The organism is Lysobacter sp. yr284 (assembly GCF_900107375.1).
In the GTDB taxonomy this organism is placed as follows: domain Bacteria; phylum Pseudomonadota; class Gammaproteobacteria; order Xanthomonadales; family Xanthomonadaceae; genus Lysobacter.
Genome location: NZ_FNPT01000006.1, coordinates 1 through 115343 on the forward strand (window position 1 = coordinate 1; position 115343 = coordinate 115343).

Genomic DNA, 115343 nt, shown 5'->3' on the forward strand with positions numbered 1-115343 from the left:
GATCGGCGCGGACGACGCGGTGCCGCACATCGGCCGTCCGCTGTCGAACATGCGGATCTACCTGCTGGACGAGGCGGGCCAGCCGGTGCCGCGCGGAACGGCGGGCGAGGTGTACATCGGCGGGGTGGGGGTGGCGCGCGGCTATCTGAATCGGGAGGAGCTGACGGCCGAACGGTTCGTGCGCGATCCGTTCTGCGGCGAGGACGGCGGCCGGATGTACCGGACCGGCGACCTGGCGCGTTACCTGGCGGACGGACGGCTGGCGTACCTGGGGCGCAACGACGGCCAGGTGAAGATCCGCGGTTTCCGGATCGAGCTGGGCGAGATCGATGCGCGGTTGAACGAGCACGAGCAGGTGCGCGAGGCGGTGGTGCAGGCGCGCGAGAGCGGCGGCGAGAAGCGCCTGGTGGCGTACGTGGTGGCGTCGCAGGAGACGGTGGAAACGGCGTCGCTGGTGTCGGGGCTGCGCGCGCGGTTGGCGGCGGTGCTGCCGGACTACATGGTGCCGTCGGCGTTCGTGCGGCTGGAGTCGTTGCCGCTGACGGCGAACGGCAAACTGGACCGGCGATCGCTGCCGGCGCCGGACGACGAGGCGTATGCGCGCGGCGCGTACGAGGCGCCGCAGGGCGAGATCGAAGGGGCGCTGGCGCAGCTGTGGCGGGAACTGCTGGGAATCGAGCGGGTCGGGCGCCAGGACGATTTCTTCGAGCTGGGCGGGCACTCGCTGCTGGCGCTGCATCTGGTGATGAAGATGCGCCAGGCGTTCGCGTGCGAGATCACGCCGCGCGACATCTACGCCGGCCCGACGCTGGCCGGGATGGCCGAACGGATCCGCGCCATGCGCAGCGAAGAAGCGCGAGCCGACGATTACGCCAATCTGGTCGCGATTCGCGAAGGCGGCACCCAAGCGCCGTTGTATCTGGTCCATCCCGGCGGCGGCGGCATCGACTACGCGCGCCAGTTGGCGCTGGTCATCGATGCGTCGGTGCCGGTCTACGGCCTGGTCGCGACCGGCCTGGCGGCGGGCGAAGAGCCGCTGCGCAGCGTCGCCGAAATGGCGCACCGCTACATCCAGTGCATCCGATACGCGCAGCCGCACGGTCCCTACCGGGTCATGGGCTGGTCGGCGGGCGGCGCGATCTCCTATGAAATCGGCCGCCAACTGGTCGAGGCCGGCGAGCGGGTCGAACTGGTCGGCTTGATCGACGCGTTCTGCAATCTGAAGGATCTCGGGGTGACGGTCAGGGCGTCCTTCGACGACAAGGCCGAACTGCTGGATTTCCTCTCCACCCGGGCCGACGCGGAAACGATGGAAGCGTACGAAGCCTTGGCGAGGGACCTCGACTTCGCCGCCATGGTCGCGAAAATCCGCGAGGCCGGCCTGGTGCCCAAGGACCTGGAGTCCTTGCCCACGATCGACGCTGCCAGCGCTCGGGCGATGCTGTCCACGCGCTACACCATCAACCGCGCGGTGGAAGACTACCGGCCGCTCGGCCTGGACGCTCCGGTCTGGCACTTCGAGGCGATGGACAACGCCGCCCCGGCATCGGCGGGTTGGCGCGAGTGCGTCGGCGAGCGGCTGCGTGTCGTAAGGCTGCCAGGAAACCACTTGTCGATCGTCGAAAGCCAGGACGAGCGGCGCGCGCTCGGCGCGGCGATCTACGAAGTCCTGGCTACCGGCGACTTCGAGAGCGCGGACGATCGCGAGGTGGTGCAGGACGCGGTTTGATCGGATCGGTAAAGAATGCGGAAAAGCACATTGTCGAAAATTCCGGAGGCTCGAAGGTGTTGAACTATTCTTTTTTGTGCGGCGAACGGGGCGGGCCGTTGCTGGTCGAGGGGCAGGGCCCGTTGACGCAGGCGGTCGTGCCCGAGCTGGGCGAATTCAAGGCCCGGCTCGGCGAGCACGGCGCGATCTTGTTCCGCGGCTTCGCGGTGCGCGACGCCGACGACTTCGATGCCTTCGTATCGCAGTGGTCGGCCGACCACCTCAAGTACATGTACCGCTCGACGCCGCGAAGCGAAGTCACCCGGCACGTGGTGACCTCCACCAGCTACCCGGCCAGCCTGGAGATCCCGCTGCACAACGAGAACTCCTATCACCGCACCTGGCCCAGGACGGTCGCGTTCTGCTGCATCGAGGCGGCCGCGCAAGGCGGCGAGACGCCGATCGCGCCGATGGACGCGGTGACCCGGCGGATCGGGCCGCAGCTGACGGAGAAGTTCCAGCGCAAACAGGTGGAGTACGTTCGCCACTATCACGAAGGCATCGACCTGCCTTGGCAAAGCGTGTTCCAGACCGACAGCAGGGACGAGGTGCGCGAGTACTGCGATCAGAACGGCATCGCCTGCGAGTGGCTGGGCGGCAGCCTGTTGCGGACATCGGGGATCGCGCAAGGCGTGGCCACGCATCCGCGGAGCGGAGAAACTGTTTTTTTCAACCAGGCGCACCTGTTCCATGTCTCCAGCCTCGGCGCGGGCCACGCGCAGGCCCTGACCGAGCTGTACGGCGCCGACCGGCTGCCGCGACACGCCCGCTACGGCGACGGCAGCGAGATTCCCGAGGAAGATCTCGGCGCGGTGAGGAGCGCGTTCGCCGAAAGCACCATCGCGTTCCCGTGGCGCAACGGCGACGTGCTGATCCTGGACAACATGGCCTACGCCCATGGCCGGCGGCCGTTCAAGGGCAGCCGCAAGGTGTTGGCGGCATTGATGGACGCGCACGAGTCGTGAGCGCCGCGCCCGACGGCGGCGCAGGTCCGTCCGGAATTGTTTCGTCATTCGATATCGAACAGGAGTAGGCGATCGTGGATTTCGAGAATTTGTTCGACCAGGCGCGCAAGCACCCCGGGGCCGAGGTTTCGGCCAGGAAGGCGGACGGCGATACCTGCACGGTGCCGTCCGCGCAGCTGCTGGACGAGGCGCAGGCGCTGGCGGACCGATTGGCCGCCAGCGGCGTGACGCGCGGGATGCAGATCGGCCTGCAGGCGCAGAACGGCTACGAGTACCTGCTGTGGGATCTCGCCGCGATCCGGCTCGGCGCGGTGCTGCATACCCTGCCCGAAGACCTCCCCGCCGACGCGATCGCGGCCGTGGTCGAGGCGCAGCGCGCGGCGTTGTGGGTGTTCGAGAAGGCCGAGAACTTCGACGGCGTCGGCAACGGCGTGGCGATCGCGGACACCTTGTCGCGCAACGAGTTTCCGGTGGCGGCGGACGCCGCGACGATCGCCGAGGCGGACCTGCACTCGCGGGTGTATTCCTCGGGCAGCTCGGGGCGCTTGAAGGGACTGAACATCAGCCGCAGGGGAACCGAGGGGCTGGTGTCGGACTTCATCGCCGATTTCGCCCTGGCGCCGGCGGATTCGCACCTGATCTTCCTGCCGCTATCGAACTATCAGCAACGGCTCTCGGTCTACGGCTGCCTGTGGGCCGGAGCGTCGTTCAAGGTGGTCCACCACACCGCGATATTCCAGGAGATCGGACGTTACGCGCCGAGCTTCATCGTCGCGCCGCCGGCGATCTACGAAGTCATCTACAACCTGTTCGGCCGCGGCGCGGACGCCGCGGAGAAGCTGCCGGCGTTCTTCGGGGGCAAGATACGCTTCATGATCACCGGCATGGCGCCGATCAGCCGGGAACTGCTGGTCGGGTTCAACCGCCATGGGTTGAACTTGCTGGAAGCCTACGGCGTGACCGAGACCGGCATGATCGCCTGGAACACTCCGGGCCAGAGCCGCATCGGCTCGGTGGGCCGTCCGATCCATCCCGAGCACGTCCATCTGACCGACGAGTCGGAAGTCGTCATCAAGCGGCCGTTCCCGCTCTCCCTGGGCTATTTCGACAGCAGTTCGGAGGACAGCGCGGCGACGTTCAGGGCCGACGGCTCGATAGCCACCGGCGACATGGGCGTCATCGACGCGGACGGCTTCCTCAGCCTGAGCGGCCGCAAGAAGGAAATCATCGTGACCAGCGGCGGATCCAAGTTCCACCCGGAAGAGATCGAGCGCGCGCTGGTGGCCATAGCCGGGGTCAGGCACGCGGTGGTGACCATGTCCGCGGGCGACGGGAAGCTGGTCGCGGTGTTGGTGGTCGACGCTCAAACCGGCCCCGAGGCCATCGTGGCGATAGAGCAGGGCATCCAGGCCATGAACGAAAGCGTCGCGAGCTACAAGCGCATCCACCGCAAGGTCGTCACCACGACCATGCTGACCATCGAGAACGGCATGCTGACACGCAACCTGAAATACGACCGCCGCGGGATCTACCGCCACTTCCAGGCGCAAATCGAATCCGGCGAAGAGGTGGCGGCGTGAGCGCGCCCGCCTCGGCGCAGACGGTCGAAACGCTTTCCGGGTTGGTCCGGAAGGTCGCCGGCGACAACGGTTGCCCGCAGGTCCTGACCGAATCCAGCCGCTTCGTCGACGATATCGGCATGGAATCGATCGGCCGGCTGATGCTGCTGACGATGATCGAGCAGGAGTTTCAGGTCGATCTCGAAAAGCACATGGGCGCCTTGGTCGAATTGCACACGATCGGCGATACCGCGCGCTTCCTCGACTCGTTGAAAGCCCCATGATCGCCGTCGACAAGATCATCGACGGCCATTGCCACCTGGCTTCCAGCCGCTGCATCCCGCGCGGTTTCTTCGAGGGCGTCGCGGCGAACATGGCCGTCCAGATGCGCTCTGCGGGCGCGCCCGTCGACGCGGCCAGGCTCACCCGCATGTTGATCGCCCAGCACGACGATCACGACGCCGACAAGCTGGTCGCCAAGATGGATGAGGCCGGGATCGCCAAGACCGTGCTGCTGGCGCCGGATTTCAGCCACGTGTTCGAGGCCGAATTCTCGTTCGAAGACCTGGCCAGGCAGCACGCGCAGGTCAGGCTGCGCCATCCGGGCCGCTTCCACGTGCTGTTCGGCGTGGATCCGCGTTGGGGCGAAACCGGCTGCGCCTACTTCGAGAAGGCGGTGGACGAGTACGGCTTCGAGGGGCTGAAGATCTATCCGCCTTGCGGCTATTCGCCCAGCGACCGGCGCCTGTTCCCGTTCTACGAAGTGTGCGCCGCGCGCGGTCTGCCGGTGCTGCTGCACACGGGGCCGACGACGCCGACGCTGCGGTTCGAATTCGCCGATCCTTACCTGATCGACGAAGCCGCGCTGCTGTTCCCGGGGGTCAATTTCATCCTCGCCCACGGCGGCGTGAACCTGGTCGAGCAGGCCAAGCTGATGTGCTGCTACCGGCCCAACGTCTATCTGGACTTCTCCGGCTTTCCGGCGGCGATGTCGGCGCACGGATGGCAGGCGCCGCTGCGCGACCTGTTCGCGCAGGGCATCAACCACAAGATCATCTTCGGCACGGACTGGCCGGTGTTCTCCATGAAGGACGACCTGAAGGCGATGATCTCGGGCCTGCTCGCGCCCGAGGGCCCGTTGGCGGGGCTGCCGCCGGCGGCCGTGGCCCGGATCATGGGCGGAACCATCGAGAGCCTGTTGCCGCCGGCGGCGAGCTCGGCCAGCGCCGATGCAGGGCAATCAATCACGAACAAGCAGGCAGGGAGCAAGAGTCAATGACCGTGGAATTCACCTGGCCGACGTCGTTGGACGAGGCAACCGGGCGAGGCATCGTCGCCCTGTACAACGATGCGATCGAATCGACGACCGTGATCGGATACACCAAGCCTCTGGACGAGGAGGCGGACGGACTGATCGACGATCTGCGGCAGTCCCTGGACAAGGGCGACATCGCGCTTTTCGTGATCCGGAAAGAGGCCGAGGTCATCGGCATGGCCATTCTTTCGTCGAGCAGCATGCCGAATTGCCGCCATATCGCCGACCTGTCCAAGGGCATCATCCGCTCCGACCACCAGAAGACCGGGGTGCTGCGCGGCGGTTTCCTCGACATCGCGCGGTACTGCGAGGAAAAGGGCCACGAGCTGATCACCCTGGACGTCCGCGAGAACTCGGTGCCGCACCAGATCTGGTCGGGCCTGGGCTTCGCGGAGTACGGGCGGCTCGACGACTACGCCCGGGTCGACGGCGTCTCCCACCCCGGCGTGTTCATGTGCCAGAAGACGGCGGATCTGAAGGCCCGCCTCAACGGCGCCGCGAAACGCTCTTCGCCGGCGTTCATCGAGAAAGAGGAATTCAAGCGCAGGCTCAGGGACGAGCTGGAGACGAGGATCACCCTGACCCATCCGGTGGTGACGCGGATCGTGGCCGACCAGCCGAACTGGGGGCTGCTGCGGTATATGACGCTGCAGGGCTACCAGCTCACCAAGAACTTCCTCGAATACATCGAGACCCTGTATCACCACTGCCCGCGCAATGTCCACAAGCGCCGCTTGTTGATGAACATGTTCGAGGAGGAGACCGGCCGCTTCTCGCGCACCGACAACCACGTGGTCCTGATGCAGAACTTCATCCGCGCGGTCGGCATCAGCGACGAAGAGCGCGATGCGGCCCAGCCGCTGCCGAGCACCCGGGCCCTGATCGACTACCGGATGAATCTGGTCCGCGATCGGCGCACCTTCCACATGGGCGCCGCCGCCGTGATGATCGCCAGCGAAGGCCAGAATCTGGAGACCACCGCCGGAGAGGCGCGACACGACCTGCTGCCGCGCCTGTACAACCTCACCGAAAAGGACCTGCTGTTCTTCTCCATCCACCAGAAGGAGGATGTCGGGCACGTACAGGAAGGCATCAGCCTGGTGGCGGACATCTGCGACAGCGTCAAGAAGCAGCAAGAGGCGCTTGAAGCGGTGCGGCGAACCTGCGACCTGTTCTATGGCATGTACGACGGCGTCGCCGAAGTGTTTCCGGCGTGATTGGCGGTCACGTTGTCTTCCCCGGCGGGCGTCCGCCGGGAATGCGGATGCAGGGTAAAGGAATGATCGAATGAACGATGATCGCAGCTGCCGTTGGGGCGGCATCCATGTCGAACTGGGCGAAATCCGGCGCCCGGTGGAGTCGATCGCGAATGCGGCCGAACGCTTCAAGGCGCACAAGTTGCCGATGAATCCGGAACTGCTCGACTATGGCGTCTTCCGCCAGAGCGTCGTGGCCCCGCAGGAGAGCGTGGCCCGGGCCATCGCCGGCACCCTGTCCATGACTGGCGCAGCCGCGAAGAGCGTGGACCTGCTCATCGTGGCCACGGCCGATCCGCAGTTCTTGTCCGCCGATCGCGGCTTTTTTCCGGCGCTGCTCGAACGCACCGGCTTGACCAACGCATTGCCGCTGGCGGTGACCGGGCAGGAATGCGCGAGCCTGTTGTCCGCGTTGGATATGGCCATCGGCCACGTCCGGTCCGGCGCGCGCCGCAACGTCCTGGTGGTGTCGCAAGACAGCGCCCGCAGCGACGAGGACCGGATCCAGACGTTCGGCGTCGTCAGCGACGCCTCGGCGGCCTGCCTGGTGTCCGCCGACCTGCCGCTCGAGTTCCTGACCCGCGGGTTCTCGTTGCGCTCGGACCTGGCGGGCATGCGCGGAAACGACGATTTCGCTTCGCGCAAGACGCTGATCGGCGGAGTGTCGCACGACGTGGTCGGCGCGCGCGGCTTGTCGCTGGCGGGCATCGAACGGGTATTCGCCACCAATTTCTTCAGGCCGATTTCCAGCTTCAACGCGTCCAGCACCGGGCTGAGCGGAAATCAGCTGTATACCGGCAGCGCGCGCGAGGTCGGGCATTGCCTGAACGCCGATCCCTTGATGAATCTTTCGCGTTTCCTGGGCGAGCAGCGCGCGCGCGCGGCCCCCGCGCTGTATCTGCTGCAAGCCTTCGCTCCCGGATTCCTTGCCGCGATGCTGATCGAAGATCGCGGCGAACAGGACCGCAGCGCAACCGGAGACCTGGACGTCGAAGCCGTCGTGCACGAATGGTAGGCGCCTGGGACATCGCCGTTATCGATGGACATCAACTGGACCCGAGCTCGCATGAATCCCGAGATCATCCGTAACCACGCCCTGACCTCCAAGACGGCGGTCAGGTTCCTGGATCACTCCGTAACCCAGGGGCGCTGCCTGGACCAGCTGGAACTGCTGGACGAAACGCTGCCTGCATTCCTGCGCGACTATCCCTATCCGTTGAACTCGTGGCCCTGGTTCGTGGGCAGCGAAATGCAACAGACCTTGCGAGACTGCGTCTGCCGGGTGCCCGAACTGGTCTATCGCGCGATTCGCGCCGAGTTCGCCAACGACCGGCAAGGCCTCGCCGCCTTCTATCGGATCCCGCCGATGCTGGCGGATATCTTCATGGAATCGGGCGTGGACATGCGTCAGCTCATGCTGCGCGTGGATGCCATGCTGACATCGCGCGGACTGAAGATACTGGAGATCAACACCGGTCCGGACATCGGCGGCTGGCAGATCCAGTGGCTGGACCGGCAGTACCGCAAGCAGGCGGCCCTGGCGAGCTTCTTCGAGACCGTGGACTGTCACTCCAGGAACATCCCCAAGGAGTACATGAAGCACTTGATCGTCCAGGGCAAGTCGTATCCGGCGGCCGCGAACGGCCGGGTCAATATCCTGATAGTCGTGGGCAAGGAGTCCTTCGAGCTCGGCATGTCGGCTCCGCTCGTGCCGCTCTTTCGCGAGGCCCTGGACGAGTGCGGCGTCGACGGCGAGATACTGATCGAGCGCGACCTCGCCAACGTCCGCTTCGACCGTTCCGGGGTGCACGCGCATGGACGGCGCATCTGCACGGTGGTGCCGTTCCACCGCGGTTCCAGCTTCGAGCTTCCGCTGGAACTGTATCGGGCGTCCCTGGGCGGCACGGTGTACTGGCCCGGCAATCCGCTGGTGCCGGTGATCGGCGACAAGCGCTCCCTGGCGATCGCCCAGAAGCACAAGGACAGCAAGCTGTTCAACGACGAAGAGCGCGACTTGATCGAGCGGTTCGTGCCTTGGTCGGTTCCGGTGGCGCAGCAGACGGTCCGGTTCGACGGTGTCGACAGCGACTTGCGCGAATTGCTGCTGGCCAGGCGCGAAGACTTCGTGGTCAAGGCAGCGCAGGGCAGTTCGGGCACCGATGTGTACGTCGGCAAGTTCCAGACCGACCCGGGCTGGTGCGAGGTCGTCGGCCGCGCTTTCTCGGAAGGCACGTGGTTGGCTCAAGAGTACTGCGCTTCCCTGCCGTTCTACGGCCAGTCCGGCCCCGGCGGTTACGCGGTGCACGACGTGATCTGGGGCCTGTTCGGTTTCGGCGGCGGCTATGGCGGTTGCTGGTTGCGGCTGATGTTGAAGGACAAGGGCAACGGCGTGATCAATTCGGCCATGGGCGCCACCGAAACCATCGTCTACGAAGTGAGCGAGTAACGCAGCGAGTACCCGGATCGTGATGAGCAAGAATCGCTGGATCATGCTGGAACAGCGCCGGCCGCGCGCGGCGGTGAGGCTGTTCTGCTTTCCCTATGCCGGCGCCGGCGCTTCGGCGTTCCGCGACTGGCAGGCGCAACTGCCCGAGCAGATCGAGGTCGTCGGGGTGCAGCTTCCGGGGCGGGAGAACCGCTTCTCCGAGCCGCGTTTCGACCGTCTCGCGGACATGCTCGGGCCGTTGCGGGAAGCCGTCGCCGGGCTGGCGGACAAGCCGTTCTATTTCTTCGGGCACAGCATGGGCGCGTTGATCGCGTTCGAACTGGCCCGGGCGCTGCAGCGCTCGGGCGCGAGGGCGCCGTTTCACCTGGTGGTCTCCGGGATGAGGGCGCCGCAATCGCCGCTGCGCGAAGAGCCGTACCACCTGATGGACGACGATACCCTGCTGCGGAAAATATCCGACTTCAACGGTACGCCCAAGGCGCTGCTGGAGAATCCGGACCTGATGCGGTTCTTCCTGCCGCAGTTGCGCGACGATTTCGCCGTCTTCGAGACTTACCGATATGCCTCGGACGCGCCGGTCCGCTGTCCGTTGACCGCGCTCGGGGGCGATGCCGATCCGAACGTTTCGCTCGCCGACGTCGAGGCCTGGGCCGAGGTCGCCGGAAACGGATTCGAGCGGTTCGTCTTCGAGGGCGATCACTTCTTCCTGCAGCCCAAGGCGCGGGACGTCCTCGATCTACTCGCCGCGATCGGCGCCGACGGCGCCGCCCGCACCACCGCTGTCGGCGCGGCCGCCGTCTGAACGGAGCAAGCACGCATGTTCGTTCCCCGTACCATCCGCAGCTCTTCCGACTGGCTGGACGCCGACGGCGCCAAGATCTACACGATCGCCAAGCACGATGGGCCGGTCGCGCAAGCGCCGTTCCACGAACGCCTGGCGCAGGTGAAGGCGTCTCGTTCCCTGCCTTGGCCGCAGACCGCGCACTTCGCCATTTTCCATGAGGGCACCAGCCCCTATCTGGTCCTGTGCTGGTGGGGCAACGACAACGAGTTGTTCACCTCGGTGTCGGTGCTTACGCAGGAGGGCTGGGCCGAGCGGCCGGACCTCTATTCGTTCTGCCTCTACGACATGGAAGTCATGTGGGAAGAGCGCAACGCCTACATCGACACCGTCGATTGCGCGGATCCGAGCCTGCAATCCTATCGGCTCAGGCGCAGACGGGATCGGCTGGACGCTGCCTGAGCGGCGCTCGCGGGGCTGCGACGTCTTTCGCCGCCGCTGTCCGCAGCGGCGGGCTGCGGGGCGGCTCGGCGGCAAGCAGCGGTGCCGACGCCGGCGGGCCGTGCCGCGCGGCCCGTGGGAACTAGCCCGCAGTAGCGGCCGGCGCCGGATAGGTGTTGGCGTAGATCGACTGAATGGCGCCGTATGCGCCCTTGGACAGATAGCGCTCTGTGGTCATCAGGTAGGTCTTGAGCAACATCTCCGCGCGCGCGCCGGGATTGTCGATCTTGCCTCCGGGGAAGTGGTCGACGAAGTTGGCCACTTCGAGTTCGAGCATGCAGCGCAAGGTTTCCTCATCGATCCCGATTTCCTCGCCGCTGGCCATGTTCTTCATTTTCGAGGTGCCATACAGCAGCGGCCCCAGGCAAGCATGCCTTTCGCATACGCAGAACAGGTAGGCGAGCGCTTCGGCTTTCTCCCCGATCAGCGCGCGGACCCGGCCGCGCAACTCCAGCGGGATGATCTGCTGCTTGAAGGCGCTGGTTCCGTACACGCTGTGGAACAACCCAGCAACGCAGACGGATTCTTCGTTGCCCCAATCGTGCAGGCGCCGATGCACGCCTTCCAGATGTATGTAGAGCGTCCTTCCGGAGTGGGGCGTCGTATCGGCGCCGGCTTCGAAAAGGAACTGCTTGTGCGCTTCGTCGACCGAACTCGTCTTCATCTGCATATCCCAGTCACGTCCGATTGATTTCAGGATAGATGGCGCGCGGGCTCGGGGCCCGACGGGTCTTGCCGGGACGATAGTCCCGCACCGCAGCATCCGTGCGCGGCCGGCGCGGATGTCCGGGCATGGGCGAGACTGCCGCGTCCGAACCATCGCGCGCTTCGCTGCGGCCCTGTCCGCACAGGCCTGCGCAGGCGCCTGGACAGCGTCGCCGGCCGCTGCGTCTTTGCAGCGGCGAGCGCCTTTGCAGTGTACCAATAAGCCGATCGCGCCGGACCGATGCCGGCATGGTCGAGTCGCCGCTCGGGTCGACGCTCGGCGTCCGCGACTGCCGGCGCTTCGCCGCAGCGCAGTCAGAAATCCACGCGCATGCCGGCCAGGGGCAGTTCCTGCGTGCGCACCGTCGCTCGCCCGTCGGGAAGCCGCAGCCGATAGCGGTCGATCAGGTAGGGCAGGCCCTCTGCGGCCAACGCGTCCGGCGCGTCGGCGACCTGGAAATGAAGATGCGGCTCGCGCGCATCTCCGGAGTTTCCGACCCGTGCCAGCGGCTGTCCGCAACGCACGCGGTCCCCCGTTGCGACCCGCAGGCTGTGCGCTTGCAGGTGCGCATAGAACGCGAACTGTCCGTGGCCCAGGTCGATGGCCAATGAATTTCCGGCGATCGTCGCCATCGTCGTCGGCACGGCCGGTTCGAAGCCGGCGCGGGTGCGGGGAACATTGTCCGGAAGGCCGTCCACGGCCGCGACCACCGTGCCGTCGGCGACTGCGATCACATTCTCGCCATACGTGTGGTAGCAACGAACATCGCGCGCATCCCCCAGGAACGACGCGCCGTCCCGGATCTTCTTCCAATCGATCGCGTAGCGCCGGGATATCCGCGCGACGCCGTCGACGACGAACACCCCGGTCCGGTGATGGGAATCGTTGCCGGGGCCGCTGACGGCGGTCCAGCCCGGACCCTCGACGGGCGCGCCGAGCACGCGCAGCGCGGTGCTGCGCGTCGCGATGGCCGGCCCGACGACCGAACGCGCATCCGAGACGATGCGATGGCGCAGCTTCCCGGGAATCCCGACATCGGCGTCCACGGACAGGAACACGAACGCGACTGCGCGCCGGCCGCAGTCGAGGATCCGCCGGGCTTGCGGGTCGCTCTCGCCGTGCGTCGTCCCGATCGTCCGGATATCGAGTTGATGGCGTTGCAGGCAGGCGAACGGCTCGTAGCTATCGGCATCGAGCGCTTCGATCGCGTCGAGCGCAATGGGCCGGTCGCCGAAATTCAGCAGGTGCAGTTCGTAGATCAGATGGTGGCGGCCGAGGCTCGGAAAGACCGTCGGTTCGTATGCCGTGCGTATTTCGAGCTGAGCCGGGGGGAACTCCGGGGCGATGCCGTTGCCTGCCAGCAGGTTGTCCACGCGATGCTCCGGCGAGACGGGGCCGCTCGCGGTCTGGATGAGCGGGACGTCGCGAATCCGGCCGGCTCACCCGCCGAATCGTACCCGAAAGGTCGGCGCGACGGCGTGCGGGCGCGGCGAGCGGCCCCGGACGCGTGGGAGCGGCCGGCGATCGAGGACGCCACGGCCTTCGTCGGGTGCGAGGCCTGGGCGGGACAGGCGCGGTGCGCGCGACCAACGGCAGATGATCGCGCGGCAGCACCACGCGCAACGGCGCGCCGCGTTCGATGCGTTGCAGCGCGCCCATGCGCTTGAACGGCCGCGCCCGTTACGCGCCGAGCGCAGCCCGCAGCGGCGCGGCGTCCTGGCCGAGCAGGCGCGCGTCCTGGGCGACGATGAAATAGGCCACGGCGCTGTCGCGCGGGTCCTGCAGGGCGACGCGGCCGAGAACAGTCTCGCCGCGGCTGCGTAGCGCAGCAGCCTCATGCCGCATCCTTGGACAGACGCAGGCGCGCTTCCAGCCCGCCGCAGCGCGAGCGCGCCAGTTCGAGGCGGCCGCCGTGGGGCTCGACCACGCGCTTGACGGTGTCCGGCGTCGGCGTCGGCAACGCTGAGCGCGAGTCTGTCGCGGTCTGCGCCTGCGCGCACAGCGAGGCCAGCGGGTTGGGGATCTGGTGCGCGGCTTCGGCGATGAAGGCTCGCGGCGCGCCGATATTGGTCGACAGGCGCGACATGAAACGGTTCTGCGCGGCGACCACGTGCGACAGCTCGGACGGCACCGCGCGGTCGACCGAGATCCGGGCCAGCACCAGCACCAGCGCGGCGACGGCGAACCGCGCGATCCAGCCGGTGACGTGCCAGACGATGTCGTCGGCCACGGCCTGGTGCGCGCGCCGGGTCTGGCCGGTCTGGACCAGCGTCGCGCCGCCGTCGCCGCTACCGGACCGGCGCAGCACCGCGAAATCGACTGCGTCTGCGAAGCATCAGCGCCGACTCGATTGCTTTACTCACGGAACTTCACACACGCTGGTTACGGATGCTTTTTCGAGTGAAGTCGCGTCGGCGCGAAATAAACGCCGAATTTTGTGAGCTCAATCAAGCATCGATCAAAAAAGCTGGCCGCAGTTTGCGCTTGACAGCGTAGTAGCAGGCGATGAGCCAAGACGCAGATGCTTTCGCCTGAAGCGACGGCGCTTGCGTTGAATCGCGCAACGGGCGATCCATCGCCGAAACGGCGGCGCCCATTCGGGGAGTCCTCGCAATAGTCCTGCACCACCATGCACGACGCGGTCGGCGTGGGCCGGTGGAAGAAAATTTTCGTGATCCGCAAACCGCTCGACGGCACTGCTCCGCTAAGCATGTGTCACGCGGCGCCGTTTCCGCGCAACCGTCGGCATGACAGTCGGTGAGGGCTGCAGCGGCGCCTCCCTCAAGTTCTGGAAGTCCATCGATACAAGGAGACCCCATCGTGGCAGGCATCCAATGGTCGGCCCCGCAGTCCCTGGCCTACATCCCCACCGGCAAGCTGGTGACGTTCACGGCGATGCACCAGGCCCAGTACACGCAATACGTCCAGATCATCGACGCCAACAACCGGCCGATCAGTTTCTATTGCCTGGATGGCAGTCAGGCGACTTTCCCGATCTCGGGCAGCGGCGTCAACGTCGGCTTCCTGCAGAACGGAGCCGGCAGGTTCACCATGGCGGCCGGGTTGCAGGTCCAGTTCGGCAGCAGCGGGTCGAAGGTTCCGTTGGTTTCGGCGGGCAATCCGGTCCAGTTCTTCATCAACGGCTCGGTATTCGGTGGCGGCACCTTGTACGTGACCGAAGACGGCGGCGACATGGATTACAACGACACCAGCTTCGTGATCCAGTGGTACGCCTACGTGGGCTGACCGCCTCCGCTCCCGTTCCGACTGATGTCGGGACGGCCCGATCGCTCGTGAATTCCCATGGCTGCCGCGATGGATCGCGTGGATTCGTCACGCGGCGCACCAATGACGGAGTGCGGTAATGAAGACCAGGATCGTTATGTTCGGCGCGCTCGCCAGCGCGCTGGCGATGTCCGCGGCGTGCACGAAAACAGAACCCGTAGTCGCCGCTTCATCGGTCTCCAAGGATCAGGCAACGCCGTTTCCGGGCGGCGCGCCGATCACCGCGGCCGACCTGACCGCGACCCCGGCGGCGTTGCCCGCCGCGCCGCCGGCGTACAACTACGACCCCTACAACCCCAACATCACCCACGCGCAGTACGCCCGCTTCGCCTGGCGGCAGTTCATCCACTTCAATTCCCCGGCGCAGAAGAACGGCGTCGATGTCGCCGGCAAGTCTCCGGTCGTGCGAGGGGCCATCGATCCGGGCCGCAACTTCGCCGCATCCGGCGCCAGCGACTTCTACCAGAGCGGCAGAACCGCCGCTTCCAACTTCAGCAGCAATCAGTTGGTCTGGGAAACCTTCGCTCACCGCTCCGAACTGTTCCCGGCGGGATCGGCGCCCAAGGGCGATCTCGCTGCCTTGGACCCTGAGTACGTCTTCCAGGCGAATCTGAAGGTCGCGTCGGCCGATGCCCGATTCAACAATCTCGACGAAAACAGCCAGATCGGCCAGAACCAGATCTTCTTCCCGAAGAACGGCAACACGCCGTCGCCCAATCCGCAGGACGATCACATCATCCTGTTCCAGGCCAAGGTCAATCCGGTCGAATACGATTACATCAAGTCCATCTACAACGCCGGCAATCCCCCGACTTCGCTGGAACTGCCCCCCAACGCGACGAACCAGGGCGAATCCGTCGAGGTCAAATCGGCCTGGCGGGAAATGACGCCCGCCTTGATCGCATCCGGCCGCTATCACACGGCCGAGGCCTTGTACTACTACAAGGAAAACGGCGTGACCCAGGCCCGGGTGGCCACCTTCGGCCTGGTCGGCGTGCACATCCTGCGCAAGATGGAAAACTACCCGACGTTCGTCTACACCACCTTCGAACAGGTGGACAGCCTGACCACGCCGGACAAGAAAGACACCGGGTTGTATCTCATCAACCTCTATAACGACATGCAGTACGACGCATCGGTACCGTCAGGGACGCGGCCGACGGCGATCCTCAACACCGGATCCAACCGGACCGCGGTCCAACTGCCCTTGGCCGGCGCGATAGACAGCGCCCACGGCTACGATGTCGTCCCCGGAAAATTCGTCATACCGAACGGGTTTTCGGGGCCGATCAAGGTCCAGAATCCGCCGGTGGCGACCAGCGCCGTCTATGACGTCAACAACGAAGTCCAGCAAGCCATGGCCGGCTCGCCGGCGTTCAAGGACTCGGTGTGGCGTTACTACCGTCTGGTGGGATTGCAGGTGTTGCCCACCAACGAGGACAGTTCCGTCACGCCGGCCAAGCCCGATCCGCTGACCCAGGACTTTTACCTGGCCAACATCGTGATCGAGAGCAGCCAGCCCGGCATCCAGTTGTTCAAGGGCGGCGTCAAGGATCCCGATCCGGACCAGCAGCAATTCACCCTGCTGGCCAAGCGCGGGCTGCCGAGCATCCTGGGCGTGAAGAAGCTGCCTCCGAACTCCGACAAGCTGGTGATGGGCGGATGCATGGGGTGCCACGGCAACGCGCAATACCCCAGGAACACCGAAGGCCAGGGCCCGAGTATCTTCAGCTTCCTGATCAACCAGGGCACCATGGGTGGACAAGGCTTCAGCGCCGACGTCCGCAACGAATCCTCTGCGGAGTTGAGCAAGAAACGCCTGGAGTATCTGGTCTATTGAGTAAGGCGCGGGCCCGGAAGCGTTCTCGCTTCCGGGCGACGCGTGGGGGTTGCGCGGCGCACGTTCGCGCGCAGGGATGCCGATGCAGCGCGCTCCAGTGGAGTTCGGTCCATTCGGCCAAGCCGCGACGGACATCGAGCAGTTTTGGCCTTGCTGCTCGGGCGGCGAGCGCGGCGGTCTTGCCAGCTCAAGAATCGCCGGTCACGGCTCCGACCCCAGAAGGCTTCGCTCGACCCCCTTCAAGGCGGGGTCCTTGCGGCACGCCGACAGCGGCCGCGCCTTGGACGAGACGATCTCCAGGATGTTCTTTTCCTCGGCGTCGACCCGCACCTTGAAGCAGGCGCAGCCGTAGCCATGGCGGCCGGCGTTCGTCGCGCGCCACTGTCCCGGCGGATACTCCGGCGGCCAGTCGCCCTTGGCTTGATAGCCGCCCTGGATGGCGATCGTCCACTCGCCGTCGCGATCGTACAGGGAGGCGTTGCCCGGAGTCGGATTGTCGAACCAGCCGCAGCGCAGCTCGGCGCCGGGGCGCTGCGCGGCGTTGGCGGTACCGAACGCCAGGAGCAGCGCGGCGATGGCGGCGATGTTCGTTCGAAGGCTCATGCAGATCGGTCCTGGTTGCAGGCGCGATGCCGCGCAGCGGCCGCGCAGGCTTCGACGGTCATGGGCCGTCCGAGTACACCGCGGGCAACGTGCGCTTGGCGCCGTCCAGGCTCAGGGACACGGTCACTTCCTGTTCGATGCCGATGGCCTCGCCTTCGTCCAGGCGTTCCCGGACCGCCCCTGCGGGCTTTACCTGCATCCGCAAGCCATCGCCGGCGAACGTTCCCGCCAGCCGCGGCGCGCCCGCGGCGGGCTCCGCGCCGATGCGGCGCAGCCGATACGAGCGTCCGCCCAGGGCCACCTCCACCGGTTCATCGAGCGATCCGCAGTGGTCGGTCACGAACGGGATCGAGCCCAGCTCCCTGGCCGATTCGCCGCAACGCGCGCGGTAGGCCGGTTGCACCCGCGCTTCGCACAGGCGGACATGCAGCCGGCGCATCGGTTCGTCCGGCACGACGCCGATGCGCGCGTCGGCGGCGCAGTCGTCGCCGGACGCCTCGTTCGGTACCAGCCGGTCGCTGCCGGCCGCGGGCGCCGATGCGCTACTGTCGGCCGCGTCGGCCTTGCGATCCTTGGAATCCGACCGCCCCTGCGCTGCGTGGCCGGGTGCGGCGACCGCCAATAACGCCAGTACGGCGATGTGCGCGAGATGCTTCATCGTTGCTTCCTTTCGATGCGGCTTATGACAGCATGGTTCTGCCGCGAAGACCAGGGGACTCGCCGTCGGTTCCGCCTGCGCCCGCGAGCGGCCTGCCGGCATTCCAGGCAGGGCATGCGTAGCATCGGCGCTGCCGATGCGTCCGGCGACAGTCGCCTGGCGCGAGCGCGTCGGCTGTATCGAACCCATCCCCTCCATTGCCGCCCTTCGCCATGACGCTATCCGCCGCCGACCGCCAGCGCATCGAGACCCTGTTGCGCGCCCATCGACTCGTCGTTTTCATGAACGGGGCGCCGGATGCGCCGGAGCGTTTCTTTTCGCACAAGATCTGCCGTCTGCTCGACGGCCTCGGGCTCGACTATGCGCACGTCGACGTGTCCGCCGATTCGAAGCTTCGCGAACAGATCAAGGCCTACGGCAGGCTGCAGGCCATCCCGCAGCTGTATCTCGACGGAAAGCTGTTGGGCGACAGCGACGTTGTCGAGCGGATGGCCGGCGCCGACGAACTGCACGCGGCGTTGGGGCTGCCCGCGCCGGACCGCACGCCGCCTGCGGTGCGCTTGACCCAGGCCGCCGCCGAATTCCTGCGCGGCGTCGTCCGCGGCAAAGGCGAGGGCACGGTGGTCGACATCGCGGTCGATCCGCAGTTCCGCAGCAGCCTGCGCTTCGGGCCGCGCAGGAACGAGGCCATCGCCGCCGAGGTGGATGGCGTTGCGCTGCAGTTCGATCTGGCCAGCGCGCGCCGCGCCGAGGGGCTGTCGATCGACTGGCAGGATGTCGAGCGCGGTCCCAGCTTGTCGCTCAGCCATCCCAGGGCGCCCGTGCCCAAGCCGGTGCGTTGGATCTCGCCGAGCGAAGCGGACGCCCGCGTTCGCGCGGGAACGCTGACCATCGTCGACCTGCGCCGCGAGGAAGAACGCGCCTTGGCCCGGCTCTCCGTACCGTTCCTGTATCTGGACGAAGGCACGCACGAGATTCGCAACATGCCGCCGCAGGCGCCGCTGGCGGTCCTGTGCCACCGTGGCGAGCGGTGCTGGCATGGCGCCCAGCACCTCGTCCAGCTGGGCCATCGCGACGTGTACGCGATCGAGGGCGGCATCGATGCCTGGGCCGCGGACGTGGACGCATCGATACCGCGCTATTGAGCCGACGGCGCGAGGGCGGCCCCGCTCGCCCACGAGGCGGTTCGCGGACAGGCGATCCGGGCCGGCGGCCGCCTGCGCCTGGCCCGTTGGCGATGCGTCCTCGCAGCATATTTCGCAGCGTGACGGTCGCCGCATTAATCGAAACTGGGACAACTTGACACGCGGATCGCCGCGCACCACAGTCGGCAGCGACCAATAGCGCCGCACACGCATGCGGCGCACTGCGCGGATCGGCAACCGGCCGCGCGACTGTCGTCATTGTTCTCTGGGGGGAAGGCCGCGCCGCAGCAGGTTTGCCGCGTGGCATGAAAAGGCTGGCGCGTCCGTGCCGGCCTCCTTCCCTATCCGCCAGGCACCTGGAGAACAAACCTAATGAGCATCAGAGTGGCAGGATTCTTGCTGTCCGGCTTTTTGCTGACGGCCGGGCTGTCGCCCGCGCACGCGCAGAGCGCCAGTTGCGCGGGCATCGCCGAATGGAACGCGTCGACCATCTATAACGCGGGCAGCAAGCTCGTCTATCAGGGGCGGCTGTACCAGGCGACGACGTCGATCTGGAATACGCCGCCCACGCACTGTCCGAGCTGCGGCTACTACCAGGATCTCGGGGCCTGCAGCGCGGGCGGCAACACACCGCCCACGGTCGCGTTGACCGCGCCGGCGAACGGCGCGAGCTTCGCTGCGGGCGCCACCATCGCCGTCACGGCGAATGCGGCCGATGCCAACGGCAGCGTCGCCCAGGTGCAGTTCTTCCGCGGCGGCACCTCGCTGGGCGTCGACACCACGGCCCCGTACAGCGCGACCTGGACCAACGCGGCCGCAGGCAGCTACGCGATCACCGCGGTCGCGACCGACAACGACGGCGCCAGCACCACCTCGGCCGCGGCCAACATCACCGTCACTACCGGGACGCCCGACACCACCCCGCCCAGCGTGCCGGCCGGGCTGGTCGCGGCGTCGGTGACGTCGTCCAGCATCAACCTGAGCTGGAGCGCTTCCACCGACAACGCCGGCGGCAGCGGCGTCGCCGGCTACGACGTCTACCGCAACGGCGCGCTGGTCGGCTCGCCCACCGGTACGTCCTTCAGCAACACCGGCCTGGCCGCGTCCACGGCCTATACCTTCCGCGTGCGTGCCCGCGACAACGCCGGCAACGCCTCGGCGCAAGGCGCGCAGATCAGCGCGACCACCAGCGACGGTGGCGGCGGCGACAACACCCTGCCGAAGCATGCGCTGGTGGGGTACTGGCACAACTTCACCAATCCCTCCGGCCCCACCTTCCCGATCAGCCAGGTCTCCAACGACTTCGACGTCATCGTGGTCGCCTTCGGCGACGACGCGGGCAACGGCGCCGTCAGCTTCACCGTCGATCCGGGCGCGGGAACCGAAGCGCAATTCAAGGCCGACGTGGCCGCGGCGCGCGCGCGCGGCAAGAAGGTCGTGCTGTCGCTGGGCGGCCAGAACGGCACGGTGACGCTCAACAACGCGACCCAGGTCGCCAACTTCGTCAACAGCATGGAAGACCTGATCCGCTACTACGGTTTCGACGGCGTGGACATCGACCTGGAAAGCGGCGCGGGCGTCTACCACGGCGCGGCCGTGCAGACGAATCTGGTCACGGCCGTCAAGCAGCTCAGTACCCGCATCGGTCCGTCGTTCTATTTGTCGATGGCGCCCGAGCACCCGTATGTCCAGGGCGGTTTCGTCGCGTACAGCGGGATCTGGGGCGCCTACCTGCCGATCATCGACGGCCTGCGCCAGGAGCTGGACCTGATCCACGTGCAGTACTACAACAACGGCGCGATGTACTCGCCGTACAGCCAGAACGGCTTGCCCGAAGGCTCGGTCGACATGCTGGTCGGTGCCAGCCTGATGCTGATCGAGGGGTTCCGCACCAACAACAACACCGGCGTCGTCTTCAACGGTCTGCGGCCGGACCAGGTGGCGTTCGGACTGCCCTCGGGCCCGTCCTCGGCCAACAGCGGACAGGCGTCGTCGGCGACGATCGCCAACGCCCTGAACTGCCTGACGCGGCTGCAGAACTGCGGAGCCATCCGGCCCCAGCAGGCCTATCCGACCTTCCGCGGCGTCATGACCTGGTCGGTCAATTGGGATCGGCGCGATGGTTTCAACTTCTCCAGGCCGGTGCGGGCGACGTTGAACACCTTGCCCTGACCGGCAGCGGATAGTTCGGGGCGGGCAACGCTTCGCCTGGCCCGCAACGCCTTCCTATTCGGCGCCCTCGATGGGCGCCGATTTTTTTCGATTCCGCGCAAGATCGCTTCAGCGCGCCGACGCGCGCTCGACCCAGCCGGAGCTTCGATTCGATGGGGCGACGTCGCCAGCGCGGGATCGGCCTGCGCGAAGCTGTTGCAGCCGGCACGGCGATAACGCCCTGGGCGATGAAGCGCAGGGGCGCCGAAAGCTACTCCTGCCGTTCGGGAAACTTGAATCCGATGTAGGTGCCGGAGCTGAGCCCCATCAACCCCAGCAGCGTGGCGCTGAATTCCGGCATGGCCAGGCTGTTGTAGACGCAGGATACGAACATGATCCCGAGCACGATCGTCCAGGCGAAAATCTGGAAGCGGTGAAACGAATAGCCGTCGCGATCGGCCATGACGTCGCGAAGGAATCCGCGTGTCGCGCGCGCCGGCTTCTTCGGATCCAGCGACGATGAGCGATGGGCCGCCTGTACCAGCCGCTTTTGGGCCTGCTGTATTTTCTCGTCCAGGCCGTCCCGGCGCGCGATCTCCTCGGGCGACGCCGCCGGGTCCGCGTCCGGCTCGGCGCGTTGAAGCCGCAAGTCGGCGACCGTCTTCTCAAGCTCGCGCCGCTCTGCCGAAAGGTCCCATCGCCGTTGCGAGTGCGCCGAGTCCTTGCTGGAGTCGATCAGCGCTTCGCTCAACGCAGTGCCCGCGCTGATTCCCATCAGCCCGAGCAACGATGGCGTAATCGTGTCCAGCATGTCGGTGATCAGCCAGATCACCAGGTAGGAGACGTAGATGAGGAAGAACCAGAACGCCATTTGCGTGCGCCCGAGGTTGTAGGCCTTGGGGCTTCCGTCGGCCGGCGCGGCGCCTGGCTCGCGGATGATGCTGGTGCTGCGCGCCAAGCGTATGAACAAGATCAGGGTCAGCGAGGCGACCAGCGCTGCGGTCGCGCCGAACACGGGCGAGATGACCGTCATCAGCACCGGGTTGGCTTTGTCGTGGACGCTTTCGAACGGCGCGTGGCCCTCCAGGCCGATGCTGAATCGCACCGGTCGGCGCAGGCCGTCGGGTGCGCCCAGCAGATCCGTCCAATGCTCTTTGCTTTCGGGGGTGATCTTCAGATGGAAGTAGATGCGGCCCTCATGAGGGTGGACTTCCTCGGGGTAGTTTCCACGAATCGACCGGCCGTCGATGAAGGGAACGAGTTTCGCCGGATCGTTCGTGGCCGACCATTCCTTCAAGTTGGCGACGGTGACTTCGGTGATGTCGTCGAGTTCCAACGGGCCATCGATACCGGAAACTTTCGGGGCCGGTATCGGCGCAGGCGCCGCATCGGCCGGCCCCGTATCGACAACAGCGTCGTTGGAGGTCGTGGCGTCCTGGGCGCCGGATGCCAGCGCGCCGCCCGGCGCGATCATGGCGTACACCAGCACAAGCCCCAGCACAGACGCGGGAACCGGCCGATTTCGAGGCATGTACGGCATGATCGTTCTCCGCGCGATTCCTCAACGAAAGTATTCCCGCTCAAGAGCGCCGGGCTTCGGTTACGGACTGCGGCCGCCGAAACGCAAGTAGGCCGTCGCGAGCTTGGAGTCGTAGCTGTTCTTGGCGAAGCCCACGCCGTTGTATGCGGCTGCGAAGCCTTTCCAATCCCTGCTGCGCAGCGCATCGATCAGTCCCGGGCGGCGTATGAAACTGGAGAATGCCGCGAGCTGGGCGTCCGCGCTTTGCTTGTGCGCGGCGACGAAGGCTTCGATGTCTTCGAATCCGCATATCTCGAAGTTGAAGCCCATGATCTGGAACGCGCCCCAACTGGCGGACTCCAACGCCGCCGCGCGATCGAGGGCGCAGGCGGCGTCCAGCCGCCGCCATTCGCCCGCGACCGATCCGGAATACTTGGTTCGATCCCAATGCGGGTAGCTGAGCTCGGGATGGCTCGCGTCGAAGCGGCCCTGGGTTTGCCGATGGAACACGTGGCCTTCGAAGAGGACCTTGGGCAACTGCGAAGGCGGCCGCATGAAGCCGCCGCCGGACGATTCGACCTCCGCGACGGCCCGCAAGCAGGCTTCATCGACGTCCAGCGTGCCTGCCAGGTCCTTCCACGCCTGCGGCGAGACAATTCGGTTCATGGCGGTTCCACTGGGACACGGTTATGGGAAGGCAGTGCGGCAACGACGCGAACGACGGCTGGCGCGACGGGCAGCCGTTCGACGGTCCGCGTCTTTCGTCGCGTGCCGCTCGGTTTAACGCCGGTATGGCCGCCTCGTGAACCGCGGATTGCCGGCGTAGCCATCGCATCGCTCCGCATCGCGGCCGGCAGCCTGGCCCGGCGTGGATGCGCGAGGCCAGCCAGGAGCGCCCCTCGGCCGAGGCCCGGCGGCGCATGTAGCGCCGTCTTCGCGCCGCTCACGCATGGCGTTAACGCGACGGCTGCCAGGGTCGTGTCCATCCGCTGCGATCTTCTCGACACGTGCAGGAGAACGCGACATGAGCACGTTGCGAGGGCAAGCGCCTGCGGGCGAAGAGGTGTGGACCGGGCGCGGCGAACTGCGCGACCCCGGCGATCGTCCGGATCGGCCGGAGCAGGCCGCGCCGGAGCGCGCCACCGACACGCCGCGCGGCGTGCCCGAGCCGGCCGGCACCGGCGTTGGCACCGTTAACCGAGGAAAGGCGCAGTAACGCAAGCGCAGCACCCCATCAACCAGGAGACCGACATGGCCGATTCCGACGCGCTCGCGCGCAAGCTGTGGAAGCACCTGCACGACGACCGCACCGTGATGCTCGGCCTCGAAGAGGAGGGCGGCTTTGCGCGACCGATGACGGCGCTGGCCGAGGGCGACCGCCCGCCGTTGTGGTTCTTCACTTCCCGCGACAGCGATCTCGTCCGCCGTCTGGACGGAACGCGCGCGGCGACCGCCGCGTTCGCATCGAAAGACCACGCGGTGTTCGCCAGCATCCGCGGCACGCTGACGCTGGATGCCGACCGCGCCGTCGTTGCGCGCCTGTGGAATCCGTTCATCGCCGCCTGGTACGAGGGCGGGCAGGACGATCCCAAGCTGGCGTTGCTGCGTTTCGACGCCGACAACGCCGAGGTGTGGTTGAACGAGAACAGCCTGCTCGCGGGCGTCAAACTGCTGCTCGGCATGGACCCCAAGAAGGAGTACGCCGACAAGGTCGGCGAAGTCGATCTGGGCCGTTGACCGCGCGCGTGCTGACTACCCCGGATGGCCGCTACATCGTCGTCGACGGGCGCTTATGGCGCGCCGCCGACCCGCGCCTGAGCGCCGCCGACAAGGAACAGGCGGTGAGCGAACTCATGGCGGCGCGACGGGCGGTGCGCGCGGCCGCCGGCGATGCCAATGCGTTGCGCGACGCGCGCCGACGCGTCGATGCGGCCAAGCGCCGGCTCGGCGAGCGCGGGCCGGTGTGGTGGAGCGACGGCGCGCCCGACTACAACCGGCGCATGGTCGCGCGGACGCCGTATGCGGCGTGGTTCCAGGAACGGGACGCGCAAGACCGGTGCGAGGAGTAAAGCGCTGGTCGCGCCCGCGCGTTCGGCTCGCCCGGCTTGCGCGACGACATCGCCGGCACCGGTGAATGCGTCCCGGCCCATCGGCGCGTCGGCGGCTAGCGTTTGCGGCATCCGCTCGAACTCGTAGCGGGCCGCCCGCGTGGGCCGGTGCGGGTTTTCCAGGCGCGACGTCGGCGCGGACGGCGCATGCCGGCGCCACCGTCGCGTTCGCAGACGCCGACGCATTCCGCCCAACGCGGACTATTGCCACGTCCCCGTGCTTGACCGCATCATGGGCAGATGTGCCCTGGGGAGGGACGCATGCAGCGCGCAGCGTGCCCCAGGCGGAATTCTTGACACGTGAGCGCCATCCAACGACACCCGGTCGCGGCTTGGCAGGCGGGCGCGCTTGCGCTCGTGATCGGCTTGACCGTGATCGTTCCGGCGCTGGTGCTGCGCAGTGCCGGCGACGCGGCCAAGCGTTCCTCGGACATGGTCCGCCACACCCTGGAAGTCGACGCGCAGGCGCAATCGCTCGCGCTGCACGTGCGCGACACCGAAGCGGCCGCGCTGTCGCTCGCCGCCGGCGTCGACACGCCGCGCCTGCGCCAGCGCCTGGCCGTCAGCCGCCAGCAGATCGGCGGCGCGATGACCGCGCTGCAACGCCTCACCGAAGACAACCCGGAACAGCAGCGCCGGCTCGGCGAACTGCAGAATCAGGTCAGCCTGCGCCTGGGCAACATGGACGCGCTGGCGCGGTCGGGGCCGGCGTCGACCCGCGCCCAGGTCGACGCCGCGGTGCGCCAGTATCCGGTCGGCGAGCTGATCGCCCGGGTCATCGCCGAAGAGCGCGGCCTGCTCGCCCGGCGCCAGCAGCAGTATCAGCGGCGCAGCACGCTGACCGAACTCACCCGCTGGCTCGCGGTCGTCGCCCAGGTGCTGCTGCTCGGCGCCGCGGCGGGCTACGCCGTGCGCCAGTTGCGCCGGCGCGTGGGCGCCGAGCGCGACGCCGCCCAGGCCAACGCGCATGCCGGTCTGGTGCTGGATACGGTGCGCGAGCCGATCGCGGTGATCGACGCCGAATCCCGCGTGGTGCTGTTCAATCCCGCGTTCGCCGAACTGTACGGCCTGCCGTCGGATGCGCACGGCCGCAGGCTGGCCGAATTCGACGGCGGCGCCTGGACCGACGAGGAGACCGTGCGCCGGCTCGGCGACGTGCTGTCGCGCGGCCGCGAGATGTGGGACTACGAATGCGAGCAGACCACCGCCGACGGGGTCCGCCGCACCATGCTGATCAACGCCCGGCGGATGCCGCTGAGCGAGCATCAGGGCCGCACGGTGATGATCGCGGCGACCGACATCAGCACGCGCCGCGCCAGCGAGAACCGCATCCACGAACTCAACCGCCAGCTCGAAGGCAAGATCGAGCAGGTGTCGGAAGTCAACCGCGAGCTGGAAGCCTTCAGCTACTCGGTATCGCACGACCTGCGCGCGCCGCTGCGCCATACCGCCGGCTTCGCCGACAAGCTGCAGCGCCATCTGGGCGAGGCCGCCGACGAGAAGAGCCGGCACTACCTCGGGGTGATCTCGACCTCGGCCAAGCGCATGTCGCACCTGATCGACGACCTGCTGGTGTACTCGCGCCTGGGCCGCAGCGCGCTGCGCTTGCAGTCGGTGGACATGCAGTCGCTGACCCAGGAGACGCGCGCGATGCTCGACGCGAACCTCAAGCTGGACCAGCCCGAGCGCATCGTCGAGTGGCATATCGGCCGGATGCCCGTCGTCGTCGGCGACGAGAACATGCTGCGCCAGGTCTGGCTCAACCTGCTGGGCAACGCGGTCAAGTACAGCGCGCAGCGCCAGCCGGCGACGATCGAGCTGAGCCACGCCTACGACGCCGAGGGCAATCACGTGTTCACCGTGCGCGACAACGGCGCCGGCTTCGACATGGCCTATGCCGGCAAGCTGTTCGGCGTGTTCCAGCGGCTGCACTCGGCCACCGAGTTTCCCGGCACCGGCATCGGCCTGGCGACGGTGCGCCGGGTGGCGTCCCGCCACGGCGGGCGCGTCTGGGCCGAAGGCCGGCCCGGCGAAGGCGCGACCTTCTTCCTGCTCCTGCCCGCTTCCGACCAACCCCTCAACGGACGACTGCCTTCATGACCGAACTGCGTACGATCCTCCTGGCCGAAGACAGTCCGTTCGATGCCGAAATGGCCATCGACGCCTTGCGCGACGCCAACCTGCTCAACCCGGTGGTCCACGTCAACGACGGCGTGGAAGCGCTGGATTACCTGCTCCGCCGCGGCGCCTTCGCCGGCCGCACCGACGGCGATCCGTCGGTGGTCCTGCTCGACATCAAGATGCCGCGCGTCGACGGGCTGGAAGTGCTGGCCGAGATGCGCAAGGACGAAAAGCTGCGGATGCTGCCGGTGGTGATCCTGTCCTCGTCGCGCGAAGAGGCCGACCTGGTCCGCAGCTGGGACCTGGGCGTGAACGCGTACGTGGTCAAGCCGGTCGACGTCGATCAGTTCTTCGACGCGGTGCGCACCCTGGGCCGGTTCTGGGCGGTGCTCAACGAGCCGCTGGACCCGAACTGAGCGCGCCGGGATGAGTTGGCGCCTGTTGTTCGTCGACGACGCCGAAGAGGACGTCGAACTGGCCGAGTTCGCGCTGAGCGAGCTGGCGGTGCCGTGGACGCGGCGGCGGGTCGCGACGCGCGACGAGCTGATCGCCGCGCTGCGCGACTACGATCCGCACCTGGTCCTGTGCGATCTGAACCTGCCGGGCTTTTGCTGGGAGGAAGCCCGGCAGCTCGTCTTCGCCGCCGCGCCGTCGCCGCAGTTCGCGGTGCTGACCGGCGCGGTGGAACAGGCCGAGCATCTGGCCGGCCTGCCGGTGTGGGACAAGAACCGGCTCGATCGGTTGCCGCGGCAGGTGTCGGCGCTGCTGGCGCCGCTGCGGGCCGCGCCCGCCGCTTAGCGCGTCCGGCGCGTCCGTCTCGCGCGAGAACGGATCGCCGGAGCGGGGCGCGACGCGCGCGGTCCCCGATCCGGCCCGCCGCGCCGGCGGTCGTTCGAAGAGGCGAGGCGCTCAGCGCGCCTGCAGGCCCAGGCTCATGCGCGCGCCCGATACGAACGCCGGCGCCGCGGTCGAGCGGGCCGGCTGCCGCTCCCAGATGCGGACCCACGCCACCGCGACCACATCGCGCGCCTGCTGCCAGTCCAGCCGCGATTCCTTGCCGGTGCGGCGGTAGCGGGTTTCCAGTTCGTCGAGCATTTCGGTCAGGTCGCGGCCGTTGGCTTTCAGGCAGGCATCGATGCCGAGCTTGAGCGCCGGCTTCACGTCTTCCCAGCGCAGCTTGCGGCAATGCGGCAACTCGCGGAACTGTCCGCGCCAATGCGCCAGTTCGGCATCGGCGTCCACCACCAGTGCGATTTCCTGCAGAGTCTCGAACGCGTGCATTCCCATCGTGAGCGACCTTGTGCGATGAAGGGGCGTTTCCCCGAGGGCCCTGAACCTAAGCAGCCGCTCGTCGGCGAAGCGTGAATAAAGCGGCGCTTTCCGAATCGATGCGCTAACGCGAGATGTGGCTGAACTGTTCAGTGGGGAACTGCGCGTCGCGACACATCCGCGGCGAAAACCGCGCGTTCGGGCGCGTGTTCTGCGAACGCGAGCGCCAGCGGATGCGACGGTCGTCGCGCGACGCCGCCCAGGCGCGTCGCACGGCGGCCATGGATCGCTTCGGCGGCTAGAACGAGATTTCGACCGAGGCCGCGCTGCGGTCGGCGTCGCCGTGGTGCACGGCTTCGATGTTGTTGCCGTCCGGGTCGAGAACGAAGGCGGCGTAATAACCGGGGTGGTAGGCGCGCTCGCCGGGCGCGCCGTTGTCGCGCCCGCCGTGGGCGAGCGCGGCGCGGTGGAACGCATCGACCATCGCCCGGTCGCGCGCCTGGAAGGCCAGGTGGTGGCGTCCGGTCAACGCGCCCTGCGCCGCGCGGCTGGCGGCGCTGGAGACGAACAGCTCGTCGGCCCAGAAATAATCCTCGCCGCTGCCGCCGATCGGCACCCCCAGCACGTCGAACACCGCGGCGTAGAAACGGCGGCTGGACTCCAGGTCGTTCACCACCAACTGCAGATGATCGATCAGACGGCCGCGGTGCAGGGTTTGCGTTGCCATGGCGGGCTTCCGCTGGAGAGGAGCATGGAGCTTACGCCCGGTCGGCCGGCGAGGCTTCCGGCGGGAACCGCGAGCCTCAGCCGTTGACCGCGGGAAACTGCGCCAGCACCGCATCGAGCAACCCCATCCGCAGCCGCACCATGTCCTCGCCCACCGCCAGCACCTTGGCGCGCCGGTGCGGCCGATCCTGCAGCAGGCGGTTGATGATCTCGCGCATCACCAGCGCGTGGCCCTCGTCCTCGCTCACGTGCAGGACGAAGAAATGCAGTTGCCGGTCGCTGTAGCCGGCCCGGCGCAGGCCGTCGAGCAGGCCGCCGTACAGCGTCGGGACGATCGCCTCGGCGCCCAGGCACAGCGCGGCCAGGCCCTCCAGCGGGTCGGGCGAGCGGCAGTAATGGAACATGCTTTCGATCAGCGCCGAGGTCTCGGGCAGGATCGGCGCGCTGCGCGGGCGCACGCCCAGCTCGCTGAGGCAGCGGCGGTAGAGTTCGGCGTGGGTGACGGCGTCGGGGCGGTCGAGCCCGGTTTCCTCGATCAGGTTGGCGGCCAGGGCGCGCACGTCTTCGTTACTGGGCATGCGCGACATCAGCGCGCACAGGTAGCGGGTGAAGTTTTCCGAGTAATAGCTGTGCTGGACCAGGAACGCGCGCAGCAATTCGACGGCGTTGGCGTCGTCGCGGCAGCGGCGCAGGAACGCATGGCGCTCCAGCTCCTGCAGCAGGCCCGGCGGGAACAGGTCGTCCCACAGGGCGGGCGGCGCGTCCAGGTGCGCGCGGAGGTCTTCGATGACGTGCATGGCGTTCCTCTAGGCGGGTGGCGTTGCGGGGATCGGTCGGGGCGGCGAAGGCTGCGGCGTAGGGGCTTGCAGCAACGGCCATGCCAGGCCGGTGCATGCGCGCACCCGCTCGGCGTAGGCCGCGCTCAGACGCCGGCTGACCGGGCCGGGCGCGGGCCAGTGCAGGGCGGGCGCGTTTTCGTGCAGCAGCTGGCGGATCGGGGCGAGGCCGATCAGGGCGTTGGTCATGAACGCTTCTTCGACTTCGCCCAGGCGCGCGGCGGGCAACGAGCGTTCGGCCGCCGCCAGGCCGAGCGAGGCGGCCAGTTCCAGCACGCAGGCGCGGGCGGTGCCGGCCAGCGGGCCGTCGCGCAGCGGCGGCGTGGTCAACGCGCCGTCGATGACGAAGAACAGGTTGCTGTACGCGCCTTCGCAAACGTCGCCGTGCGGGTTGCACAGCAGCGCCTCGTCGGCGCCGTGGGCGTGGGCCTGGTCGAAGGCGAGGATGGAGGCGAGGTAGTTGGCGTGCTTGCTCGCGGTCGGCGCCTGCTCGGGCAGGGCGTGGATGCGTTCGCTGGCGAATACGGCCACGCCTTGCCGGTAGACGCGCGGTTCGTAGCGCCGCGCCGGCAGGCAGGCGGCGACCCAGGTCGGGTCGCGCGCGCTGTCGCTGGCCAGTCCGGCGCCGCGGCCGCGGCTGAGCCACAGGCGCAGGGTCGATTCGGGTTCGCGGTGGGCGGCGATCACCGCGGCGATAGCCTCGCGCCAATCGTCGGCGCTCGGCGCGACGGCGAAGCGCAGCGCCTGCGCGCCGCGCTGCAGGCGAGCGAGGTGTTGGTCGAGCAGGAACGGCACGCCGGCGTAGACCGGGACGGTCTCGAACAGCCCGTCGCCGTAGAGGAAGCCGCGGTCGAACACCGAGACCTTGGCCTGTTCGGGCGGCACCAGTCGGCCGTCGAGCCAGATCATCGCTGCCAGCCCCAGCTGCGGCGCAGTTCGAGCAGGCCCAGGCGGTCCTTACGCAAGGCGCCCAAGTCGGAATCGGCCGGGCCGTCGAAGTGTTGCAGGCGCGCCAGCAGGCTCCAGCTGTCGTCGAGGCGGTATTCCAGGTTGGCGAACCAGGCGCGGCCGTGGCCGTCCAGGCTCTGCAGCACGCCGATGTCGCCGCTGAGGTCGCCTTCCAGCGGCGCGCGGGTGAGGCCGAGGTACAGGCCTTCGCTGTCGGCCTGGCTCTGGAACCAGATCGCGCGGTTGGCGCGCAGCAAGGGCGCCGGCAGCGCCGCGGTGCCGCGCGGGCGCTCGGCGCGGCGCTGCACGTACTGCGCCAGTCCCAGCCAGCCGCCGTCGAAATGCCGCTCCAGCCCGAGCACGGCATAGCGTTGGTCGCCCAGGCCGGGCGGCGGCGGTCCGTCGAAGCGGGTCTGCGCCCATTCGCCGCGCAGGCCCCAGCGGTCGCCGAGCGAGGCGCTGAAGTCGGCGCCGATCACGCGCACGCGCGCCTGGCTCAGGCGCGGCAGCGCCGCGCGCGCGAACGCGGGCAGGGTGGAATAGCCGTCGAGCACGCTCAGCGAGGCGTCCAGGCCCGCGCCGGCGTAGTCCAGGCGCAGCGCGCCGGTCGCGCCGGCGGCGCGGACGCGGTCGCCGCGCACGCCCGGCAACGGCTTCCACAGCGAACCGGGCAGCACGCTCGCGGGCAGGCGCGGGACGTGCAGCGCGGTCAGCGACCAGCGCTCGCGCCATTGCACGCGCGCGGAAACCAGATCGACGCCGATGCGGTCCTCGTCGATGTCGCTGACCAGGGCGCGCATGTTGCGCGGGGACAGGTTGTCGGTGGGATTGAGCCGGTCGGCGCGGCCCCAGGCGACGATCTGGCGACCGGCGCGCAGTTGCAGCGGGCCGGCGGTGTATTCGGCGAAGGCCTGACGCAGCGGCGAGGCGTCGTCGTAGCCGAGCCGCCGGTTGCCGGCGACCGCTTCGACCAGGCCGCGCCAGGCGCCGCTGCGCAGTTCGCTGCGCACGCGCGCGGCGGCGCCGAAGCGCGCATCGGCGTCGTCGAGGTCGCGGCTGCCGCTGGCGGCGAGCACGGCGCCGGAGGCGGTGCCGGTCCAGCGCAGGTCGCGGTCGGAGGAGGGATCGGCTTGCGTCGCCGACGAAGTCCCGGCCGGCGCCGCAGTCGCTTCCGGCGCGGGTTCCTGCGGCGATTCCTGCATCGCGGCGACCGCTTGCGTCTGCGCCTGCGGCGACGCATCGCCCGCCGGCGCGTCCGCCTGCGCCTGCGCCTGGGTGCAGGCGCAGGCCAAAGCCAGTGCGAGCAAGGCAGGCCGCATCACTGGCCCAGGCGCGATTCGACGAACGCGTCGTCGCGCTGGACGCGCGCGCTGTCGACGTTCTTCAGCGTCAGCACCGAACTGCGCCCGCCCTTGCTCGCGGTCATCTCGCGGCGGGTGGCGATGAACTTGCCGGGCTGGCCGGCCGCGGCGACGTAGCCGGAAATGCTCTGGCGCTTGAACTCCTGGCCGGACGCATCGAAGTAGCGCACCTGGACTACGGTGAAATCGTTCTTGCGCACCGTCGCCACCAGCTTGGCGTAGCCCAGCGACGCAGCGGTCTTGGCGTCGCGCGGCACCGACTGGACCACATAGCAATTGGCGCCGCCGCAGGCTTCGTCGGCCAGCGCGGTGTGGACGAAGTCGGCGCTGTCCTGGGCCATCAGGTCGGCGTAGGCGAAGTCCGAGCCCATGAAGCTGTCTTTCTTGTTCGACGCCAGGATGCGCCGGGTCTTGCCCATGCTGGGGAAGTAGATCCACAGATCGTCCTGGGCGGCCGCGTTCTCGTGCACCAGCACCGCGGTGCCGGCGACGTCGGCCGGCGTGGCGAAGCGGAACAGGCGGCGGCTGTCCACCGCGTTGGCCTGCAGCTTGTTGTAGACCACGCCGCCGCGGCTGCGCACGCGCTCGCCCTGGCGGATCTCCAACTGGCTGTCGGCCTGCCAGTTGGCGGCCTTTTCGGCGGCGCTGCTGCGCTCGAAGATCTGTTGCGCGGCGGGCTTGGCGGCGTCCTGGGCGAAGGCGGCGCAGGCGGTCAGCGCCAGCGCGCCGGCGAGCAGGCGCAGGGGAAGGCGGGCGATCATGGGTTCTCCTGGACGGGGTGGGTCGGGGCGGCCGGCGCGGAGGAGGCTTCTTCGGTCAGGCGCGGCAACAGGCCGCGCAGCCAGCCGGCGCGTTCCAGCGCCATCAGCACCGCGGGCACGAACAGGAACTCGCACAGCGCGCCGCAGCCGATCGCCAGCGCGGTGACGCCGCCGAACTTGGCCAGGCTCTGCACTTCCGACAGCATGTAGATGGCGAAGCCCAGCACCAGCACGCTGGACAGCAGCAGCATCGCCAGGCCGGTGCTGGCGAAGGCCTCGCGCAGCGAGCGGGCCATGTCGCGGTTGCGCCGGTAGTGGTCGACCACGGTCTTGACGAAATGCAGGGTGTCGTCGTCGAGGATGCCGATGGCGATCGCCGAGACCAGCAGGGTGAACGGGTCCAGGAACACCCCGGCATAGCCCATCACCGCCATCGCCACGCCGACCGGAATCAGGTTGCACAGCGCCATCGCCACGCCCAGGGTGGCGGAGCGGAACACCAGCACCATCACCACCAGCACCACCAGGAACGACAGGGTGATGCTGCGGATCTCGTTGGCGGCGAGGTAGTTGGTCAGGTTCGACCACAGCGGCACCACGCCGGTGGTCTCGATCGAGCGGATCTGCGGCGTCTCGCGCAGGATCCGCGCCGCCTCGGCCTCGACTTCGCGGAACAGCGGCTGGTACTGCGAGTCCGGCCGGTACTTCATGCGCAGGTTGATGCGCGCCTTGGCGTAGTCGCCGGTGACCATGCGCGCGAGTTCGTCGCTGCCGGAAGACTCGAACAGGATCAGCGACTCGGCCACCGCGGCGCGCGAGTCGGGGATGCGGTAGGCCGCCTTGTCGCCGCCGTGCAGGGCCTGGCCGATCTCCATCACCACGTCGGCGATGCTGTAGGTCTTCAGGCCGAGGTCGGCGTAGCGGGTTTCCAGCCGGTCCTGCAGCTCGCGCATGCGCTTGAGCACGCGCGGATCCTTGATCGATTCGCCGCCGGCCTCGGCGCTGTCGACCACCAGCTCCATCGACGCCGCGCCGCGCAAGGTATCGTCGACGTAGGTGTAGGACTGGTAGATGTCGGTGCTGGGCTTGAACAGGCCGACGTAGTAGTAATCGGTGGTGACCTTGGCCACGCCGAAGCCGACCACGGTCAGCAGCCCGGCCAGCGCCAGCAGCATCAGCCGCCAGCGCCGGGTGACGAAGTCGGCCACCGCGTGCATGCCGCGCATGCGGCCGTCCAGCAGGCGCGCGGCGCGGCCGGCGTCGGGCAGCAGCTTGAAGCGGCTGATCGCCAGCGGCACCAGCAGCCAGCCGATCAGCAGCGAGGCGACCAGGCCGGCGGCCATGGAAATGCCGATGCCCTGGACCGGACGGATCTCCGACCACGAGAACGACAGCAGCGCGCCGGCGGTGGTCAGCACCGACAGCGCGCTGGCGCCGGCGGAATGGCTGAAGCCCTCGACCACGGCCTCGCGCAGTTGCGCGCCGGCGGCGTACTGGCGGTAGATCTCGGCCAGCAGGAACACGCTGGAGCCCACGCCGACCGAGATCAGGAACGAGGGGATGATCGCGGTGAGCATGCCGACCGGCGCGCCGATCAGCGCGCTGACGCCCATCGCCACCACGATCGACAGCGAGGCCACCACCAGCGGCAGCAGGGCGACCAGCCAGGCGCGGAAGATCAGCCAGAAGCCGATCGTGACCAGCACGAACGACAGCGTGCCGAAGATCGCGCTCTCGCGGTTGATGATGGTGAACACGTCGGCGTCGATGATCGGCGAGCCGACCACGCGCAGGTTCAGGGACTGGAACTCGGGCGTATGCGCCAGCGCGCGGATCTTCTTCGCCAGCTCGATCTTGTAGACGATCTGGCGCGGCTTGAGCCCGGTTTCGGCGAGGATGCCCAGGTGGCTGCCGTCGCGGCTGACCAGGAAGTCGCGGTAATACGGATGGGCCAGGGCTTCGGCGCGCTTGGCCGCGAGCGCGGCCGCGTCGAGGTCTTCGCCGAGGAACGGCCCCACGTCCAGGCCGTTGCCGTCGACGCTGGCGATGTGGCGCACGCTGGCGATGGTGGTGACCTTGTTGACGTCGTCCATCGCCGCGATCCGCGCGCCGAGCTCGCGCACGGTGGCGATGAAGCGCGGCGTCCACGCCGGCGGCGCGTCCAGCACCAGGAAGCTGTATTCGTCGCTGCCGAAGTCGGCCTTGTACTGGGTGTAGCGGACCAGCGCCGGGTCGTCCTGCATGAAGAACGAGTCGGGCGTGTTGTCGAAGCGCAACTGGGTCAGGGCCAGGCCGGAGCCGAGCAACAGCGCCAGCAGCAGGGCCACGCAGGTGCGCGGATGGGCGAGGATGCGAAGGATCAGGGTGCGCATGGACGGTCAGCCGTTGGCGGCGAGGCTGGTGGGAGGGGCGTCGGCCGCGGTCGCGCGGCGCAGTTCGGCGATGAAGGGATCGATGAAGCGCGCGCGCATCTGCGCCTCGTCCATCTGGCCCTTGTCGTAGAGATAGACCAGGCGCAGCCGGCCGCGGAACGCGCTGATCTGCACCATCACCTCGCCCGGCGGGAACAGCTGCGGGAACGAGTAATAGCTGCGCACCGCGATCGGGCCGAAACGCTCCAGCCGCGCGTCGATCGGGCCGACATTGGTGCAGATCAGGTTGGCGCGGGTCAGCACGTTGGCGGCGAAGCGGATGGTCGCGGCCTTGGGCAACAACAGCGAGCTTTGGAACAGCAGGCGGAAGCGGTACAGCTCGGACAGGATCTCGCCGCCCTTGAGCGCTTCCAGGCGCCGGTTGGCGCGCGCGATCACCGCCTCGTCGTCCTCGTCCGGGTCCAGTTCCAGGGTGTAGGGCACGGCTATGCAGTCGTAGAGCGCGTGGATGCGCGGGTCGTCGACGAAGCGGCGCAGGCTGAAGTTGTCGACGATGCGCAGGCCGTGGCGCAGGCGCTTGCCCTGGCGCGCCGCGTCGGCCTTGGCGGTGCGCAGCAGGGCCAGCAACAGCAGCGGGTGGATGGTGCTGTCGCGGCGGGCGCCGGCGGCCTTGAGCTGTTCCAGCATCGGCGGCGGCAGCTCGACCATGAGCACATCGGTCTCGCCGCTGCGCTTGCCGTCGATCAACAGCCGCCCGGCCGGCATGAACAGGTCGTGGAAGAACCCGGCCACGCCTTTCCAGGCCAGGCGCAGCGCGCGCAGGCCGCCGATCCCGGCCAGGAACAGGCGGTCGTGGTTGTGCTCGGGCAGTTCGACCGTCCCGGTGTCCAGCGGCAGGCCCGCGGCCAAGCGCCCGTAAGCCTCGGCGATGTCGCCGGAAAACAGCTGCGCGGCCTTGCCGTCGGTGAAGGTGTGGCTGGTGAGGATCTGCAGGATGTGCTTGTCGGGCGTGCGGGTGTAGATGAAGCGGAACGGGTGTCCGTCGCGGGTCGGCACCCGCCGGCCCCAGGCGTTCTCCAGCAGTTCCGCGCGCAGGTGCGCGGGATCGAGATTGATGCTGGTGCGCTGCTCGACCTGGATCGGCAGGCGTTGCGGCAGGTGCCGCCAGCCCAGGATCACGCCGCGCTGGTATTGCACCGAGCGCGCGCGCGGATGGCGGTCGATGGTGTGCTCGATCGCCCGCGTCAGCAGGGCCAGGTCGGGCGCCGATTCCAGTTCGATCCAGTCGCAGGAATTGGCGTTGCAGATCAGGTTGAGGTGGGCGTAGATCTGGTTGAAACGACCGAGGCGATGCTCGACGGGGGCGGTCGGCGCCATGGCCTCAGCCCTCGTTGCCGGAGCGGTAGGGGAAGTCGTTCTTCTCCAGCGCGATCAGGTCCGGGCGGCCGAGTTCGTCGAACACCTCCTCGACCTCGGCGCGGAACTCGTTGCGCAGGGTCTCGTTGTCCTTGCGCTTGAGGCCGTACGCGCTCAGCCGCTCGCCGCGCTTGGTCGAGGGCGGGCCGAAGAAGTTCAGGCCCTTGGCGTACCAGTTGGAGATCTTGACCCGGGCTTCGTTGGTCTCGCCCTTGTCGGCCAGGTAGGTGCGCAGCTCGGCGAAGCCGAAGCCGATGTGGCCGCGCTCCTCGCGCAGGATCACCTGGTTGGCTTCGGCCCAGGGCTTGAAGCTGGCCTCGCAGAAGTTGCCGACCATGAACTTGCCGGCGCGGTCGAGGAACATGTGGTTGAGCATGATGTCGATCCACTCGTTGTCCTCGTGGCCCACGCTCAGCGGGCCTTCCAGCGAGGCGTCGTGCATCGGCCGGTGCGCGCGGCCTTCGGCGATGGCGATGGCCTGCTTCTCGGGGATGCCCATGCGTTCGAGCAGGTGGTAGATCAGATAGCTGTGGCGGGCTTCCTCGGCGATGATCTTGGCGAACACCCGGCGGCGCTTGTAGTCGGGCGACTTGGCGATCCACTCGATGCCTTCGGTCGCGGCCTTTTCCTCGGAATAGGCCTGGATCGCCATCAGCCGCACCAGTTCCTGGCGGTAGTCCTCCGGCAGGTCGGGCAGGTCGGCGAAGTCGATCGAGCTGGGGGCGTAGTTGAACGCCGGCGCGTGCGCGGCGTCGGCGAGGGCGACAACGGTGGTGTTCATGCGCGGTTCCTTGTCAAAGAGAGGGGCCGGGAAAGAAGAGGGCGGTCAGGCGGTGGCGTAGCGCTGGCGGACCTGGCGCTTGAGCACCTTGCCGGTGAGCCCGCGCGGCAGCAGTTCGCCGGGCGGCAGCACCTCGATGCGGGCCAAGCCGTGGCCCGGCGCGTGCTGGCCGAGCCAGCGCTCGAAGTCGCCGGCCTCGGCGCTGTGGCCGGGGCGGCATTCGATCACCGCGCCGGCGGCGGCATCGAGCTCGATCACCGCCACGTCGGCCACCGCGGGATGCTTGAGGATGCGTTCCTCCAGCTGCAGCGAGTACACGCGGCCGTCGCCGGCGCGGATCGAATCGACTTCGCGGTCGAGGTGGTAGTAACCGCCGCCGCGGGTCTTCACCGCCACGTCGCCGGTCCACCACCAGCCGTCCAGGTACACGCCGTGCAGGCGGTCGTGCGCGTTCCAGTAGCCCTTGAACAAGGTCGGCCCCTTGACCATCAACCGGCCCGGCTGGCCGACCGGCAAGGGCCGGCCCTGGTCGTCGGCGACCTTGACCTTGGGGCTTGCGGGCGTGGGACGGCCGACATAGCGGTCGAAGCGGCGGGTGAAGGAGAAGCTGACCTTGAGCAGCGCGGCGAAGCCGACCTCGGAGGTGCCGAAGAACTCCAGGTACATCGAGCTGAGCACGCGCTTGCCGAACACCCGCGCCATCGCGCCGTGCGCGGTGAACTGGCGGATGTGCACTTCGTGGCTGGAATCGCCGCCGGCCATCCACGCCTTGACGTGGGACAGGTCGAAGCGCGACAGCCCGGCCTCGCACATGCCCTGGTAGACGTCGGGAAACGACAGCACCAGGCTGCAGCGTTCGCGTTCGATCAGGCCCAGCAGCTGCTCGGGCGATTCCTCGCCGGGCACGTAGCCGGGCACGCCGGCGGCCAGGCAGCTGACGATGCTGGCCTGGGTGATGTGGTGGTTGGTCGGCGAGGCCAGCAGGATGCGGTTGTCGCGGGTGATCGGCTGGATCAGCAACTGGCCCTTGGTCGCGCGGACCAGGCTGTAGGAGCCGTGCAGCACGCCCTTGGGAAAGCCGGTGGTGCCGGAGGTGTGCACGATCATCACGTCGTCGTGGCGCTGGATCGCGACCGGCGCGAACCCCTCGGGCGACGGCGCCAGGCACTGCGCCAGCGCCAGCACGCCCTCGCCGGGGCTGTGCGCGGCGTCGGTCACCAGCGCGGTGCGGCGGCCGTCGGCCAGCGGCTCGCGCTGCAGCCGCGGCAGCCGCGCGCCGTCGACGAACACGAAGCGCGAACCGGTGTAGTCGAGATAGGCGTTGAGGTCTTCGGCGCGCATGCCGCCGTTGATCGGCACGGTGATCGCGCCGGCGCGCATGATCGCCAGCGAGTACAGGAAGTACTCCACGCCGTTGTCGAGGTAGATCGCGACCCGGTCGTAGCGCTGCAGGCCCAGGCCGACCAGGGTGCGCGAGAGCCGGTCGCAGACCTCGCGTAGTTCGCCCACCGTGAGCGAGCGGCCGTGCACGCCCAGGTGCGCGAGGCTGCTGGAGAAGCGCAGCACTTCGAAGTCCGCGCCGTAGACGGCGATCGACTTCTCCAGCGCGTTGGCCACGGTCAGGTGGCGGTCGAAGACGAACTTCAGTCGGGAGAGCATGGCGGCGTGCCTCAGGCGGGCAAGGGGTGGGCGGCCGGGGCGGCGGCCGGCGAGTCCTCGGCGCGGTGCGGCGCGCCGCGGGCGGTGCGCGCGTGTTCGCGCGCGCGCTCCTGCTGGGCGTGTTCTTCCTGCGCGCGCAGGCGCAGCGGCGCGCGCTGCAGCTTGCCGGTGCCGGTGCGCGGCAGCGCCTCGACGAACTCGACCAAATGCGGATAGCGGCGCGCATCCAACTGGCGCTTGCACAGCTCGCGCAGTTCCTCGGCCAGCTCCGGCGAGGCCCGGTCGGAGACCACCCAGGCCTTGGTGCGCAAGGTCGCGGTGTCCTCGGCGATGCCGTCGGCGCTGGAGGTGACCGCGGCCTCGCGCACCGCCGGATGGCTCAGCAGCACTTCTTCCAGGTCCAGCGGCGACACCCATTGCCCGGCGACCTTGAACATCTCGTCGTGGCGGCCGCAGAAGTGGAAATAGCCGTCGCCGTCGCGCCAGAACACGTCGTTGGTGCAGTACCAGCCGCCGTGGAAGCGATGGTGGGCGGCGCGGTCCTGGCGCGAGACCGACAGCGACGGCCCGCGCAGCCACATCACCCCGCGCTCGCCGTTGCGGCACGGGCGGCCGTCGTGGTGGCGCAGCACCGCGTTGAAGCCCGGCACCAGCTTGCCGGTGGCGCCTTCGCTCTCGCTGTCGGCGACGTTGCTCAGATAGGTCGAGAACGCCTCGGTCGAACCCAGGCTGTCGAGCAGGCGGATGCCGTGGCGGCGCAGCCAGTGCGCGGCCACCGCCTGCGGCAGGCGCTCGCCGGCGGCGACGCACAGGCGCAGGCTGTTGCGGCCTTCGATCCGCGCCGACAGCGCTTCGTCGTCGAGCAGGTACTGGTACACCGTCGGCACGGCGAACATCACCGTCGGCCGCGCCTCGACGATCAGCTCGGCGACCACCGCCGCGGAGATCTTGCGCGGCGCGATCACCGCGGTGGCGCCCTTGAGCAAGGCGATCAGCAGGTTCTGCAGGCCGAAGGCGAAGCTGGTGCGCGAAGCGGAGAACAGCACGTCGCTGGCGCGCAGGTCGAGCAGGTGCGCGGCGTAGCGCTCCAGCGCGACCACCGGGTCCATGTGCCGGTGCTCGATCAGCTTGGGCTGGCCGACCGAGCCGGAGGTGAACACCGCGAACGCGGCGTCCAGCGGGCCGGTGGGCGAGGGCAGCGGCGGTTCGCCGTCGTCGCCGTCCGCGGGCGGCGCGGCGGCGTCTTCCAGCGCCAGCACCGGCAGCGGCAGGCCGGCTTCGGCCAGGCGCGGACGCACCGTCGCGTCGGCGATCACCACGGTCGCTTCGGCCTGTTCGAGCAAGCCGGCGATGTCGCGCGCCGGCAGCAGCGGATTGATCAGGGTGCAGACCGCGCCCAGGTGCATCGTCGCCAGCAGCGCGGCCACGTGGCGGGCGTCGTCGTGCGAGATCAGGGCCACGCGCTGCTGGTAGCGCACGCCGGCGGCGGACAGGCGGCGCGCGCACGCGGCCACGCGCTGCGCCAACTCGGCGTAGCGCAGCGGCTCGCCGTCGTGGCGGATGGCGACCTTGTCCGGATACGCGCGCGCGGCGCCGGCCAGCAGGTGGTCGGCGATGTTGAACTGCGCGGGCAGGGCGCGCTGCTGCACGAACAGCCGCGCCTCCGGCGACGCGTCGCGCGCCACCCGGCTGCGCTTGAGGAAGGCGCGCAGCCAGCCCAGCACCGCCTGGCGGTCGACGTCGCGGCCGGCCTGCAGGTCGCCGCCGCAGGCGCGCAGGGTCGCCTCGCGCTGGAAGTGCTTGTCGCCGTGCAGGTAGGGGCGGTAATGGGCGACGCGGCGGGCCAGTTCGACTTCGCGCCGCGATAGCGGCTCGCGCTCCAGTTCCCGCGGCGCCACCATCGACAGCGGCACGCCGGTGGCTTCGGCCACGCTGGAGACGAAATCGCCGACCGGCACGGTCGTCGCCGACACCAGGTGGTACACGCCGCCGCGGCTGGCGTCGCCGTCGAGCGCCAGCATCTCCTCCACGCACACATCCACCGGCACCAGGTTCAGCCGAGCGCCATCGGGGACCATCAGGCGCAAGCCGCGCTGGGTCGAGGGGCCGCGCTGCGCCGACCAGAACTCCTCGAGCAGCTCGCAGAACTTGTACAGGCCGCTGTCGCTGGAGCTGAGCCAGGTGCGCGAGTGGCCGACGATGATGCTCGGACGCATCACCCGCCAGCCCAGCCCGGCCGCTTCGGCGCGGGCGACGATGCGGCGCTCGGCCTCGAACTTGCTGCGCTCGTAGGGATTGGAGAACGCCGCCGGCGCCTGCTCTTCCAGGCGCTCGCCGATCGCGCCGCTGCGGTCGCCGGCCACGTAGGCGGTGCTGACGTAGTTGTAGTCGGCGCAACCCGACGCGATCGCCAGTTCCAGCGCGTGCATCGCGCCCTGGGTGTTGATGCGCTCGAGTTCGCCGGCTTCCGACTCGGTGAAGCGCACGGTCGCGGCGACGTGCCAGAACGTCGCGTTGCTGGCGCCGGCGTCCGCGTCGTCGCCCGACAGCGCCTGCGCCAGGCGCTGGGCCAGGCCGGCGTCGGGCCGCAGCGGATTGCCGTCGATCACCTGCAGGCGCGCCAGGTCGGCGGCGTCGAGCACGCAGGCGCAGGTCTGCGCGGCCAGGCGGACCGCGGCGACCACGCGCTCGCGCGCGCGTCCGCCGTCGCTGCGGGCGATGCACACCACCCGTTCGCGCGGCTGCCGCCGCAGCAGTTCCAAGACCAGATGGGAGCCCAGGTAGCCGTTGGCTCCGGTCACGACATGAGTGCGTTGCATGTTCTAGCTCCTGGGTTGCGCGAGCGGAACGGGCACGACGGGCGCGGGTTCGGCCTCGCCGGGAATTCGCCAGGCCTCGGCGTCGCCGCTGGCGCAGCGCGCGACCGCGCGCATCGGCGCGCGCGCCTTGACCAGGATCTCCTCGAACTCGCCGTCCGGATCGGACAAGGCGATCACCGCGCCGCCGACGCCGAGTTCCAGGCTGCCGTCCTGGTGGACCAGGGTGCGGATGACCATGCTCAGGTCGGCCGCGCCGTTGAACGAGAGATAGCCGATGGCGCCGGAATAGATGCCGCGCGCGGACGCTTCCAGCGCGTCGATGATCTGCAGGGTGCGGCGCTTGGGCGCGCCGGTCATCGAGCCGCCGGGGAACGTGGCCTGCAACAGGTCGACCACATCCAGCCCGGCGCTGAGCTGCGCGCGCACCGTCGATACCAGCTGGTGCACCGAGGCGTAGCTCTCGACCTGCATCAGCTTGGGCACCCACACCGAACCGACTTCCGACACCCGCGCCAGGTCGTTGCGGGTCAGGTCGACGATCATCAGGTTTTCGGCGCGGTCTTTCTCGCACTGCTTGAGCTCGGCGACGATGGCGCGATCGTCCTCGTCGCGGCCGGCGCGCGGGCGCGTGCCCTTGATCGGCTTGATCTCGACCACGCCGTTGGGGCTCAGCCGCAGGAAGCGCTCCGGCGAGGAACTGAGCACGTCGAACCCCGGGTGGCGCAGCAGCGCCGCGTACGGCGCCGGGTTGATCTGGCGCAGGTGGCGGTACAGCTCGACCGGGTCGAGGTCGGCTTGCGCGCGCAGCCGATTGGTCAGGCAGACCTCGTAGGTCTCGCCGTCGCCGATCTGGGCGAAGCATCGGTGGATGCGCTCGCAATACGCCTCGCGGTCGAGTTCCAGCTGGAATTCGACCGGCTCGGCGCGGTCGCCGTGGCTCAACGCGGGCGCCGGCGGCGTCGCCTGCAGCAGCGCGGCCATGCGCTCCAGCCACGCGCCGTCGTCGGCCTGCGCCGACTGCGACCCGGTCGCCACCGCATGCCAGCAGCGCTCCAGGTGATCGTAGGCCAGGAAGCGGCGGACCAGGCGCAAGTACAGATCGGGCTGGCGCGCGCGATGCGGCCCGGCCACTTCGGTCAGCGCCTTGAGTTCGTAGCCGAAATAGCCGACCCAGCCGCCGACGAAGTCGAACGGCAGGGTTTCGCCGCCGCGCAGCTCGACGTCCAGGCCGGCGCGGATGCGTTCGAACACGGTGTCGGCGCCGGCGTCGCCGACGCGGTGGACCAGGGTTTGCGCGCCGGCCTCGCGGCCGTCGCCGATGAAGCTGAAGCGCGAGTAGCCGGGCCGGATCGCGCTGGAATCGAGCCAGAACGCAGTGTCGTGGGCGGCGAAGCCGTGCAGGAACACCGCCTGCGGATCGGCCGCGGCCGCCAGGCGCCGCGACTGGATCGTCCAGGTCTCGCGCGCCTGCGTCGGCGGCGCGGCCGGCTCGCCCGCCGACGCGCTGTCCGCGCCGCGGCGACGGCGCTTGCGCGCGGTGTGCTGGCGGGCCAGGTCGATGAAGTTGTTGATCAACTGGTGGCCGAACTCGGTGTGGATCGACTCCGGGTGGAACTGCACGCCCCACAACGGACGCTCGACGTGCTCCAGCGCCATCACCAGGCCGTCGGCGCTGCGCGCGGTGACGCGCAGGCCCGCCGGCAACGGTTCGGCCGCGATCAGCGAGTGGTAGCGCACCACATCGAACGACGAGGGAATGTGCGCGAACAACGCGCTGCCGTCGTGTTCGACCGTGCTCAACCGGCCGTGCATCGGCTGCGGCGCGTGCGCGACGGTTCCGCCGAAGACATGCACCAAGGCCTGGTGGCCGAGGCAGATGCCCAGCACCGGCACGCCGGCGCGGGCGATCGCCTCGTTGCTCACGCCCATGTCGGCCGCGCGCTCGGGGCGTCCGGGTCCGGGCGAGATCACGATCGCGTCGTAATCGCCCGCTTCGATCCCGGCCCAATCCACCGCATCGTTGGCGACGACCGTCGGCGCTTCGCCGTTGGCTTCGCCCAGGTAGTGCGCGATGTTGTGGGTGAAGCTGTCGTAGTTGTCGACCAAGAGCACTTTCAAGCGATCCATGTGCGTTTCGACCTCTTCGAATCCGCTGGCGGTCGTCGCGGCGCGGCTGGCGAAGCGCGCCGTCGACGAAACTGGCTTGCCGTATCGGCAAAAAAACGGGAAAAACAGGCAAAAGCATCCGCTGCGCGCCAGCGGCGCGTCGGCGGTCGAACCTGGTGATGGATACCCCGGCGAACGGCGTCGGCACGAACGCAAGACCGCTCCGCCGCCGAAGCTGGCGGAACAGGAAGTTCGTGGGGATGCCGCGGCGCTACGACTCTCGTATTTCGTCGATCCTTCGAACGCGTTGACTCTCCTGATGCGCGTGGTTCAGCGCGCGGCCACTATCGATGATGAAACGACAAAGCGTCAACGCCATTTATGGATGACGCTGGACAAATTTGTGTGACTACATCCTAAGAACGAAATCCGCGTGATAAATCGCATATTTCCGGCGTTACATCGTCGATACATGCGGCGCATGCGGCAGTGGTATCGCATTCGTTTCCGAGATCGATCGCCGCAATGTTCGCGTCATGATCTTTCGATGTGTAGATATGCGCGAGAAAGGTCGCACCGGTTGATACGCGGCTGTGACCGCGCGCTCATCCGTGCATACGCAACGAGCGCGCCACACGGCACACGCGCGCGCTCACGCGGATGACCGGCGAATACAGCGGCGCTTCAGCCTTGAGTCGACTCCAGGTTTGGTCCGGATGCGACGGGAATTGCGGCACAGGCGCGTTTTGCGGACGACGGCCGAAAAGACGACGACGCAATTCGCGTTGTCGAATCGCAAAGCAATTCGCACAAGTCGTTTTGGTTACCGCTACCGGCGACGGCGGCGTTTCGCGTCGCGTCATTGGCGCGCGACGATAGGATGGCGCGACGGATTCGGACTGCACGCATCGACGAATGCGAGGCGCGTGCGCGCGAGACGACGACTCGCCCGGCGCTGGTCAAGCGTATACGGGCCATGCCGCGATGACGACCTGTGTCGACGGCGGACTCGGCGCGATCCGTCGCTTAATCGAATGTCTTATTGACAGGCCGCTTGGCTATCGCGTCGGGCGCGAAACGCTGCGCTCGCGCTGGCGTCGCTGCTGGATCGCTTCAGCGTGCAGGTCGGCGTCGGGTGCCGGCGGTCGATGCGCCGCCTGCTAGATGTGGTCGAGTGTGACGCCGCGCCGCGCGCGTTCGACCACCGCCGGATAAGCGCCGGGCCGCGGGCGGGACCGGCGCGCGATCGCCGCCGGCCGCGCTCAGTAGACCGGCAGCGCGATCGAACTGGCCGTGTCCGGCGAATGCCAGACCCGCTGCGTCGCCTTGCGGTAGTCGCCGGGCTGGGCGAAGTAGATGTTCGGCACGAAGCTCTGCGGGTTGCGGTCGTACAGCGGGAACAGCGTCGACTGCACCTGCACCATGACGCGGTGGCCGCGCTGGAACACGTGGTTCGCCTGCGGCAGCGCGAAGCGGTACGGCAGCGGCCGGTCCGGCGCGATGGCCTTGGCTTGTTCGAAGCTTTCGCGGTAGCGCCCGCGGAAGATCGCCAGCGCGATCGGCAATTCGTAGCCGCCCATCTCCGGCGCCGAGGCGACCTGATCGGGATAGACGTCGATCAGCTTGACCACCCAGTCGCTGTCGCTGCCGCTGGTGGACGCCACCAGGTTCACCTGCGGCGTACCGGCGATGCGCAGCGGCGCGTCCAGCGGTTCGCTGACGAAGCTCAACACGTCGGGGCGGCCGTCGACGAAGCGCTGGTCCTTGACCAGCCAGCTCGTCCACATGTCGCGGTCGCCGAAGCGCACCGGTCGCGGCGCGAACGGCACGGGCTTGGCCGGGTCGGAGACGTATTGCTCGTAGTCGCCTTCGCCCGCGCGCGGCGCCTGGAAGGACAAGCGGCCGCCGGCGCGCAGGTACAGCGCCTTCGCCGCGGACGCGCAGCCCTGCGCGCAACTGCGCGGCCAATGCGGCAGCCGGTCCCAGCGGTCTTCGCCGGTGTTGTAGACCAGCACCGGCGGGGTGTCGGCCTTGGGCGCGCCTTCGACCAGATATTGATCGAAGAACGGCTTGAGCACGTCGCGGCGGAACTGCAGCGCGGTGTCGCCGTCGAACTTGATCGCGCCGAGATTGCGCGCTTCGTAATTGACCTGGCTGTGCCGCCACGGGCCCATCACCAGGTAGTTGCGGTCGTTGCCGGTGTCGCGCGGTTCCATCGCCTGGTAGGCGTGGTTCGCGCCCCACATGTCTTCCTGGTCCCACAGGCCTTGCAGCCACATCGTCGGCACCTTGACCGGCATGGACGCGAGCGTGCGGTCGAGCGCCTGTTCCTGCCAGAACGCGTCGTAGGCCGGGTGTTCGGTCAGCTTGTGCCACCACGGCAGCTGCTCCAGGCCGTTGGCGCGCGCGTAGTCGCCGGCCGAGCCGGCGCGCAGAAAGGTGGTGTAGTCGTCGTAGGCGGTGCTGGGGATCGCCGCGCCCTTGCCGCGCTTGCTCATCTGGCCGGTGAAGTAGCCGAAGTTGACCTGGCGGAACGCGCCGTAGTTGAGCCAGTCGTCGCCCATCCAGCCGTCGATCATCGGGCTCTGCGGCGCCGCCACCTTCAGCGCCGGATGCGGATCGGTCAGCGCCATCGCCACGGTGAAGCCTTCGTACGACGAGCCGAGCATGCCGACGCGGCCGTTGGATTCGGGCACGTGCTTGACCAGCCAGTCGATGGTGTCCCAGGCGTCGGTGGCGTGATCGACCTTGCTCGGATTCAGCGGCCCGCGCAGCGGCCGCGTCATCACATACTCGCCCTGCGAGCCGTACTTGCCGCGCACGTCCTGGAACACGCGGATGTAGCCGGCCTGGACGAACACTTCGTCGCCCTGCGGCAGGATGTCGAGCATGCGCGGCGAATCCAGGCGCTTGGCGCGCCCGGCCGCGTCGTAGGGCGTGCGGGTCAGCAGGATCGGCGCGTTCTTCGCCCCCTTGGGCACCACGATGACCGTATACAGCTTGGTCCCGTCGCGCATCGGAATCATCGCCACGCGCTTGTCGTAGTCCGCATCCTGGGCGGGCACGACGAACTCCTTGCCGGTGATGTCGGGCGTCATCGGCGCGGTCTGCGCCTGCGCCTGGGTCGTCATCAGCAAGGTCAGCAGCATCGATGCGGCGAGGGCGCTGCGCTGCGGGAAGAGCCGGGTCTGCATGAAGGTCACCGAGGGGCGGATGCGTACCGGTCGATTGAACCGGCTGTCCCCTCGGCTCACAAGTGCATGGTCGGGCGTCTTGCGCGGATCGGGCCGCCGCAACCGCCTCGGCATGGCCGGGCGCCGCCGCGGGCCGCGCGGCGGCGCCCGGACGCGGGCCTCAGCCGCCGCCGGCCACTTCGCAGTTGTACATGCAGATGCCGTAGAACTTCTCGCACTTCGCTTCGGTGCCGCCGTTGCGATAGCAGTTGTACAGGCCCCGGGCGCAGTCGTTCTCGCAGGTGGAGGCGAACGCCACCGAGCTGAAAGACAGGCCGAACGAAAACATGCACAGGGCGACGAGCAGGATCTTTGCGTTCATCGTTGCGTTCCTCCATGGGCGCACGGGCGAGCGGTCGCCCGATGCGGCCGGCGTGTCGCGCCGCGCCGCTGCGGGCCGGAGGCTTCGCCTCCGGGGTTCGGGGCTTGCGGTCCCCTCTTGTGCACTCGCAGGACGCCGGGGAAACGGCTCACGCCTTGAGGGCGGGCGACGAAGATCCGGCGATGCGCTCGCCGCGGGCTTCGCCCAGGCTCAGGGTTCGGGCCGTGCGGGCCGGCGGATCCGGTCCAGGCCGCGACTGCGCGGCGACGCCTCAGCAGGAATCGCAGGCGACGCCTCAGGCCTCGTACCGCTTCGCGAGGAAGGAGCTACCGCGGCGGACGCTTGAACAGGCGCACCGGCTTGCCGGGCGCGCGTTCGATCGTGCCCTTGGCTTCGAGATCGAGTTGCACCGCCTTAAGCCACCAACCCGCCTTGGCGCCGCCGGGAAACAGGGCCTCGGGCAACCCAGGCAATAACGCGTCCTTGGCCTCGGCGACGCTCAAGCCCGGCGGCGCTGCGGGCAGCACGGCGAGCAGCGCATCGCGCATCGCGGTGTACTTGGCCCGGTCGACGCGTTGGCGATGGCCGGGAGAGACCGCGTTCTCGATCTCGATCCTGTCGTCGCGCTCAGACATGCAGGTCTCCGGCGACGGCGACCTGCGGGACGCGGAAGCCCATCGCGATCCAGGCCTTCATCAGTTTCGCGTAGAACGACAGCGACTGGCGCCGCAGGTTGGGGACGTCGTCCGGCAACGCCGACCGGTCTTCCAGGTCGCCGGTCATGGTCCGCATCTGCAGCGGCGGCAGCGCGCCTTCGCGCCACAGGCCGGCGTACAGGCTCAGCCAATGTCCGCCCTTGAACTCCATGAACACCGGCGTGTTGCAGCACGCGGCGACGACGCGGCGGGTGCCGGCGCCCGGAGCGAGACGGAATTGCCTGAGCTGCTGCGCGCCGCGGACGAAGCGGACCCGGTCCTTGCGCTGCAGGACGAAGCGGGTCGCGCCGTGCGCGCCGAGCACCGGGCGCGCGCCCGGCAGCCGCGCCAGCCGCGCGCCGGCCTCGCGGCAGCTGTGGCAACAGCACGCCACGCTGGCGATGGGCGCGCCTTCGACTTCCAGGGCGAGCCGGCCGCAGGCGCAGGCGAGGGATTGGGTCGATGACATGGCGGGCCTTTCGTCGTGGGTTCACTGCTTCGACGAACCAGCCCCGGCGCTTTCGACACGCCGTGGGCGACATTCCGCCCGCGCCGCGTTTCAGGCCTCGGCCGGCAGCTCGCGTTCGCCGGCGCCGGCTTCGGCGCGGCGGTGCCGGCGCAGGAACGCCTGCCCGCGCCGGCCCGGCGCCATCGCCACGCCGGTGGTGACCAGGAAGAACCGCTCCAGGTCCGGCGACAGGCTGCTGACCACCCAGAAATCGTCGGCTTCGCGGTGATTGATCGCGTAGTACAGCGGCAGCCCGCGCGCGCGCAGGTCGGCCACGACCGCGGGCAGCAGTTGCTGCGGCGTCGCCCGCGCCGGCTCGGCGTAGTCCCAGGCCGCGCGGTGCAGGCGGCGCGGATCGATCTCGCCCATCGCGCAATCGCGCAGCCGCGGGTATGCGGCCAGCAATTCCAGGCTGAGCCGGTCGAGCCCGGCCAGGTGCTCGGTGTCGCGCTTGATGTCCACGCACTGGACCAGTTCGCTCAGCGCGCGCAGCGCCGCGTGGCGCGGGTACGGCGAGGCGCCGCAGCCGTAAGAGAACACGACCTCGTCTTCGAGCCGGCGCTCGGCCACGGCGATGAACGCCGGATAGGCCAGGTCGGTGGTCATGTCGATCAGGCGCAGCCCGCAGCCGAGCCGCGCTTCGGCGATGCGGTGGGCGCGCGCCAGTTCCTCGGGCAGCGACGCCGGCGCGATCCAGCGCCCGTAGGCGATGTCGCCGCCCAGGTGGTGGGCGATCAGGAACAGCGACCAGGCGTCGCGCTCGACGATCTCGCCGATGCCGTGCAGGGCCGCTTCCTCGAAGCTGGCGCCGATCGCGGTGCCGCTGTTGGAGCCGAAGCGCAGGGCGCTGGTGTAATCGAAATCGTCGCGCGGATCGATCGCGCGCGGGCTGCCCGGGTAATCGGGAAAGCTCAGGAACAAGGGCACGGGCAGGGCGTCGCCGTCGTCGTAGGCGGCGTAGGAACGGCACGCCAGGCGCCGCTGCGGCTGTTCGGCGAACGCGGACAGGAACGGCAGCGCGGCGTAGCGCGGGTCCTGGGCGATCGATTGCGCGCTGCGATAGTCCCACTGCTGCGGCAGCGTCGCGGCCTTGCAGTAGTGGTGCTCGACCGCCTCGTACACCGCGCCGGTATAGGCCGCGTCCGGCTCGCCCTTGCCGCCTCCGAACGCGAGCACCTGGCCGTCGCCGTCGAGCAGGAAGCACTTGGCCGTGACCAGGCCTTCGCCGAGCCGGTCGGTGTCTATGCACCAGCCGCGGCGCGCGATGCACGCGCGGATGATGCGGTCGGCGTCCTCGAGGCTGCGCTCGCGTTCGTACGGAATCATTGCGCGGTCTCCGGTTCGGCGGCGGCGGACGTGCGGCGCGCGCGGACGCGCGCCGCACGCACGCGGCACGGCCGCTTACTTGGCGAACTCGTCGAGGAAGGCGCGTTCGTGCGAGGTCGGCGCGTTGAGTTCGATCATCGCGGCCTTGAACTCGGCGGCCGAGGCGCTGTTGGCGCGCAAGGCTTCGCTGGCCGGAATCGCCGATCCCTTCTGGAGCACCGTCTTGATTACCGCGGGACGCTCGTTACCCATGATGCAACTCCCTTTGGTCGAAGAAGACTCAAGGGCGCGCCGCCGGGCCCGGCGGCGCCGAGGTTGCGGTTCGTCCTTGTGCCGCAGCCTGCGGCTGCGCGTCCAGGCTCCGGGCGCGGCGGGCAATCGTCAGTGATGGCGATCACAAATGCTTCGGCGATCAGCGTGTGCGGCGACCGGTGGCGGCGGGGCCCGGCGGCTGAATGCGCGCGCCTCGCGCCGGGCCGCCGGGATGATCCGCGGCCGCCGCTTTTTGCGAGTACCGCCATGCCCGCTGCAGCGACAGCCGGGCTATCGGCGCGACCCGGGCGATGCCGTCGGCAACGCGCAGCGGGCGTTCGCGCCGCCCACCGCATGTTTCACCACAGGAGCGAGCAGCATGAAATGGTTTTCGGCACCCACCCTGGTCCTGCTGGCGGCGATCGGACTGATCCAGTTGTCCGGCGCCACCGCCGCGGCGGTCACGCCGCCCTTCGTCTTGAACCCGGCCTTGTGCGCGCCGGTCTGCGGCGCCTCGCAACTGGCCGATAGGTCCTGGATCAAGCCGGGACGCGCGACGTACGAAGATCAGAACGTCGAAGTCGACATCGACGCCGCGGATCTGCTGCAGGCGGGCCAGGAAAGCGTCTTCGTCAGCACCATGTCCGGCGACCAGGCCTTCACGCCCACGGGCCAGTTCACCGCCAACGCGACCGGCGGCGGCATCGGCGTCGTGCTCGGATCGGCCCAGCCGCCGTATCACCCCAACTGCGTCGGCGCGACCGCGCAGAACCGCCAGTTCGGCATCTTCGGCTACACCTGGGCCGATCCCTGGGCGTCGACGCCGGGCGTGCGGGACTGCAAGAACATCGCCAAGGGGCTGCTCACCCGAGGCACCATCGTGCACGTGTCGATCATCACCAACTGTGGCCGCGGCCTGGCGCCGGTGTGCGCGGTGACGGCCACGCTGACCAACAAGGCGACCGGCGCGGTGCTGGCGCAGTCGAGCCTGTCCGGCGTGAGGATCAAGAACCCGCTCAACGCGCGCAAGATCTGGTACGGCGTGAGCAACTTCTACGCCGATTCGCCGAACTACCCGGTGAGCTTCGCTCCGGGCAGGGAGACCTACTACGCCGAGGTGGAACCGCAGTGCAACCCGATCTGCCCGTGAGGGCGGTTCCTCCGCGATCGGTTGCGTGCCGCGCCGGCGTCGCGGACGCGGGTTGAACCTGCGGAGCCGGGCCGCGCAGCGAGCGCGACCCGGCTCCTTGCAGGGCGAACCCGCCTGTCCGGCTCGGGCGCCGCCGCGCTGCGGCGTCCGCCCGGCTGGGGATCACGCCGCCGGCGGCGCGCCTTCGGCGGCGGCCTGGAATTGCTCGAACACCTCGCGTTGCGCCGCGAACGCGCGCTGGTAGGCCGGCCGCGCCGTGGCCCGGGCGAGGTAGGCGGCGAGGTTGGGATAGGCCTCGACCGTGCCGAAGCGCGCCAGCCGCAGCAGCACCGTCGTCATCAACAGGTCGCCGGCGCTGAACGCGCCGTCCAGCCAGTCGGCGTCGCCCAGGTGCCGCGACAGCTCGCCGAGCCGGCGATGCACGCGTTCGTCGAGCATCGCCGCGCGCTCCGCGTACCAGCTGCGCTCGCGTTCGAGCACCTCGGTCATCGCGCGTTCGAAGATCGGCGGCTCCACGGTGTTGAGCGCGGCGAACATCCAGGCGATGGCGCGCATTCGCGCATTCGCGTCGGCCGGCAGCAGGCCGGGGTGGCGTTCGGCCAGGTGCAGCACGATCGCGCCGGACTCGAACAAGGCCAGCCCGCCGTCCTGGTAGGTCGGAATCTGGCCGAAGGGGTGCAGCGCCAGGTGCGCGGGCTGCTTCATGCCGGCGAAGGAGAGCAGGCGCACCTGGTAGGGCTGGCCGAGTTCCTCCAGCGCCCAGCGCACGCGCATGTCGCGCGCCAGCCCCTTGCCGCGGTCGGGCGAGGTTTCGAAAGCGGTGATGATCGGGGTCATCCGTGGGCTCCGGTGATCGTTCGAGAACGGCCGCGCGCTGCGCGGATCATGGCAGAAGGCGGCTGCGGGCGGCCGCGCCGCGCGCGGCCCGGCGCGTCGCGGCCGCACGGAGCGGTTCGCAGCGCGGCCGCAAGCCGCCTTTCGCTATAGCGACGAACCGCCGCCGGCGAAATCGACACGCGGCGGCGCGCGGCGTTCGGTACGGGCGCGAACGCCCCGCGCGGCCGACGCGCGGCGTCACACCGGTCCCGTACCATGCGGCCATGCCGAACCTGCCCGCACACGATTACGCCGACGGCCACGTGATCCACCTCGTGCCGAGGCTGGCGCCGGCGCCGGGCCCGGCGCCCGCGGCGCTGGAGCTGCCCCGCCGCCTGGGGCCGGCCGGGCGGGCCTGGTTCGCGTTCGCCAACGCGGCGGTTTCCGCCGCGTCGATGGCGGCGCTGTTCCTGCTGTGGACGCACGCGACGCCCGGCTGGTGGTTCGATCTGATCTTCACCGTCATGCTGGTCGGCCTCGCGGCCGCGCCGTGGGCGATCCTGGCCGCGTCGATCCGGCAGGCGAGGTTCGAGCGCGGCCTGCAGGCGCTCTGGGGCGACATCGGACGCCGCGCGATCGCCGCGGACGCGCGGGTGATCGAGCGCGACTGGACGCTGAGCGAAGACGGTTCGGTGGCGTCCTTCATCCTGACCGTGCGCACCGCCGACGCTGCGTCGCTGTGCGGCCGCTGGCAGCCCGCGGCTGCGAGCCAGGGTTTGCTGCAGGCGCAGGTGCCCGGGGTCGGCGCCCAGGCGCGGGTGTGGCGGGTCGCGGACGCGCCGGCCGGCGCGCCGCTGGTGATCGAAGCGGCCGATCCTTCGGTCGTGGCTTGAGTCGCTGTCCTGCGGTGCCGGCGCCGACGCGCCGCGATTGAGTCCAGGCGATGCGGGCGGCGTGCGCCGCATCCGCCGCGCTATCGCCGCCGGCGCGGCCAACGCGTCGGCGTTCGAAAACTACGTTGCCGCATCGATGCCGGCTGCGCGCTTGGGCGAGAACAGGACGGCGGGCGGCAGCACGCGGGGACAGGCGCTGCCGTACCGCAGTGCGGCAGCGCCCGGGCGACGCTTCAAGCCCGGCCCGGCCGCGAGGACGCGAACGCGGCGGCCATCGATCGACTCGGCGAACGCGCGCAAACGCGATCATCCGCCGCCGGCGGCCGGGTTTTCGCGGACGGATCGGCAGGGGTAGGGAGGACGGCACCTCGACGCGTTTGGTTTTCATACAGGGCCGTTCCCGCGCCAGGGGCCGCAGTTCGAGATCGTGGCGGCGGGACGCTCGCGCCGACGCGGCAGACGCGGGTCGCGCTGGTTGGGGCCAGCGCGGCCGCACCGGATTCCGTGGTTCTTCAACGAGTCCGGCCCGGTGCCGACGCTTGCGCGGGTCCTGGCTTCGTATCTCCGTATCGACGTTCACTCCGATCCATCCGTAGTTCCGCCCCGCAACCTGCGCGCGATCCCGGATCGGCCGGCGCGAAGCGCCAGCCGCGATGGACGCGGCGCATCCGACGAACCAAAGGAGTTGGTGGCATGCGACAGACCTTCAAAAAGCGCACGGCGTTGAGCCTGGCGACCTTGGCCGTACTGGCCAGCGCGACGGCGCAGGCGCAGCAAGGCGATCCGCTGTACCGGTACCAGTGGCATCTGATGAACTACGGCCAGCAGGTGCTGGGCGACACCCGGCCCGTCTCCGGCATCGACCTGGGCATCGACGACCTGCACGACTACAACATCCGCGGCAAGGGCGTGATCGTCGGCGTGCTCGACGAGGGCACCGAGATCCGCCATCCCGACCTCGCCGCGAACGTGGTGCCGAACGGCTCGTGGAACTTCAACGACGGCAGCCACGACCCGACCCCGACCTCCCCCGACGCCGCCCACGGCACCTCGGTCTCCGGCATCATCGCCGCGGTCGGCTGGAACGGCATCGGCGTGCGCGGCGTGGCCCCGAGCGCGCGCCTGAAGAGCTTCAACTTCCTCGACTCCGACGCCAACGACGCGCAGATCCAGTACGCCTGGTGGGACGGCCCGGAATCCAAGGACGTCGCCATTTCCAACAACAGCTGGGGCAGCACGATCCCGCTGTTCCCGACGGTGATTTCCGAAAACGAACTCGCCGCCTGGGAAAACCCGATGTCGGCCACCCGCGGCGGCCTGGGTACGGTCTACGTCAAGGCCGCCGGCAACAGCTTCGCCAGCGTGCCGCATTCGCTGTTCGGCGAGCTGTGCCCCGCCAGTTCCGGCCAGGTCGGCTGCAGCCAGTCGATCAACGACACCGAGGCGAACTTCTTCAACGTCATCACCGTGGCCGCGGCCAACGCCGCCGGCAAGCGTTCGAGCTACTCCACCCCGGGTGCCTCGGTGTGGGTGTCGGGCCTGGGCGGCGAGTACGGCTGGGAACGCGCGTCGGTATCGGTGAACGCGCCGGCCGGCTTCGCCGACCGCCAGCCGGCGGTGCGCTTCGATCCGGCGATCGTGACCACCGACCTGAGCGGCTGCGTCAACGGCTACAACGCCAACGCGGTGGTGCCGCCGGAGTTCGTGTCCGACCTCAACCTCAACCGCCTGGAGTCGGACCAGTCCGCGATCGACAACACCTGCAACTACGGCGGCACCATGAACGGCACCTCGGCCGCCGCGCCGACCGTGTCGGGCGTGGTCGCGTTGATGCTGCAGGCCAATCCCAAGCTGAGCTTCCGCGACGTCAAGTACATCCTGGCGACCACCTCGCGGCGGATCGATCCGAACCAGGCGGCGGTGACCAATGCCGACGGCACCGTGCTTTCGGCCGGCTGGACCGTCAACGCCGCCGGCCGCGCCTTCAGCAACTGGTACGGCTTCGGCCTGGTCGACGCGACCATGGCGGTGACCCGCGCGACCGGCTTCAAGTCGCTCGGCCGCCTGGTCGACAGCGGCTGGCAGCCGGCCCAGGTGGCCGCGGCGCTGCCGATCGGCAACGTCGCCGCGCCCGCGCGCGCCACCGTGCGCATCGCCGCCGGCGCCGGCCGGGTCGAGGCGGTGCAGATCGGCATGGCCTCGGACTACGCGCTGGACTTCCTGGAGTCGACCACGCTGCGCGTCAGCCTGATCTCGCCCAGCGGCACCCGCGCCATCGTCGTCCCGGCGGGCGCCGCGTTCGCCGCCGACACCATGACCTTCGACCTCGCCGCCGCCAACGCGTTCCTCGACGAAACCGGCACCGGCGACTGGACCCTGGAAGTGGTCGACACCGCGCTCGCGGCCGGCGCCGAAACCAAGGGCAATCTCACCTCGTTCAAGATCCGCGTCCTGGGGCACTGAGCATGAAAATCCAATTCCTTCCGTTGTGCGCCGGCTTGCTGGCGATGAGCGCGATGCCGGCGGCGCTGGCCCAGTCGTACACCAAGCAGGCCGAGTTGGGCCTGGCCGCGACCGGCGAGACCTTCTCGATCGGCCAGACCCAGTACCGCATCGCGCCCGCGGCCGAGGTCAAGCGCGCCGACGCCGCCACCGACCCGCGTCGCGATGTGGTCGTCGGCGAGTACGTGGTCGAGCCCAAAGCCGCCGTCGCCAACGCCCGCAGCAAGCGCGCCGTCGGTGCGGTCGCCGGCAACGGCCTGGGCGCCGCGGTCTCGGCCAACGGCCGCGCCGTGGTGGTCGCGCCCGAGCTCAACGTCTACTTCAGCAACGCGGGCGTGGTGGACGCGTTGGTACGCGAGACCGGCGGCACCTTGCTCTATTCCTCCACCGCCGGCGGCAAGGCGACCATCGGCTATGCCTCGCTGGCGGAAGCGATGAAGGCGCGCCAGCGCATCCTCGGCAAGGCCGGGGTGAAGGAAGTCAGCCCGCGCCTGGTGCAGCAGCGCAGGGTGGCCTGGTAAGCGCAGGCGCAGCGCCCGCGCAGTCCAAGGCTGCGCGGGCCGTTGCAGGCGCTGCGATACGGGCGCGGCGCGAAGCTCGCGTCGCGCACGCGGACGGTCCGCATCGCGGATCGTTCTGCGGCAAGGCTCCGCGTGTGGACGCGGAGTCTTTTCGTTTGCGCTCGACGGATCACCGGCCGGCGCCATCGCGGCCGGCCGCGCCCGCGGACGCTCAACGCTCCAATTCGATCAGCAGCGAGCGCAGCAGCCGCGCGTCCGGCATCTGCTCCAAGCCGATGCCGGCCGCCTCGAACCACGACGCGTCCGCCTCCGGATGCGGACCGCTCAACACCACCACGCCGCGGCCGAAGGAATAGCGCGCCGCGGCGAGGTCGTCGTTGGCGTACGTCGCGATCGCCTTGAAGCCCGGGTCCTTCGGCGCGCGCAGCAGGTAAGGGCCGTCCTGGTAGAAGACCGTTTCCTGTCGGCCTTGCCAGCGCACGGCGACGGCGGCGTCCTCGCTGTCGACGACGGCGAAGCCGGGCCGGCCGACTTCCGAATCCAGCTCGTGCGGGACGAGCCCCAGGCCGGACGCGCTGGCGAGATAGGCGCCCATGCACAGCCCCAGGTAGCGGCCGCCGTGGGCGACGTAGTCGTGGATGGCGTCGATGCGTTCCTCGCCCAGGCTGGCGAGCGCGCCGGGAATGTCCTGGCCGCCGCCGGGTTGCGCATAGACGTCGTAGCGGGCGAGGGTCTGCGGGGTGATGTCGGCGGCTTCGCCTGCGCCGACGAAATCGACGCGGTACTTCGGGTGCAGCCGTTCGATCGCGCGCTTCAGCGTTTCCGGACAGCGCTCGCACGAGGCCGGGCCGCGATAGACCGCCACCCGCACCGTGCCGCTGTCGCGCGGATCGCTTCGGGCGGCGGCGGGCGAGGGCAGGGCGAGCGCGCCCGCCACGGCGAGCGCTGCGATGTTCAGGACGAAGCCTTTCATGCGGTGGCGAGGGCGACGAGGGGACAGCCCGCATCCTGCCCGCTTGCGGCGCCGTTGCCGGTGCCGATGGGTACTGGCGTGTACCCGTGTGTAATCGCCGGCGGTGCGGCCTGTCCTGGCCTGCGGCGCGAACGCCCGCGCCGGCCGCGCGCGGGCGCGCCGTACGCGAGCTGGGCCATGCAGCGCGCAGCGTTTCGCGACCCAGCGCACAGTTGACGACACGCGTCGGCATCACGGCCTTATTGCGCCCGCTTACGCGTTTGTTGTGAATATTGCCGGGCGATAGCATGGCCGTCCCGAGGCCCCGGCGGTGTCGCGCCGGGGCCGCAGCGGCCGCTCGCGGCCGCCCAACGAATTGCGGAGATGCCGTCATGACCAAATCTTTCGTCGACGAGATCGGCGCCGAACGCGCCCAGGCGCTGGCCAGCAAAGCGGTCGCCGAGGCGATCGCCGAAGCCGATGCGCGGGGCCTGCCGCAGGTGGTGAAGATCGACGGCGTGTGGTGCCGCCGCTACCCGGACGGCCGCGTCGAACCGGTCGAGGGAGGGCGCTGAGATGCCCGGCGACGATCTGCCGCGGATGATCGTGTTCGCCGGGCCGAACGGCTCGGGCAAGAGCACCATCACCAAGAGTTGGAGCGAAGAGCCCGGTTTCCCGAAGGACGGCTACATCAACGCCGACGAAATCGCCAAGGGCATGGAGAAGCAGTATCCGGACTACCAGGAACGCAACTTCCGCGCCGCCAACATCGCCGAAGAACACCGCAAGCTCGCGCTCGACAGCGGCAAGCCGTTCGCGTTCGAGACGGTGATGTCGACGCCGGGCAAGCTGGCGCAGTTCGACGAGGCGCGCAACAAGGGCTTCAGCGTCGACCTGGTGTTCGTGACCACCGAGCATTCGCAGATCAACAAGCAGCGCGTGACCAATCGCGTCGCCGACGGCGGACACGGCGTCGACGGCGCCAAGATCGTCGAGCGCTACGAGCGCGCGATGGACCTGCTGCCCGCGGCGGTGGAAAAAGCCAACACCGCGACCATCTACGACAACTCCGGGCGCGAGCCGATCGTGGTCGCGAAGAAGCTGGAAAACGGCAAGATGGTGTATCCGCAGGGCGAAAACACCCCGGATTGGGTCAAGGAGCGCCTGCAGAAGCCGCTGGAAGCGCGCGACGCCTCGCGCGCCAACATCGACCGCGAACTGCACGCGCGCGCGCCCGGCGCCGAGGTGCGCGCGGCCGACATCAGCGCCGGCCACGAGTACCGCGGCCGCGTCGCCCTGATGACCTCGCAGCACGTGCTGCAGCATGTTTCCGGCCCGAACTTCGTCCTGCACGACCGCTCGCTGACGCCGGCGGTGGATTTCGCCAAGGCGCAAAAGGACCCCGGCTTTCCGGAGGTCAACGTCTCCTACAAGTTCGGCGCGGACGGCAAGCATCCGCCGGTGGCGCCCGAGGCCGTGCAGGCGCAGGGCCAGCAACAGGCGCAGCAGCAGGCGCCGTCGGGGCAGGCGCCGGGACAGGAGCCGACCCAGACGCCGCGTTCGAAGCTGTAGGCGGGCGCGGCGACGGGCGGCGACGGGCGGCGCCGCACGCAGCCCCGCGCTGCGGGGCTGCGTCGTATGGGGCCGGCGCAGCGCTGTTCGGGCTGCGCGCACGATAAGGTGGCCGCGCGTGACGCGCCACGCACGACAGGGAGGTCGGATGGAACCGGAACGGCTGGTTGGCGCCGCGATCGCGGCGATCGTCGTGCTCGGGTTGATCGTGAAGTTCCTGCCCAAGCGCAAACCGCCGTCGGCGGTGTTCCAGTGCGGGCGTTGCGGCACCGCCGCGCGCCACGACGAGCGCACCGCGCAGGCCTGGCGCAGCGGCAAGCGCAAGTTCTTCTGCCGCGCCTGCCACGCCAAGTGGTTGCAGACGCGTCCGCCGCGCGAACGCGAATCCCCTGCCGGCTCCGCCGGCCGCTCGGGCTGCCTCGGCGTACTCGCCTGGTTCGCGCTGCTGCCGATGGGCGGTGCGCTGTTGTGGGCCAGCGTGGTCTGACCGCGACGTCGGGCGGCGCGAGCGCGCCGCCCGACGCATGCCTCAGTTCAGCTCGCCGCCCGGCGGCGCGATCCTGAAGCAGGTGCCGCGCTGGGTGGTGAACGACCCCGACCACAGGCCCCAGCCGGCCGGCTGCGGATCGACGCAGCCGCGGCTGATGTACTGCACGCCGCGCACGTTGCCGGCCGAGTCGGCGTAGGTGCGTATCTCCACGTACGCGCCGGGTTGCGAGAACGCCGGGGCCGCGACGCTGGCGATCGCCAGTACCGCCGCGGCGGCGGCGAACGTCCATTGTTTGTTGCGCTTGCGCATGTGCATCTCCTTGATGGGCGCCGCGTGGAGCCGTGCGGTCGCGGTGGTGGCTCCGGCGCCGCGACGCGGCTGCGTCGCGGCGCAAGCGCCGAAAGCGTGGCGGGGGCTGGCGATTGCGAGGTGTTCGCTCGTATCCGGGCGGTTCGACGTCCGCGGGCAGGCGAGCGTGCTCTGCGCCGGGCGCGCGCCGTCTGTGACCATGCGGATTGGATCGGAAGGCATCGGTGCGGCATCCCTGCGGCGGCGAAACTCGACGACGACTCGGCCTGGGCCGACGCTTCTGCCGTGAGCAGGTTCGGACGCGATTCGAGCCGGTCGCAGCGAACTGACCGCGCGCCATTGCGTGAAGTTCGAGCCGATAGCGCGAACCAGGGATGCGATCACGCTTTCATCGTTCAGCGAATTTTGCAGCCATCGGATGACGCGTCGCGTCGCGATTGCACGCGTCGCACGCGATCGATGCGATTTTTCGATCCGGTTTGTACGTTGATCGCTACGCCGGCGGGTTCGGCCGTCGTCACGCGCGCAGCGCGTGCCGATTCGATAGCCGAGGAAGGCGCGTGCGACGAACTGCTCGAGCAGCGGGGCCGGTTCTACGACCCGATGCGCACGTCCGACCACGGCGTGCAAGCCGATTCCGGCGAGCGCGAGGCGGTGGTCTGGACGCGGCGGGGCAGGCGGCGGTCATCGCCCGCAATCGCGGCGGCGCCGGACGCCCGGCGTTCGCGCCGCCGAATCGGTGCGAAGCCGCGCGACGATCCGCGGCCGGCTCGTCGCTGCGGCGATGCGCAGACGCAACGCCGCACGACGCGGCGATCAGCGACGCCGAGGTCGCCGCGGCGCCGCGCTCACTGCGCCGGGCAGGCCGGATCCTGTCCCGCGTACTTCGCGCAAATCTTCTGCCGGCACTGCAGCCCGCGCGCGGTGTTCGCCTTCGGGCATTTGCGCAAGCTCGCCTGCACCGGGTTCGCAGGGGCGGCGGGCGTGGCCGATTCTGCGGCCTTGGCCGGCTTGGTAGCGCTCTTGGCGTTGGTTCCGGCGACCGGCTTGGCCGCGGCCTTGCCGGCGGCCGTCGCGCTCTTCGCGGCCGCCGCCGAGGCCGCGGCGTTCTTCTTCGCCTCGGCCGCGCTGTCGGCGTTGACCTTGCGGATCAGTTGCTCGAGCGCGTCCTGGTCTTCCTTGGCGTTGCGGTTGCGCGCCTTGGCCTTGCGCTTGCCGCCGGACTCGGCGTCGGTATCGATGTTGCCCAGCAGCACCGCCATCAGGCCGTCGTCGTTCTTCTTCGCCTCGCCGCGGCGCTTGCCGGCGGCCGGCGCGGCGCGCGCAGTCGCGAGCGGCGGCTTCGCGCCGGCCTTGGGCGGCGTCGCCGATGCGACTTGCCTGGGTGCGTCGGCCGCGGTTTTGGCGGCGGGCTTGGCCGCGGGTTCGCCGGGATCGAAGGGGTTGTCGTCGTCGAGCACGATCTTGGCCGGTTCGACGATGGCGGCGGTGCCTGTCGCCGGCAACGCGGGAGCGGGCATCGCCGGCGCCGGGACGGTGGACGCGGATGGCGCGGGCGGCGGCGTTGCTACCGCGGCGGGCCGCGTCGCCGCTGCGCTGGCCGCTGCCGGCTTGTCCGCGCTCGCGACGGTCGGACCGGAATCGAAGGGTTCGTCTTGGCTGCGCAACAGCAGATAGCCGCTGGCGACGAACACTGCGACCAGCCCGAAGATCAAGGCGAACGGTTTGCCGCGGCGCCGCGGCGCAGGCGCGGCCGGCCGCTCTTTGCGGCTTTCCATGTCTGCTAGGATTCGCCCGGTCGGCAGCGGCTCGGCGGAGCGGTTTTCCGCTCCCGAGATCAGGCTCGGACGACTCGGCTTACCCTGTTGCCGATCCACATGGACTCCTTTCCATATTCGGCCTGGTCGAAACCGGCTCGCCGGCATTCTCAGCGAACGCGAACGCAGCCGTCAATTCGAGCGCAAACCGGCGGGACGCCGCAGCGCTCGCCCCACAATCTCAGGACGAGGCGCGGCGAGTGGTCTGGTTGGCGGTAACAGTTTCGTTCCTGGTTTTCGCGGTCGCCGCGTGGTGGGCGATGTTTCCCGGCGCGCGCGACGAGGCCGGCGGGCAGGCCGGGCGGATGCTGCAGCGCGGCAGCGCATTCATCGAACGCCTGCGCCGGCGCGCGTCGCAGCAGACGCGCCAGTCGGGGCAGGAATTGCGTACGAAGGGTGCCGGTTACGTGCGGCGCGCTTCGCGCAGCAAATATTTCCTGATCGCCGCCGCGCTCATGGTGATCGTGCCGGTGAGCCTGATCCTGGGCCTGCGCCAGAAGGTGATCCTCGATGGCGGCACCGATCCGGTGCCGGTGGCCACCAGTTCGCAGATTCGCGAGTTGCTCGAAGGCGAGAACCTGGTGCCGCCGGAACCGCCGCCGCCGGAGGTGTTCGTCGAGGCCGAGCGCGAGCTCGCGCAACTCTCGCCGAGCGCGCGCCTGAGCATCGCCGCGCCTGAGGAGATCGTCAGCGCCGACCGCCGCTGGGAGCAGATCGACCGCGATTTCAGGCAGCGCGTGCTGGCGATCTACAAGGTCATGGAAGGGCGCGGCATCAAGATGGTGCTGGTCGAAGGCTTCCGCAGCGCGCAGCGTCAGGCCGAACTGGCCGCCGCCGGCAAGGCCACCCGCGCCGGCGCCGGGCAGAGTTGCCATCAATACGGCCTGGCCGTGGACAGCGCGCCGATCCGCAACGGCAAGTTGCAGTGGGACATGAACGATCCTTGGACGCGCGAGGCCTATCACCTGTACGGCCAACTCGCGCAGGAAGCCGGGCTGGAGTGGGGCGGCAACTGGCGCAGCATCAAGGACTACGTCCATCTGGAGCAGAAAGACCGTTGCCGCGCCGCCCGGCGCGCGGCCGGCGCGGGCTGAGGCGAGCCGCCGCCGCGCATGCGCCCGCAGCGCCGGCGCGCGCGCCGCAAGGCCGCCCTGGCCGGGGTGTTAAGCCGCCCCACTCCTGCTATCGTCCTACCTGACATCCGGATCGTCACTCGCCAACAAGGAGCATGGCCATGACCCGTCCCTCTATTTGCGTCGGCGATCCCCGCGATCACGGCGGCTTCGGCGTGGGCGCTGCGCAGGGCCTGGGCGCGGACGAACGTGCGCAGGCGCGATGTGAAGATGTGATCGTTCGCACAGTGCGCCGGATCGCCGCGCACGAACGCGCAGCGACGACCGGCTGATGGGCGCGCCGACACCTTAAGCACAGCGGACGGGAGCCTCAAGGATGAGATTCGTGTGCGGCACCGGCTTCGCCGCAAGCGTCGACGGCCCCGGCAGCAACGGGGTCGGGAGCGCGGCGGCATGAAGACCTTCAAGCTCGTGCTGTGGCTGGCCTTGCTGACCGGCGCGATCTGGTTCGCGGTGGTGCTGGCGTGGCAGGTCAACGACGTGCAGCCGAGCGGATCGGCGCTGGTGCTGTATCTGGCCGGCTTGCCGCTGCTCGCGATCGGCGCGGTGCTGGCGGTCGGCTACGGCCTGCGCCGGCGCCGGCAGCGCGCGCAGGGCATGGATGCCGATGCGGCCACGCCGGCCGCGCAAGCGTTCGTCGGCGAAGGCGAGCAGGCGCCGCGCGCATACGCGCTGCACCTGCACGCGACGGCGGTGAATCTGGTCGTCGGCGCCAGCGCCGAAGCCGCGGCGGCGGCCTTGGTCGAGCCCGTGCGGCCCGGCCTGCATCCGACCCTCAAGGACGAAAACGGGCTGCCGGTGATGGCCGCGCAAGTGGACGACCTGGACACCGAGGCCGTGGCCGAAGCGCTGCAGGCCGCGGCCGGAAGCGACGCCGTCGAGCGCGTATTCGCGCAAGAGCATCTGCGCGCGGTCGCACTGCTGGAACCGGTGCTGGAAGAACTGCTGGGCCTGGAGGCCGCCATCGTGACCGGCGCGGCGCCCGCGGACGCGCCGCCCGCGCTCGTCGCCGGTCGCCGCAGCGAAGCCGCGGCGCCGCCGAAATCGCGTTTGCGCACGCTGATCCTGGTCGCCGATTCATGGCCGCAGCCGGCGCGCCAGCAACTCGGCGACTGGGCGCTGGCCAAGGCCGCGGCGCTCGACCTGCCGGAAGAACGGATCGCGGTCGAGGTGGTGCCGGTGGCGCAGTCGATCGAGGCCTGGGCGCTGCTCGATCGCATCGGCCAGCGTTATCGCGACGAAGTCACGCCCGATCGCCATCTGCTGCTGGCCTGCGCCTCGCAACTGAGCGAGGGCGCGGTCGAAGCGCTGCAAGCCGCGCGCCGGCTGATCGGCCACGACCGCCCCGAAGGCCTGATTCCCGGCGAAGGCGCGGTCGGCCTGTGGCTCAGCGGTCCGCCGGAGCCGGGCCAGCCGGCCTCGCCCGACGCGCTGGAGCTGCGCACGCTGCAGCGCGGCCACGTCGCCGCCGGCACCTCCAGCCGCAACGCGACCCGGCAGACCTCCGAACTGATGGCGCGCGCGCTCGCCGCGGCCGGCCGGGACGCCGACAGCGTCAAGGCGGTGGTCAGCGATGCCGACCAGCGCCCGAGCCGGGCGATCGAGATCGCCAGCGCGATCGCCGCGACCTGTCCCGAGCTCGATCCGATCGGCCACAACCTCAGCCTCGGCGTCGCTTGCGGGCATCTCGGACCGGTCGCGCCGTGGGCGGCGATCGCCGTGGCCGCCGCGCAGGCGCGCGCCGAAGGCGGGCCGGCGCTGGCGATCGGCCTGGCCGACGGCGAGGCCCGCGCCGCGCTCGCGGTGATGCCGGTGCCGCCGCCTCCATCGCCACCGGCCGAGCCCGACGGCGATCGGGCCGGGTAAGCAGTCGACGATACGCAAGCAGTCATTAAACGGACGAAGCATTTGATGAGCAGGCTCAGATATTTCCTCACCGACTACCGGGTGATCGCGGCGATCGGCGTGTTCAGCGTCGGCGCGGTGGCCTATTTCGGCGCCGACAAGCTCAAGACCATCGGCGGCTGGATCCTGGTGCTGGCCGCGCTGGCGCTGCTGGTGTGGCTGGCGGTCTGGATCGTCCGCCGCGTGCTCGCCGCGCGCGCGGCCAGGCAGCTCGACGCGATGGTGCAGCAGCAGGCCGACCAGGCCGTGGCCGCGTCCAAGCCGGCCGCGCGCGCCGATGTGGAGCAATTGCGCGAGCGCATGGCCGAGGCGGTCAAGGCGATCAAGTCGTCCAAGCTCGGCCTGCTCAAGGGCAGCGCGGCGCTGTACGAACTGCCGTGGTACACGATCATCGGCAACCCGGCCGCCGGCAAGAGCACCGCGATCCTCAACTCCGGCCTGCGCTTCCCGTTCGAGGACAACCGCAGCAACGTCATCCAGGGCCTGGGCGGCACCCGCAACTGCGACTGGTACTTCACCACCGAAGGCATCGTGCTCGACACCGCCGGCCGCTACACGGTCAGCGCCGAGGACCGGCTGGAGTGGCTGACCTTCCTGGACCTGCTGAAGAAGCACCGCCCGCGCGCGCCGCTCAACGGCGTGATCATCGCCGCCTCGATCGCCGAGCTGTCCGGCAGCAAGCCCGAGTTCGCGATCGAACTGGCCAAGAACCTGCGCCAGCGCGTGCAGGAGCTGACCGAGCGGCTGGAAGTGTTCGTGCCGGTGTACGTGGTGTTCACCAAGGCCGACCTGATCGCCGGCTTCGCCGACTTCTTCCAGGGCCTGGACCCGGCCGAGCGCGAGAACACCTGGGGCGCGACCCTGCCCTACGATCCCAAGGGCGAGACCGACGCGCTGGCCGCCTTCGACACGCACTTCGACGAGCTGTCCGAAGGCCTCAAGGAAATGAGCCTGTCGCAGATGGCGATGCGGCGCGGGCGCGAAGTCGGCCCGGGCCTGCTGACCCTGCCGATGGAGTTCACCGCGATCAAGCCGGCGCTGCGCACTTTCATCGCCACCTTGTTCGAAGAGAACCCGTACCAGTTCAAGCCGGTGTTCCGCGGCTTCTACTTCACCAGCGCGCTGCAGGAAGGCGTATCGGTGCAGCACGCCTCCGAGCGCATCGCGCGGCAGTTCTCGCTGCGCCCGCGCGCCGGCGCGTCCGAGCGCGCGCCGATGTCGGACAACGGCCATTTCCTGCTCGGCCTGTTCCGCAAGGTGATCTTCGCCGACAAGCAACTGGTCAAGCAGTATTCCAGCCCGGGCCGCAGCCGCCTGCGCCAGGTGATGTTCCTGGCCTCGTTCGCGCTGCTGGGCCTGTGCCTGGCCGGCTGGGGCTGGTCCTACACCAGCAACAAGCAGCTGGTGGCCAACTCGGTGCAGGACCTGCGCCAGGCCAAGACCCTGCAGGAGGGCCGCTTCGACGTGCAGTCGCGGATCCAGGCCCTGCTAGTGCTGCAGACGCGGCTGGAAGAGCTGCGCAGCTATCGCGACAAGCATCCGCTGTCGATGGGTCTGGGCCTGTACCAGGGCGACCGCATCGAGAAGAAGGTGCGCGAGGAATATTTCCACGGCATGCGCCAGCTGATGCTGGCGCCGGTGCAGGGCAAGCTGGAGGCCTACCTCAACGAAGTGCTGGCCAACCGCGCCAAGCTCAAGGTGACCGACGCCGCCGGCGCCGCGCCGCAGGTGGCCGCGCAGGTCAACGCCGGTCAGACGCTGTACCAGGACGCCTCGCCGACCGACGCCAACGACGCCTACAACGCGCTCAAGACCTACCTGATGCTGGCCGACCGCAGCAAGGTCGAGAGCAGCCACCTCAGCGACCAGCTGACCCGGTTCTGGCGGCGCTGGCTCGACGACAACCGCGGCACTATGTCGCGCGAGGAACTGGCGCGCTCGGCCGAGCGGCTGATGGCGTTCTACGTGAGCCAGTACGAACAGCCGAACTGGCCGACCATCGACGAGAAGTTCGCCCTGGTCAGCGACAGCCGCAACGTGATCAAGGGGGTCATGAAGGGCACTCCGGCGCGCGACCGCGTCTACGACCAGATCAAGCAGCGCGCCTCGGTGCGCTTCGCGCAGATCACCGTGGCCTCGCTGATCGGCGAAGAGAACGCGCGCGCCGGCGTCGCCGGCAGCTACCGCGTGTCCGGCGCGTTCTCGCGCAAGGCCTACGAGGACTACGTCAAGGACGCGATCAAGCAGGCCGCCAACGAGCAGCTCAGCGCCACCGACTGGGTGCTGGCCGATACCGTGCAGGGCGACCTGACCCTCAGCGGCAGCCCCGAGCACATCGCGCGCGAACTCACCCAGATGTACAAGACCGAGTACGCGCAGGAATGGCGCAAGTTCATGCAGGGCGTGACGGTCACCGACTTCGGCAATTTCGACCAGGCCGTGACCCGCATGAACGCGATCGGCGACCCGCAGAACTCGCCGTTGCGCAAGGTCCTGGAGGCGGTCAACAACGAGACCATCTGGGACAACCCCGAGGCGGCCAACAAGGCCCTGGGCGTGGCCAAGAAGGGCATCGTGGAGTGGTTCAACCGCACCATCCTGCGGCGCCAGCCGTCCGGCATGAACGTGCAGGTCGATCCGAACACCGGCAAGCAGGTGGCGATCCAGATGGGCCCGGTCGGCGCCGAATTCGCCGGCCTGTCGCGCCTGTTCGCCCAGCGCGACGGCGGCGCGCCGATGATCAACGGCTACTTCGAGGCGATGGGCAAGCTGCGCTCGCGCCTGAACGGGATCAAGACCCAGGGCGATCCCGGTCCGGGCGCGCGCAAGCTGATGCAGGAGACGCTGGAGCGCGGCTCGGGCTCGGAGATCTTCGAGATCGAGAAGATCATCGACGAGCAGATGCTCAACGGCCTCAACGAGAGCCAGCGCGAAGCGATGCGCCCGTTGCTGGTGCGTCCGCTGATGCAGACCTTCGCCGCGCTGATCCGGCCGACCGAGGGCGAGATCAACCGCACCTGGGTCGAACAGGTCTACCAGCCGTTCGAGGACGGCATCGGCAAGCTGTATCCGTACAACGCCGGCTCCAGCGCCGAGGCCACCCAGGCCGACCGCGACGCGGTCTTCGGCGCCAGCGGCTCGATCTCCAAGTTCGGCAGCGAAGCGCTCGGCGCGCTGGTGATCCGCCGCGGCGCGGTGATGACGCCGCAGCAGTGGGCCAACATGGGCATCAGCCTGCGGCCGGAGTTCACCAGCAACTACTCGGGCTGGGTCGGCGGCGCCAGCGGCGGCAGCCGCGGCGACGCCAACGCCGGGATGGTGATCGAGATCCTGCCCGGCGCCGCGAGCGGTCGCGAGTACACCATCACCATCGACGGCCAGACCCTGCGCTACCGCAACGAACCGCCGCAATGGAAGACGGTCGAACTGGTCAATTCCAGCAGCGTGCGCATCGATGCGGTGACCCTGGACGGCCGCACCGTCGAGGTGTTCAACGAACCCGGCTCGAAGGGCCTGAACCGCTTGTTCTCGGTGGCCAACAAGGGCCGCGGCGCGGGCGACAAGCACTTCCTGATGTCGGTGGACAAGGACGGCGTCTCGGTCGATTTCGAACTGCGGATCATCCGCGTGCCGGTCCGCTCCGACGCCCAGGCCGACACCGCCAAGCCCGCATTGCGCCTGCCGCGCGAAGTCGCGGGCGCGCCGGCGGCGGCCGCGGCGCCCACGGGTACCGGTACGGGCACCGCGCCGGCCGCGCCGGCGGCGACTCCGGCGACTCCGGCGACTCCGGCGGCTGCGCCGGCGGGAGGCGTGTGATGGCCGTGGCCGAAACCCTGGCGTCGATGAGCTACTTCGGCAAGCTGCCCTCGCGCGGCGATTTCGTGCGCACCTCCGAAAGCCACCAGTTGATGGTGCTGCTGGACCGCTGGGCCGGCTCCGGAGTCGAACTGCTGGCGCAGGATCCGGGCTGGAAACAGCTCTACGACACCGCGCCGCCGATGCACTTCGCCTTCCTCGGCTCGCGCAGCCGGCTGGCGATCGGCGGCCATTTCCTGCCCAGCCGCGACGCCACCGAGCGGCGCTTCCCGTTCCTGTCGGCGACCTACCTCGACATCAGCCAGCCGCTGGCCTTCATCGGCCGCAGCCCGCTGGTGCTGGCGCGGGTCTGGGGCGGCCTGGCCCGGTTGTGCAGCCAGGCCGTGCGCGCCGAGGACGCCGCCGACAGCCTGCGCGAGCTGTCGGAGAACAAGGTCGCGGTGACCACCGATCCCGGCGTCTACGATGCGCCGTTCGCCGATTTCCTGGACATGCAGGACGTCGGCGCGCTGCAGTCGCTGCTGCACCAGTCCGGCCATCCGCACGTGCAGCTGCGCTGGGTGCTGCCGGCGCTGGGCCTGCTGCTGCAGCCGGTGCTGACCGGCGCGGCTTCGCAGATCGACAAGGCGCTGTCGTTGCCGCTGCCGCGCGACGCGCTGTACCGGCCGATGGTCGCCGCGTTCTGGCTCGACCTGGTCAGCGGCTTCCTGAGCCGCGCGGATTTCGAACTGGCGGTGATGATCCAGGAGACGCCCGCGCCGCGCCTGGTGGTGGGCTTCAACGGCGCCGACGGACGCACCCTGCAGGCGGTGCTGGACCCGCACGTCGGCGGCGAACAGATCATCCGCGTCGACGATGCCGAATGGGTGGACAACCACGTCGCCGGCGACTACGCCCTCAACAAGCTGGTCAGCTACATCGGACGCGACGACCTCTCGCTGCGCGTGGCCCGCAAGGCCTTCGGCGAAACCTTTCTCGGAGCGTGAGCATGCGCGGTAGAAGCTTTTTCCCCACTCCGGCGCGTGCGCTGCCGGCGATCGTCCTGGCCGCGGGACTGACCTCGCTGGCCTGCGCCGCGTCCGCGCAGGACGCCGCGCCCGCCGCTGCGCCCGCGCCGGCGTCCGCCGCCGCCAAGCCGGTGATCGCCTCGGGCAAGGTGCCCGACGAAAGCAGCAAGCAGGCGGTGCTGGCCAAGCTGCGCGAGCTGTACGGCAACGAGCGGGTGATCGACCGGATCGAAGTCAGCTCGGGCATCGTCACGCCGCCGAACTGGCGCCAGAACGTGGTCAACATGCTGGGCCCGGACCTGCAGCAGGTCAGCGACGGCAAGCTGGAGGTCAACGGCAACGCCGTGCGGGTCAGCGGCAACGTCGCCAACGAACTGCAGCGGCAGCAGATCGTCAGCGGCCTGTCGACGCGGATCAACAACCCGACCTATTCGGTCGACGGCCGCCAGCTGCGGGTCGCCGGCGGCGCCCAGCAGAGCCTGCTCGACAACGTGCTGGCTAACCGCATCGTCGAGTTCGAGAGCGGCAGTGCGACGCTGACCCCCAAGGGCGAGCTGATCCTCGACGAGATGGCCGCGGCGATGAAGCGGATCGGCAACAAGCGCGTGCTCATCGTTGGCCACACCGACGCGGCCGGGCGCCGCGAGTCCAACCTCGCGCTGAGCCTGGCGCGCGCCGATTCGGTCAAGCGCTATCTGCAGGCGCACGGCGTCAACGGCGCGCTGCTCGGCGTGCAGGGCGCCGGCCCTGACCAGCCGGTCGCCGACAACGCCACCGCCGAGGGGCGCGCGCGCAACCGGCGGATCGCGTTCAAGGTGCTGTAAGCCGCCGTGTCGCGACTGCGACTGCTGCGCCGGCCGGCGCCGCGTCCAGGCCCGCTGCGAGTCGGAGCTTCGGCTCTGGCGGTGAAATCGCCCGGTGCGGGCCGCTATGATCGTCCGGCTCGCGCCGCGGCCGCCGGGCGCGCCTTGTCCGCAGATCGATGCGAGCCCGCCCGCCGCACCGCCGAGGCCCATGACGACCGTACTGAAGGTTCGCAGCTACTACTCCTCGGACGTCGCGGATCTGCCTGGCTGGGTCCCCGCGTCCGCAGACGAGGTGTATTACCCGCTGGAGATCGAGATCGGCGAGGCCGACAGGCCGGGCGCGCATGTGTTTTGCCTGATGATCGCCACCCCGCAGGGTCTTGCGGAGCATCACCGGGGCAGGGCGTTGCAGGCCTTTCGCAGCAACCAGGCGCGAACGCCCGGTATGGGGCGCAAGGCCTTGCTGGTGATCGACCCCTACCGCTGGACCGCGGTCCGCGAACGGATCGACCGGCAGGTCGCGGAGTGCCAGCGCGAGAGTTGGGAGGCATCGCTGGCCTGCCTGCGCGAGGCCTTCTTCTGGGAGTACGAGGGCGTCGGCTATCGACCCTGACGCGTCGCCGTCGTCGTCGCCAGGCCTCTTGCCGCGCACGCCGCCGCGATAGGCGGCGCGCGCATCCGGCCGGACTCAGTCGTTCGGGTTGTCGTTGCTGTCGAGCAATTCCTCGATCTGGCTCAACGTGCTCTCATCCTTGATCACCCGCTTGAGCCACACGTGCAGCGGCATCTCGCCCCAGCGCGCGGCCTTGTCGGCGAGGTAGGCGACCGGGCTGTGCGGCTCGGTGCGGCGGAAGAATTCGGCGACGCGGCGCAGCTGCGCGATCGCTTCGCGGCGCGAATCGATGACGCCCGGCGCCGACGGCGCCGGCCGCGCCGGCGCAGCGGAATCGTCCGCGGCCAGGACGCTGTCGAATATCTCGCCCGGCGCGCCCGGATCGGCGGCGACGCCGTCGACCAGCACGCCGGCCTCGCGGGCGAAGCGGCGCGTGGTCTCGACGAGGTGGTCGAGCTGGTCGCGGACCTGGGCGAAGCTGGGGCCTTCGTGGGCCAGCCGCGCATCGACGGCGCGTTCGAGTTCGCGCAGCGCTTCGCGGCAGTCGGGCACGCTTTCCACCAGCTTCTGGTAGTACTCGCGCGGGGTGGCGCGCCGCGCGGTGTCGATCTGCTCGACGGTCGGGCCGGGATTGTGTTCGGCGTTGCGGCGCGCATGCGCCAGTTCGATGTCGGCGATGCTGAAACGCTCCTGCGCCGACTGGATCAGCGGCAGGCGCCTCGACCATTTGGTCGAATGCTCCAGCAGCCACACCAGGTTGCCGATGCGCTGCTCCTGGTCGCCGTCTTCGGCCTGCGGATGGATGTCGTCCCAGAAGCGCTCGCACAGCGCCGCGGTGAGCCGGTAGCCCTGGGCCAGGCCGGCGAAGCCGTGGATCTGGGTCTGGCTCTCGGTCCACCACGACGCCAGGCGCAGGTCCTTGCTGCGGGTCTTCAGCAGTTCGGTCGAGCGGGCCGCCACCGTCTGCCAGTCGGCGACCTTGAGGTCGGTGATCCACTCGCCCTGTTCCAGCGAGGGGTCGTCGGCGCGACGGGCTTCCTGGATGGCGTCGTAGTCGACCGAGAACGAGAGGTCGGCGCCGGAGGGCGCCTCATCGGAAATAGGCGCGAGCAGCTGTTCCAGATCCTGCATGGCAGTCCATTGAGTGCGGGAAAGGGCGTTGTGGCCTACAGGATGCCACTTCGGTCGCTGTGGCGGGTACTGGCTGTCCCGGTACCTGCGGCGGCGCCGTCGCGACGAAACTTAATGGGGCGTAATACCGCAATCGGTCGCGATTCCAGCGTTTCCGTGCGACGCGTGGGGGCGCCCTGCGGGACTTCACCGCCGCCCCGGTTTGGATACACTGGGCCTGCGGAAAAGGCCGCCATGGAGGCGGCCTGCGAGGCTGGCACGGATCGTCACGGCCGTGCGCGCGCAAGGAGGAACGGGCGTGAGCAGCGAAGGAATGCAACAGATTCTGGCGGGACTGTCCCGCTTCATCGGCGCGCAGCGCTTGTACACGCTGGACTTGCCGCAAGACGAGGGCATCGGCGAAGACTGGGCGGTGGAACGCTGGCAGGGCTGGGAAGCCTTGTCGGGCGGCTTCGAATGGTGGATCGACGTGTTGTCGGTCGATGCGCACCGCTCGCTCGAGGCGTTTCTCGGACGTCGCGCGACGCTCGCCACCCGGTTGGCCGACGGCGGCCGCGCGCTGCGCTCGGGCCTGGTCCGCGAAGCGCAGTGCCTGGGCAGCGAAGGCGGCCTGGCGCGTTATCGCTTGTGCCTGGTGCCGTGGACCTGGCTGCTGAGCCAGGGCCGGCACAGCCGCGTGTACCAGGACAAGACCGTCGGCCAGATCGTCGAAGCGGTGTTCGCCGCGTATGCGCCGCTGGCGGCGTGGCAATGGAGCGAGGAAGCCGGGCCGTTCCTGGCCGCCGCTCGCGCGCGCAGCTACTGCGTGCAGTACCGCGAGACCGATGCCGCCTTCGTCGACCGCTTGCTGGCCGAGGAAGGCCTGGGCTGGCGCGTCGAAGAGGCGCAGGACGCGCCCGGCGGCCATCGCATGGTGCTGTTCGCGCAGAGCGGGCAAAGCCCGCAGGAAGCCAGCGACGCGGCCTACGGCGCGACCCGCTTCCATCGCAGCGACACCACCGAGGACAGCGACACCGTGCAGGGCTTCGGCGCGGTGCGGCGCATCGCCTCGACCGAACTGACCGTGCTCAGCGGCGACTACAAGGGCCTGCAGACCCAGGTCGCGAACGTGCCGCTGGGCCAGGGCGGCGAGTCGGCGGCGCGGCTGGAGGTCTACGACCCGGTCGGCCTGTATGCCTTCGCCGATCGCACCGAAGCCGAGCGCTACGCCGGCCTGCTGGCGCAGGCGCGGGCGTCCGAGCGCACGCTGTGGCTGGGTCGCGGCACCGTGCGCACTTTCCGCAGCGGCACCTGGTTCGCGCTCACCGGCGCGCCGCAGGCCGAGGCCGATGCGCCCGCCGAGGCGCTGCTGGTGGCGGTGCAGCACGCCGGCGTCAACAACCTGCCCAAGAGCATCGGCGAGGCCGTCAGCGCGCGTTTCGGCGCCGCCCCGCAGGTGCCGTTGCGCGATTTGCCGGGCGCGTCCGACGCGGCCTGGGAGGCCGTTCTGGCGCGTGCCGAACGCGTCGGCTACGCCAACAGCTTCGTCGCCGTCCCGCGCGACCAGGCCTGGCGGCCGGTGCTGCATGACGGCACCGGCGCGCGCCTGAACCCGCGCCCGACCGCGCCGGGCTACCAGACCGCGATCGTGGTCGGTCCCGACGGCGCGACCCAGGCGCAGGGCACGCATGAACTGCATTGCGATGCGCTGGGGCGGCTGCGGGTCAAGTTCCATTTCCAGCAGGCCGGCGGCGACGCCGAATCCAATCACAGCTGCTGGCTGCGGGTGGCCCAGCGCTACGCCGGCCCCGGCGTCGGCACCCAGTTCCTGCCGCGGATCGGCCAGGAAGTGCTGGTGGCCTTCCTCGACGGCGACATCGACCGGCCGCTGATCGTCGGCGCGCTCTACAACGGCCAGGGCGACGCGGGCGTGCTGGCGACGCCGGGCGCGGGCACCCAGGACGCCGACGGCGCCGCCTACGCGCAGGCCAGCGACCATGGCCCCAGCGCCCAGGCCAACCGCGCCGGCGGCCACGCGCCGGCCTGGCACGGCATGAGCCAGGACGCCGCCGGCCACCGCAACGCCGCCGCGCTGGTGGGCATCAAGTCCAAGGAGTTCGGCGGCGGCGGCCACAACCGCCTGGTGTTCGACGACAGCGACCGGCAACTGCGCCTGCAACTGGCGACCACCCAGGCCGCGACCCAGCTCAACCTCGGCCACCTGATCCACCAGGCCGACAACTACCGCGGCAGCTTCCGCGGCGAAGGCTTCGAACTGCGCACCGACCAATGGGGCGCGGTGCGCGCGCAGGCCGGCCTGTGGATCAGCGCCTACGACATCAACGGCGAGACGCCGGCCGGCGAAACCATCGCGGCGACCGCGCTGCTCACCCAGGCCAGCCAACTCGGCGAAGTCCTGTCCAAGGTCGCCGGCACCCACCAGACGGCGAAGCTGGCGGCTCATGAGGGCGTGATCAAGGCGAACCAATCGGGCCTGATCGGCGACCAGCCGCCGCTGCGCGCGCTGCTGACCAGCGCCAAGACCACCGTCGGCGGCGAAGCCTTCGACGACGCGCTGGACCAGGCGCCGCAGCGCAAGTCCGATGCGGGCCAGGGCAAGGTCCCGCACAGCGGCGACGCCCTGCTCGGCCTGGCCGCGCCGGCCGGGATCGGCTACATCGCCGGCCAGAGCCTGCAGTGGGCGGCCGGCGAGACCCTGACCCTGGCCAGCGGTGCGTCCACCAACGCCGCGATCGCCAAAGACCTGCGCATCCACACCGGCCAGGCGATCGGCTGGCTGGCCAACGCCGTCGAAGGCGCCAGCGCCGGCAACGACCCCGCGCTGAGCCTGGTCGCCGCCAACGGCAAGCTCGAATTCGAAGCCCAGCACGACCGCTTCGAACTGCAATCGCGCGACCAGCTCAAGATCGTCTCGGCCAACGCCGAAGTCGAACTGGCCGCCGGCAAGACCGTGCACCTGGCCACCGCCGGCGGCGCCAGCCTGACCATCGAGGGCGGCGACATCGTGATCAACTGCCCCGGGACGATCACGGTGCATGCGGCGAAGAAGTCGTTCGTGGGGCCGGCGCAGTTGAGCTATCCCCTGCCCGTATATCCCAACGCTGAACTGGAGCCCATCGCGTTCGGATTGAAGCTGCTGGACATTCCCGGCGCCCACGGCATCGCCCCGACGGGACAGGCCTGGGACATCGTGATCGTCGACGGCCAGGCCGGTCAGCCGGGCAGGAATGGCGGCGTCAACGCTCTCGTGTTCGCCAAGGAGCATTGGGAGGAGACCCTATTCTCCGGCACCATCGGCGGCGATGGAAAGATCGAACTCGATGAGGCGCAGCAACAGCAACTGCACCAGCGCGCAGCCTCATCCGCGGGGCGTGTGTGGCTCGTCAGCGGCCTGACCGCGATGCCGCTGACGCCGACCCGCTGGAGCACGTCGCCGGAGCAGCACAACGCCAAACGCATCCTCGATGCGCTGAACTTCGCCGGCGACGGACGCGGCATGGACGCTTTACGCGAAGACTTCCTCGGCGAGATGGCGGCGCACGACGCCGACACAGCCTCGTTGTTCAAGCGCAAGCCGGAAGTGGACGTCTGACCGAAATCGCAAAGCATAAAAGGGACGACAATGCCTTACGATCGCTATACCGCCCTGTTGGCGCCGGACACCGTCGCGGCGGTCACCAACCAGTACTTCGATCTCGAAAAGCCGTATGCGTTTCCGCGCTACGGCAACGAGTGCACCGGCTATGTGACCGGCAAGGACTACATGAAGGCGGTCGCCGACGCGATCCGCGCGGCGAAGAAATTCATTTTCATCACCGGCTGGCAGCTCGACTCGGACGTCGAACTGGACCAGCGCGGCGCGGCGGGGCATCCCGGCCGGTTGACCGAACTGCTCGCCGACGCCATGGCTCGCGGTGTGCACGTGCGGGTGATGCTCTACGACTCGATCAACCTGGTACTGGAAACGGTCGATACCCACGAAGAAGCGACGCGTACCCGATTCGACAGCCTGGCCACGGGCAAAGGCTCGATGAAGGTCATGCTGCAGAACCCCAATACCGGCCGCGGCGTGGCCAAGTGGGGATCCAATGATTCCAACACCTATTTCTCGCATCACCAGAAAACCGTCATCGTCGACGGCTCGGTCGCCTTCGTCGGCGGAATCGACCTCGCCTACGGCCGCTGGGACGACAACACTTTCAACGTGGTCGTCGATCCGGCCATACACGTCCTCAACGACGCCTACAACGGCCAGGTGACGCGCGGTCGGAAAATGACTGCGGCGGAGACGAAGCTGACCGAGTGGGCCGGGAAGCGGCCAGGCTTCATGCGGCCTGCCAACAACCGGGTTCTCGATGAACGCTGCCAGCCGCGCCAGCCCTGGCAGGACATCGCGGTGCGCATCAAGGGACCGGCCGCATTCGACGTTTTCGCCAACTTCGTCCTGCGCTGGAACAGTTTCGCCGGCGTGGGAACCAACTGGATGGACGGGGCGCTGACCAAGGGCTGGTTCGACAAGCTCGGCGGCCCCGATACCCTGGTCGACCCGCTGCTCAAGGGCGCCGGCTCCAACACGGTGCAGATCTGCCGATCCGCGTCGAGCAAGCAGCTCAAGGACGAGTTGGGCATCTGGCGCAACGGTAGCTACATCACCGACGACTGGAAGAAGTCCAACAGCAAGCGCCGCGACATCCTGATCAAGGCGCGCGAAGCCTGGGTCGGGGAGCACCAGACCAGCATCCGCGATGCGATGATCAACTGCATCCGCTCGGCGCAGGGCTACATCTACATCGAGAACCAGTTCTTCGTCTCCGATTGCGGCGCCGACGAAAAACTGACCAAGGGGCCGGCCAACAACCAGATCGTGCACGAACTGACCGAAGCGGTGCGGCGCGCGATCAATGCCAACCGCGCGTTCCATATCTGGCTGGTCCTGCCCGAGCATCCGGAAGGCTTGCTGGAGGACGAGGCGACTTCGTCGCAAGCATGGTGGGCGCTGCAGAGCGCGCGGCGCGGGCAGCACGCGTTGATTCGCAACATCACCATGTATCTGATCTTCAAGAAGTACAAGGACGAAGGCAAGCCGATGCCGGTGCGCCAGGCCTGGGGATACGACGCGCTGGCCAAGGAGCTGGGCCTGGAAAACAAGTGGCGCGACTATGTCACGGTGTTGAACCTGCGCAACTTCGGCCAGACCAACGGCCTGGTGATGACGGAAATGGTCTACATCCATTCCAAGCTGATGATCGTCGACGACGCGGTGGCGATCATCGGCAGCGCCAACATCAACGATCGTAGCCTCAACGGCAACGGCGACACCGAGCTTGCCGCGGTCATCGTCGACGACAGCGGCGCCGCCATGACCGACGTCGGGCAGGGCCTGCGCATCGTTACCCGAAAGTTCGCCCGAGACCTGCGGATCAAGGTCTGGAAAAAGCACTTCGGGATGAGCGTCGAGGGCACCTCGACCGGAGTCAAGAAGCAGGGGCTGCCCGCAGGCATCAACCTCGAGCGACCGCTGGAAAAGGCTTCGATCAAGGCCCTGCGGGAGCTGGCTATCGGCAACCGCAGGATCTACGACCAAGTGTTCTTGCACACGCCGAGGGACTCGTTCGGGACCTTGGCAGAAGGGCGCAGGCACTACAAACGCAACGGCAAGCTCGATCTGACCTGGACGCCGCCGCTGGATCCCGACTACATGTCCGGCGGCAAGCACAACGTCGCCAAGGCTACGGCTGAGTTGGCCAAGATCAAGGGGTTCTTCGTCGAAATGCCGCTGCAATGGGGCAGCAAGGAACTCAAGACGCCGCCGCCGCCGCTGGGCGCCAGCACCATGATCGCGCGCAACGAGGAGCCGACCACGCCGCCGGAGGTTTCGGATACGATCGGCGTCACCGAACAAGTCTGACGGAACCGATCCGAAGCCCGGCCATGGAAACGTTCACCTCGCTGTTTTTCGCCTTCACCGGAGCGTTGAACTTCGTGCGGTATGGGTTGTGGGCGTTGTTCCCGCTGGGCACGGTGATCCTGCTGTTCGCGCGCTTAGCCAAGTCGCCGCCGGATTACGCGCTGTCCAACGCGGTGTGGTGGGCCAGCGTAGTGTTCCTGGCCGTGGTCGGCTCGGTTCTGGCGCTCGGTATCGCGGCGATCGGCAAGGACCGAAATTTCGCCTACCCGGTGTTCCAATTGCTGTTCGTCGCCGGGCCGGCGTTGCTGGCGTGCCTGGTCTCGATGTTCCTGCGGCCGCCGGCGCTTAGCTGAGGGTCACGCCGGCCGCAGTGCGGACGGCTATGCTGGCTCGTGTTGCGACGATGTTCGTGCTTGCCTCAACCTGCGACCACAGATCATGAAGCTGATGCTACGACTGATGACGGTTGTCCTGCTCTGGACCGCGGTGGCGGGAACGGCGTCCGCCGCGGTCACCCGCGCGGAGTTCGAAGAATGGCGCGCGCGCTTCGTCGAGGACTACCGCGCGGCCGCCCGGGCCGACGATCGCGGCGAGGGCGATGACTGGAGCGCGGCCAAGGCCTTTGCAGGTTCTCTGTGGCCCGATGGCATCGCCGATAACGCCCTCGACGAGTTGCATGCCAAACACACCTTATTCCCGCCCGAGCGCAAGAGCTATACGGCCCCAGCCGGTGTGTTGCTGGCCCAGGTCGTCCAGAACAGCGATTTCGCCGGCGACGGTGGCTCGGTTCCCGGCGCGACGCTGCACCCGAAGCTGGGGGGGCAGCCGGTTGAGATCGTCTATACCAAGGCCTGGGATGACGGCGACCGGGTCGATGAGTTCTTGCGCAAGTCTTTCAAGCGCGGCGAGCTGAAAGCACCGGCAGTCGGCAAGCTGCAGCGCGACGCGTATCCGTTCCTGATCTTCCACCGGGTCGGCGGAAAGCTCTACCTGGCGGCGTTCTCGCGCGAGTTCCTCGAAATCGCCAATGCGGTCATGACGATGCAGATCGCGTCGTATGCGCCCGTCGAGGCGCAAGCCGAGCGGGGCTGAGCGCGCGACGAGGTTCGCCCGCCCCGGGGGCGATGGCGGCTCAGCCGCTTCCGGGAGCCGGCCTGCGTTGAGCCGGCGTCGCATCCGGGGCCGGTACCAGTGACTGCTCGGCGAGCGACTGAAGCTTGCGGCTCAACGATTCCACGGCGCGAAAATCGGGACCGCGTACATCGAAACAGAGGTTCTTGTAGATCCAGATCAAGGACCCGCCGGGTCCGGTCGTATCGAACTTGGCGGCCACGGTGCCCAGATCGCGCGGCCCGGCGACATAGTTCAACTGGGTCCGCGTCGTGGCCGAGATCTTCGTGAGGAAGAATTCGGCGGCGGCGTCGAGGCTGCCGGTCTGGGCGATCAGGATCGAGACTTGCGCGCCGTCGATCGTCCCGCCGAAGGTGAACTGCACGCTCTTGGCGCTCTCGACAGAGGCGACTTCGCGATCGCGCGAGTCGATGTGCAGCGTCTCGATCGGCGCAGGGTCGTTACCCAGGTCGTCCCAGTTGCGGGCGACGACGGTGGTTCGGTCGGCGGTTCGCAGCTTTCGTTCCCAATCGACCGAAGCCTTGAACTCGCCGACCGCGGGAGAAGATTGGAAAGCCTTGCGGAAAGCGCTCAGTGCGGCGTCGTCGTTCATGGTGGACATTCCTGCTGGGTGAGCCTGGGCCTCGCCCGCGGCGATCAGCCCGGCGAGGAGGACCATCGGAATAAGGCGTTTCATTTCACTTCCCTTGCGCCGGGAATCTCGTAGACCCCTGCTATGAGATCGGCGATGTAGTCCTCCGGCTTCTTGCCCGCGATGCCGTTGGTTTTCATGGTCGTGGGCACGTCGATCGAACCGGTGAGATAGGCCTTCAGCGTCTCATTATGATGGGGGCCTGCGCAGGCGTCTTCGACGCGCGTGGCGAGATGGGCGAACGCATGGTTTCCGAACTGGGTGCGGTTCGGGTCGTTCGCGCCGATCATCGGCGACGTGCCGTTGCTGGAATAAAACGGGTTGTTGCAGGCGCCGACGCCGATGAGGTCGGTCTTGTTGATGAAGCCGAACGGATTTTGATAGTAACAGCGAGCCGGAATGCCGAGCGAGCAAGCCAGGGTCTGCACGGCGCATGCCTGGTCGTAGCAATTGACGGTGCGCCCGTCGTCGACGGCTCCCGACGCGGGGCATATCGGCGCGGACTTCTTCTGCATGTACCGCATCAACTGGAATGCATTGCCATTCAGGCCGTCGTCTCCGCCGAAGAACGAGGCTCCGCGCTGGGTGTCGTAGTGCAGGCCGTGCTTGCCGTGGCAGTAGCGTGTGATCTTCCTGATCGCGGCATCCGCCTTCGCGCTTGCGCCCAGTCCGGCGCGGATGAACAAGAAACGCAGCGCCTCGGCCCACACCTCGGTCGCGAATGGGCCGGTCGGCGCGTCCAGCAGCACGAACAGCTCGAGCCGGGTGGCCGGCGCAAGCGCCGATGAGGCTTTCGACGCAGGGTCTTCCAGCGACCACCGTGCGTCGCCCTGGTAGTGTTCGGTGGTATCGGGCAGGTTGAGGATCTCGACGCTGACCTCGTGTTCGCCGACGGACGACGGACAATCGCCCTGGAACTTAAGGCCTTTCAGTTCTCCCTTGAGCGTCAGCGTCGCCGCCATGCCCGCCGCTGCGCGCTTGATCCTTACTTTGACCTTGGCCTTGTTGTTCGTCCCGGCCTTGGCCTTGACCACGTAGGCGCCGGGCTTCTGCGAGCCGGTGCGGTAGAGCAGGTCGTCGGGCGTATCGACCTCGTCCAGTGTTTGCCCGAGTTCCCAGTGCGGCGCGGTCACCGCGGTTTTCTTGCGCGATACGACGATGCCGCTGCCCCAGCTGACGCTCAGGATTTCCGCTTCGATCAGCGAAGGCGGAACGACGACCCTGGCCCGCTTGATATTGGCCGGAGGACTGGTGACGGAGGCGGCCTTGATCGGAAAATGATTGGACATGGCCGTCAGCTCGCGACTTCGATTTTCACGGACTGCGCTTCGGCGGTCTTGACCAAGTGCGTGTGCCCCTTGTCGTCGGTCACGCCTTCTTCGATATCGCCGTTGGCGAGGATGATGCGGTAGGCGCGGTTCGCTACCGGATGGCCGCTGTCGCGATCGACCAGCACGAACGCCTCGTCGAAGATCTTGGGGCGGGTATCGGGCAGCTTGGCCAACTGCGCCGCATCGCTGCCGCCACCCTTGAACGGATGCATCCCCGCCTTGACCGTGAAGTTCCCCGGGCACTCGAAGGTGATGTCGCCGCCTTCCAGGGTGACCCGCGTCTGCCCGGCCTGCAGCACGATCTTCTGCTTGGCCAGCACGTCGATGCGTTCGTCGGTGGCGGTGACGGTGACGGACTGGTCGGCCAGCAGTTCCAGCGTGCCGACGTGGGCGCGCACGCTGACCGGGCCCTGGGCGGCGATCGCGCGCAGCGGGCCTTGTTGTGCGTACAGGGCGCTGTGGGCGCCGCTGACGGCGGCGAAGGTCTGGCCGGCGGCGAAGTGGGCGTCGTCCTGCACGGTCAGGTGGCTGTGGCCGCCGGCGTAGGACAGCGCGCTGGCCGGGGTGGTCGCGGCCAGGCTGTCGGGCGACTCGGCGACCAGCATCGCCGCGGCGAAGCGCTCGACCGGGTCGCCGCCGTCGCGGCGCTCGCCGCTGGGCTTGCTGGCCGGCTGGCCGGCGACATCGCCGCTGTACTTGCCGTTTTGTTGCGCGTCGACCGCGGCGAGGAAGGCGTCCTGTTGCGCATTGCCCTTCAGCGCCGGCACCTGGTTTTGGACCGCGGCATTGTCGAGCGCCTGCGCGGTCTGCTGCGCGCCCTTGAGCTGGGCCACCGCCTCGGCGATGTCGAACTGGGTAGAGCGCGCGTTGGCGCGCGCCGTGGTCGACAGCAGCACGCCTTGCGCGGCATGCAGGTTGCCCCAGCCCAGCGTAGCCAGATCGAAGCCCTGCCCGCGCAGCGCGCCGCGCTGGGCGTCGCTGTGGTGGATCAGGTAGCCCAGTTCCAGGCGGCTGTCGGCCAGGGTGGTGTGCAGGCGCTGGCGCAGTTGCCCCGGGGCGTCGTCGACCACCCACTGCTGGCGGCCGTCGCCGTCCAGCGACTGGGTGTGCAGGCCGCTGAGGGTGCCGATGTGGTTGGCCGGCGAGTCCTGGCCGGCCGCGAACGGCGGCGCGACTTCGCCGTTGAACAACTGGCCGGTGACCAGCGGCTGGTCGATGTCGGCGTGCAGGAACTCGACCAGGACCTCGGCGCCGATGCGCGGCAGCGCGTGGCTGCCCCAGTTCGGGCCGGCCAGCCATTCGGCCACGCGGACCCAGGTGCCGGAGGTTTCGTCGCCCGGGGCGTGGCCGTCGGGATGGGCGCTGGAACCGGTCTCGTTGGCGCCGCCGTAAGTCGGCACGGCGCCGCGCTGCCAGGCGAACTGGATGCGCACCTGGTGGTCGCGGGTGACGGTGTTGGCGGCGTCGGCCAGGCCGACCACGCGCGCGGTCTGGGCGCCCGGCGCGATCGGCTTGGGGCGCGGCAGCGGCACGATCGCAGTGCCGAGCGGCACGGCGAGGAAGCGGTTGCGGTAGCTGCCGCGTTCCAGGCCCGATGCGTCGAGGATCGCGACGGCGTTGGAGGCGAGGTTGTTGGCGGCCAGATGTTCGACCCGCAGCGGCACGAACGCCTGTCCGGACAGGTCGGCGTGCTGGCTCAGGGTGAAGGCGCGCCCGGCATCGACGCCGCGGCCGCTGCCGCTGCCGGCGTGCAGGCGCTGCGGCAGGCGCAGGGCGTCCAGGCGCAGCTCGGCGGTGGTCTGGGCATGGTCGCGCTCGGCATAGCGGCCGCTGCGCGGCACGCTGTAGACCTCGCGCCGCGGCAGGTTCGGCCCGGCCGGATCGCCCAGGGCGCTGGCCGACAGCGCCTCGACCTGCTCGGCCTGCCAGCTGGCGGTGCCGACCGCATCGGGCGTGGCCTGGCGCAGCTCGCTGAAGTGGCCGATCGCGTCTTCGTTCTCGGTGCTGGCGGTGCGATGGAAGCGCAGCGTGTCGGGCGAGGCCGCGGGCACTTCGGCCTGGCTGTCGAAGATCACCAGGGTGTGGCCGCTGTCGCCCTGCGCCGAGGCCGAGCCTTCCTCGTCCTCGGCCTGGGCGTGATCGAAGCGCCAGGCCAGGCCGGCGTCGGCGAGCAGGCGCAGCACGAAGTCGTAGTCGCTCTCGCGGTACTGGGTGGTGATCGCCGGCTTGGGCAGGCTGCGGGCGACATCGAAGCGCCACGCGGCCTGCGGATAGTCGGCGAACACGCGCTCGAGCACTTCCAGCGCGTCGCGGTCCTGGAAGATCAGCGCGTTGCGGCGCAGCTTCAACAGCGCCAGCCACGGCTCCAGGGTCAGCCGATAGCGCGAGTAGCCGCCGTCGCTGCCCAGCGGCGCGGCCTGGCTGCACAGGCCGCGCCAGTGCCGGTACGAGCCGTCGGCGCGTTGCAGGCGCAGCGTCAGCGGTTCGCCGACCAGGGCGGCGGTGTCGAGCGCGGACGCGGTGGAAATGCAGTCGATCTCGAAGCGGAAGCTGTCGCAGACCGCCTCGTGGCCGTGGAAACGTTCGACCAGGAACGCGCCGGGCAGGGCGGTTTCGATCTCGACCAGATGCTGGCCACCGACGAAGCGCGACGCCAGCGCGCGCGCGGCTTGCGGGGTGGAGCGCAGCAGCGATTCGGCCTGGCGCGCGAGCGGAAGCTCGGAGGCGATGTCGCGCGCGGTTTCGAACGGCGCGTCGAACGGAACGGCGTCGCGGTCGAAGGATCGCGGCGACAGGACCTGCGCGGCGGTGTCCGCCAGGCCGCCGGCGCCGCCGGGCAGCTTGATTTGCGTGGGGGCGGCGACATCGGCCATGTCCGCCAGCGAGGTCGGCACGCCCATCGCCTGCAAGGCGCGCGGCGCGAGCTGCTTGGCGACGGCCTCGCGGCTGGCGCCGCGCTGCAGCGATTGCAGCACCATCGCCGCGACCGGCGCGGCGGTGGCGAGCTTGCCGAGCAGGCCTTCGGTGTCGATCGCCGACGCGGCGACTTCGACCGCGGGCATGTCGCGGGTGATCTGCGGCAGCTCGGAACGCGCCATCGAGATCAGCTCGTCCGACAGCGCCGTGGTGTCGCCGCCGGAGCGCGCCATCGCGATCAACTCGTCGGCCAGCGCCGAGGTCTCGGCGAACCGGGCCAGTTCCGGCGCCGCGGCCGAAGCGGCGGCGCCGCCGAGGGCGAAGGGACTGTAGGGATCAGTCATGGCGGGCGACTCCCGCGATGGCGCCGCGGCCGCCGCTCATGCGGCGACGAGTCGCGACGATGGGCGCGGCGGGCGTCGCCGCCGGCGCGTGCGCACGGCGCGGGCGCAAGCCCCGCGTGCGGATCGGTTCTAGCGTGGGGATATCCATATCCGTAGCACCTGGGGGTTGGACGTCAGGGCAAGGTGATCGTCAACTGCGCTGTATCGGCCGGCATCTGCACCACGTCGTTGTACTGGGCCAGTTGCCGGTTGGTGTCGCGTGCGGCGAGCGTGCTGAAGGCGAGGAAGGCGAGCATCGCGCCGATGCCGACGACCGCGACCGGCGCCCAGATCGGGGTGACCCGGCGCAGGGCGTGCTGGATCCGGTCCGGCGGCGCCCAGTGCGGCGCGAACGGCGCGCGCTTGCCCTTGAGGTAGGCGATCTCGTCGCCCAGGCGCGCCGTCAGGTAGCCGAGCTTCTCCGGGCCTTCCAGGCGGTACTTGCCTTCGAAGCCGAGCAGCAGGCAGTAGTAGTAGACCTCCAGCGACGGCAGCCGCGGCGCGCCTTGCGCGCGCAGCTGCTCGAGCCGGTCGAAGAAGTGCTCGCCGGCGAGGTGTTCGCCGAACAGGCGCAGCTGCAGCGGATTGCGCTCCCACTCCTCGCGCAGGTCCGAGGGCTGCGACAGGATCGCCTCGTCGAGCGCCGCGCAGAACGCGTACTTGGCCGCGTAGACGTCTTCCGAACCGATGCCGAGCTTGACCGCGCCGCGCTCGGTGCCGTCGAGGAAGCGCTTGATCGACTCCACGAACGGCGCTTCCGTGCTCGGCAGCTGGCCGCGCTTGAGCAGCATCAGCAGGTAGAAACCGTCGGACATCAGGTCGAGCAGGCTGCGCGCGGGCGCGCTGGCGGGCGCCGGCGCGGACTGGCTCGGGCCCAGCGACGGCATGCCTTGGGGGATCGGGGGCTGGGGATAGTTCATGGCATCAGGGCGATGAGTTCGAGTTTGAGGTCGCGCACGCCGGACGGCACATAGATCATCAGCGATTGCGACTTGATCATGCGCTCGTACAGCGGGCCGCGCGGTTCCACCGCGAAGTAGTAGCTGCCCGGACGCACCGGGATCGCCGCCGGCACCTGCCCGGCGTGGGTGAGCTTGACCCCGGGCAGCGCCGACAGCACGCACTTCTCGACGTCGTCGGGCGCGCCGACCTTGAACCGCACGGGTATCGTCTGGATCAGCTCGGGCCCGGGGATGTCCGCGGCCACGCCGAGGTAGAACACCGACTTCTCGTCGATGCGCTGCGAATCCAGCCGGCCCAGGTGGAAGGACGGCTTGACCTCCGACAGCGCGATCTGGAAGTAGCGCGCGGAGATCACCGTGTCGAGCAGTTCGCGGATCATCTCGAACAAACGCTCGAAGCCGGCCTCGGGGTCGGCGTGCGCGTACGCGGGCAGGTCGCCCAGGCCGTAGATCTTGGAGAAGGTCAGCAGCGAGCCGGCCAGCCGCGACAGCTCCTGGTGCAGGCGCTCGGGATGCAGGCCGGGATGGCGGAACAGGTGCGAGAGCGCGGCGAAGGAGCTGTTGACGGTGTGCAGCAGCCAGAACGAGGCGATGTCGCCGGAGCGGAACTCGATGATGTGCTGCGACGGCTCGCGGTGCAGGCCGTACAGCGCGTCGGTCTTGGCCTGCAGCGAATCGAGCAGGCGCCGCAGCTGCGCATGCAGCTGCGCGGATGCGGACACGCTGATCGACGGCGCCAGGAACGTGTCGTCGAGTTCGAACCCGCCGGTGGGCGTGCGCCGCACCCGCGCGACCGGCACGGTCACGTAGGGATCGCGCGGCTCGTCGTCGGTGAGCAGGCGCACGCTCTTGCGCAGGTACGCCAGCTCCGCCTCGGCCGCGTCGGTATACAGATCGAGCGTGACCTGGTTGTGCTGGGTGAAGCGCGCCGCCGCCGCGCCTTCGGCGCAGTTGCCGCCGTGCTCCTTGAGCAGCGGCAGGGCCAGGTGGATGGTGGTGGACTGCACCCCGGCCGGCAGGTCGGCGAGGCTGACCGCCTCGGGCAATTCGTCGTCGCCCGGCGCGGCATAGCTTTCGCCGTCGGGAAAGATCGCCGACAGCTGCAGCGCGCGCAGCGTGCCGCTGGCCAGGCTTTGCACGTCGAAGCGCGCCTGGCGCAGGCCCCACGCGTAAGGGTGCAGCGCGGAGGACATCTCGCGCACCTGGCCTTCGTGGTAGGCGTCCTGGCGCTGGAAGTGTTGCGGGCGCAGGAACAGGCCTTCACCCCAGAAGATCTTGGACATCCGACTCATGCGCGCCTCTTGCAATCCATTGATGACGACTGTCGGGACGAACCGCGCCCGCGACCCGCGGGTGCCGCCGCCGCACCGCGGTTGCGGAACGGGCGGCGCTGGTTCGTCAACGCCCGCCGCCTTCCATCCAGAAGGCGGACCAGTCGAGGTTACTACAACTCATCCGAGCCCGGTTTCGACCGTCGCCGGCCGCCGCGGAGCCCCGTTCAGCGACCGGGCTTGGCGCAGTTGGTGGAGGACAGTGAATTGGCCGCCGACGACAGCACCGTGGTCAGCGCGGCGGTGTCGGCCGCGGTCATCGCACAGGCGTGCAGGCCGATGGTGATCCCATCCTTGACCGCCTTGCGGCCGTCGAAGGAGAACCGCCAGCGGCTGGTCGCCGGACTGCGGAACAGCGCGACCACGCCCAGGTGGCTGGCCGCGCCGGGCATCTTCTGCTGCACCTCGTGACGCTGGCCCGGGGTCATCAGGATTTCGTTGACCTCGATCAGGTCGCCGCCGAGCGCTTCTTTCTCGCGCTTCTCGTCGAGGAAGGCCTCGAACGGCGCCTGCTCGAACCTTTGGATGTCCTTGAGCTGATAGATGCGCACCACCAACGCCAGCGATTTCTTCTCGGCGCCGGCGTTCAGGTTCTCGCCCGCATACAGCCGCAGCGGAACCGAGTATTCGGCGTTCGGATCGGGCGCGGCGGGTTTCTTGAGGCCGAAGGCTTCCATGCTCTTGCCCATGGCTTGCTTGACGCCGCCGGGCGCGGAACAACCGCCGGCGACGAGCGCGAACCCTAGAGCGAAGGCGAGGCAAAAGCGTGACGGGCGACCATGCTGAATGCGCGAAAGGCGAGGGGTGTCCATAAGCGTCCTGCTCCATATCGTCTTGCACAGGGGCCATCCCCAACCCGCCGTCCCCTGCCGCCAGCGTGAAGGCCTTCATGAAGAAAGATACTAATGCCACGGCCAGCTTGACGACCGTGATAAAGGCTACTATACCGGGCGAAGGTGCACCGATAGGACTCGCCAGCGACTGGAATCGGGCGATGTCCGCACCTTGCACCATGCGCGCCGACAAGGAGAGTACAGCCCCATGAGACACCTGTCCCCCACCTCCGCGAACCGATGGCTGATGGCCATTTTTTTTGCGACTGCGTTGGCATCTTGCGCCAGCGGCGGAGGCACCAAAAAATCGCCCAACGACTACAACGCGTTGCTCCGTAACGCCGAAGCCGAATTGTCGGCCGGCCGCATGGAACAGGCGCTGGTCGGCTTCAACGCGGCCGCCCAGGCCGATCCGACGCGCAAGGAACCGTGGCTGCGCAGCGCGCAGTTGCAGTTCGATGCCGGCAACTACGGCCGCGCGATCGTCGCCGCCGAAGAAGCGCTCAAGCGCGATCCCAACGACAAGATCGCCGACAGCGTGCTCACCGTGAGCGGATTGCGGGTGGCGTCGAAGTCGCTGAACCGCCTGCAGAGCAGCGGCGCGCTGGTGTCCGACGCCGCGCAGAAGGAAGCCCGCGATCTCGCCACGACCATGCGCAACACCATGGGCCGCGATTTCGTCCTCGGCGAAGAATCCAAGCCGCAGCCGCGCCCGCAGCCCAAGCCGCCGTCGTCGCGACCGACCAAGAAGCCCGCCAAGCCTGCGGCCGCTCAGCCCAAGGACGACAACCCGTTCAACTGATCCCGGCCGCGATGGCCGCAGGTGCAGTTGAGGACGGTCGGGCGCTACATGTCACGGAGAAGATGTGATGGCCAAGAAGGAAAGCATTCAGAAGCGGCTGCAGAAGATCCGGCCGCCGCGGGTCCAGTTGACCTACGACGTCGAAAAGGGCGACGCGATCGAACAGAAGGAAATTCCGTTCGTGGTCGGCGTGCTCGGCGATTTCAGCGGCAAGCAGGAAGGCCCGCAGCCGAAGATCAAGGACCGTAAGTTCGTCAACGTCGACATGGACAACTTCGACGAAGTGCTCGAAGGCATGGCGCCGCGCGCGGTCTATCGCGTCCCCAACAAGATCAGCGACGCCGGCGGCGAGTTCGGCGTCGAGCTGAACTTCAAGTCGATGGAAGACTTCCGCCCCGAGGCGGTGGTGCAGCAGGTCGATCCGCTGCGCAAGCTGCTGGAGGCGCGCACCAAGCTCGCCGACCTGCGCAACAAGCTGGCCGGCAACGAGAAGCTGGAAGACCTGCTCAACGAGGTGTTGAACAACACCGAGCAGCTCAAGAAGCTCGGCGGCCAGCCGCAAGGGCAGGAGTGAGCATGAACGCTACCCAAGCTGCCGGCGCCAGCGCCGTCGCCGGCACCGAGGAACTCGGCCTGCTCGACCAGATCGTCGAGAAGAGCAAGGTCGCCAAGTCCGCCGCCGAGCACGAACGCGCCAAGGACATCATTTCCGAGCTCGCGCGCGAGGTGCTGGAAGGCACGGTCGTCGTCTCCGACAACCTCAACCTGACCCTCGACGCGCGCGTGGCCGAGCTGGACCGGCTGATCTCCGACCAGCTCAACGCGATCATGCACGCGCCGCAGTTCCAGCAGCTGGAAAGCTCCTGGCGCGGCCTGCATTACCTGTGCTCGCAGACATCCACCGGCACCCAGCTCAAGATCAAGGTGTTCAACGCGCCCAAGCGCGAGCTGGTGAAGGATTTCAAGTCGGCGATCGACTTCGACCAGAGCTCGCTGTTCAAGAAGGTCTACGAGGAAGAGTTCGGCACCTTCGGCGGCTCGCCGTTCGGCGCGCTGCTGGGCGACTACTACATCGGCCGCCAGGCCGAGGACATGTACTTCGTCGAACAGATGTCGCACGTCGCCGCCGCCGCGCACGCGCCGTTCATCTCGGCCGCGTCGGAAGAGATGTTCGGCCTGGAGACCTTCACCGACCTGGGCAAGCCGCGCGACATGGCCAAGGTGTTCGACACCGTCGAATACGCCAAGTGGAAGTCGTTCCGCGACTCCGAGGACAGCCGCTACGTCGGCCTGACCCTGCCGCGCTTCCTCGGCCGCCTGCCGTACAACCCCAAGGACGGCACGGTGGTGGAGGGCTTCAACTTCGTCGAGGAAGTCGACGGCCAGGACCACAGCAAGTACCTGTGGTGCAACACCGCCTACGCGTTCGGCGCGCGCCTGACCAAGGCCTTCGAGGACTACGCCTGGTGCGCGGCGATCCGCGGCGTGGAAGGCGGCGGCCTGGTCGAGGACCTGCCGACCCACACCTTCCGCACCGACGACGGCGAGGTCGCGCTGAAGTGCCCGACCGAGGTCGCGATCACCGACCGCCGCGAGAAGGAGCTCAGCGACCTGGGCTTCATCCCGCTGGTGCATTGCAAGAACACCGACTACGCCGCGTTCTTCGGCGCGCAGTCGTCGCAGAAGGCGAAGAAGTACAACACCGACTCGGCGAACGCCAACGCCTCGCTGTCGGCGCAGTTGCAGTACATGTTCGCGGTGTCGCGCATCGCCCATTACCTCAAGGCGATGATGCGCGAGAAGATCGGCAGCTTCGCTTCGGCCGGCAACGTCGAGGACTTCCTCAATCGCTGGATCGCGCAGTACGTGCTGCTCGACGACAACGCGACCCAGGACGCCAAGGCCGAGCATCCGTTGCGCGAAGCGGCGATCCAGGTATCGGAGGTGCCGGGTCGTCCCGGCGTCTACCGCGCGGTGGCGTTCCTGCGGCCGCACTTCCAGCTCGACGAGCTGTCGGTGTCCTTGCGTCTGGTCGCGGAACTTCCGGCGGGGGCCAAGAAGGGTTAGAGCATCGCCCCCGGCGAGTGGTAAAGGGCAAGGAGCCCTAATAGCCGTACTTATCCGCAGTTGGCAACACACCTGGCTGTTATTCCAAACCAATGCCGAAAGCCTTCGGCACCATCAACTGTCTCACGGAAGATAAGGAACCTATTTATGTCTAGTGGCAACCAAGAACTGAAGCAGAAGCCCAGCGTTTTCCTCAAGATCGGTCCGTTCAAGGGCGAGTCCCGCGACAACGATCACAAGGACTGGATCGAGCTGCTCGATTTCAACTTCGAGGTCGTCCAGCCGCGTTCGGCGACTGGCTCGTCCACCGGCGGCCATACCGCCGCGCGTTCGGAGATCTCCACGATCAACATCGTCAAGGAAGCCGACCTGTCCTCGACTGCGTTCCTGCAGGCCGCGGCCAACGGTTCGACCCTGGACAAGATGACGGTCAACGTCCGCCGCGCCGACGGCAAGGACGGTAAGGCGATCAACTACCGCGTGTTCGAGGCGATGAACATCGTCGTCAGCAAGGTGCGCACCTACATCGGCAGCAACGGCCTGCTGATGGAGGACATCCAGCTGTCGATCGCGACGATGAAGGACACCTACACCGCGCAGGGCATCGAAGGCGGCCCGAAGGGCAACAGCACCTTCCAGTACAGCTGGTCGAAGAACACCCCTCAGTACGCTGGCTGAGGTTCGAGGTTGTCGGGGGGCGGCGTCCTTGCGGATGCCGCGCCCCTGGACGATGCAAACCGGCCGGCGGCGGAGTTTCCGCTGCCGGTTCTACGTTGGAACCGCCGCAAGGCGCGGCTTCGGCTTCGAGGCCGGCCATGGGCGAGGCGAGCGACGGGCGTGACCAAGCCGCCGCCCCGGCAAGGCCCGCGCCGGACCGCTCGCACGAAGCGATGCAATGGATGCACGGCCGCAGCTTTCTCCAAGGCAGGCGCCGGCCGACGACAGGAAACGCGAGATGAAGGGATTCGAACCCAGCCTGCTGGAAAAGTTGTTCGACGACGAGCCCAAGTCGCCCTCGGCCGGACGCATCTTCAAGTCGATCTCGGTCGACCAGTACAAGGAATCGGTCGCCCGCGACCTGGAAGGCCTGCTCAACAGCCGTGCCGCCTTCACCGAAGACGAACTCAAGTCCTTCCCCCAATGCCAGCGCTCGCTGATGACCTTCGGCCTGCGCGATTTCTCCGCCCTGAGCCTGGCCAACGCGTTCGACCGCGCGGCCATCTGCCGCTCGCTGGAGCAGTCCATCGCCCGCCACGAACCGCGCCTGCACAGCGTCCGGGTCGCGCTGGAGAACCACGCGCGCAGCGCCGGCGGCCTGCGCTTCGCGATCCACGCCTTGCTCGACCTGCAGCCGGCGCGCGAGCCGATCAGCTTCGACGCGATGTTGCAGCCCAACACCCTGCAGTACTCCGTCGTGCGCCAGCGACGGGTCGCGGCGGTCTGAACGGAGCGGGACGATGGAAGACCTGCTGCCCTTCTACGAACGCGAACTGGCCTTCCTGCGCCGCTACGGGCGCGACTTCGCCGAGCGCTACCCCAAGATCGCCAGCCGCCTGCTGCTGTCCTCCGACGGCAGCCAGGACCCGCATGTCGAGCGCCTGATCGAATCCTTCGCGCTGCTCAGCGCGCGGGTGTCGAAGAAGATCGAGGACGACTACCCCGAATTCACCGAAGCGCTGCTGGAAGTGCTGTATCCGCACTACCTGCGGCCATTTCCGTCGTGCTCGATCGCGCGCTTCGACGCCGGCTCGGGCCTGGCCAAGCTCAGCGCGCCTGCCACGATCGCGCGCGGCACCCTACTGCATTCGCGCCAGGTGCGCGGGGTCAGCTGCAAGTTCCGCACCGCCTACGACGTGGTGCTGGCGCCGATCCGGGTGGCCAAGGCGGGCTTTCGCAGCATCGCCGAAGCGCCGATGGCGGTGAGCCTGCCGCAGGGCAGCGGCGGGCAGATCTCGATCTCGTTCGAACTGCTCGGCGACCAGCCCTCGCTGACCAAGCTCGGCCTGGACACGCTGCGCCTGTTCGTCGACGGCGAGCCCTCGTTCTGCGCGGCCCTGCGCGACACGCTGACGATGAACCTGCGCGCGGCCTACATCGAGCCGACCGGCAGCAACCGCTGGCACCCGCTGGCGCGGATTCCGCTCGCGGACGTCGGCTTCGGCGAGGACGAATCGCTGATCGACTACCCCGAGCGCTCGCATCCGGCCTATCGCCTGTTGACCGAGCTGTTCGCGTTCCCGGAGAAGTTCGGCTTCTTCGACCTCGACCTGAAGGCGCTGCGCGCGCAGGCCGGCGCCGCGTTCACCCTGCACCTGATCGTCAAGAGCGCGCCGCTGGATTCGCCGGTGTCGCGCGTGCTCGAAGCGCTGGGCGCGGACAACATCGCCCTGGGCTGCGCGCCGGTGGTCAACCTGTTCGAGCAGCACGGCGAGCCGATCCGCACCACCCACCGCACCGCGTCCTATCCGGTGGTCGCCGACGCCCGCCGCGCGTTCGCGTTCGAAGTGCATTCGATCGACTCGGTCAAGCGCGTGCGGCAGACCCCGCAGGGCGAGAAGATCACCGAGTTCCGGCCGTTCTATTCGCTGCACCACGGCGAGACCCCGGACAAGACCGGGCAGTACTGGCTCGCCCACCGCGACGAACAGGTCGCGCGGATGAGCCCGGGCTACGAGACCGAGCTGTCCTTCGTCGACCTGGACTTCAACCCGGTGCTGCCGCAGACCGACATCGTCAGCCTGGAGCTGACCTGCAGCAACCGCGACCTGCCGACTCACCTGGCCTACAACGTGCAAGGCGGCGACCTGACCATGGAAGGCGGCGGCATCGCGCGCGCGATCAGCCTGCTGCGCAAGCCGAGCCAGCCGCGCCGTTTCGAGCGCGGCCGCGGCGCGCAATGGCGGCTGATCTCGCACCTGAGCCTCAACCACCTGTCCCTGACCCAGAGCGGCCTGCCGGCGCTGAAGGAGATGCTGCGGCTGTACGACACCACGCGTTCGGCGGTGACCGCGCGCCAGATCGAGGGCATCGTCGGGCTCGAACACAAGCCGGCCACCGCGTGGATGCCGGGCCGGCATTTCACCAGCGTGGTGCGCGGGGTCGAGATCCGCCTGACCATCGACGAGCATAATTTCGTCGGCACCGGGGTGGCGGCGTTCGCCAAGGTGCTCGACCACTTCTTCGGCCTGTATGTGCACGCCAACAGCTTCACGCAGCTGACGCTGCTGTCGAGCCACGGCGGCGAGGTACTGATCCAATGCCAACCGCGAAGCGGCGAATCGATCCTGGTGTAGCCCAACAGGTCCTGGCCGAGCCGCATCGCTTCGAGTTCTTCCAGGCGCTGCGGATCTTCGAGCACCTGTTCGCGCGCCAGGGCGTGCCCCTGCGCGAGGTGCTGCCGTTCCGGCTGCGCTTCGCCAACTCGCTGTCGCTGGGCTTTCCCGCCAGCGAGATCGAACAGGCGGTGGCCTGCGACCAGCAGGGCGTCGAGCTGGAAACGCCCGAGGCGATCGAGGCGGCGGTGGCGGCGCAGGACATCGCCGAGGTGCGGGTCGTGCCGGGCTTCATCGGCCTGCTCGGCGGCGCCGGGGTGATGCCGCTGCACTACACCGAGACCATCGCCCAGCGCGAGATCTACCTGCGCGACCGCACCGCGCGCGCGTTCCTGGACATGTTCGCCAACCGCGCGGTGGCGCAGCACTACGCGGCGTGGAAGAAGTACCGCCTGCACTTCCAGTACGAACTGGACCGGCGCGAGCGCTTCCTGCCCTTGCTGCTGTCGCTGGCCGGGGTCGGCCTGCACGCCTTGCGCGACCGCATGGTCGACGGCGACGGCGACGTGTTCGACCAGGCGGTCGCGCACTACGCCGGCGGCATCCGCCAGCATCCGATGTCGGCGACGTTCATGCAGCGCATCCTCTCGGACTACTTCCAGGCGCCGCTGCGGATCGAGCAGTTCGTCGGCGCCTGGTACACGGTGCCCGAGCAGCAGCGCTCGCGCCTGGGCATGGCCAACGCGCGGCTGGGCTCGACCGCGCTGGCCGGCGACCGCGTCTGGCAGCGCGACCTGCGCCTGCGGCTGTGGATCGGGCCGCTGGACCGCGAGCGCTTCCAGCGCTTCCTGCCCGGCGGCAGCGCCGCGCGCGCGCTGGCCAAGTGGCTGAACCTGCTGGCCGGTTCCACCCTGGAGTACGAGGTGCGCCTGGTGCTGCGGGCGCAGGACGTGCAGGGCGTGCGCATGGACGAACAGGGCGGCGCGCGGCTGGGCTGGGACAGCTACCTGTGCTCGCGCCCGTCGGACGTCGACCGCGCCGACACCCGCTATCACCTTCAAACGTTGCAATAACGCCGACCGGCGTTCAAGGAGCCTTGCCGCATGGACCGCCCGATCCCGTTGCCGACGCTTTCCCCGTGCCGCCTGCGCGGCCGCGCCGTTCCCCTTCACGCCGAATCGCGGACCCTCGACGCATGAGCATCAACCTCAAGACCCTGATCGGAAAGCTCGACGACACCTGCCGCCGCTCGGCCGAGCGCGCCGCCAACCTGTGCATGGCGCGCGGCCACTACGAGGTCGACATCGAGCATCTGCTGCTGGCCCTGCTCGAACACCCGCAGTGCGACGTCGCCCTGATCGCGCAGCGCAGCGGGCTTTCGCTCGACGGCCTGCGCCGCGACCTGGAAACCGAGATCGGCCGGTTCAAGAACGGCAACAGCCGCACGCCGGTGTTCTCGCCGCACCTGCCGACCCTGTTCGAACACGCCTGGCTGATCGCCTCGCTGGATTCGCAGACCACGCGCATCCGCAGCGGCCACCTGCTGCTGGCGCTGCTGACCGAACCGGGCCTGGCGCAACTGGCGCTGCGCGGCTCGGCCCAGTTCGTGCGGATCAACCGCGACGAGCTCAAGCACAATTTCGCCAAGCTCACCGAAGGCTCGTCGGAATCCGCCGAAGGCGTGCGCTTCGCCGACGCCGGGCCGGCCCCGGCCGAGGGTGCGCAGGGCGACGCCGCGACCGCGGCCGAAGCGGCCCAGGGCGGGCTGTCCAAGACCCCGGCGCTGGACCAGTTCACCACCAACCTGACCCAGCGCGCGCGCGACGGGCACCTGGACCCGGTGGTGGGACGCGAGGGCGAGATCCGCCAGGTCGTCGACATCCTGCTGCGGCGGCGCCAGAACAATCCGATCCTCACCGGCGAGGCCGGCGTCGGCAAGACCGCGGTGGTCGAAGGCCTGGCCCTGCGCATCGCCGCCAAGGACGTGCCCGAGGTGCTGCAGGGCGTGGAGCTGCACACCCTGGACATGGGCCTGCTGCAGGCCGGCGCTAGCGTCAAGGGCGAGTTCGAGAACCGGCTCAAGAACGTCATCGACGAGGTCAAGAAGAGCCCGCATCCGATCGTGTTGTTCATCGACGAGGCGCACACCATGATCGGCGCCGGCGGGCAGGCCGGGCAGAGCGACGCGGCCAACCTGCTCAAGCCTGCGCTCGCGCGCGGCGAGCTGCGCACGATCGCCGCGACCACCTGGGGCGAGTACAAGAAGTACTTCGAAAAGGACGCCGCGCTGGCGCGGCGCTTCCAGGTGGTCAAGGTCGAGGAACCCAGCGAGACCATCGCCGCGGCGATGCTGCGCGGGCTGGTGCCGCTGATGGAGAAGCACTTCGGCATCCGCGTGCTCGACGAGGCGATCACCGAGGCGGTGCGCCTGTCGCACCGCTACATCAGCGGGCGCCAGCTGCCGGACAAGGCGGTCAGCGTGCTCGACACCGCCTGCGCCAAGGTCGCGCTGGGCCGCAGCGCGACGCCGGCGATCATCGAGGACACGCGCAAGCACATCGAGCGGCTCGAGGCCGAGCTCGGCGCGCTGCGGCGCGAAGCCGCGGCCGGTACCGCCAGCGAGGAGCGCCTGGCCGAACTCGACGCGCAGCTGGGCCAGTCGCGCCAGGTGCTGGCCGACAACGAGGCGCGGCTGGTCGAAGAGACCGCGCTGGCGCAGCAAGTCCAGGCGCTGCGCGAGGAACTCGAATCCGCGGCCGCGGCCGCGCCGCCCGCCGTCGCCGCACCCGCCGCGCAGGCGGCGGACGCGCCGCCGCCGGCCAAGCCGGCCAAGCCGGCCAAGGGCAAGGCCAAGGCCGCCGCGAAGCAAGCCGATTCGAAACAGGCCGATCCGAAGCAGGCCCGCCTCGCCGAACTGCTCGCGCAACTGCGCGCGCTGCAGGGCGAGACCCCGATGGTGCCGCTGCAGGTCGACGGCACCGTCGTCGCCGAGATCGTCTCGGCCTGGACCGGCGTGCCGCTGGGCCGGATGATCAAGGACGAGATCCGCACCGTGCGCAACCTCGCGCCGATGCTGTCCGAGCGGGTGATCGGCCAGGACCACGCGCTGGAAGCGGTGGCCCAGCGCGTGCGCACCGCCAGCGCCAAGCTGGAAGACCCGAACAAGCCGCGCGGCGTGTTCCTGTTCGTCGGTCCGTCCGGCGTCGGCAAGACCGAGACCGCGCTGGCCCTGGCCGACATCCTCTACGGCGGCGAGCGCAAGCTGGTCACCATCAACATGAGCGAGTACCAGGAAGCGCACAGCGTGTCCGGCCTGAAGGGCTCGCCGCCGGGCTACGTCGGCTACGGCGAGGGCGGCGTGCTGACCGAGGCCGTGCGCCGCCAGCCCTACAGCGTGGTGCTGCTCGACGAAGTCGAGAAGGCGCATCCGGACGTGCTGGAAATGTTCTTCCAGGTGTTCGACAAGGGCATGATGGACGACGCCGAAGGGCGCGAGATCGATTTCCGCAACACCCTGATCATCCTCACCTCGAACGTCGGCTCCGCGCAGATCATGCAGGCGGCGCTGAACAAGCCGGCCGAGGACATCCCCAAGGCCGACGAACTCGCCGGCGCGCTGCGCCCGGTGCTGATGAAGTCGTTCAAGCCGGCGTTCCTGGGACGGCTGAAGGTGGTGCCGTACTACCCGATCTCCGACGAGGTGCTGGCGCAGATCATCGCGCTCAAGCTGCGCCGCATCCGCGACCGCGTCGCGGCCAACCACAAGGCGGCGTTCGAGTGGGACGAAAGCCTGGTCGAGGCGGTGCTGCAGCGCTGCACCGAGGTCGATTCGGGCGCGCGCAACGTCGACCACATCCTCAATGGGACCTTGCTTCCGGAGATCGCCGAGTCGGTGCTCGCGCGCATGGCCGAAGGCGGCAAGATCGAGCGGATCAAGATCGGCGCGGCCAAGAGCGGAGAGTTCAAGTACAAGATCGCCTGAGGCCGGCGGCATCGCTCGGGCCGGCGAGACGCATCGCGCCCGCCGGTGCGCGGGCAGGGGGCGCAGCGGACGGGGCGGGAGGCCCCGGCCGCACCGTCGCGGGACCGTCCGGTGGCCCGAAGGGGACCGCCGGGTGGCCGCAGGGCGTCCAAATCCGCCGCGTCGCGACAGCCGGGTCCGGGCGGGGCTATGATCGACAGGCAAAGGAAGATCCGGCCCCGCACGGGCCGGAGCGAATGCAGGGGCAGTTCCCGAATGCCCGCCGACGCGGCTGCGACGGCGGGAAGAACGCACGGCCCAAGGAGATTGCAGGAGGCAACGCCATGGACGTCCTGACCACGTTACTCAGCGCGCTGAGCGCGCCCCGCCAACACGAACGCCTGATGCGGCTGCACACGTCGCTGGGGCCGGACGTGCTGGTCGCCGAAAGCCTGGACGGCCGCGAATCGCTGGACGAGGGCGGACTGCGTTTCGAACTCACCGCCTTGTCGGTGAACGCCCACCTCGACCTGGCCGCGCTGCTCGGCGAGCCGGTGCGGCTGGAGCTGATGTCGGCCGACGCGCTCGACGACCTGCGCTGCTTCCACGGCCACGTCACCGCGTTCGAGCGCATCGGCAGCAACGGCGGCCTCGCGCGCTACCGCCTGATCGTCGAGCCGTGGCTGGCGTTCCTGCGCCAGCGTGTGGATTCGTTCGTGTTCCAGGACATGAGCGTGGTCGAGATCGTCGAATCGGTGTTCGCCGACTACGCCGACCAGGGCCGGCTGGCGCCGGACTGGCGCTGGGACCTCAAGGACCCGGCGGTCTACCGCAAGCGCAGCCTGACCACCCAGTACGAAGAATCCGACTACGACTTCCTGCACCGCCTGCTGGCCGAGGAAGGCATCCACTACCACGTCGAACACAGCGACGAGGCGGGGCAGGCGCAGCCGGGCGCGGACGGCGCCGGCGAAGCCGCCGCCGACGAATCCAGCCTGGGCCGGCACACGCTGGTGCTGGCCGATCACAACGACGCCTTCGCCGACCTCGGCGCGATCCGCTTCCACCGCAAGGACGTCACCGAACCCGGCGACAGCATCCAGCAGTGGTCGACCGCGCGGCGCTGGCAGACCGCGCGCCTGCAGCGCAGCAGTTGGGACTACCGCAGCCTCGACCTGCGCCCGGCCGAAGCGCTGGGCGCCGGCTACGGCGAGGTCGCGCCGCAGGACCAGGACATCGCCGGCCCCTACGCCTATCCCGATCGCGCCACCGGCGAGCGCTACGCGCGCCAGCACCTGGAAGCGCTGCAGGTCGAGGCCGACACCGTGCGAGGCGAAGGCAGCTGGCGCCGGCTGCGGCCGGGCGGCCGCTTCGCGCTAGCCCAGCACCATGCCTATCCCGACGCCGACAGCGGCCGCTTCACCTGCCTGCGCGTGCGCCATCGCGCGCGCAACAACCTCGGCGCCGACGTGCTCGACCTGGCCGAGAAGCAACTCGGCCCGGTCACCCTGGCGATACCGACGCTGCCCGAGCCGCTCAGCGGCCTGGCCACGCCATCGCACGACGGTTTCGCGCCCGACCTGGGCGAAGCCGGCGCCAGCGTCGGCAACGACAAGCCCGGCGGCGAAGGCTTCTATCTCAACCGTTTCGACGCGCTGCCTGCGGCGGTGCCCTACCGCAGCCGCACCCGCGACGGCCACGGCCTGCGCCTGCACCCCAAGCCGACCGTGCACGGCACCCAGACCGCGATCGTGGTCAGCGACGGCGCGCCGCTGCAGACCGACCGCGATCACCGCATCAAGGTCCAGTTCCCGTGGCAGCGCGGCGGCGACGCCAGCAATCGCCTGGCCCATCCCTGCGGCGACGACAACGCGCCGGGCCGCGCCCAGGCCTGGACCTGGGTGCGCGTCGCAGGCCCGTGGGCGGGCGACAACTGGGGCGGGGTGATGCTGCCGCGCAAGGGCCAGGAAGTGGTCGTCGCGTTCCTGGAAGGCGACATCGACCGGCCGGTGGTGATCGGCGCGGTCTACAACGGCCGCGGCCAGGCCGACGCCGCCCACAACGGCGTCGCCGGCGGCGCCGGCGGGGCCACCGGCAACGCCGCGGCGTGGTTCGACGGCAACGAACACGCCTCGGTCTTCACCGGCTTCAAGAGCCAGGTCCTGGCCGACAGCCAGGGCGGCAGCGGCGGCTACCAGCAGCTGCGGCTCGACGACACGCCGGGCCAGGGCCGGGTCCAGGCCAACACCACCCAGCACCTGAGCGCGCTGGCGCTGGGCCACCTGAAGGGCGGCGTCGACAACCTGCGCGGCGCCGAGCGCGGCTTCGGCGCCGAACTCAGCACCCAGGCCGGCGGCGCCCTGCGCGCCGGCGCCGGCCTGCTGCTGACCACCGAGCCCGGCCCGCTGCACCTGACCGCCACCGGCGCCCAGGCCCAGCTCGGCCAGGGCGAGCAACTGATCAAGAGCCTGGCCAAGGCCGCCGCGACCCAGCAGGCGACGCTGCCCGACGACCCCGAAGCACTCGCCGCCCAGACCGCGCTGCAGACCACCCAGGAAACCATGGCCGCGACCCAGACCGGCACCGCGCCCGGCGACGGCATCGGCGGCGGCGACGGCAGCGCGCCGGGCTGGGACCGGCCGCTGTGGCTGGCGAGCAGCCCCAAGGGCGTGGTCGGCGTGACCGCGAAGAACCAGGTGTGGGTGTCCGGCACCCAGACCGTGCTCACCGCCGACCAGGACCTGCAATGGCTGAGCCAGGCCGAAAGCGTGGCCGCGGTGGCCGGCGGCATCGCCTTGTTCACCCTCGGCGCCCCGGCCCCGGCCGGCAAGCCCAACCAGGAACGCGGCATCGCCCTGCACGCGGCCAAGGGCGCGGTGACCCTGCGCGCGCACAAGGAACTGGCGCGCGCGGCGGCGCAGACCAGCGTGATGATCGCGAGCACCGAAGCGGACGTGGAGATAGCCGCGCCGAACAAGCGGTTGCTGGCGACTGCGGCGGGCGCGTATCTGAAGCTGGAAGGCGGCGATATCGAGCTGGGGGCGCCGGGGACGATCGAGTTCAAGGGAAGTCGGCGGGATTGGACGACGCCGGCGTCGGCGAGCGGGCAAGCGAAGTTGCCGAGCGCAGGTTACAAGGGGTGCGATTACAAAATGCAGACAGCGGCCCAGGGGGGCGCGGCCCTTGTCTGAGCGAGAGTCCATGCAGTCGGGACTGCGCGGGCAACTGCTCGACGTGACCTTGCGCTCGCCCGATAGTTCGATCTATCTGCTGGTGGACACCACGCTCGGCGATCCACTGGCCAATGTCGCTACGCGCGCGACCGCGGTAGCGGTGCCGATACGGCACCCGGATCTGAAGCGCGATCACCATCCGTACTTGTTGCGGTTGGGGGAGATCGGTCGTGATCCGGCCATCGATACGTCGCTTGCGTTGGGCTTGGCGCAAGCGCTGCGCTCGCCGGAGGGCCTGGCGCTGGGGCGCTCCATCTGCCTGTGGCTGGTTTCGGATTCGGACATCGACGTCGTGGCCCATCACCTGGCTGCGCGAGCGAAAGTTCGGGTCGGGAGCGAAACCAGACTGTTCCGCTTCTGGGACCCGCGCGTCATGGATGCGCTCGAACACTTGCTTCGCCCGATGCAGGCCGGCAGTTTGCTCGGACCCGTATCGAGCTGCCTGTGGCTGACGCGAAGCGGCAGCCTCGCGTCCTTGCGGGTCGCCGATGCGAAGAGCGACGAGGCCATTGTCGATGGACTTCGATTGGACCAGCGGCAACTCGATCATCTCGCCCGTGTCGAGCTCATCAACCGTGCGCTCGATGTGCTCCAGGACATGGAGCGCACGGTCTTGGGAGCCGAAGTTCGAACGGTATTGGGCGGGCTCATCGAAAAGGGCGCGCGCGAATGGACGTTGCGAACGGACCGGGAGTTGGTGACTTACGCGCTCTATGGGGTTCTGGTCCACCAGCGATTCGATCGCGAGCCCGGCGTGGCCGAGGCTATGGACCAGGCCAGACGCGCCGGAACCTCGCCGATCGATGCGCTCGAGCAATTCGACGAGAGTTACTGGCAGGCGCTGGCCGGTAAAGCGGATGGATGCGCCGAAGCAGCAAGAACCGCTTAAGGAGAAGAGCACATGGCAGACACAGGGATCAGTGCCGCACGTCGCGGAGCAGCCGCCAACACCACAGGAGCGAAGGCCGGAGCGCCTTGCCCCAACTGCGTAAAGCAAGGGCTGGCGATTCTGCCGGTGGTGTCCGGTATCATGCCAAATTCCGAAACGACGCCCAGCTTTTTGCCACTGTCGTCCGCGCTGTTGTCGCTTAGCGATCCGATCGTCGCCAATGAGCTGGCGGCGCTTGCCAAAGGCCTGACCAGCAAGGATCTGAGCGCCCATTGGTACTTCATGCGGGCCTTGCCCGCGGGCTACCTCTACGTTTACAAGCCCAATGGATCGTCGGGGCAATGGGATGCGTACCTGGTCGACCGCTCGGGCTTGTTGCGGGCCGTCGCTCCGAACGACAAGACTCTTTCGCCGGCCGATGCCGCGCCGCTCGACCAGCCAGCCGTCTGCAGCCGTTCCGAACACAACAATCTGGCACTGCAGTATTTCGTCGTCGATCCGGTCAAGCATCCGGAGATATGGCTCGGTTTCAGCCGGCATCGTTGGACGACGAAGGTCATGGATGCGTATGGCCGCAACGAAGGGAACATCCGCGACAAGCGGATGACCAAGCTCGACGTGACGGCGGCTGCAGAGGGAAAGCTCGGCAATTACGAGGGCAGCCCCGTGCCGCACGGTATGAAGATGACTGCGGGTATCGGCGGCTATGTGGCCGATTACGCATCGTCGGCGACCCGCGCCAAGATCAACGGAACGCAGGTCGAACGACTCTACGATCGCGGCGACAGCATGGCCACGGTGCCCAGAAAACCAACGGGCGCCGCTGCGGCGCTGGCCGAGGAAATGCGCAAAAGTTCGCAGAATACCGAGGCCAAGCTGGGCGCGGTGGTACTCCTGCACGACGTCGTCGGCGTCACCCAGCAGCTCAACGCATACCGCAACAAGGTGGCGGCCGAGGCTTGCGTGGTGTCGGGCATGGGCGATCCGGCTCAGACGCGCAAGCGCGCGATCGCCGACATCATCGAGGGCATTCGCGCGAACGCGGAAACCAATCCTGGCCCCTGGTGGGACCGCAACTACGGACCGGAACGGTATCTCAAGCACATCAACGAATCGGACTGGTCGGCCGCGAAGCAGTCGTCCACGGAATTCAAGTCGCTGTTGGAAAAAGTGAAAACGGTCAGCGCCGATTATTGCGCGGTCAAGGAGTCGGAAGCCTGGAAGCTCGTCAATCGGCTCGATTTCGACGAGACCGATCACGAATCCGCTCTGGACCACGGGAGGATGGTGGCGCATTGCGTCGCTGGATCGGGGCGAACCAAGCTCGAACGGGATTTGGTCTGGTATCCGGCGCTGGAGATGGATCCCACAAATCGCGACAACTGGCTGATGCGTGCGCTCGGCAGCGATCACAAGGCGTTCCTGGAGTACCTCGCGGGAAACCCCGGCGACCAGGACGAAGCCTTCGATACGGTAAAAGAGGCGCAGGAGCTGTCCGGCAGCTATATCGGAAAAGGCCTGGTGCAGATCAACGCGATCAGGATCGGTATCCGCAACCAGCGTGCAGCCAACGAGGCATTGGCGACGGTCATCGAAACCAGCGCGGGCATATTGTTCAACCTGCGCCGAGACAATCCCAAGGCCTACCGAAAATTGCTGCGCTCGGTGACGCTGGCCCTGATCACGCGAGACGACGTGATCCCACAGCCTGTCGTGGTCAAGGGGGCATGGAGCCGCATTTCCGCCAAGATCATGGAAGTGGCGACCGGCGCCCCGCGGATCAGCGCGAGGGCGCCTATCGGCTTGGTCCCCAATGCGGGACGAGGACCGTACCTGGCGACCAAGGGCAATCTGGGCGCTACCGGTTGGGGCTTGTCGGATGGGCTTGAGGGAGCGGTCGTCATGGAGGCGCCCACCAGCAAGTCCGGGCAGGCGCAGACCGTGGCGTGGGTGGTGCACAAGCTGGAAGACGGCGAGCAGCTCAATCGCGCCACGTTGCGCAGGCTGGGGTTGGACGAATTGGATCTGACGACCGCGGCAGGGAGCGCCGATAACCCGTTCCAACGCAACCACCTGAAGGTCGTCGGACAGAAGATCACCATAGGAATGAACGCGGGAGCGCTGTTCTTCCAGGGGAATGCCTTGGTCGGCGCGATGTGTGATTACTTCGGGGCAGACAAGGAGGATCGCGACGGCGGCGCTCTTGCCGACGCCAGCGTCGGTGTCGGCGTCGCGATCATCGCGGGCATTGGGGCTGCCATCGATTTGAAGATCGCGGTTCAGTCCATGCGCGGATTGGGCGAGGCGGCCACAAGCGTCGCGGAGCGCCAAGCCGCGCGGTGGGGCTTGGTGGCTGGCATCATCGAGGGGCTTTATGCCATCGGCAAAGGCGCGTCGAAAGTCAACGAGGGCGACGTCGATTCCGGTATGTGGACGATGGCCTCGGGTGCGGCGTTGATCGCAGGCAGCCTGGCAGCCTATGGCGCGACTACGGGGACGGTGCTCGGAATCGGTGTGTCCTTGGGTCCAGTCGGCTGGGCGCTGTTGATCATCGGCTTCCTCGGACTGGCGCTCTATTGCGCCTGGCAGGCATTCGGCACCGATGAAGAAAACATGCTGCCGGTGGAATACTGGCTCGACAACGGAATTTTCGGCAAAGGCGAACACAAGACCGGCAAGATCGCGAAAAACAGTCCTTACTATTCGGCGAAGAGCAAATCGGTTCAGTCGTTTGCTTCGTTGCAGGACGAGATCTACGGCCTGCAAAAGGTCACCTTGGTGGCGCAAGCGCGCTTTGGAGTGACCAAGGATCGCGGCAACTACAGCCTGCACTTCCGCTATAACGTAACGCTGCCTCGTTATGCCAAGGGCAGCTGTCTGGAGTTGAATTTCACCGCAATCTACAAGGGAAAGCGGATCTCGGTGGGTGGAGTAGTCTGCGAAGACGGAAAAGACAGGTTCTCCCGCTCCGACATCAGCAGTAAGTTCACTGGCATGCGCGAAGATCCTTCGATGAAGATCGATAAATCCGGCGTGATGGAACTCAGCGGTTACTTTTCCACATTGCAGGACGAGGTCTGGGTTGAAAAGCTGATCGAATGGCTTTCCGGCACCGAGGCCAATCCGGACGCCCAGTACGCCGATGCGATGGAGTTGAGCGGTACCTATTGGCCCGATAAGTCCAATCTGCCCGGTCTGTCGTCGACGTTCGAATATCCGCCAAAAAAGTGACGGATGCGTTCGATGCTGCCTTTTCAGCGGTTGCCGGAGAGAAACGGTCTGTGGGGCGTGATTCTTCCTCGCCTGGGCGAGGAACGGGAGCCAGGGCCGCTCGGTGAGGCCGGGCAGATCGCCCGGATCGACCCGGCCGGGGTCCAGTTCGTCCGGATCCAGCGCATGGGATGGCGCGGCGCGGGCTGGGTGCTCGGAGCGGGGGGCGGCTTGATGGCGGCACTGATGTTCGCGCCGTTGCTGTGGTCGTTTCTCCATGCGGGACACCGGCTTGGCCCGGTCGTCGCAGCGAGCATGTGCGCGATACTTCTGCTGCCCCTTCTCGCGGGAGCGTTGACGGCCTATCGGGCCCGCACGCTCGAATTGCCGCCCCCGGTGGTCCTGAGCCGGCGGCTCAGGCGCTTCTACCAATGGCGCGGAAACAGGGAAGGCTGGGTGTCGGTGGCCGCCGACACGGGCACCGCGGTAATCCAGGCTGCGGCCGTGGTGACGCAGGCGGGCGGCGACATGGGATACCGGTTGCATGTGGTCGAATTCGACGCCGGCAGCCGCGCGATCCGCAAGCAAGTCGCGATATCCGAGGTTGTCAGCGATCCCGACGAGCTAGCCTGGCTCTGGGATTTCTTGTGCCGCTATCTCGATGAGGCGCCCGAGCGGTTGCCAGCGGTGCGCAATGCCGGCTTCGAGGGAGAGGGCGCATGGCTCGCTCGGGCGGATCGTTATCTGTTCAGCGGTCTCGTGGACGGCGAGCACCGATTGGTTCCAGGCCGGTTCAATGCGTTCCGCTTCTATTTCGCGGCAGTGCTTGAGTACTGGTACTTGCGTTGCGGCGCCTGGATCGAGGGCAAGGCGTCCACGCCCGCCTATCCGCCGGACTTGGCCGATGCTATGCGCTGGGGCGGCGCTAATCCTTATGCGCGCGAGGCTGCGAGCCCTGCCCAGCAAGCGGCATCGCGCGGAGACCTCGACCATTTTCGACGCCGATGGCGCATCGTCGCTGTTCTGTCGACTTTGCTGTATGGCGGAATATTCGTCGGAATGATCGCTATCGGATGGTTGGTCTTGGTATAGCCTAGGTGCCGGGGCCGACCCAGTCCGCGAACCGAAGAGAGCCGCATGTCCTACTTCCCGTCCTTGCGTCCTGATCGCCGTTTGAAGGGATGTGGCTGGCTGCTTGTCCCGATGCTGGTTCTCGTGTCGGGCTGTTCCAGAGCCAGCGGCGAAGCCAAGCCCGACTGGCGCAGCATCGATGCCAGCATGAAGAGCTCGCCGCAAGTGGACATCGCTTCGGTGGCGCCGTACGAGAATGGTTGGGCCGCGTGGACGCGATCGCCCGTCTACGCCGTGGATATCCCGAAGGGGCTGGCGGTGCCGCCCGACAGCAAGAAGTGGGTGAGGATGCATGTCGATTGTCGCGAATCGTCCGCAGACGTCGCGTTTATCGAGGCGCGCCTGGTGGCGCCTTCCGGGGCTATATTGCAAACGGTAAAGAAGGGCGAGGCCGCTGCCGAAGACTACCCGTCGGCGGGCCGGATTCCTTATGCGGTCAGCCCGCCTGCGATGATCTGCGCCGCAGCGGCGGCACGATGCCGGGGCGCGTCCCTGACCTGGCCTTTGGAACGCGGCGAGCAAACCGCGTTTGTGCCCTCCTGCCGGCGACTCTGACCACGGTCTGAGCCTGCGCGGCTGGTGCCGAACTCAGGCGAACCCAAGCCGTCGACGATCGGACTGCGCGATGCTTGGGCCGTTGCGACCCATCCGGGGCGCTCGGAGCGCGTCTTCGATCAATCCGATGCGATGTCGATGCGGCGCGCATTTCGTTTGCTTGCATTCATGGGCATGAAGCCAGGGAATTTCATCACGCCGCGCGGCCATTGTTCGAGGCCGGGTCGATAGGCCCGGTTGCAGCGAGACTCGCCTTTTCTCAGTCAAACCGCCCGCCGCCGCGACCGTTCCGGCGGGCGATGAGTCTCGGCCGAGGTTCGGTAGATGCTTGACTTCATATCTTACGATATATATCTTAAGACCTATCTTACGATAGGTCAGGTGCCCCATGCGCCGTTTCTTCGAGTTCGACCCCAGCCGCGGCTTCGCCCGCGGCGACTTCTTCCGCTTCGAATGCTTCTCCCAGCACCCCTTCGCCCACGCCGGCGGCCCTGCGCGCGGCGGTGGCGGCCGCGGCGGGCGCCGCGGCGGTTTCGCTGGTGGGCCTGGCGGGGGCGGATTCCCGGGCGGTTTCCCCGGCGGCTTCGACGATGGCGAGGGCTTCTCGCGCGGGCGCAAGTTCAGTTCCGACGACCTGCAGTTGCTGCTGCTGGCCCTGATCGAGGACAAGCCCAGCCATGGCTACGAGTTGATCAAGGCGCTGGAAACGCGTTCCAACGGTTTCTATAGCCCGAGCCCGGGCATGGTCTATCCGGCGCTGACTTACCTGGAGGAGCTGGGTTACGTCACCGTCGAGCTGGAAGGCAACCGCAAGCGCTATGCGCTGGCGGCGCCGGGCGCCGAGCACCTGGGTGCGAACCGCGAGCGGGTGGACCTGATGCTGGCCAAGCTGAGCCACATCGCGCGCAAGATGGATTCGGTGCGGCGCGCGCTGGCCGGCGAGGATCCGGCCGATCCGTCCGAGGGCGGCTGGGTGACGGAGCTGATCCAGGCGCGGCGCGCGCTCAAGACCGCGCTGTTCCGCCGCGACGACGTGCCCGCCGACGAGCAGCGCCGCATCGCCGCGATCCTGCAGCGCGCCACCCGCGAGATCGAGGGCGGCGGCGACTGATCGTCGCCTGGCCGCTTAGCCGCCTCGCCGGTACGCGGCGTGCGACGCATCCGATTCAACAGATCCGATCCGACGCATCCGATTCAACACAGCCAGCCCGCCGCGCCCGGTACCCGGTCCGCGCCGCCCGCCGCCATCGCATCCGACAACCGCGAACGCCGCCGCGCGCGGCGCTCGCACGAATTCCAGGACTTCCCATGCAAAACGCTTCCAGCGAACTGGCGGTCGTGCGCGTCCGCCACCCCTTGAAACTGCGGCTGCTGCGGGTCAGCCGGGTGCAGCCGGTGACGCCCCACCTGCTGCGCATCGTCCTCGGCGGCGAGGACCTCGCCGACTTCGTCTCGGCCTCGTTCGACGATCACGTCAAGGTGCTGTTCCCCGCGCCGGGCCAGGACCGCCCGACGATGCCGACGCTGGGGCCGGCCGGCTTCGTCTACGCCGACGAGGCCGCGCGTCCGGTGATGCGCGACTTCACCCCGCGCCGCTTCGATCCCGCCGCGCGAGAGCTGGAACTGGAGTTCGCCCTGCACGAGGCCGGCCCGGCCAGCGACTGGGCGCGGCAGGCGCAGGTCGGCCACTACCTCGGCATCGGCGGGCCGCGCGGTTCGCGGGTGGTCGCGGCCGGATTCGCCTGGCACCTGCTGATCGGCGACGACACCGCCTTGCCGGCGATCGCGCGCCGCCTGCAGGAACTGCCGGCGACTGCGCGCGCGATCGCCGTGCTCGAAGTCGAGGACCCGGGCGCGCGCATCGACTTCGTCACCGCGGCCGCGCTGCAGACGCACTGGTGCTACCGCACGGGCGCCGATCCCTCCGCCGACCCGCCGCTGCTGCGCGCGGTGCGCGAACTGCAGTGGCCGCTGGACGGCGACGCCGGCTACGCCTGGGCCGCGGGCGAATCCGGCGCGATCCGCGCGGTGCGGCAACATCTGCTGAGCGAGCGCGGCATCGACAAGTCGCGCCTGCACGCGGCCGGCTACTGGAAGCGCGGCGCGCAGGGCGCGCACGAACCGCTGGACGATTGAACCGCGCGACGGCCGACCCGCCGGACGGCCGAGTCCCTTCCCCATCGACGCGGTCGTCGCGACCGCAAGGCCCCCCATGTACTCGATCGATCCCCCTCGCGAGCGGCGCCTGCTGTGGCTGCTCATGCTCACCCAGTTCACGGTCATCATGGACTTCATGGTGATGATGCCGCTGGGGCCGCAGATCATGCGCGCCCTGCACATCTCGCCGGCGCAGTTCGCTGCGGCGGTCTCGGCCTATTCGATCTGCGGCGGCCTCTCGGGCCTGCTCGCGGCCACCTACATCGACCGCTTCGACCGGCGCAAGCTGCTGCTGGCGATGTACGCGCTGTTCGCCCTGTCGAACCTGGCCTGCGCGCTGGCCGGCAGCTACGAGCTGCTGCTGGCCTCGCGCGCGTTCGCCGGCATCAGCGGCGGCGTGCTCGGCTCGATCATCATGGCGATCATCGCCGACGTGATCCCGGCCCAGCGCCGCGGCGCGGCCACCGGCACGGTGATGACCGCGTTCGCGGTGGCTTCGGTGATCGGCGTGCCGGTCGGCATCCTGCTCGGCGCGCATTCGCAGTGGTCGGCGCCGTTCTGGCTGCTGGTGGCCTTGTCGCTGCTGATCTGGCTGGCCGGCGCGCGGGTCGTGCCGCCGCTGGACCGGCACCTGTCGCGCCAGCGCGAGCCGCTGGCGCGGGCGCTGCCGAACCTGCTCCAGTTGTTCGCCAATGCGCGCCACCTCAACGCCTTTGCCCTGACGCTGATGCTGACCACCTCGCAGATGCTGGTGATCCCCTTCATCTCGCCGATGCTGGTCGCCAACCACGGCATCGAACCTTCGCAGTTGTCGTGGATGTACATGGCCGGCGGCGTGGCGGCGTTCTTCACCTCGCGCCTGATCGGGCGCCTGGCCGACCGCCACGGCAAGCAGCGGGTGTACCGCATCGCGGTGGCGGTGTCGCTGCTGCCGGTGTTGTTCGTCACCCACCTGCCGGCGGTCGGGTTCCTGGCGATGCTGCTGTTCTTCCCGTTCTTCATGGTCTCGATGAACGGCCGCATGGTGCCGCTGCAGGCGCTGCAGACCACGGTGCCGCAGCCGGAACAGCGCGGCGCCTACCTCAGCGCGAACAGCGCGGTGATGTCGCTGGGCACCGGCCTGGGCGCGTGGCTGGGCGGGCTGATGCTGACCACCGATGCGAGCGGGCACATCGCCGGTTACGGCGCGGTGGGCTGGGTCGCCGCAGGCTTGGCGCTGTGTTCGGCGCTGTGGGTGGGCCGGGTGAGCGCGGCCGATGCGCCGCCGGCGGCGACGGCGACGGCGCCTGCGCAGGCGGACGCGCGCAGCGACGCGGCCTGAGGGCGAGCCGCGGCGTCGATGCCGCGACGATGGAAGGCGCACGCGGCGCCGACGCATTGGCCTGCGTCGGCGCCGTTTTGCGTAGTGATACCCAATCACCGGGCGAACGACCGAAGACGCTTCGTCTTCGCGCCGCCGTTCGCGCGCCGACCTACGCAACCAGGAGACCGACCGTGTCCGATCCTCATCCCAAAATCCCCAAGCCGTCGTTTGTGGATCGGTTGAAGGGCTTCGCCGAATCCTTCGCCAAGCATTCGGCGAACGAATTCGATCTGTCGGGCAGCGGGCAGGACTTCTCCCACAGCGCGCTCGACACCCCGACGGCGAAACCGTCCTTCGCGCCCAAGCCGATGGCGCCGCAGCCGGTTCCGGTGCCGACGTTCTCGATGCAGGCGCCGACGTTCGGCGCGCACAGCCACGGCCCGACCGGCCGCCTGGCGCCGATGCCGCCGATGCCGCCGATGTCCGCGCCGTCGCCGTCTTCGTCCTCGGGCACCGGCAACATCGAACTCGATCCGCTGACCGCCGCGGCGATCATGCGCGACGGCTACAAGGACAAGAGCACGCGCGACCTCAACGGCTGGACCCGGGTCAGCGACGAGGAGCTGCGCGCGCTGCCGCAGCCGCTGGACCCCGACGATTTCCACCGCCATCCCAGCGGCATGCACGCGGACCTGTACCGCAAGGGCGATGCGTATACGCTGGGATTCCGCGGCACCCAGGTGGCCGCCGACTGGCCGCACAACATCGGCCAGGCCACCGGCTACGGCAGCAGCCAGTACGACGCTGCGGTGAAGCTGACCGAACAGGTGAAGGCGTCGCTGCCGGACGGCCTGAAGTTCGTCGTCGGCCATTCCAAGGGCGGCGGCCAGGCCTATCTGAGCGCGCAGGTCAGCGGCGTCGAGAGCGTCATCGCCAACCCGGCCTGGCCGCACGTCGCCACGCTGCAACAGTACGGCGTCGTCCTGGACGGGCCGCAGACGCGGCCGAAGAACACGACCCTGCACACCGACGGCGAACCCCTGACCGCGCTGCAGCGGCTCGGCATGACCTCGCTGGTGCAGCCGCACGGCCCGACCATCGATCTGCAGCCGCCCTCGTACGTCCCGCGCGTCTCGCCGGCGCTGCGCGGCTACGAGCCGGGATCGGACATGGACATGGACATGGCCAAGAGCATCATCAGCGGCCTGGACCGCATGGGCTACGAGACCTTCATCCACGGCGCCGAGGTGTTGGAGAAAGGCTGCATGGACCGGCGCGCCGGCGAACTGGCGACGCTGGCCCAGAGCAAGCACATGCCGCAGGTGGACGCGATCGTCAAAGGTAAGGAGGGCGGCGGTTTCCTGGTCTGCGGCGACGTCCGCGACCCCAGCGCGCAGCGGGTCCAGTTCGAAGGCGCGGTGCCCGAGGGCCCGCTGGCGAGCGAGACCTGCAAGCGCATCAACGATGCGCTCGGGGCGAAGCAGGCGCAGACCCAAGGCGAGACGCAGCAGCAGACCGTGACGGGTCCCGGCATCGCGCGCTGACGCGCCGCCGCCGGCGGCGCGGATCGATCCGCGCCGCTCAATCCAGCCCGCGCAGCGCCGCCACGATCCGCTGCGCCGACCGCTCCGGCGCCTGCGCATCGGTATCGACGCACAGCAACGGCGCCGGCAGCGGCGCGAACGCGAAGCCGCCGGCGCGTTCGATCGAGCGGTACAGGTCGGGATCGGTGAGCTTGCCGAAGCGATGCCGGCTCGGCTGGCCGAGCCGCGCGACGACGACCTCCGGCGCGCAGCGCAACTCGACGAACACGACTTCGCCGCCGCGCGCGCGCACGGTCGCGGCCAGGGTCTCGACCAACGCCGGATCGACGCTGGCTTCGGGATGGAAGGTGAACACGAACGAGCGCCCGGCCGAGGCGGCTTCGGCGAACGCCGCGCGCCAGATCGCCGCGCGCAGGCGGACGAAGCCGGGGCTGCCGAATTCGAACAGGGCCAATGCCGCATCCACGGCCAGATGGTTGTGGAACAGCGGCAACGCCAGCGCCTGGGCGACGAGCGCGCCGATGGTGTGCTTGCCCGAGGCGACGGGCCCGTGGATGAAAACGACGCGCATGCGCATGGCCATGAATGGGCGTGCTGCGGTTATACCCGACGCGGGACGCGCCGGCCCGCCGCCCTTCGCGCGCCGCGAACGCATCGGTGCCACAATCGGGGCCGCCAAGAACGCTAAGGAGAGGTGTGATGGGTGATCCCAACCGCGTCGCGAATCCGCCGCCGCCGCCGCCGCCGAACCCGGTCCCGGCCGAGCCGAATCCGGCCAGCATCCTCGCACCCGGCCGCGCCACCGCCGGCGTCGATCCGCCGATTCCCGCGCTGGCCGGATCGGGACAGGGCACCGCGCTCGGCGGCCTGTTCATCAACGACCGCCTGTTCACCTATCGCTTCGAACGCGACCTGTCGCCGATCCCGGGCGGCCAGGCGGTGTCCACCGGCGCGGTGCTGACCGGCCTGGACGGCACGACCGCGCGGCTGGAAGCCGGCAGCAGCGTCGGCCAGTACACCCTGGCGGTGTCCGGCGATCCGCGCATCGGTTCGGCGGTCGGCGCGCTGCGCGTCGGCGACGGCGTCAATTCGGCGACCCTGGGCGGCGCGATCAACCCCGGCACCGGCGCCAACATGGTGTTCGGCAGCCTGCAGTTCGACCGCGACTCCATCGCCGCGCGCTATGGCTGGGACCGCAACGGCAGCACCGTCGGCGTCGACGGCCGCCACGGCCTGCCCGGCGGCACCGCGGTGACCGGCGCGTACGAATACGCCAGCGCCGCCGACCGCCATCGCGTCTCGCTGGGCTACGAAGGCGGCAACGCCGGGCCGAACCTCGGCACCGGCGTGGCCTGGGCGCCGAACGGGGTCAACTTCAACGCGTTCGCCAATGTGCCCATCGGCGGCGGCGAACACCCGTTGCGGCTCGGCGCCAGCGGCGCCTACGACACCGGCACGCGCCAGGGCAGCGCGCTCGCGACTGTGACGGCGCCCAATTTCCTCGCCCCGAACCTCAACCTGGATCTGTCGGCCGGCGCGGAGATCCGCGACGGCCGGATCGCGGGGCCGCAGGTCGATGCGCGCTTGCGCTACGCGCCGCCCGATGCCGGCGGCGCCAATGCCTTCATCCGCTTCCAGGGCAACCACGAACGCAGCTTCATCGGCTTGGGCCTGAGCGTCCCCTTCGGCGGCGACGCGCCGCGCGCGCGCCCCTCCGGCGAGGGCCTGCCGGGCCTGCAGGTGCCGCCGCCGCCCGATCGGCGCAGCGCGAACGAGCCGCAGACGCGCGGCCTGGATGCGGCGCCGGCCGAACCGCGGATCGGCGCGCCGGCGGACGCCGGCGCGCGCCGCCCGGGCGATCTGTCTTCGCTGCTGCACGACCTGGGCAACGGCGACCGCTCGGCGCTGGCCGCCGCGGCCGCGATGGCGCCGGGCCAGGAACTGCGCCGCGCGGCCATCGCCGAAGTCGACCGCCAGCAGGCGCAGCACGCCGCGGTCGCGCCGGTGCAGACCGCGCAGGCGCCGGAGCAGCCGGACGCGCCGTCGCGCGGCGCGCGTTCGCTGGGTTGAGCGCGGCGGCGGCGCAGGCCGCGTCGCGCGCGACCGGCGCCGGCGCGCACGCCGGGCCGCGCCGGCGGCGGGATCGCCGCGGCCGAATCGCATCGAACTGAGCCAGCCCCGGCAAGCGGGGCTGCGTTCCTGGCCTCTTGCGGCCGCCGTACGCGGCCGCCGATCAGTTCACATCGATCGCCCGCGGCGACTTGCCCAGCGCGCCATAGCCGCTCAGGCCGAAGTCGCTGACCGTGCGGCGCACGCCGCTGGCCGGATCGATCTGCAGCACGCTGCCTTTGCCGTCGACGCCGCTGCCGGCGTCGACGACGTAGATCACCTGCTGGTCGCGCGACCAGCGGATCGCGACCGGCTGCGAGCCGAGCGGGCCCTGCGCTTCGGCGCCCAGGTCGCTGACCAGATGGCGATAGCCCGAGGACGGGTCCACTTTCACCAGCGCGCCGCGGCCGTCGGTGCCGGCGTGGGCGACGAGCACGTGGATGCTGCCGTCGCTGCCGGCGATGACCGAATTCGGCGCGCTGTCGCGGCTCGGATCGACCCAGCCCTGCAGCACGTCGCCGAAATCGCTGAGCACCGAGCGGCCCTTGTTGATCGGATCGATGGCCAGCAGCGCGCCCTGTCCGTTGGTGCCGGTGGTCATGTCGGTCACCAGCATCTTGCCGCCGAGGCCGAGCGCGCCCGGCCGCCAGGTCATGGCGACGGCCTGCGCGGCGCGCGCGCCGCGGCCGTCGCCGAGGTCGGAGAACACGCTGCGGCGGCCGCCGGCGTCGAGCTTGAAGATGGCCGCGCGGCCGTCGGTGCCCGCGCGCCGGTCGAGCACGAACAAGCCGCTGAGCGGCCCCAACAGTACCGGCGGCACGTAGATCACGCCCTCGGGCTGGCTGCCCAGCGGCCCGCGCGAGGCGTCGCCGAAGTCGCTCATCACCGTGCGCTTGCCGTTGCCCAGGTCGATCTCGAACACCACGCCGCGGCCGCCGGTGCCGGCCTTGGCGTCGGTGGCGACCCAGCGGTCGTCGCCGCCCCACAGCCCGGTCGAGACGCGGGCCAGGCCGCTCGGCGTGGCGCCGAGCACGCCCTGGGCGATGTTGCCGAAATCCGACAGCGGGCGCCGGTAACCGCTGGCCGCATCGATGGCGTACAGCGCGCCGCGGCCGGTCGCGCCGCCCGCCTGGTCGAGCACGATCAGGGCGCCGGGCGCGGGATAGGTGGATTGGGCGTTGGCCGCGGCGGCGGTGCCGAGCAGTACAGCGAACAGCAAGTGTCTTGCGCGCATGGACGATCTCCGTGGGTGAGGGCTCCGGCAGCGCCGCGCCTGCCGCGGACGCGCAAGCGCGGGCAGCGTGCCAGGGAGCAACTCAACACGGCCGCACCGGCGATGCCGTGATCCATCGCGTGCGGTGAGCGAACGATAGAAGCGGTGAGCGCGAAGCGCGGGCGCGCGCAACGACGCAGCGTGAACCCGGTCGCGCGGGTTTATCGAATTCGCTTCATCGGCGGCGTGCCCGCCGCAGCGTGGCCATCGCCGCCTGTGCGCCGGCGCTCGCTTGTCGACGCCGGATAGTCGCGCCAAAAACCGACCAACGCGCCGCGAGCGGCGCTGCGAGACGCGCAAACGAAAAGCGGAGCCCCCGCAGGGACTCCGCTTCTCGTCGCGATCCTGTGCGCTCGTGGCGAGCGTTCACATCTCCACGATGGGACCGCCCGGATCCGGCGCCGGCGGGCAGCCCGCGCTCTGGCTGCAGACCGCGATCAGGCGCCAGGCGCCGCCGCGGCACTGGTAGTAGTAGCCGGGATCGCGCGGGTGATCGTAAGACACCAGGAACATATCGCCCTCCCTCGATGCCGTGCACTCGTAGGTCGGCTCGGCCGCGGCCGGCGCGGCGGCGATCGCAAGCCCGACCAAGAACGCCGACGCGGCCCCTTTGCCCATCCATCCCTTCATGCGCTGTTCCTCCGTTGAAAACCGCCGCGATTCATTCCCCTTGCGGGTCATGACGACGCGCGTCCTTGCGGTATCGCGATGGGCGCGCTTTCCGGAAGCGGCGGAGGCTTCCGGACATCCTGGCAGGCGACGCTAGCACATGATGCGGCGCGTCATGGGGAGCGCATTGGGCCTCAATATCGAACGCTGGCGCGGATCGGGTTTCGGCACGAATGTTCGGCCGCCATGGCG

98 protein-coding genes (1 of these 98 running past the window's edge) are annotated in these 115343 nt (G+C 69.0%); 59 read left to right on the forward strand and 39 right to left on the reverse strand.

The window, feature by feature from the left end:
• From BLV01_RS26260 to BLV01_RS11605, 10 genes are all read left to right on the forward strand, one after another.
• A partial coding sequence (locus BLV01_RS26260) for a non-ribosomal peptide synthetase (protein WP_091799198.1) occupies positions 1-1729 on the forward strand: 1729 nt, incomplete at its 5' end.
• Positions 1730-1785: 56 nt separating this feature from the next.
• On the forward strand, positions 1786-2733 hold the full coding sequence (locus BLV01_RS11565; RefSeq protein WP_091799201.1) for a TauD/TfdA family dioxygenase: 948 nt from the start codon (positions 1786-1788) through the stop codon (positions 2731-2733).
• Between the two features lie 89 nt (positions 2734-2822).
• Positions 2823-4313 (forward strand): AMP-binding protein, encoded by a 1491-nt coding sequence (locus BLV01_RS11570; protein WP_175485877.1) that lies wholly within the window; start codon positions 2823-2825, stop codon positions 4311-4313.
• The gene (locus BLV01_RS11575; protein ID WP_091799207.1) at positions 4310-4576 is read left to right on the forward strand and encodes an acyl carrier protein; all 267 of its coding nucleotides are present in this window, start codon (positions 4310-4312) and stop codon (positions 4574-4576) included. The genes BLV01_RS11570 and BLV01_RS11575 overlap by 4 nt, the downstream gene beginning before the upstream one ends.
• Positions 4573-5571, forward strand: a complete 999-nt coding sequence (locus BLV01_RS11580; RefSeq protein ID WP_091799209.1) for an amidohydrolase family protein — start codon at positions 4573-4575, stop codon at positions 5569-5571. The genes BLV01_RS11575 and BLV01_RS11580 overlap by 4 nt, the downstream gene beginning before the upstream one ends.
• Positions 5568-6824 carry an iron-containing redox enzyme family protein gene (locus BLV01_RS26615; RefSeq protein WP_217633493.1) on the forward strand — a complete coding sequence of 419 codons (1257 nt, stop codon included), beginning with the start codon at positions 5568-5570 and terminating at the stop codon, positions 6822-6824. The genes BLV01_RS11580 and BLV01_RS26615 overlap by 4 nt, the downstream gene beginning before the upstream one ends.
• Positions 6825-6894: 70 nt before the next feature.
• Positions 6895-7878 (forward strand): beta-ketoacyl-[acyl-carrier-protein] synthase family protein, encoded by a 984-nt coding sequence (locus BLV01_RS11590; protein WP_091799212.1) that lies wholly within the window; start codon positions 6895-6897, stop codon positions 7876-7878.
• A 51-nt stretch (positions 7879-7929) separates the two neighbouring features.
• A complete protein-coding gene (locus BLV01_RS11595; protein WP_091799215.1) occupies positions 7930-9309 on the forward strand; it encodes a hypothetical protein in 1380 nt (459 codons plus the stop codon).
• Positions 9310-9331: 22 nt separating this feature from the next.
• Positions 9332-10111, forward strand: coding sequence for a thioesterase II family protein (locus BLV01_RS11600; RefSeq protein ID WP_091799218.1), 780 nt, complete (start codon positions 9332-9334; stop codon positions 10109-10111).
• A 15-nt stretch (positions 10112-10126) separates the two neighbouring features.
• Positions 10127-10552: a hypothetical protein gene (locus tag BLV01_RS11605; protein ID WP_091799221.1), complete on the forward strand. Its 426-nt coding sequence runs from the start codon at positions 10127-10129 to the stop codon at positions 10550-10552.
• 121 nt (positions 10553-10673) lie between these two features.
• Here BLV01_RS11605 and BLV01_RS11610 read toward each other — a convergent pair whose 3' ends face one another.
• A complete protein-coding gene (locus BLV01_RS11610) occupies positions 10674-11255 on the reverse strand; it encodes a DUF6817 domain-containing protein (RefSeq protein ID WP_139178626.1) in 582 nt (193 codons plus the stop codon).
• Between the two features lie 356 nt (positions 11256-11611).
• Positions 11612-12670: a M23 family metallopeptidase gene (locus BLV01_RS11615; RefSeq protein WP_175485878.1), complete on the reverse strand. Its 1059-nt coding sequence runs from the start codon at positions 12668-12670 to the stop codon at positions 11612-11614.
• A 223-nt stretch (positions 12671-12893) separates the two neighbouring features.
• Between BLV01_RS11615 and BLV01_RS25420 the strand changes: the two genes are divergently transcribed.
• Entirely contained in the window at positions 12894-13121 is a 228-nt protein-coding gene (locus BLV01_RS25420; protein WP_139178627.1) for a hypothetical protein, read from the forward strand.
• A 10-nt stretch (positions 13122-13131) separates the two neighbouring features.
• Here the strand turns inward: BLV01_RS25420 and BLV01_RS11620 are convergent, their stop codons facing one another.
• Positions 13132-13605, reverse strand: a complete 474-nt coding sequence (locus BLV01_RS11620) for an ATP-binding protein (protein ID WP_091799230.1) — start codon at positions 13603-13605, stop codon at positions 13132-13134.
• A gap of 512 nt (positions 13606-14117) precedes the next feature.
• Between BLV01_RS11620 and BLV01_RS11625 the strand changes: the two genes are divergently transcribed.
• Together BLV01_RS11625 and BLV01_RS11630 are read left to right on the forward strand one after the other, a co-directional pair.
• Positions 14118-14543: a hypothetical protein gene (locus BLV01_RS11625; protein ID WP_091799233.1), complete on the forward strand. Its 426-nt coding sequence runs from the start codon at positions 14118-14120 to the stop codon at positions 14541-14543.
• A 118-nt stretch (positions 14544-14661) separates the two neighbouring features.
• The gene (locus BLV01_RS11630) at positions 14662-16422 is read left to right on the forward strand and encodes a hypothetical protein (RefSeq protein WP_091799236.1); all 1761 of its coding nucleotides are present in this window, start codon (positions 14662-14664) and stop codon (positions 16420-16422) included.
• Positions 16423-16623: 201 nt separating this feature from the next.
• On the opposite strand, the gene BLV01_RS11635 is transcribed toward BLV01_RS11630, so the two are convergent.
• Together BLV01_RS11635 and BLV01_RS11640 are read right to left on the reverse strand one after the other, a co-directional pair.
• A complete protein-coding gene (locus BLV01_RS11635; protein WP_091799239.1) occupies positions 16624-17025 on the reverse strand; it encodes a DUF4087 domain-containing protein in 402 nt (133 codons plus the stop codon).
• A 58-nt stretch (positions 17026-17083) separates the two neighbouring features.
• Positions 17084-17683: a hypothetical protein gene (locus BLV01_RS11640; protein WP_091799242.1), complete on the reverse strand. Its 600-nt coding sequence runs from the start codon at positions 17681-17683 to the stop codon at positions 17084-17086.
• 212 nt (positions 17684-17895) lie between these two features.
• On the opposite strand from BLV01_RS11640, the gene BLV01_RS11645 reads away from it, so the two are divergent.
• Complete coding sequence (locus tag BLV01_RS11645) at positions 17896-18828, forward strand: glutaredoxin domain-containing protein (RefSeq protein ID WP_091799245.1); 933 nt, start codon at positions 17896-17898, stop codon at positions 18826-18828.
• 384 nt (positions 18829-19212) lie between these two features.
• Positions 19213-21000, forward strand: a complete 1788-nt coding sequence (locus tag BLV01_RS11650; RefSeq protein ID WP_175485879.1) for an Ig-like domain-containing protein — start codon at positions 19213-19215, stop codon at positions 20998-21000.
• A 250-nt stretch (positions 21001-21250) separates the two neighbouring features.
• On the opposite strand, the gene BLV01_RS11655 is transcribed toward BLV01_RS11650, so the two are convergent.
• Entirely contained in the window at positions 21251-22519 is a 1269-nt protein-coding gene (locus BLV01_RS11655) for a hypothetical protein (protein ID WP_139178628.1), read from the reverse strand.
• 60 nt (positions 22520-22579) lie between these two features.
• Entirely contained in the window at positions 22580-23164 is a 585-nt protein-coding gene (locus tag BLV01_RS11660) for an N-acetylmuramidase family protein (RefSeq protein WP_091799253.1), read from the reverse strand.
• A 358-nt stretch (positions 23165-23522) separates the two neighbouring features.
• On the opposite strand from BLV01_RS11660, the gene BLV01_RS25425 reads away from it, so the two are divergent.
• From BLV01_RS25425 to BLV01_RS11685, 6 genes are all read left to right on the forward strand, one after another.
• Positions 23523-23714 (forward strand): hypothetical protein, encoded by a 192-nt coding sequence (locus BLV01_RS25425; RefSeq protein WP_139178629.1) that lies wholly within the window; start codon positions 23523-23525, stop codon positions 23712-23714.
• A 35-nt stretch (positions 23715-23749) separates the two neighbouring features.
• A complete protein-coding gene (locus BLV01_RS11665; RefSeq protein WP_091799255.1) occupies positions 23750-24235 on the forward strand; it encodes a pyridoxamine 5'-phosphate oxidase family protein in 486 nt (161 codons plus the stop codon).
• 8 nt (positions 24236-24243) lie between these two features.
• Positions 24244-24567, forward strand: a complete 324-nt coding sequence (locus tag BLV01_RS11670; protein WP_254782619.1) for a hypothetical protein — start codon at positions 24244-24246, stop codon at positions 24565-24567.
• Positions 24568-24963: 396 nt separating this feature from the next.
• Positions 24964-26706 (forward strand): sensor histidine kinase, encoded by a 1743-nt coding sequence (locus tag BLV01_RS11675; RefSeq protein WP_254782620.1) that lies wholly within the window; start codon positions 24964-24966, stop codon positions 26704-26706.
• Positions 26703-27143, forward strand: a complete 441-nt coding sequence (locus tag BLV01_RS11680; RefSeq protein ID WP_091799261.1) for a response regulator — start codon at positions 26703-26705, stop codon at positions 27141-27143. The genes BLV01_RS11675 and BLV01_RS11680 overlap by 4 nt, the downstream gene beginning before the upstream one ends.
• Positions 27144-27153: 10 nt before the next feature.
• On the forward strand, positions 27154-27525 hold the full coding sequence (locus BLV01_RS11685) for a response regulator (RefSeq protein WP_091799264.1): 372 nt from the start codon (positions 27154-27156) through the stop codon (positions 27523-27525).
• Positions 27526-27636: 111 nt separating this feature from the next.
• Here BLV01_RS11685 and BLV01_RS11690 read toward each other — a convergent pair whose 3' ends face one another.
• From BLV01_RS11690 to pabB, 12 genes are all read right to left on the reverse strand, one after another.
• Positions 27637-28014: a hypothetical protein gene (locus BLV01_RS11690; protein ID WP_139178630.1), complete on the reverse strand. Its 378-nt coding sequence runs from the start codon at positions 28012-28014 to the stop codon at positions 27637-27639.
• Positions 28015-28294: 280 nt separating this feature from the next.
• Positions 28295-28723, reverse strand: coding sequence for a VOC family protein (locus BLV01_RS11695; protein ID WP_091799270.1), 429 nt, complete (start codon positions 28721-28723; stop codon positions 28295-28297).
• A gap of 76 nt (positions 28724-28799) precedes the next feature.
• Positions 28800-29519 carry a TenA family transcriptional regulator gene (locus BLV01_RS11700; protein WP_091799273.1) on the reverse strand — a complete coding sequence of 240 codons (720 nt, stop codon included), beginning with the start codon at positions 29517-29519 and terminating at the stop codon, positions 28800-28802.
• A 9-nt stretch (positions 29520-29528) separates the two neighbouring features.
• Positions 29529-30467: an aminotransferase class IV gene (locus BLV01_RS11705; RefSeq protein ID WP_091799276.1), complete on the reverse strand. Its 939-nt coding sequence runs from the start codon at positions 30465-30467 to the stop codon at positions 29529-29531.
• On the reverse strand, positions 30464-31813 hold the full coding sequence (locus tag BLV01_RS11710; RefSeq protein ID WP_139178631.1) for a DUF1302 family protein: 1350 nt from the start codon (positions 31811-31813) through the stop codon (positions 30464-30466). Before BLV01_RS11710 ends, BLV01_RS11705 begins: the two co-directional genes overlap by 4 nt.
• Before the next feature lie 11 nt (positions 31814-31824).
• The gene (locus BLV01_RS11715; protein WP_091799283.1) at positions 31825-32628 is read right to left on the reverse strand and encodes an outer membrane lipoprotein-sorting protein; all 804 of its coding nucleotides are present in this window, start codon (positions 32626-32628) and stop codon (positions 31825-31827) included.
• Positions 32625-35000, reverse strand: a complete 2376-nt coding sequence (locus BLV01_RS11720; RefSeq protein ID WP_091799286.1) for an efflux RND transporter permease subunit — start codon at positions 34998-35000, stop codon at positions 32625-32627. Before BLV01_RS11720 ends, BLV01_RS11715 begins: the two co-directional genes overlap by 4 nt.
• Positions 35001-35006: 6 nt before the next feature.
• On the reverse strand, positions 35007-36377 hold the full coding sequence (locus BLV01_RS11725; RefSeq protein WP_091799289.1) for a condensation domain-containing protein: 1371 nt from the start codon (positions 36375-36377) through the stop codon (positions 35007-35009).
• Positions 36378-36381: 4 nt separating this feature from the next.
• Complete coding sequence (locus tag BLV01_RS11730) at positions 36382-37197, reverse strand: Phenylacetic acid catabolic protein (protein WP_091799292.1); 816 nt, start codon at positions 37195-37197, stop codon at positions 36382-36384.
• A gap of 45 nt (positions 37198-37242) precedes the next feature.
• Positions 37243-38856: a class I adenylate-forming enzyme family protein gene (locus BLV01_RS11735; RefSeq protein WP_091799295.1), complete on the reverse strand. Its 1614-nt coding sequence runs from the start codon at positions 38854-38856 to the stop codon at positions 37243-37245.
• An 11-nt stretch (positions 38857-38867) separates the two neighbouring features.
• Complete coding sequence (locus BLV01_RS11740) at positions 38868-41675, reverse strand: AMP-binding protein (RefSeq protein ID WP_091799297.1); 2808 nt, start codon at positions 41673-41675, stop codon at positions 38868-38870.
• Positions 41676-41678: 3 nt separating this feature from the next.
• Entirely contained in the window at positions 41679-43802 is a 2124-nt protein-coding gene (gene pabB, locus BLV01_RS11745) for an aminodeoxychorismate synthase component I (RefSeq protein ID WP_217633494.1), read from the reverse strand.
• Between pabB and BLV01_RS25430 the strand changes: the two genes are divergently transcribed.
• A complete protein-coding gene (locus BLV01_RS25430) occupies positions 43801-44190 on the forward strand; it encodes a hypothetical protein (RefSeq protein WP_139178632.1) in 390 nt (129 codons plus the stop codon). The two genes, pabB and BLV01_RS25430, sit on opposite strands and share 2 nt — an antisense overlap.
• A gap of 853 nt (positions 44191-45043) precedes the next feature.
• Here the strand turns inward: BLV01_RS25430 and BLV01_RS11750 are convergent.
• From BLV01_RS11750 to BLV01_RS26265, 6 genes are all read right to left on the reverse strand, one after another.
• Complete coding sequence (locus BLV01_RS11750) at positions 45044-46930, reverse strand: CocE/NonD family hydrolase (RefSeq protein ID WP_091799994.1); 1887 nt, start codon at positions 46928-46930, stop codon at positions 45044-45046.
• A 205-nt stretch (positions 46931-47135) separates the two neighbouring features.
• The gene (locus BLV01_RS11755; protein WP_091799300.1) at positions 47136-47336 is read right to left on the reverse strand and encodes a hypothetical protein; all 201 of its coding nucleotides are present in this window, start codon (positions 47334-47336) and stop codon (positions 47136-47138) included.
• Between the two features lie 326 nt (positions 47337-47662).
• The gene (locus BLV01_RS11760; protein WP_091799302.1) at positions 47663-47971 is read right to left on the reverse strand and encodes a DUF6958 family protein; all 309 of its coding nucleotides are present in this window, start codon (positions 47969-47971) and stop codon (positions 47663-47665) included.
• Positions 47964-48500, reverse strand: coding sequence for a GFA family protein (locus BLV01_RS11765; protein WP_091799305.1), 537 nt, complete (start codon positions 48498-48500; stop codon positions 47964-47966). The genes BLV01_RS11760 and BLV01_RS11765 overlap by 8 nt, the downstream gene beginning before the upstream one ends.
• A 90-nt stretch (positions 48501-48590) precedes the next feature.
• Positions 48591-49865: a YcaO-like family protein gene (locus BLV01_RS11770; RefSeq protein WP_091799308.1), complete on the reverse strand. Its 1275-nt coding sequence runs from the start codon at positions 49863-49865 to the stop codon at positions 48591-48593.
• A 75-nt stretch (positions 49866-49940) separates the two neighbouring features.
• Positions 49941-50117 carry a hypothetical protein gene (locus tag BLV01_RS26265; RefSeq protein ID WP_175485881.1) on the reverse strand — a complete coding sequence of 59 codons (177 nt, stop codon included), beginning with the start codon at positions 50115-50117 and terminating at the stop codon, positions 49941-49943.
• A 379-nt stretch (positions 50118-50496) separates the two neighbouring features.
• On the opposite strand from BLV01_RS26265, the gene BLV01_RS11775 reads away from it, so the two are divergent.
• Positions 50497-51267 (forward strand): hypothetical protein, encoded by a 771-nt coding sequence (locus BLV01_RS11775; protein WP_091799310.1) that lies wholly within the window; start codon positions 50497-50499, stop codon positions 51265-51267.
• Between the two features lie 162 nt (positions 51268-51429).
• Here the strand turns inward: BLV01_RS11775 and BLV01_RS11780 are convergent, their stop codons facing one another.
• Positions 51430-52104: a glutathione S-transferase family protein gene (locus BLV01_RS11780; RefSeq protein ID WP_091799313.1), complete on the reverse strand. Its 675-nt coding sequence runs from the start codon at positions 52102-52104 to the stop codon at positions 51430-51432.
• A 263-nt stretch (positions 52105-52367) separates the two neighbouring features.
• Between BLV01_RS11780 and BLV01_RS11785 the strand changes: the two genes are divergently transcribed.
• The 3 genes from BLV01_RS11785 to BLV01_RS11795 all read left to right on the forward strand — a co-directional run bounded on the left by BLV01_RS11785 (position 52368) and on the right by BLV01_RS11795 (position 55999).
• Positions 52368-52976 (forward strand): hypothetical protein, encoded by a 609-nt coding sequence (locus tag BLV01_RS11785; RefSeq protein ID WP_091799316.1) that lies wholly within the window; start codon positions 52368-52370, stop codon positions 52974-52976.
• A 693-nt stretch (positions 52977-53669) separates the two neighbouring features.
• The gene (locus BLV01_RS11790) at positions 53670-55439 is read left to right on the forward strand and encodes a S8 family serine peptidase (protein ID WP_091799319.1); all 1770 of its coding nucleotides are present in this window, start codon (positions 53670-53672) and stop codon (positions 55437-55439) included.
• Positions 55440-55441: 2 nt separating this feature from the next.
• Positions 55442-55999 carry a hypothetical protein gene (locus BLV01_RS11795; RefSeq protein WP_091799321.1) on the forward strand — a complete coding sequence of 186 codons (558 nt, stop codon included), beginning with the start codon at positions 55442-55444 and terminating at the stop codon, positions 55997-55999.
• 211 nt (positions 56000-56210) lie between these two features.
• On the opposite strand, the gene BLV01_RS11800 is transcribed toward BLV01_RS11795, so the two are convergent.
• Positions 56211-56972 carry a BPL-N domain-containing protein gene (locus BLV01_RS11800; protein WP_091799324.1) on the reverse strand — a complete coding sequence of 254 codons (762 nt, stop codon included), beginning with the start codon at positions 56970-56972 and terminating at the stop codon, positions 56211-56213.
• 371 nt (positions 56973-57343) lie between these two features.
• Between BLV01_RS11800 and BLV01_RS11805 the strand changes: the two genes are divergently transcribed.
• The 3 genes from BLV01_RS11805 to BLV01_RS11815 all read left to right on the forward strand — a co-directional run bounded on the left by BLV01_RS11805 (position 57344) and on the right by BLV01_RS11815 (position 59010).
• Positions 57344-57526, forward strand: a complete 183-nt coding sequence (locus BLV01_RS11805; protein WP_091799327.1) for a hypothetical protein — start codon at positions 57344-57346, stop codon at positions 57524-57526.
• Position 57527: 1 nt separating this feature from the next.
• Positions 57528-58523 carry an AAA family ATPase gene (locus tag BLV01_RS11810; protein WP_091799330.1) on the forward strand — a complete coding sequence of 332 codons (996 nt, stop codon included), beginning with the start codon at positions 57528-57530 and terminating at the stop codon, positions 58521-58523.
• A gap of 148 nt (positions 58524-58671) precedes the next feature.
• Complete coding sequence (locus BLV01_RS11815; protein ID WP_091799333.1) at positions 58672-59010, forward strand: hypothetical protein; 339 nt, start codon at positions 58672-58674, stop codon at positions 59008-59010.
• 42 nt (positions 59011-59052) lie between these two features.
• Here the strand turns inward: BLV01_RS11815 and BLV01_RS25435 are convergent, their stop codons facing one another.
• Together BLV01_RS25435 and BLV01_RS11825 are read right to left on the reverse strand one after the other, a co-directional pair.
• Complete coding sequence (locus tag BLV01_RS25435; RefSeq protein ID WP_139178633.1) at positions 59053-59952, reverse strand: hypothetical protein; 900 nt, start codon at positions 59950-59952, stop codon at positions 59053-59055.
• A gap of 218 nt (positions 59953-60170) precedes the next feature.
• Entirely contained in the window at positions 60171-61247 is a 1077-nt protein-coding gene (locus BLV01_RS11825) for a hypothetical protein (protein WP_139178634.1), read from the reverse strand.
• Positions 61248-61339: 92 nt separating this feature from the next.
• On the opposite strand from BLV01_RS11825, the gene BLV01_RS11830 reads away from it, so the two are divergent.
• From BLV01_RS11830 to BLV01_RS11855, 7 genes are all read left to right on the forward strand, one after another.
• The gene (locus BLV01_RS11830; RefSeq protein ID WP_254782621.1) at positions 61340-62233 is read left to right on the forward strand and encodes a M15 family metallopeptidase; all 894 of its coding nucleotides are present in this window, start codon (positions 61340-61342) and stop codon (positions 62231-62233) included.
• A gap of 140 nt (positions 62234-62373) precedes the next feature.
• Entirely contained in the window at positions 62374-62544 is a 171-nt protein-coding gene (locus BLV01_RS26270) for a hypothetical protein (protein ID WP_175485883.1), read from the forward strand.
• A 121-nt stretch (positions 62545-62665) separates the two neighbouring features.
• Complete coding sequence (locus tag BLV01_RS11835; RefSeq protein ID WP_091799344.1) at positions 62666-64138, forward strand: hypothetical protein; 1473 nt, start codon at positions 62666-62668, stop codon at positions 64136-64138.
• Between the two features lie 45 nt (positions 64139-64183).
• Positions 64184-67993: a type VI secretion system membrane subunit TssM gene (gene tssM / locus BLV01_RS11840; protein WP_254782622.1), complete on the forward strand. Its 3810-nt coding sequence runs from the start codon at positions 64184-64186 to the stop codon at positions 67991-67993.
• Positions 67993-68979, forward strand: a complete 987-nt coding sequence (tagF, locus tag BLV01_RS11845; RefSeq protein WP_091799350.1) for a type VI secretion system-associated protein TagF — start codon at positions 67993-67995, stop codon at positions 68977-68979. Before tssM ends, tagF begins: the two co-directional genes overlap by 1 nt.
• 2 nt (positions 68980-68981) lie before the next feature.
• Complete coding sequence (locus BLV01_RS11850) at positions 68982-69824, forward strand: OmpA family protein (protein ID WP_091799353.1); 843 nt, start codon at positions 68982-68984, stop codon at positions 69822-69824.
• A 190-nt stretch (positions 69825-70014) separates the two neighbouring features.
• Positions 70015-70419 (forward strand): Imm8 family immunity protein, encoded by a 405-nt coding sequence (locus tag BLV01_RS11855; protein ID WP_175485885.1) that lies wholly within the window; start codon positions 70015-70017, stop codon positions 70417-70419.
• 75 nt (positions 70420-70494) lie between these two features.
• On the opposite strand, the gene tssA is transcribed toward BLV01_RS11855, so the two are convergent.
• Entirely contained in the window at positions 70495-71550 is a 1056-nt protein-coding gene (gene tssA, locus BLV01_RS11860) for a type VI secretion system protein TssA (protein WP_091799359.1), read from the reverse strand.
• Positions 71551-71863: 313 nt separating this feature from the next.
• On the opposite strand from tssA, the gene BLV01_RS11865 reads away from it, so the two are divergent.
• From BLV01_RS11865 to BLV01_RS11880, 4 genes are all read left to right on the forward strand, one after another.
• A complete protein-coding gene (locus tag BLV01_RS11865; protein WP_091799362.1) occupies positions 71864-75142 on the forward strand; it encodes a type VI secretion system tip protein TssI/VgrG in 3279 nt (1092 codons plus the stop codon).
• Positions 75143-75172: 30 nt separating this feature from the next.
• Entirely contained in the window at positions 75173-77458 is a 2286-nt protein-coding gene (locus BLV01_RS11870; protein ID WP_091799365.1) for a phospholipase D-like domain-containing protein, read from the forward strand.
• Positions 77459-77481: 23 nt separating this feature from the next.
• Positions 77482-77811 carry a hypothetical protein gene (locus BLV01_RS11875; protein WP_091799369.1) on the forward strand — a complete coding sequence of 110 codons (330 nt, stop codon included), beginning with the start codon at positions 77482-77484 and terminating at the stop codon, positions 77809-77811.
• Positions 77812-77896: 85 nt separating this feature from the next.
• Positions 77897-78550 (forward strand): hypothetical protein, encoded by a 654-nt coding sequence (locus BLV01_RS11880; protein ID WP_091799372.1) that lies wholly within the window; start codon positions 77897-77899, stop codon positions 78548-78550.
• A 40-nt stretch (positions 78551-78590) separates the two neighbouring features.
• On the opposite strand, the gene BLV01_RS11885 is transcribed toward BLV01_RS11880, so the two are convergent.
• From BLV01_RS11885 to tssJ, 6 genes are all read right to left on the reverse strand, one after another.
• Positions 78591-79265, reverse strand: a complete 675-nt coding sequence (locus BLV01_RS11885; RefSeq protein ID WP_139178635.1) for a hypothetical protein — start codon at positions 79263-79265, stop codon at positions 78591-78593.
• Complete coding sequence (locus BLV01_RS11890) at positions 79262-80509, reverse strand: hypothetical protein (protein WP_091799379.1); 1248 nt, start codon at positions 80507-80509, stop codon at positions 79262-79264. Before BLV01_RS11890 ends, BLV01_RS11885 begins: the two co-directional genes overlap by 4 nt.
• Positions 80510-80514: 5 nt before the next feature.
• On the reverse strand, positions 80515-83811 hold the full coding sequence (locus BLV01_RS11895) for a type VI secretion system Vgr family protein (protein ID WP_254782624.1): 3297 nt from the start codon (positions 83809-83811) through the stop codon (positions 80515-80517).
• Between the two features lie 173 nt (positions 83812-83984).
• Entirely contained in the window at positions 83985-84770 is a 786-nt protein-coding gene (gene icmH, locus BLV01_RS11900) for a type IVB secretion system protein IcmH/DotU (RefSeq protein WP_091799382.1), read from the reverse strand.
• Positions 84767-86095, reverse strand: a complete 1329-nt coding sequence (tssK, locus tag BLV01_RS11905) for a type VI secretion system baseplate subunit TssK (protein ID WP_091799385.1) — start codon at positions 86093-86095, stop codon at positions 84767-84769. The genes icmH and tssK overlap by 4 nt, the downstream gene beginning before the upstream one ends.
• A gap of 215 nt (positions 86096-86310) precedes the next feature.
• Positions 86311-86955: a type VI secretion system lipoprotein TssJ gene (tssJ, locus tag BLV01_RS11910; protein ID WP_091799388.1), complete on the reverse strand. Its 645-nt coding sequence runs from the start codon at positions 86953-86955 to the stop codon at positions 86311-86313.
• Positions 86956-87304: 349 nt separating this feature from the next.
• Here tssJ and BLV01_RS11915 point away from each other — a divergent pair, with 349 nt between their 5' ends.
• The 17 genes from BLV01_RS11915 to BLV01_RS11995 all read left to right on the forward strand — a co-directional run bounded on the left by BLV01_RS11915 (position 87305) and on the right by BLV01_RS11995 (position 111100).
• Complete coding sequence (locus BLV01_RS11915) at positions 87305-87778, forward strand: tetratricopeptide repeat protein (RefSeq protein WP_254782625.1); 474 nt, start codon at positions 87305-87307, stop codon at positions 87776-87778.
• Positions 87779-87845: 67 nt separating this feature from the next.
• On the forward strand, positions 87846-88352 hold the full coding sequence (gene tssB / locus BLV01_RS11920; RefSeq protein ID WP_091799394.1) for a type VI secretion system contractile sheath small subunit: 507 nt from the start codon (positions 87846-87848) through the stop codon (positions 88350-88352).
• 2 nt (positions 88353-88354) lie between these two features.
• Positions 88355-89845: a type VI secretion system contractile sheath large subunit gene (gene tssC / locus BLV01_RS11925; RefSeq protein WP_091799398.1), complete on the forward strand. Its 1491-nt coding sequence runs from the start codon at positions 88355-88357 to the stop codon at positions 89843-89845.
• A gap of 147 nt (positions 89846-89992) precedes the next feature.
• Positions 89993-90523, forward strand: a complete 531-nt coding sequence (locus BLV01_RS11930; protein ID WP_091799401.1) for an Hcp family type VI secretion system effector — start codon at positions 89993-89995, stop codon at positions 90521-90523.
• A 277-nt stretch (positions 90524-90800) separates the two neighbouring features.
• On the forward strand, positions 90801-91289 hold the full coding sequence (gene tssE, locus BLV01_RS11935) for a type VI secretion system baseplate subunit TssE (protein ID WP_057946045.1): 489 nt from the start codon (positions 90801-90803) through the stop codon (positions 91287-91289).
• Positions 91290-91302: 13 nt separating this feature from the next.
• Entirely contained in the window at positions 91303-93138 is a 1836-nt protein-coding gene (gene tssF / locus BLV01_RS11940) for a type VI secretion system baseplate subunit TssF (protein ID WP_091799403.1), read from the forward strand.
• A complete protein-coding gene (gene tssG / locus BLV01_RS11945; protein ID WP_091799406.1) occupies positions 93102-94190 on the forward strand; it encodes a type VI secretion system baseplate subunit TssG in 1089 nt (362 codons plus the stop codon). The genes tssF and tssG overlap by 37 nt, the downstream gene beginning before the upstream one ends.
• A gap of 122 nt (positions 94191-94312) precedes the next feature.
• On the forward strand, positions 94313-97099 hold the full coding sequence (gene tssH, locus BLV01_RS11950) for a type VI secretion system ATPase TssH (RefSeq protein WP_091799409.1): 2787 nt from the start codon (positions 94313-94315) through the stop codon (positions 97097-97099).
• 323 nt (positions 97100-97422) lie between these two features.
• Positions 97423-100269 carry a type VI secretion system Vgr family protein gene (locus tag BLV01_RS11955; RefSeq protein WP_091799412.1) on the forward strand — a complete coding sequence of 949 codons (2847 nt, stop codon included), beginning with the start codon at positions 97423-97425 and terminating at the stop codon, positions 100267-100269.
• 10 nt (positions 100270-100279) lie between these two features.
• Positions 100280-101200: a DUF4123 domain-containing protein gene (locus BLV01_RS11960; protein ID WP_091799415.1), complete on the forward strand. Its 921-nt coding sequence runs from the start codon at positions 100280-100282 to the stop codon at positions 101198-101200.
• 12 nt (positions 101201-101212) lie between these two features.
• Positions 101213-104431, forward strand: coding sequence for a T6SS effector BTH_I2691 family protein (locus tag BLV01_RS11965; RefSeq protein WP_139178636.1), 3219 nt, complete (start codon positions 101213-101215; stop codon positions 104429-104431).
• A 3-nt stretch (positions 104432-104434) separates the two neighbouring features.
• Entirely contained in the window at positions 104435-105502 is a 1068-nt protein-coding gene (locus BLV01_RS11970; RefSeq protein ID WP_091799420.1) for a hypothetical protein, read from the forward strand.
• 45 nt (positions 105503-105547) lie between these two features.
• Complete coding sequence (locus tag BLV01_RS11975; RefSeq protein ID WP_139178637.1) at positions 105548-106096, forward strand: hypothetical protein; 549 nt, start codon at positions 105548-105550, stop codon at positions 106094-106096.
• A 388-nt stretch (positions 106097-106484) separates the two neighbouring features.
• Positions 106485-107207, forward strand: a complete 723-nt coding sequence (locus BLV01_RS11980; RefSeq protein WP_091799426.1) for a PadR family transcriptional regulator — start codon at positions 106485-106487, stop codon at positions 107205-107207.
• Positions 107208-107404: 197 nt separating this feature from the next.
• Positions 107405-108232: a siderophore-interacting protein gene (locus BLV01_RS11985; protein WP_091799429.1), complete on the forward strand. Its 828-nt coding sequence runs from the start codon at positions 107405-107407 to the stop codon at positions 108230-108232.
• Positions 108233-108308: 76 nt separating this feature from the next.
• The gene (locus BLV01_RS11990) at positions 108309-109574 is read left to right on the forward strand and encodes an MFS transporter (RefSeq protein WP_091799432.1); all 1266 of its coding nucleotides are present in this window, start codon (positions 108309-108311) and stop codon (positions 109572-109574) included.
• 173 nt (positions 109575-109747) lie between these two features.
• The gene (locus BLV01_RS11995; RefSeq protein WP_139178638.1) at positions 109748-111100 is read left to right on the forward strand and encodes a Tle-like phospholipase domain-containing protein; all 1353 of its coding nucleotides are present in this window, start codon (positions 109748-109750) and stop codon (positions 111098-111100) included.
• Between the two features lie 37 nt (positions 111101-111137).
• On the opposite strand, the gene BLV01_RS12000 is transcribed toward BLV01_RS11995, so the two are convergent.
• Positions 111138-111671 carry a P-loop nucleotide/nucleoside kinase family protein gene (locus BLV01_RS12000; RefSeq protein ID WP_139178639.1) on the reverse strand — a complete coding sequence of 178 codons (534 nt, stop codon included), beginning with the start codon at positions 111669-111671 and terminating at the stop codon, positions 111138-111140.
• A gap of 128 nt (positions 111672-111799) precedes the next feature.
• Here BLV01_RS12000 and BLV01_RS12005 point away from each other — a divergent pair, with 128 nt between their 5' ends.
• A complete protein-coding gene (locus BLV01_RS12005) occupies positions 111800-113170 on the forward strand; it encodes a hypothetical protein (protein WP_091799441.1) in 1371 nt (456 codons plus the stop codon).
• Between the two features lie 163 nt (positions 113171-113333).
• Here the strand turns inward: BLV01_RS12005 and BLV01_RS12010 are convergent, their stop codons facing one another.
• Both BLV01_RS12010 and BLV01_RS12015 read right to left on the reverse strand, forming a co-directional pair.
• Positions 113334-114443, reverse strand: coding sequence for a hypothetical protein (locus tag BLV01_RS12010; RefSeq protein WP_139178640.1), 1110 nt, complete (start codon positions 114441-114443; stop codon positions 113334-113336).
• A gap of 405 nt (positions 114444-114848) precedes the next feature.
• Positions 114849-115163 (reverse strand): hypothetical protein, encoded by a 315-nt coding sequence (locus BLV01_RS12015; RefSeq protein ID WP_139178641.1) that lies wholly within the window; start codon positions 115161-115163, stop codon positions 114849-114851.
• 88 nt (positions 115164-115251) lie between these two features.
• Between BLV01_RS12015 and BLV01_RS26275 the strand changes: the two genes are divergently transcribed.
• On the forward strand, positions 115252-115343 hold the 5' end (the start) of the coding sequence (locus tag BLV01_RS26275; protein ID WP_091799450.1) for a hypothetical protein. The gene runs 160 nt beyond the window's last position; the window shows 92 of its 252 coding nt (coding positions 1-92); the start codon lies at positions 115252-115254; its stop codon lies off the right edge, out of view.

Coding starts and splice junctions, on each gene's coding strand:
- BLV01_RS11970 (WP_091799420.1), top strand. CDS start 104,435: ATGCGTTCGATGCTGCCTTTTCAGCGGTTGCCGGAGAGAAACGGTCTG.
- BLV01_RS11645 (WP_091799245.1), top strand. CDS start 17,896: ATGACGCTATCCGCCGCCGACCGCCAGCGCATCGAGACCCTGTTGCGC.
- BLV01_RS25425 (WP_139178629.1), top strand. CDS start 23,523: ATGAGCACGTTGCGAGGGCAAGCGCCTGCGGGCGAAGAGGTGTGGACC.
- BLV01_RS11810 (WP_091799330.1), top strand. CDS start 57,528: ATGCCCGGCGACGATCTGCCGCGGATGATCGTGTTCGCCGGGCCGAAC.
- BLV01_RS11965 (WP_139178636.1), top strand. CDS start 101,213: ATGGCAGACACAGGGATCAGTGCCGCACGTCGCGGAGCAGCCGCCAAC.
- BLV01_RS11960 (WP_091799415.1), top strand. CDS start 100,280: ATGCAGTCGGGACTGCGCGGGCAACTGCTCGACGTGACCTTGCGCTCG.
- BLV01_RS11990 (WP_091799432.1), top strand. CDS start 108,309: ATGTACTCGATCGATCCCCCTCGCGAGCGGCGCCTGCTGTGGCTGCTC.
- BLV01_RS26615 (WP_217633493.1), top strand. CDS start 5,568: ATGACCGTGGAATTCACCTGGCCGACGTCGTTGGACGAGGCAACCGGG.
- BLV01_RS11705 (WP_091799276.1), bottom strand. CDS start 30,467: ATGATCTGGCTCGACGGCCGACTGGTGCCGCCCGAACAGGCCAAGGTC.
- BLV01_RS11630 (WP_091799236.1), top strand. CDS start 14,662: ATGAAGACCAGGATCGTTATGTTCGGCGCGCTCGCCAGCGCGCTGGCG.
- BLV01_RS11665 (WP_091799255.1), top strand. CDS start 23,750: ATGGCCGATTCCGACGCGCTCGCGCGCAAGCTGTGGAAGCACCTGCAC.
- BLV01_RS11700 (WP_091799273.1), bottom strand. CDS start 29,519: ATGCACGTCATCGAAGACCTCCGCGCGCACCTGGACGCGCCGCCCGCC.
- BLV01_RS26265 (WP_175485881.1), bottom strand. CDS start 50,117: ATGGGTAACGAGCGTCCCGCGGTAATCAAGACGGTGCTCCAGAAGGGA.
- BLV01_RS11850 (WP_091799353.1), top strand. CDS start 68,982: ATGCGCGGTAGAAGCTTTTTCCCCACTCCGGCGCGTGCGCTGCCGGCG.
- BLV01_RS11755 (WP_091799300.1), bottom strand. CDS start 47,336: ATGAACGCAAAGATCCTGCTCGTCGCCCTGTGCATGTTTTCGTTCGGC.
- BLV01_RS11895 (WP_254782624.1), bottom strand. CDS start 83,811: ATGACTGATCCCTACAGTCCCTTCGCCCTCGGCGGCGCCGCCGCTTCG.
- BLV01_RS11835 (WP_091799344.1), top strand. CDS start 62,666: ATGAAGACCTTCAAGCTCGTGCTGTGGCTGGCCTTGCTGACCGGCGCG.
- tssG (WP_091799406.1), top strand. CDS start 93,102: ATGCCAACCGCGAAGCGGCGAATCGATCCTGGTGTAGCCCAACAGGTC.
- BLV01_RS11725 (WP_091799289.1), bottom strand. CDS start 36,377: ATGGCGCCGACCGCCCCCGTCGAGCATCGCCTCGGTCGTTTCAACCAG.
- BLV01_RS11870 (WP_091799365.1), top strand. CDS start 75,173: ATGCCTTACGATCGCTATACCGCCCTGTTGGCGCCGGACACCGTCGCG.
- BLV01_RS12005 (WP_091799441.1), top strand. CDS start 111,800: ATGGGTGATCCCAACCGCGTCGCGAATCCGCCGCCGCCGCCGCCGCCG.
- BLV01_RS11720 (WP_091799286.1), bottom strand. CDS start 35,000: ATGCGCACCCTGATCCTTCGCATCCTCGCCCATCCGCGCACCTGCGTG.
- BLV01_RS11690 (WP_139178630.1), bottom strand. CDS start 28,014: ATGGGAATGCACGCGTTCGAGACTCTGCAGGAAATCGCACTGGTGGTG.
- tssB (WP_091799394.1), top strand. CDS start 87,846: ATGGCCAAGAAGGAAAGCATTCAGAAGCGGCTGCAGAAGATCCGGCCG.
- BLV01_RS11695 (WP_091799270.1), bottom strand. CDS start 28,723: ATGGCAACGCAAACCCTGCACCGCGGCCGTCTGATCGATCATCTGCAG.
- tssM (WP_254782622.1), top strand. CDS start 64,184: ATGAGCAGGCTCAGATATTTCCTCACCGACTACCGGGTGATCGCGGCG.
- BLV01_RS11890 (WP_091799379.1), bottom strand. CDS start 80,509: ATGTCCAATCATTTTCCGATCAAGGCCGCCTCCGTCACCAGTCCTCCG.
- BLV01_RS11600 (WP_091799218.1), top strand. CDS start 9,332: ATGAGCAAGAATCGCTGGATCATGCTGGAACAGCGCCGGCCGCGCGCG.
- BLV01_RS26270 (WP_175485883.1), top strand. CDS start 62,374: ATGACCCGTCCCTCTATTTGCGTCGGCGATCCCCGCGATCACGGCGGC.
- tagF (WP_091799350.1), top strand. CDS start 67,993: ATGGCCGTGGCCGAAACCCTGGCGTCGATGAGCTACTTCGGCAAGCTG.
- BLV01_RS25420 (WP_139178627.1), top strand. CDS start 12,894: ATGATCGCGCGGCAGCACCACGCGCAACGGCGCGCCGCGTTCGATGCG.
- tssE (WP_057946045.1), top strand. CDS start 90,801: ATGAAGGGATTCGAACCCAGCCTGCTGGAAAAGTTGTTCGACGACGAG.
- pabB (WP_217633494.1), bottom strand. CDS start 43,802: ATGGATCGCTTGAAAGTGCTCTTGGTCGACAACTACGACAGCTTCACC.
- BLV01_RS11605 (WP_091799221.1), top strand. CDS start 10,127: ATGTTCGTTCCCCGTACCATCCGCAGCTCTTCCGACTGGCTGGACGCC.
- BLV01_RS11885 (WP_139178635.1), bottom strand. CDS start 79,265: ATGAAACGCCTTATTCCGATGGTCCTCCTCGCCGGGCTGATCGCCGCG.
- BLV01_RS11685 (WP_091799264.1), top strand. CDS start 27,154: ATGAGTTGGCGCCTGTTGTTCGTCGACGACGCCGAAGAGGACGTCGAA.
- BLV01_RS11740 (WP_091799297.1), bottom strand. CDS start 41,675: ATGCAACGCACTCATGTCGTGACCGGAGCCAACGGCTACCTGGGCTCC.
- BLV01_RS11730 (WP_091799292.1), bottom strand. CDS start 37,197: ATGAACACCACCGTTGTCGCCCTCGCCGACGCCGCGCACGCGCCGGCG.
- BLV01_RS11805 (WP_091799327.1), top strand. CDS start 57,344: ATGACCAAATCTTTCGTCGACGAGATCGGCGCCGAACGCGCCCAGGCG.
- BLV01_RS11580 (WP_091799209.1), top strand. CDS start 4,573: ATGATCGCCGTCGACAAGATCATCGACGGCCATTGCCACCTGGCTTCC.
- BLV01_RS11765 (WP_091799305.1), bottom strand. CDS start 48,500: ATGTCATCGACCCAATCCCTCGCCTGCGCCTGCGGCCGGCTCGCCCTG.
- BLV01_RS11785 (WP_091799316.1), top strand. CDS start 52,368: ATGCCGAACCTGCCCGCACACGATTACGCCGACGGCCACGTGATCCAC.
- BLV01_RS11655 (WP_139178628.1), bottom strand. CDS start 22,519: ATGCCGTACATGCCTCGAAATCGGCCGGTTCCCGCGTCTGTGCTGGGG.
- BLV01_RS11715 (WP_091799283.1), bottom strand. CDS start 32,628: ATGATCGCCCGCCTTCCCCTGCGCCTGCTCGCCGGCGCGCTGGCGCTG.
- BLV01_RS11735 (WP_091799295.1), bottom strand. CDS start 38,856: ATGCTCTCCCGACTGAAGTTCGTCTTCGACCGCCACCTGACCGTGGCC.
- BLV01_RS11610 (WP_139178626.1), bottom strand. CDS start 11,255: ATGAAGACGAGTTCGGTCGACGAAGCGCACAAGCAGTTCCTTTTCGAA.
- BLV01_RS11660 (WP_091799253.1), bottom strand. CDS start 23,164: ATGAACCGAATTGTCTCGCCGCAGGCGTGGAAGGACCTGGCAGGCACG.
- BLV01_RS11590 (WP_091799212.1), top strand. CDS start 6,895: ATGAACGATGATCGCAGCTGCCGTTGGGGCGGCATCCATGTCGAACTG.
- BLV01_RS11750 (WP_091799994.1), bottom strand. CDS start 46,930: ATGCTGCTGACCTTGCTGATGACGACCCAGGCGCAGGCGCAGACCGCG.
- BLV01_RS11680 (WP_091799261.1), top strand. CDS start 26,703: ATGACCGAACTGCGTACGATCCTCCTGGCCGAAGACAGTCCGTTCGAT.
- BLV01_RS11760 (WP_091799302.1), bottom strand. CDS start 47,971: ATGTCTGAGCGCGACGACAGGATCGAGATCGAGAACGCGGTCTCTCCC.
- BLV01_RS11875 (WP_091799369.1), top strand. CDS start 77,482: ATGGAAACGTTCACCTCGCTGTTTTTCGCCTTCACCGGAGCGTTGAAC.
- BLV01_RS11790 (WP_091799319.1), top strand. CDS start 53,670: ATGCGACAGACCTTCAAAAAGCGCACGGCGTTGAGCCTGGCGACCTTG.
- tssK (WP_091799385.1), bottom strand. CDS start 86,095: ATGTCCAAGATCTTCTGGGGTGAAGGCCTGTTCCTGCGCCCGCAACAC.
- BLV01_RS11855 (WP_175485885.1), top strand. CDS start 70,015: ATGACGACCGTACTGAAGGTTCGCAGCTACTACTCCTCGGACGTCGCG.
- BLV01_RS11825 (WP_139178634.1), bottom strand. CDS start 61,247: ATGCCGGCGAGCCGGTTTCGACCAGGCCGAATATGGAAAGGAGTCCAT.
- BLV01_RS11775 (WP_091799310.1), top strand. CDS start 50,497: ATGAAATGGTTTTCGGCACCCACCCTGGTCCTGCTGGCGGCGATCGGA.
- BLV01_RS11985 (WP_091799429.1), top strand. CDS start 107,405: ATGCAAAACGCTTCCAGCGAACTGGCGGTCGTGCGCGTCCGCCACCCC.
- BLV01_RS11780 (WP_091799313.1), bottom strand. CDS start 52,104: ATGACCCCGATCATCACCGCTTTCGAAACCTCGCCCGACCGCGGCAAG.
- BLV01_RS11795 (WP_091799321.1), top strand. CDS start 55,442: ATGAAAATCCAATTCCTTCCGTTGTGCGCCGGCTTGCTGGCGATGAGC.
- BLV01_RS11800 (WP_091799324.1), bottom strand. CDS start 56,972: ATGAAAGGCTTCGTCCTGAACATCGCAGCGCTCGCCGTGGCGGGCGCG.
- BLV01_RS11815 (WP_091799333.1), top strand. CDS start 58,672: ATGGAACCGGAACGGCTGGTTGGCGCCGCGATCGCGGCGATCGTCGTG.
- BLV01_RS11595 (WP_091799215.1), top strand. CDS start 7,930: ATGAATCCCGAGATCATCCGTAACCACGCCCTGACCTCCAAGACGGCG.
- BLV01_RS11880 (WP_091799372.1), top strand. CDS start 77,897: ATGAAGCTGATGCTACGACTGATGACGGTTGTCCTGCTCTGGACCGCG.
- tssJ (WP_091799388.1), bottom strand. CDS start 86,955: ATGGACACCCCTCGCCTTTCGCGCATTCAGCATGGTCGCCCGTCACGC.
- tssC (WP_091799398.1), top strand. CDS start 88,355: ATGAACGCTACCCAAGCTGCCGGCGCCAGCGCCGTCGCCGGCACCGAG.
- BLV01_RS11930 (WP_091799401.1), top strand. CDS start 89,993: ATGTCTAGTGGCAACCAAGAACTGAAGCAGAAGCCCAGCGTTTTCCTC.
- tssH (WP_091799409.1), top strand. CDS start 94,313: ATGAGCATCAACCTCAAGACCCTGATCGGAAAGCTCGACGACACCTGC.
- BLV01_RS11980 (WP_091799426.1), top strand. CDS start 106,485: ATGCGCCGTTTCTTCGAGTTCGACCCCAGCCGCGGCTTCGCCCGCGGC.
- BLV01_RS11635 (WP_091799239.1), bottom strand. CDS start 17,025: ATGAGCCTTCGAACGAACATCGCCGCCATCGCCGCGCTGCTCCTGGCG.
- tssF (WP_091799403.1), top strand. CDS start 91,303: ATGGAAGACCTGCTGCCCTTCTACGAACGCGAACTGGCCTTCCTGCGC.
- BLV01_RS12010 (WP_139178640.1), bottom strand. CDS start 114,443: ATGCGCGCAAGACACTTGCTGTTCGCTGTACTGCTCGGCACCGCCGCC.
- BLV01_RS11975 (WP_139178637.1), top strand. CDS start 105,548: ATGTCCTACTTCCCGTCCTTGCGTCCTGATCGCCGTTTGAAGGGATGT.
- BLV01_RS12015 (WP_139178641.1), bottom strand. CDS start 115,163: ATGACCCGCAAGGGGAATGAATCGCGGCGGTTTTCAACGGAGGAACAG.
- BLV01_RS11640 (WP_091799242.1), bottom strand. CDS start 17,683: ATGAAGCATCTCGCGCACATCGCCGTACTGGCGTTATTGGCGGTCGCC.
- BLV01_RS12000 (WP_139178639.1), bottom strand. CDS start 111,671: ATGCGCGTCGTTTTCATCCACGGGCCCGTCGCCTCGGGCAAGCACACC.
- icmH (WP_091799382.1), bottom strand. CDS start 84,770: ATGAACTATCCCCAGCCCCCGATCCCCCAAGGCATGCCGTCGCTGGGC.
- BLV01_RS11865 (WP_091799362.1), top strand. CDS start 71,864: ATGCAACAGATTCTGGCGGGACTGTCCCGCTTCATCGGCGCGCAGCGC.
- BLV01_RS11955 (WP_091799412.1), top strand. CDS start 97,423: ATGGACGTCCTGACCACGTTACTCAGCGCGCTGAGCGCGCCCCGCCAA.
- BLV01_RS11770 (WP_091799308.1), bottom strand. CDS start 49,865: ATGATTCCGTACGAACGCGAGCGCAGCCTCGAGGACGCCGACCGCATC.
- BLV01_RS25430 (WP_139178632.1), top strand. CDS start 43,801: ATGTGCGTTTCGACCTCTTCGAATCCGCTGGCGGTCGTCGCGGCGCGG.
- tssA (WP_091799359.1), bottom strand. CDS start 71,550: ATGCAGGATCTGGAACAGCTGCTCGCGCCTATTTCCGATGAGGCGCCC.